The organism is Laceyella putida (assembly GCF_042665195.1).
Lineage (GTDB): Bacteria > Bacillota > Bacilli > Thermoactinomycetales > Thermoactinomycetaceae > Laceyella > Laceyella putida.
In genome coordinates this window covers 57,672-144,816 of the sequence record NZ_JBHTBW010000062.1, presented here as the reverse complement: position 1 = coordinate 144,816, position 87,145 = coordinate 57,672, and the positions used below count along the sequence as shown (strand labels likewise).

Below are 87,145 nucleotides of genomic sequence, written 5' to 3'. Positions count from 1 at the left end.
TTATGAAAAACGGGCGGTTTATTTTTGTGCTGCCATTACCTTGATTTCCTTGATCATGTGGCTCAATTAATCATTCACCAGACACGCCCTAGTCGAATCATACTTCCCTTCCCATCAGGAGGAACGAATGGAACACATCAAAACACATGGATTTAAACTCGCATGGATGCAACTACTCGGCATGATTGTCTTTGGCGCGATTTACGCAGGAATTTCTTTGGCGTTTTCCCTGCTCATGGTTGCTGTGGGCGCATCTGAAAGCCTATTCGCCGATCCCCTTGAAGATCCTGCGCAATTGGGTTCTGGCACCCTCATCGCGAGCATCATCGCCTACTTGTGCATGTTTCTCGCACAGCTGGTCGTCGGCGCGATGTCAACAGGCGCTTCTTATGGAGCCGGCATCGAAGCGGTATTTCAAAACCGCTCATCGTTAGACCTATATTTTCATCATGCGTTTCACCATATCAAGCGCTTGACTTTCCTGACGCTCATCGTCTCGGCGTTATTCATCCCCGCCGTCATGATCGCGGCCATCATTTTCATTGTATTTGCCGAAAGCGCACCCGATCTGGAAGCAGTCGGTTTGGGACTGTTCATTTTTATCCTGGCTCTCTATGCGTTGTTTGTCTATGCCGTGACGATATTTGCTCCCATCATGATCATTAAGGAGAAAAGCACAGCGTGGCAATCCGTCAAACAATCGACCAAATTGTGGAAACGCGCATTTGGCAAATCGTTTGTCACCGTCTTGACGGCTGCCGTGACAGCCTTGGGCATCATTCTGGGATATGGACTCATCCTGCTGATCCTGGCGGTGATTATGGGCGTCTCCTTCGAAAGCGGCATGAGTGGACTGGGCACCATGTCCGTCATCTTCTTGGTGATTTTCGGGATTTTCTTTTTCATCTTTGTCGGACCATTTGCCGGCGTCAGCGCCAATCTCATTCTGGCCAGCCGTTATAAAGACCATCTGCGCCCCGTCTTGTTCCCGGAACAATACCAAGCGGCAGGGGAAGATCAGGCAAGCCATGCGTCGGCAACACCGGTTGCCCCGACCGAAGATGAAATGATTCAAACATCCGAACCAAGCGATATGCCACAAGGGGAAGAAACCGACACACCCTCTGCCGATGACGAGCGGACACCCCCAAAAATGTAAAAAGGCCTTGGCGTTAAGCCAGGCCTTTTGCTTGCTTACAGGTATTCTTTCACCCAAGCGATCAATTGTTCTTTTGGTTGGACGCCAACGGCTTTGCTCACCGCTTCCCCGTTTTTGAAAAGAATCATAGTGGGAATGGACATGACACCAAATTGGCCAGCCGTTTCGGGACTGTTATCCACGTTTACTTTTGCCACTTTGGCTTGATCGCCGATTTCCGCTTCCACCTCTTCCAGGATGGGAGCCAATTGACGGCATGGGCCGCACCACGGAGCCCAGAAATCCACCAAGAAAACACCCGCATCCGGGCTTTGTACTTCTTTATTGAATGTTTGATCCGTAAGTTCCACGATAGCCACGGTCAAACCCTCCTTTTCCGCAACCTTTGATAAACACTTTCCTGCATATGTAACAGGCTCTTTGTTAGTATACCACTTCACATAAAAAGTTCCAAGTATTTCGGGTCGCGAAATAGAAAAAGAGCACGGTTACGTGCCCTTCTTTCCCCTTCTTACGACCTTTTAAACAGCTTAGGCTTGGTTCTGCAGAAGTTTTTTCAGTTCTTCGGTCAACAGCGGCACGACTTCGAACAAATCTCCGACGATTCCATAATCGGCCACCTGGAAAATCGGCGCTTCGGGATCTTTATTGATCGCGACGATCACTTTGGAGTTGGACATCCCCGCCAAGTGTTGGATCGCACCGGAAATGCCACACGCGATGTAAAGATCCGGGGTGACGACTTTCCCCGTCTGCCCGATCTGCAAAGCATAGTCGCAGTAACCGGAATCACACGCCCCGCGGGATGCGCCGACGGCTCCGCCCAACACGTTGGCCAACTCATACAGCGGCTTGAATCCGTCTTCGCTTTTCACACCCCGTCCACCGGAGATGATGACACGCGCTTCGGTCAGGTCAACCCCATCAGTGGATTTCTTCACCATCTCTTTGACTAAGGTGCGCAAAGAATCCGGCGCAAACGTCACCGAAATTTCTTCCACGTCCGCTTGACGGGACGCATCAGGCTCTCCGACGGGAATATTGTTGGGACGCAGGGTCGCAAAGACAGTTCCTTCGGTAAACACTTTCTTGACGAATGCTTTTCCAGCATAAATCGGACGGGTAAAGACGATTTTGTCGCCTTCCACCTCTACTTGTGTGCAATCGGAGACGAGTCCCAACCCGAGACGGGCAGCCAAACGCGGGCTGACATCCTTGCCCACAGCCGTATGGCCGGTCAAGATCACATCGGGATTCACTTCTTCGATCACCTTTTTATAGGCTTGAAAATAAGCATCGGTGGTATATTGATCCAATTCTTTATTTAATGCGATGACCACCTTGTCCGCACCATGCTCGACAAGGGGGCCCACCAAGTCTTTGGCGCCCGATCCCAACACAGCTGCCGTGACTGCTCCTCCCGCCGCCACCTTGCGTGCCGCTGCCAGCGCTTCCAAGCTAACATTGCGGAGTTTGCCCTCACGAACATCAGCTAGTACCAATACATGTTTGCTCATGCTACGCTCCTCCTCGCCGTTAGATCACTTTGGCTTCCGAATGTAATAATTGCACCAGTTCTTTCACTTGATCGGGGATCTCTCCTTGCAGAACTTTTCCCGCTTGCTTCTTCGGCGGCAAGAAGATTTCAGTCGTCTCCGTTTTGGCTTTGATTTCATCTTCGTCCAAGTCGAGATCATCTAGCTCCAAGCGAGTAAGCGGTTTCTTTTTCGCTTTCATGATCCCGGGCAGGGATGGATATCGCGGGTCATTCAAACCTTGTTGCGCTGTCACCAAGAGAGGCAATTTGGCTTCAATCACCTCTAAGTCCCCTTCGACATCTTTCTCCACCGTCACTTGATCTCCATCCACTTCCAGTTTCACAATGGTGGAGACATGGGGGATTTCCAACAGTTCTGCCAAACGCGGACCCACTTGGGCGGAACCGTCATCCACCGCCATGTAACCGCAGAGAATGATATCAAATTCCAGATCTTCTTCCTGAATCGTCGCATGCAGAATTTGGGCAACGGTATGTTCATCCACTTCCTCGCCCAAGTCCTCGATATCGACGATCACCCCTTTGTCCGCCCCCATCGCCATCGCGGTCCGCAGGGCCTGTTCCGCGCGCTCCGGTCCGATGGTCAGCACCGTCACTTCGCCACCGTGCTTCTCTTTCAAGCGAATCGCTTCTTCCACAGCGTACTCATCATAAGGGTTGATGACGAATTCCACCCCCTCTTCACTGATGCGGCCATTTTCAATCGTGATGCGCTCTTCGGTGTCAAACGTTTGTTTCAAACATACGAGGATATTCATGCGGCTTCCCTCCTAAGCGTCTGCATCCATCTGGTGATAATTACCCATCCCATAGACAAATAAGCGATGCAATGCATCTACTTGGTCCAGCAACCGGTACTTGTGATCATTCATGATCCAAGATGTGACGGTTTCGTCCAACGTGCCGAAAATCATTTTGCGGGTGATCCGCACATCGAGATCAGGGCGAAACACACCTTCTCGCATTCCGTTTTCCACGATGCCGTCAATCACATCCAAGTACCGTTTGAGAATCTCCCCAATCCCTTTGCGCACCTCGGGATTGGACTGTCTCAGTTCGATCTGTGTCACAATCGCCAGCTTATGATCCCTTTCCAAATGCTCAAAATGCAAACGAATCAGTTTGTATAATTGGTCCACTGCTGAATTGACTTGAGCCATTTCCTCTTCTACCCGGCTGATAAATGTTCCCATCTTCTCACTGAATAAGGAGATGAGCACGTCATCTTTATTTTCGAAGTAGAGATAAATGGTACCATCCGCCACCTTGGCTTCACGGGCAATTTTGGACACCTGAGCATTATGATAGCCATATTCGGCGATCACACGAACAGCCGCTTCAATGATCGCTTCATACTTTTCTCCAGTCCGTTTAGCCATGGTCATGTTCCTCTCTGCCTTATCGCTGAATGACTATTCATTCAATTCTAAGTGTAGTATGTTATTATTTAATTGTCAATGTATTTTTATACTTTTGCCATTGCCTAACTCGCAACAGCTCTCCATTATGCTCCCTCGTTCTGTTTTTTTTGTAGTTCCTCATCTAATAATACCCTTCTTAACACTTTTCCCACGATCGATTTCGGCAGTTCTTCCCGAAACTCCACCAGACGCGGAATCTTGTAGCTGGCTAAACGCTCTCGGCAAAACTTCTCTATCTCTTCCTTCGACACTTTTTGTCCTTCTTTCAGCACAATATATGCTTTGACCGTTTCCCCGCGGTAAGGATCGGGAACGCCGACGACAACCGCTTCTTGGACCGCTGGATGCTCAAACAGCACTTCTTCCACATCGCGCGGATAAATGTTAAAGCCTCCGGCGATGATCATATCTTTTTTGCGGTCAATGATATAAAAGTAGCCATCTTCGTCCATCTTCCCGATATCCCCTGTGGACAACCAACCGTCAACCAACACTTTGGCCGTCTCTTCCGGGCGTTTCCAATATCCCTTCATCACTTGCGGACCTTTCACTTGCAATTCACCCACTTGACCAGGCGGCAAGACCTCTCCGGTATCCAGGTCAACGATGCGGGCCTCGGTATCCGGCCACGGCAAACCGATCGTCCCGCTTTTGGACCGCTCCCAGATCAAGTTGGAATGGGTAACGGGGGAAGATTCGGTCATTCCATACCCTTCGACCAACAGCCCCCCGGTTAACTCTTCAAATCGCTCTTGCACTTCAATCGGCAGCGGAGCTGAACCGCTCAAGCAAGCGCTGATGGAAGATAGGTCATACCGTTTAATGTCCGGATGGTTGATCAAGCCCACATACATCGTGGGTGCGCCCGGGAAATACGTCGGCCGATGCTCGACAATCAATTTCAATATCAAATCGCGGTCAAACTTCGGCACCAAAATCATGGTCGCCGCCAAGCGCACCGCAAAATTCATCACCACGGTCATCCCATACACATGGAAAAATGGAAGGGCTCCCAAGATGGAATCTGTCCCCCGCTGCGCTTTATATATCCAAGCCTCCGCTTGGCAACAATTCACAACCAGATTGCGATGGGTTAACATCGCCCCCTTGGCGAGCCCGGTCGTCCCTCCTGTATATTGCAATAAGGCCAGATCATCCCCTGACTTATACGGGGCTTCCATCGGACTTGCCGAGGCCTGGGACAATAACTTTTTCAACCGATAAACGCCGGGGTCCTCCGGAATCTCCACATGGGTGTTCTCAAAGCGGTTTTTCAGTTGAAATAGCCATTTTTTCGGAAACGGCAGATAATCCCCAATACTTGTAATGATCACATGCTTCAGTTTTGTTTGCGCTTTCACTTCATTGACTCGTGAATACACCATATCCAGGCAAATGAGCGTCTCGACATCCGCGTCGCTTAACTGGTGCTCTAACTCCCGCTTCATGTAAAGCGGGTTGATTTGCACCACGACGCCACCCGCAAACAACACGGCATAGTAAGCGATTACAGCCTGTGGGGAGTTGGGCAACATGATGCCGACCCGCTCTCCTCTCTCTACCCCCAGTGACTTCAGAGCGTGTGCAAGGCGGTAAGAAGCTTCTAACACCTGGCGATACGTCATCCGTTTCCCTAAGAATACAATCGCATCACGTTCTGGATAATCGCGGGCGGCATCCACCAAAAACTGTGTCAAAGGAACGTCTGGGTAATTCAGGTGATGGGGAACTTGTGGCGGATAATGTTTAAGCCACACTTTTTCCGTATCAGCCATCGGAACTCCTCCTCTTTCTGACTGAGCAGTCATTCATCATGTTGATATGAGTTTTTAGAATTAACTTTATGATCACTATAAATTATTTTATCGGATTTTTCCTCATTTTAAAATACGTATAAAAAAATCCCTGTGTAATTTTCACAGAGATTCTGTTCGGCGATCTGGATCTTGCGGCGATAAAACGCGTGGACGTTTCGTCTTGTTGGGCATGGGTGTACGCACGAGCACATCCCACAGCGCTTTGCCGTTAAAGGGAACCAACAGCCACAGATAAGGTGTTTGCAACACTTCGATACGCATGCCAAATAAACCAAAACAGGATGCCTGCCACAAAACCAATCCACCCAAACAACGCGGTCATCAACAAGAAAAAGACCCGCGACAATTTGTTGGCCAAGCCCAATTCATAGCTGGGCGAAGCAAAAGTGCCAATCGCTGAAATGGCCACATACAGGATGACCTCCGAGGTGAACAGCCCCACTTGCACCGCCGTTTCACCCAACAAAATCCCCGCAACCAGCCCCATGGCCGTAGCCAACGGTGAGGGGTGTGGATCGAAGCCATCCGCAAAACTTCCACCCCGATATCCGCAATCACAATCTGAAAAAAGAGAGGAAGCGCCGCCTCCTTCTTCGGCCCGATAAAGTGAAGTTCCGGTGGAAAAATCTCAGGATGAGTGGCAATCAAGTACCAAATGGGCAACAAAAACAGCGAAGCCGCCAACGCCAATAACCGTACCCACCGCAAAAAAGCCCCCACAACAGGCTGTTGGCGGTATTCCTCCGCGTGTTGCACATGGTGAAAAAACGTGATCGGAGTGATCATCACACTCGGCGAAGTGTCCACATAGATCAACACGTGCCCTTCCAAGAGGTGCACCGCCGCAACATCGGGCCGCTCGGTGTAACGAACCATTGGATAAGGATTCCAATACCGTTTAAACAAGTATTCTTCCAAACTTTTTTTCGCCATGGGCAAACTATCCGTTTTCACCTTATTTATGGCCCGCCGCACTTCTTCCACGACTTGGGGGTCTGGGATCACGCAAATGACGCCGCGTTAACGACGTATTAAAGACGATGGTCTCCACAAAGCCGTCGCGCGCTCCCCTGACCACCCGTTCGATGTCAGGCTCTTCCGGACCGCGGGCGGGATAAGTGCGCGCATCGATGATCAACGCCTTCGCTTCGCCATCCACCAACAATACGGAGGGACCCGACATGATCGCGCTCACTGCCTTTTCCATCTCATCCGTCGTCTCAACCTCAATATAGGCGATCTCCGTGTTCACCAGCTTTTCAATCGCATCCGTTCTGAGTTCCTTTGGACCCAACTGGGACATATGCTCCATGATCCGGTTGAGGATATCGTCTTTGGCAAAACCGTCCACAAAATAAAGCGCACACGCCTTGCCACCATATTCGAGACGGCGGCAAATCATGTCGAAGCTTTCGTTTACACCCAGGATCTCATTCAACCGTCGCACATTCGTTTCCAAGTCATCCGCTAATTTGGCGGTTTGCCACCAAGGCTGCTGTTGTTGTTTGCTCATGGGCACCACCTAACTTGATCTGATGCTACCATTATGATCAAAAACCAAGACGAACAAACAGAAAGGCAGCCTTTCAGGAAAATGACAAACCCTAGAGGAGGAAGGTTTTTGCCTGTACCCTGTGGGTGAAAGCGTAGTGACCGGGAGCATTGAATCAAGCGAAGTGCCGAACGGAGGAAGAGCGGGCGACGGAGCGACTTCCCGATAAAGCGACCAAGGAACGAAGACTCAAATATCGACTCCGGAATCTCTTTGTCAGAAAACTCAAGGGAACCTCTCTTCCCTGTCTCACACGTTTTGACCCGGGCCCATTCCTTAGCAAAACCTCAGCTGATCTGACCGCACTTTTCATCTCCCACCCTTTCGCCTAAAATGAAAAAAGTTAGGTAAAGATACCGTTAACGCAATGACAAAGGAGCAATCATATGAAATACGATGTCATCGTGATCGGAGGAGGGCCGGCCGGGCTGATGGCAAGCGCTTCTGCCGGGATGCACGGCGCCAAGGTCCTGCTGTTGGACAAGGGTGAAAAACTGGGCAAAAAACTGGCCATTTCCGGGGGAGGCCGGTGCAACGTGACCAATATCAAGGAAATAGATGAGCTCATCAAAAACATCCCCGGGAATGGCCGCTTTTTATACAGCGTTTTCTCGGTCTTCAATAATCGGGACCTCATGCATTTCTTCGAAGACCTTGGCGTGAAGTTGAAAGAAGAAGACAATGGCCGCATGTTCCCCGTCACCGACAGCGCCAAAACGGTTGTCCAAGCCTTGATTAAAAAGGTGAAGGCTGTCGGCACAGAGATTCGCGTAAATACGCCGGTCAAACGCGTCCTGTATGAGAATGGCAGAGTCGCAGGTGTGGCATGCCATACGGGGGAAGTCTTTCACGCTCCCGCCGTGATCTTGGCGGCAGGTGGGAAAGCGGCTTCCCATACCGGTTCAACCGGAGATGGTTACCCATGGGCAGAAGAAGCCGGCCATACGGTGACCGAACTGTTTCCCACCGAAGTGCCGCTCACTTCGGCTGAGCCACTGATCAAAAGCAAAGCGTTGCAAGGCCTCTCCTTGCGCGATGTCACGCTTTGCGTGTTGAACCCCAAGGGAAAAAAAATCATCGAGCATCGCGGCGACATGATCTTTACCCACTTTGGCCTCTCCGGCCCCATCGCGCTTCGTTGCAGTCAGTTCGTGGTTAAAGAGCTGAAGAAAGGGGGAATCCGTTCGGTGCCGGTGGCCATCGACCTGTATCCGGACCAGAAGCTGAACGCTTTGGAAGAGGTTTGGTGGAAAGAAATGAAGGGCAACCCCAAGAAAACGGTGCGCAACAGCTTAAAAGGGCGAGTGCCCGAGCGACTGATCCCTGTCATGATGGAGCGGGCCGAGATGGCGGACGATCTCATCGGCTCCCATCTCTCACGTGAACAACTGCACCGTCTCTGTCAAGAAGTGAAGCAATTCACCCTGCAAGTGAACGGAACCTTGCCCCTGGAAAAAGCGTTTGTGACTGGCGGCGGTGTGCATGTAAAGGAGATCAATCCCAAAACCATGCAATCGAAGCTGATGAAAGGACTCTATTTTTGCGGCGAGATTTTGGACATTCATGGTTATACGGGTGGGTATAACATTACCGCCGCTTCTTGCACAGGCTTTGTGGCGGGGAAAAGCGCGGCGGAACAAGTCAAAGGCTTGGGCTGACAAGCAAGGTTCTGTGCGCAACACAGAACCTTGCCCGATAAAAACCCCGCGCATAAGCGGCCATAGTCCAGCTTTTCGCGGTTGATGCGACGGTTAATGCCGGATTCTTTCAGCACTACTTTTGGAGATATGATTGATAACCGCATCAAACTTCAGGTCAAAATCATTCACAAGGGCTTGCACATCCGACCAATCCCCCAGCTCCGGGTTGATCCGGCGATAGTCCACCACCGAGAACCCATCATCGAAAGTATATGGATAAAAGGGAAGAATGCGGACGGAAGTAATCATCCCTTTTAAATACCAGTTTAAAAATTGACGGAAGGTTTGCAGGGGGTCTTTGATAGAAACCCCGAAGGTGATCAACATCACATCATCTTCCGTAACCCACGGTTTCACCGCAGGGGCGCGGTTAGCCTATTTTTCGGGCAAGGACTCGACTTTCGTTAGGACTTCAGTGCTGTTTTCACCATACAAAAGCTGAAGTTTATCCCGTAAGCGCTTCTTCTTGTCATCATCCATCTTGAACTGGGCCATTTTTATCCTCCCGTGCCTCTGGATCTATTTTAATAATCGAACAATATTCTCTACAGCTTGAAAAAGAAATTCTTTTCCCGCAGCCAACGCTTCTTCAAGTGCGCACGGCTTTGGGATAATGCTGTTCGCTGACAGCAACCCTTGCGCATAGAGAGACTCATATCCCGGCAATACAGTGCCCGCAAACGCGATGACCGGAACCCCGCTCTGGTTGGCCCGCTTGACAATGCCCGCGATCACCTTGCCATCTGGGGTCTGATCATCAATCTTTCCTTCACCCGTCAGCACATAATCCGCATCCCTCACCTGCTCGTCAAAGGAAAGTAGATCCAACACCAGATCGATCCCCGGTACCAGGCTGCCCCCACACAAGAGTAGCGCGGCCCCAAGCCCTCCCGCAGCGCCCGCGCCCGGAACATCATGGAGGGAGAGGCCTGTCGCTTGGAACGCGACATTGGCCATATGAGTCAAGTTGTCATCCAATTGTTGCAACATGTCCGGGGTTGCCCCTTTTTGCGGGCCAAACACATAGCTCGCGCCGCGCGGTCCCACCAACGGGTTGGTTACATCGCAGGCGATTTTTATGTTCGTTTGAGCCAGCCGGGGATCGATGTGACTCAAATCGATTTGAGCGATCTTGCCCAAGCTACCTCCCCCAAAGGGAATGTCTTTTTGCCGGGCATCCAACACCTTCGCACCAAGGGCTTGCAACATGCCGATCCCGCCGTCGTTGGTGGCGCTTCCCCCAATCGTGACAATCAGGGTCTCGGGCTGATGCGCGAGCGCGGCCTGCATTAATTCCCCGGTGCCGTAAGTGGTCGTGCAGAGCGGATTGCGCTCGTCGGGGGGAACCAGATGAAGTCCACTCGCTTGCGCCATCTCGACGACACCTGTTTTTCCATCGCCCAGAATGCCATACTTGGCTACGACCGACCCGCCCAACGGACCGGTCACCTCGGTCTCATAAACCCTGCCATGGGTCGTCTCAACCAACACGTCGAGGGTTCCCTCCCCCCCATCGGCAACCGGCAGCAGAACGGTCCCCGCATCGGGGAAAACCCGCAACACGGCTTGTTGCATGGTGAGCGCCGCCTCTTTTGCGGTCATGCATTCCTTAAATGAATCAGGTGCCAGCAAAAACTTCATGTTATATCCCCAACCTTCCATAAGTATCATTTGAACACAGGGCTTGCGTCATCGCTTTCACCCCGTGGCAGAGAAAAGAATGAAGCAATGGTGATTTGTTGATCCAAAGAGAATGGCTCATCGTTTGCACAAAAACGGATTGGATTGAAAAAATTCAACCAATCCTCACCAAATTTTTCAACCCAATTTGGCCATGCAACTTTTGATATAGTGAACCGATTGCCGGTATGCTTCCGCTTCATTTTCTCCCCGCACACGGCATTCAAAAGCCTTTTTTTGGCTATCTCTTTAATTGGAGCCATGATGAAACAACCCACCCATCTTCAAAAACGTTTTTGGCGATATCCAACAATGCATACAATCACCAAAAAATAACATACTAAAATGACTGAATTATTCCCATATGAGGAGGGCAAGGGATTTCCCAATCACCATGAGCACATTGAATTGGACTTTATTGATCATCTTCATCACCATTCCGTTGGTGGCCATCGCTTGGTGGCAATTCAAAACGAGCAAAGCCAAAAACAAAAAGTGATGAGCCAATGGAAAGAGGAGGGCGATAGCCTCTCCTCCGACCATGGTGAGAATATCGTTGGGGACATGCCCACGTACCTGCCGATAAATCCGGAAAGCGTTTACAATCGCTATTCTTTATTCTCATTTACCTTTTCATTCTCCCTAAAATAAATGGATCTTACAATTCCGCAAAAATCAACAAAACGAATGTTAAAAAACTTAAACAAACCGTCATCTTTCTATGAATCAATCTGAAAAATAGTGAATTTTAAATATAATCATTCAAACTGTGCTAAAATAAAGAAAGAGCCATCCGGTAGGCTCTCACATCATGCCAAGGAGGGTTTCCTTTGTTCAAAATCTTGCGTCAACTACTGCTCGTCGGACTCCTCGCCTGTTCTGTCATATTCCCATTGCAAACCGGGGCGGCCACACCCGTACAGCAATCGGTAAGCACCGAATCCTGGCCAGTCGTTACGATTACCGGCACCATCCAGTCCCTGCCTGGTTATGATTCAGACTATGAGCATCAATACGCACTGATCAGCAATGTTCGTCTCGTCAGCGGTTCCGTTTCCGTGCCAAGCAAAATTTTCGCCTCGATTCGCATCGATGAGCAAGGAACGGAAGGCTCTCTTCCCCTGCGCGTGGGTTCCTCCATCCAGATCAAAGGCGAATTCATCCCTGAAGATGAAGCATACAAAACGCCCGAAAACTGCTGTTATGCGGTCATCCATTTTACGCATGACCCTGTCGGCTATGTATACTACAATGGGGTGTATTATCGTTGACCAATCCCCCTCTGCAAACACAGGGAATTCTTGGACAATCCCTTCTACCGTAAAGTAATGTGCCAAGCCGAACCTGGATCAACATGAGTTTATAAACTGATCTCCAAGCGAGGATTGGGCATCTCATTCCCATTCACTAAACCTGTTCTGCGGCATATGCGTGACGCCGGCGAGCAGGTTTTTTCTTTTTTTATCCATAGCATTGCAAGCGCCTCCCGTCCGGTGCATGGAATGGGATACCCGTTCTCCGGCAGAAAACCCCACTTCCCCACAAACGCATCGCTGAGAGTAAAACCGCTTCACAACGTAACATTGTTATGTTACACTGATGATGAAGGAGGGAGCCGCGATGGAGAAGGAGCTTATTTCCAAAAAAGATCTGCTTGAACTGACTGGCATATCCTACGGTCAACTGTACCGTTGGAAGCGTAAAAACCTTATTCCCGAAGAGTGGTTTATCCGCAAGTCCACCTATACAGGGCAGGAAACCTTTTTTCCCAAAGAACAAATTCTAGACCGCGTGGAAAAGATCAAGAGTATGAAAGACGATCTCTCGCTTGATGAGATCGCGGACATGTTCTCCACTGTCCCCACCACAACGACGTTGGCGGCCCATGAATTAATCAAACGTAACATTGTTTCGGAAGCTTCCCTTCAATTGTATACACAACAGTTTGCGGAAAAGAACGTTTTCACTTTCAAAGAAGCCTTGCATGTGTACATCCTGGATAAGCTGCTTTCCAAGGGAGAAATCAGCTTGGAGGAAGGAAAAGCCCTCCTTCAGGTTTTGCGTGATCATTACGAGAAGGTAGAGCAATCGGGCGGCCAATTGGTTTTCATCCGCAAGATGGGCGTCACTTCTTTCATCCTTGCACAACCTGGTGAAATCTACTTTGAAGATAGCGTACGGGTTGTCGTCACCTTAAATCTACTTACTTGCATTGAAGAATGTAAAATGAAATGGCATGGAGGCGAGGCACATGGATAAAGAAAAACGCCGCGATTTGACCATCTCCGGCTCTGGGAGCGCCGCGGGCGGGTTGTATGATCGCTTAAGCATCAATGGCGAAGGACGCATCCATGGCGATGTTGATTGCATCAGCATAAAGGCTTATGGGGTAACGACGTTTGCCGGCAACGTCAAAGCCGAACGATTTGATATCGCCGGTGAAACGACAATCAAGGGAAAAGTGGAAGTCGAAGAGATGAAAGTAAAAGGGCAAGCACACGTCTACGGGTATGTGATCTGCGAAGAACTGAAAGTGATGGGAGCCACCACCATTGAAGGCAATTTAACGAGTGAGGAAATTGAGATCAAAGGCGCCACCACCATCAAAGGGGATTGTGAAGCGGAAGATTTTCAAGCCCGGGGGGGCTTTACCATTGATGGTCTGCTAAACGCCGGCCATATCCATGTGCGGCTTTACGGCAAATGCCAAGCGAAAGAGATCGGCGGTGAAACGATCCGCATTGAAAAAGACGGCCTGGATTTCTCCCTTTTCAAATGGCTCAAATCCATCCTCCACTACACCAATGAACTGGTTGCGGATACGATTGAAGGCGATGACATCTATCTGGAAAACACGAAAGCCAAAGTGGTGCGCGGCAACAATGTCATCATCGGCTCAGGTTGCCAAATCGATCTCGTTGAGTACAAAGACCAATTTGAGCAAAAAGAGGATACGGTCGTGAAAGAGCACAAAAAAGTATAACGATTCCCATGAACCTCGCATCCGCTGTAACATTCACAGCGGATGATTTCATTTATGGAGCCCACCCACATAACCCCCACATCACTTTTTAACGAATTTTTAAATACAGCCATATTAGAGGAAAAATACACTCATAATGACATTTTTTTAATTTCTTATTTTAAATTATATAAACTTTGCGATTTTTTTTGAAAAAATGCTAGACAAATCAATATCAAAAAAATAAGATAAAAGCAAAGAGGTGATCATGGTGAACGTGAGCGATTTAAAGACATTGGGCGAGGCCTTGCGGAAGATTCGAAAAGAAAAAGGCCTGCGCTTAAAAGACATGGAAGATGAACATATCTCTTTCGCCACCATCAGCAGCATTGAACGGGGCATTCCAACGGTCAAGCCCCAGAATCGCGAATATTATTGTCGCAAGCTCGGATTTAATGTTGAGGACATCCCTCAGTTGATTCATCGTGAACAACGGGAATTTCAGCATTTGGAAAACTTGCTCTTTCTCATTGAAACGTGCATCAATCTCGATTGTGACGGCGCATTGGAGCGGCTCCGCTTTCTGCAAAAACATACGAAAGGCGGATATATGGATATTATCCTTTATCTTAAAGGATTGTGTTACGTTAAGAAAAACAATCTGAAAACGGCGGAGAAATTCTTCCTCCAATCCATAGAACATATCAATGCTAAGCAATTCATATCGCAAAATAATATTAAAGCCGCTTGTTATAAGGAATTAGGTCGTATCTATTACCAACGGGACAACTCTCTCCAACAGGCGCTCGACTTCACCAATAAAGGGTTGTCCGCTTTCAATGAAAATGCCGATCGCCAAGAAATCAAGCATTTCTTGATGATCGACAAAGTATATTTCTTGGAAAAAGCAATATCGCATCGATGAAGCCTTGCAAACCCTTGATGAGTTATGGGGCTCGATCCAAGACATCAACATCTTGGAAGTGAAGCTGAACATGTATGAATTGAAAGCGACACTCCTCAATCAAAAGAAAAAGTACGAAAAAGCGTTGCAATTTGCCAAAGAGGGATTATTTATCGCCCGTGAAAACGGGAGCCACGAAAAAGGGGTTGAACTGCTTACCGTTTGGGGGAACATTCTGCAAAACGCAAATGATTACATGACAGCGGAAAATTGCTATAACCTCGCCCTGCGCCTTGAAGGCAAGCTGAAGGACAAAAAGTATGTGTTGGTTTCCACCCATACACAACTGGGCAAACTCTACAGCAAAATGAAAAAATGGGATCAATCTTACGAACACTTGACCACAGCCGTCGCCAAAGGGAGAAAGTACAATGATGCCCATCGTTTTTGCGAATCATTGGTGGCGCTGGGAGATTACTATCTAGAAACCGGAAAGCATCAAGAAGCAATTCAACCGTATGATGAGGCGTTGACGATCACCAATCAGTATTCTTTCCTGCGGTTGAAAGAACGCATCCTGCTCAACCTGTCAGAATGTTGGAAGAATATCGGCAATCACGAGAAGTACATCTCGCTCCTTGTCGAGTTGCAATCAGAGCTTCGTCTGCGCGAACAAAACGTTGCCCAGGCATAAACTCTACAAACCGGGGATTTCTTTGGCCAACGGCAAAATATGGCCACGCTTCCCATACGCTACAATGCGCAAGTATTCGCCATACACCACCGCTCGATGCGCGGCTACTTGCGACCATCCCCAGGCCGTAACGGGGAGTTTGTTGATGGTGGTCAGCGAGGGATAAGCCTCGATCACCATCTCATCCGGCAGATATTTCTTCAAGGTGCGGTACTGTCTGCCAACGGCAAACGACTTGCTGACAAACAAGAGGGACGATAACCCGTTCACATTAATCTTTCGCAATCCGAACAATACGTTTTCCAGCGAATTGGTCGATTGATCTTCCCAATCCATCAAGTGCAAGGGGACGCCCCACTCAACCAACTTATCGCGAATCACTTGCGCTTCTGGCGTTGTCCCATAGGTCCAGCCAGCATGTCGAATCGCATTGGCCTTGTATCCCCCGGTGATCATGATGCGCTTGACTATTCCTTGATGATAAGCGCGGGCGGCCGTGGCCCATATTTCTGGATGCGAACTTCCAAAGACAAACAAAAGATCATATTGCGGCAAGGTTCGTTTGGCCAGATGGCGCATGAAGGTGATTTCCGTCAACGCTTGCACTTGTGCCGAATTAAGCGGAGGAACATCGGGAAATTTCGGAATGCCCATCTCTTTGCCTCCTTCAACAAGGCTGGTCTATCCACCCAGCCTTTTTCCCTGCTTCCCTCCCCTTCAAACCCCGCCTTCCCATGCAGGGTATTCTTCCGTTTTATGATATAATTGCCTGTATCGATGGTTTGAGGAGGACAATCATGGTTTCACTGCCTGAAGATTTCCTGAAGCAGATGCGAACATTGCTTAAGGATGAATACGAAGCGTTTATCCATACATATGAAGAGGCACCTACCCGCAGTCTGCGGGTCAATACACTCAAACTGCCTCCAGCGGAGTTGGCTGAGCGTGTTTCCTTTCATCTGCAACCGATTCCCTGGTGCCAGGAAGCCTTTTATTATGATCATGAACAAGACCGACCTGGCAAACATGTCTATCATGCGGCGGGTCTCTATTATATCCAAGATGCGAGTGCGATGTCGCCGGCTGAAGCCCTTGAGCCACAACCGGGTGAAACGATTTTGGATCTCTGCGCGGCTCCCGGTGGGAAAACCACACAAATTGCGGCAAAGATGCAGGGCCAAGGGCTTCTCGTCGCCAATGAAATCGATGGCAAACGGATCAAAGCGCTGGTGGAGAATCTGGAACGGTGCGGTGTCACCAATGCCGTGGTCCTAAATGAAAACCCCTTGCGGTTGACGGAGCGGTTTGCCGGATTTTTTGACCGCATTTTGATTGACGCCCCGTGTTCGGGGGAAGGGATGTTTCGCAAAGACAGGGATGCGCGTGAACGTTGGAGCTTGCGCGCAACGGAAAAATGCGCCGACCTTCAGTTGGAAATTGTAACCGCCGCCGCCCCCATGTTGCGGCCTGGCGGACGTCTGGTCTACTCCACCTGCACGTTCAACCCGCAAGAAAATGAGGGGGTGCTCGTCCGTTTTCTTGCCGAGCATCCCGAGTTCCGTCTCATTCCGGTACCCCAGTTGGCCCATTATCAACCCGGACATCCCGAATGGACGCACACCGCTAACCCCGAACTGAGCAAGACGGCCCGTCTCTGGCCACATCGCTTGCGGGGTGAAGGCCATTTTGTCGCCGTATTGGAAAAAGACGTTTTGGCAGAGGGAACCAAACAACGCCCCGGCAGATTTCCTTCCATCCATGCTCAAGCTAAAACGCTCTGGCAGCAATTTGTCAATGAGACATACCGTAAACCCGAGCTTTTTCATGGCCAATTAACCCTGTATGGCGAGCATCTCTATCTCGTTCCGGACGAATTACCGTCGTTAAAAGGACTAAAAGTAGAGCGTCCCGGCCGATATTTGGGTCAAGTCAAAAAGAGCCATTTTGTCCCCGCCCATGCGTTGGCCTTATCCGCTTGGCCGGAACAGGTGAAACAAACGGTGGATTTCAGCGCGGACGATCCCGGGCTATTGCTTTATCTGCAAGGTGAAGCGCTTCCCGTTTCACTTAATAAAGGATGGACCTTGGTTACCGTTGATGGATTTGCACTGGGCTGGGGAAAAGTGTCGGGAGGACTCTTAAAAAATCACTATCCGAAATGGTTGCGTTGGGATAAGCATTAAGTTTGGCGCAATAAGCATAAAAGAGACACCGCACAGAAAATGGTGTCTCTTTTACTTTCCCATATTCACGCACTCAATCGCGTCACTTCCGGCTGACTCGCATCCTTCTCCGTTCGCCGCGCTGTCCAGTATAACAGCGCGGAACTTGCCACAAAAAGCAAGGTGAATAGAAACATGCCCCGATAACCGAACCAGGCTGCAATGATGCCCAGCAGGAAAGAGCCAACCCCGATGCCCAAATCAGCGGCGATAAAGAACGTAGCCGTAGCCGCTCCGCGCCGCGCCGCCGGCACACGCGAAATGACAAGCGCCTGCAGGCAAGGCTGGATACTTCCATAACCGGCACCGATCAGCGCCCCCGCCGCATAGAACAACCCCTTGTCTTCGGCCAAGGCCATGCAGATCAAACCGATGACATAGGCGATAACACTTGGATAAACGACATAATCCGGTCCTTTGCGATCGAAAAGGCGCCCCGAGAAGAGCCGGGCGATCACCAAGGCCAAGGCATAACAAAAATAAAAGCCGCCGGCCATATCGGCATCGCCCAACTCGGCCGCATAAAGGGAAATAAACGAAACAATGCCGCCAAATACCATGGCAAAGCCAATGATAGGCATGGAATAGTAAAACGCTTGGCGCTCGATCATCTTGGCCCAGTCAGTGAAACGCGGTTGCATCCGTGGTGACTGCGCGGTGTCCTTGGGGAACTTCACCAACATGATCAACAACAGGCTGACCAGGACTAAGAGGCCGCAAAAGAAAAAGAGCCATTGATAAGACAAGGCGTGAATCACCATCAGGCCAAAAGCGGGGCCGACGACCATCGCCAGCATGTTGGAGGTTCCGAAATACCCCAATCCTTCCCCCCGTTTGGCGGATGGGATAATATCAGTCACAACGGCGCCCAAGGCGGTAGTGGCTATTCCGAACATCCCTCCATGCAATATCCGTATCACCAATAACAACGCAAAACTCATCGCGGCAAAATAGCTGAACGTCGCTAGCAAATACAAACAAATCGTCCATAATACAATCTTTCTTCTATCCAATTGATCGACCAGCAATCCACCGTAAGGCCGCATCAGAACCGAAGCAATCGTAAACATCCCGACAATCAAACCCACTTGCCCTTCTTGCGCTTTCAATTCATCAACCGCATAAACGGGCAAGGTTGACAACAACACAAAAAATCCGGCAAACAAGAAAAAGTTCGCCAGACAAATCAGGATAAAGTCCTTCGTCCACAATTTCGTCCTCATCGTCGCTTTTCCTCCACCTGTCCCAAGATCCACCTGCTATTATATTTCGCGAAACGAAATAAATTCAATGAGACAAATTTGGTAAAAAAGCGCTCTCATTCGCATCGGTCAAGCTGACAATTGCATATGCTTCATCATAGGCACTCGGAGGTGATTTCATTTGACAAAAGAAGAAAAATACCCAATACATCCCAAATATCTGCCATATACGCAAGTGGCCATGGGCATGATTCAGCCGGAATGGATCTTCATGAGTCACTTTTTTGAAGATGAGGAAGAAGAGCAACCTGAAGCGGTTTGCCTTTCCGCCATCCCCACCGCATCTCCGGCAACGGTGATGGACAAAAAAGAAACAGAAATCCAAATCCATTTTCACGCCCGCCAAGAGCATAAATAAACTCCCTCACTTCGATGCTTCCGGAGTGAGGGAGTTTTGCGTGCATGGTTATCCCGCCGCCAAAAGAAACCAACTCAACCTGATCCGCTTTTCTCCCTCCCTTCATCCACCGCATCGCGCAACACAAAAAAACCGCCTCTCCCCAAGCGGAGAAACGGTTTTCGTAACCATTATTGATTCACAGTGATGCCACGGGCGGTCCAAATACGCTCAATCTCTGCTTGATGCGCGCCTCCATACAAAACCTGGTCAGCCGCGAGCAAGGATTGCAAGCCTTCTTGGAAACCCGATTCCGGAGTTAACGACCAGTGGGATTGCAAGATGATTTTGGTAGCCACACCCCGTCCAAACGCCCCCTCCATCTCATACAACCCTTGTGACCAAATCTCGCCATCCGCATGCACTTCGCCAACCCAATCCGCCGAGTACACTTTGTTGTTATCCAAGCGGCGCAAACACGTGGGATTTTCCGTATCATACCGGGTGCGTCCCACTCGGCCACATAGTCAATAGACCGCAAAAAAGTGTACGAACAGATCGGTTCAACAAGTTCCCACTTCCTTCTCTCCCAAAGATGGTCTAACAACCACTATTCTATTGATAAAATTGATAATCACCTATATTTCTCTTCTTAATTTTCTACTCTTTCAATCAACGTTGCCGTCGCCATCCCATGCCCGATGCAGATCACCATCAAGCCATAACGGCCCTGGATTCGCTCCAATTCCTGCACCAACGTCGTCATCAGCTTGATCCCTGTCGCGCCCAGCGGATGGCCTAATGCAATCGCCCCTCCATTCACATTTACCTTCGCCAGGTCTGCGCCCAGTGTCTTCTGCCAGGCCAATACAACCGGCGCAAACGCTTCATTGATCTCAACGCGGTCAATTTGTTCCAACGTTAGGCCCGTTTTGTCCAGGATCTTCCTCGTGGCTGGAATCACTCCATCCAGCATGAGCGTGGGGTCCGATCCCACCACCACTTGCGCGATGATGCGCGCTCGGGCCCGCAACCCCAACTGCCGGGCTGTTTGCGCTTCCATAAGCAAAATCGCCGCCGCCCCATCACTCATCTGGCTGGAGTTGCCTGCGGTGATGATGCCATCCGGCACGAAAACCGGCTTCAACTGGGCCAACTTTTCCAATGAGGTGTCTTGGCGCGGCCCTTCGTCCTGCATCACGTTTATTTCTTTGCCGTCGCTGTCGTGACCGGTGATGGGCATGAGTTCACGGGAGAAGCGGCCCGCTTTCGTCGCGTTTATTGCTCGCTGGTGGCTTTGATACGCATAGTGGTCACACGCCTCCCGGGAGATTCCATATTTGTCGGCAATGCGCTCCGCCGACACCCCTTGATGAATAAACTCAAACCGTTCCTGCAAAGCCGCGGGAATCGTCTGCTCATTCCCATCACTTCCGATGGGAACCCGCGTCATGCTTTCCACCCCGGCGGCCAGAGCGATATCCATCGTTCCCGCCTGGATCGCTTGGGCGGCAAAGTGCAAAGCTTGTTGTCCCGAGCCGCACATGCGATTAATCTGCACGGCGGGGACATGAACCGGGAACCCCGCCCGCAATGCCGCCAACCGGCCAATATTCAAACCTTGTTCCTCGATCGGTGTCACACATCCCATCACAATGTCTTCCACTTTTCCCTTCTCCACCCCAGCCCGCTTCATCACTTCATCGAGGGCACTCGCGGCCAACTCGACGGGATGCCAGCGACGCAACACGCCATTGCGTTTTCCCACGGGGGTCCGCACCCCTTCCACAATCACCACTTCCCGCATCAAACCACCTCATCTCCCCTCATAGTCATAAAACCCTTTGCCGCTTTTGCGTCCCAGATGGCCCGCTTCCACGAGTTTGCGCAATATTTGGGGAGCGCGAAACCGTTCCCCATACGCTTCCAGCAAACCCTCGCTGGCGAAGAGCAACGTATCCAGTCCAATATAATCGGCCAATTCGAGCGGGCCCATTGGGTAATTGAGTCCCAGGCGCACCGCTTTGTCAATATCCTCTTTTGTGGCGATCCCTTCTTCGTAAATGCGCATGCATTCCATCAAGTGTGCCGCAATGGCCCTGGTGGTGACAAAGCCTTGCCGGTCTTTTACCAACACCGTCTCTTTGCCGATCTCCCGAGCCACTTGGACCACTCGCTCTACCGTCTCTGCCGACGTGGTGATACCCTGTACCAGTTCAATCAACTTCATGACGGGAGCGGGATTGAACCAATGCATGCCAAGCACTTTATCAGGGCGCCCGGTCGCGGCGGCCAAGGCCGTTACACTTAACTCAGACGTATTGGTAGCCAAGATGGTCTCCGCATCGCACAATTGGTCACATTCATGCAACACTCGCTTCTTTATTTCCAGATTCTCCGGCACCGCTTCGATCACCAATTGACAACCCTTTATCGCGTCCGGCAATCGGCAAGTGGTTGTCACTCGCGTCCATGCCGTGGCGCTTTCCGCTTCCGACAGCTTCCCCGCTTTGACAAAGCGGGCCAAACTGGCTTGAATCTCACGTTTGGCCTGTTCTATCGCGCCAGGGGCAACATCATGCAAAGTGACCGCCTTCCCACCCATCGCGCACGCTTGGGCAATTCCCCTACCCATCAACCCCGCACCCACCACCGCAATCCGCTGTACCGTCATATGCATGCTCCCCTTTCTTCTTGGTCAAACCAACACCTTTATTTCATTATATAGTACATTCCGCATTTTCAATCATCTGGCGGCGTGTGATAGAGAAAAGATTGTAGACAGCATAAAAAAAGCGCTTGAGCGAAAGAGGAACGGCCTTTCCGCCAGCCGCTCCCCCTCTCAACCCCATCACTTTGTCCTGTTGAGCTTATGTTTTTCCGTCTCTTCTTTTTTCTTTTGCTTAATCCACAAGTCGCGTTTGATTTTCAAGTACCGTTTCATCTCGCCAACAAAGTGATACAAAGCGGCACGTGTCTCAAATTCCTCCCGTGTCTGCGGGAGCGGGGACGCCTTAAACCGATCGCTCATCTGTTCCAGCTCTTCCAGATAATATGACGCCGTATTTCCCGGATGCACCGCATTGGCCAATCTGTCGAGAAAATCGCCAATCAACTTCCCTTGCTGGCAACACTGATCCAATGAAGAGACACTTGGCGCAATCCGCTCAAGGATCTCAAATTGCCGTTCCCTCATCTCAAAGTACCGATAATAATACGCACAATCATAAGGCGCCACATTTTCTATATCCCGCAAAGCCAACGATTTGGCCTCTTTTAACAACCGCGCCGTCTCGGTTATCTCTTTTCCGTCCCAATGTTGGTTTCCTTCACGGAGATAAGCGGCAAACTCGTGCAAAATGGTCCGGAAATTGGCTTCGATTTTTGCCTGGCTCTCTTTTAATTTCCTTTCATTGCTTGGCATGTGCCAATTGGCCAACATCGCCATCCCGATTCCGATGACCAGCAGAAGAATCTCGTTGAGCACAATCGCGAGGGAAACGTGTTTCAGTAAATACAGATGCAAAATGATGACCGTCGCGGAAATGATGCCATCGGTCGCATTCAGTTTCACGCACAGGGGAATAAAGGCCAACAACACCAAAGCCAAGGCCCAGGCATGGTAACCGATCAACTCAAAAATAATCGTGGAAGTAGCCATTCCCAGCGCAAACCCGACTATCCGTTCCCATGCGGTTTGGTACGATTTCTTTTTTGTCGTTTTAATGCACAAAATGGTAATAATCGCGGCGGAACTGTAAAATTGCAAACCCAACCACTGGGCAATGGCCAACGATAATGTCGTTCCAACTGCGGTCTTTACTGTCCGATATCCGATCTTCATGATTCCTCACTCTAATTCTTTTTGTCATAGTATCATTATATTACAACAGAATGATCGCCAATAATCAATTCCTCACTTTTTTTGGTTAACGGATGATCGCCGAATCCAATTTGATTTGAAAATATTCCCTACAGACAGACAATTTGATATGATAATAATTGGTTGAATTGTTACGTAAGGAGCGGATGAGCATGAGCACAACCATCACCACGGCACCAGCCAAGAAATCATATTATCGCTTACTACAAGCGAGCTATCAACGAGCCGAACAAATCCTGCATGAGATCTCCCTTCATCCCCAGCAATATCATCCAGCAAAAAAACAAGAAATGATGGCTTATATGAACCAATTAAAAAGAGAGATGAGAAAGTTTCATATAGACGAATAAAGTTAAAGGCCCATCAAGGCCTTTTTTCTTTGCGGTTGTAAAATATACACATCATACCTCTAACCAAATTTTTTATTTTCCATGTCTTATTTTAAAACTCGTTCGTTACCCAAGTATTTCTATGCACTTTATCGATTTACATTACTTAAGTCAAACTAAACACGCATATTGACCATATCATTCCACAACTTCTAAATTGAATCAAAATAATACCATTTATTAGAAACAAAAATATTATTATTTTTTTATGTTTATAGGGAGGAAATCTTAATCAATTAACGAAAAGATAATATAGTCAAACATGAAAGGAGGGGCTGAAATAATATTCCCCGCCTGTTCATTTCAATCATGACGAACCACCTTTTTTGTTCTCTTCCTATTTGCTTCTTTTCTCTTATCATCTGGTTTGCTGCCGACAGCCATTCCAACCTTACGCATTCCAATCCTGTGTTCATTCATTCGATGATGAACGGCCGGGAAGCTTTGACAAAATCCTGCTGTTGATTGTCTCAAGAAAGGTTGACGTTGTCTGTGAAAACGAAGATTTCGTTTGCTTCTTCCCTCGTTTGACTGGCAAGTATAGTTCCCTCAGCAACCTTGTTTTCGGTTAGCCCCAAAAGCGTATATGCACTTGAGCATCCGATCCCACCTGGCTTATGACGAAATCTCGATGGATGTAACCATTCCATATCTAAACCACTTACCCAACCAGCACTTATGCTTCCTTGAGCGGGAATTCCATGGTATTCGGCACGCACAGGGCATGGCCGCCGTCAAGTGCTGTGGGCCTTTGCCGCACACGGACGGTTGACGAGACACCGCAAAGCTCCACCATCAAAACCATAATCGTTGGAATCATGCAAACTTTAAAAAGGCGAATCCACTCCTAAAGGAGGATATTTCATGAAAAAGAGCGTTTCCCTGCTGGCTTCATTTGCATTGTTTGCCAGTGTCGCCCTGCCGTCGGCCATCTTCGCCGAAGAAGTGGACAGCAAAGCCGGCAAGCTGTATGCGCCCGGTGAAGTCGTGGTGAAATACAAAGACACCGCCTCCGCCAGCGCCGTCCAATCGGCTCGCGCCAAAGCAAACGGGCAAGTTGTGGAGAAAAACAGCAAATTGGACTTTGAAGTCGTCAAGGTGAAAGGCTCTGTTGAAGAGACGGTAGCCAAACTGAAAAAAGACCCAAACGTCGAGTACGCTGAGCCAAACTTCTATGTCCATGCCGACTATACGCCAAACGACCCCTACTTCAGCAGCCAGCAATGGGGGCCACAAAAAATCCAAGCTCCGCAAGCATGGGATATCGCTGACGGCACAGGCGCGAAAATCGCCATTGTCGACACCGGGGTGCAATCCAACCATCCCGACTTGGCCGGCAAAGTGGTGGGCGGCTGGGACTTCGTTGACAATGACGCCACTCCACAAGACGGTAACGGACATGGCACCCACTGCGCGGGTATCGCCGCCGCGGTGACCAACAACGGCACGGGGATCGCGGGTACCGCCCCGAAAGCTTCCATCCTGGCAGTACGCGTGCTCGACAACAGCGGCAGCGGCACCTGGACAGCCGTGGCAAACGGAATCACTTACGCGGCTGATCAAGGGGCCGACGTCATCAGCTTAAGCTTGGGCGGCACTTCCGGCGCCACCGGTTTGCAAGATGCGGTCAACTACGCTTGGAACAAAGGCTCCGTTGTTGTGGCGGCTGCCGGCAACGCCGGAACCTCCGCTCCTAACTATCCGGCTTACTACTCCAATGCGATCGCAGTCGCTTCTACGACTTCCAGCGATACCAAATCTTCCTTCTCTTCTTATGGCACTTGGGTAGAGGTTGCCGCTCCAGGCTCCAGCATTTACTCCACATACCCAACCAGCAGTTATGCTTCCTTGAGCGGAACCTCCATGGCGACGCCTCACGTTGCCGGGGTAGCGGGCCTGTTGGCTTCGCAGGGACGTAGCGCTTCCAATATCCGCGCGGCCATTGAAAACACCGCTGACCAAATCAGCGGCACCGGAACATACTGGACAAAAGGACGCGTCAACGCTTATAAAGCCGTGCAATATTAAGGGACCATAACCACTGACCACACCCGCGGGTGTGGTCCATTTCATATTTGCCATTCACATCCCCGCAAGTAAGACCAGTATTTGAAGGATCTTGTCAAAAACCAATGCAAAAGGAGGATTCTCATGATCCCAAAACGCTTCATGATGTTTGCCATCCTGCTTTTGATCTTCTCCCTCCCCACCCTCGCCTTTGCCCAACCAGCCAAGCAAACCAGTTTTGCCCCAGACCAACTGATCGTCAAGTTTAAAGAAAGCGCTTCCATACAGACAAAAGCAAATATCCACCAACAAAACGACGCCAAAGTGCTGAAACGGAACGAAAAGCTAGGGTTTGAAGTGATCCAGTTCAAAGGGAAATCCGTCTCCGAGATGATGAACAAATACAAAAAGCTCCCCCAGGTGGAATATGTGGAGCCCAACTATATTGCCCACGCGCTCGCCGCTCCCAATGACCCTTACTACCCGCAACAATGGGGCTTGCAAAAAATCGGCGGCCCTTTTACAGGGACCGAGAATAGCGTCAAATTGGCCGTCATCGATACGGGCGTGCTAGCAGACCACCCCGATCTCTCCGGAAAAGTGATCCAAGGATGGGATTTTGTCGATGACGACAGCGTCTCGCAAGACGGCAATGGCCATGGCACGGCGATGGCGGGAATCGCGGCAGCCAATATAAACAACGGAATCGGCGTTGCCGGCACGACGAACACGGCGCAAATCCTTGCCATTCGCGTATTGAACGACAGCGGCAGCGGCACATTTGCCGATATCGCCAGCGGCATCTCCTATGCGGCTGACCAAGGCGCCAAAGTGATCAACTTAAGCTTGGGCGGTTCCACCAGCAGCATCGCACTGGAAACCGCGGTGAACTACGCCTGGAGCAAAGGCGCTGTTCTCGTGGCGGCGGCGGGAAGCTCCGCCAGCACCACACCGAGCTATCCCGCCTATTACACCAATGTCATCGCCGTGGCTTGCACAGACCAAAATGACAACAAATGCTCTTTCTCTTCCTACGGCAACTGGATTGATGTTGGCGCACCCGGCGTCAATATCATTACCACCTACCTTGGCGGCGCATACCAAACCTTATCTGGCGTTTCCATGTCCACCGCATTCGTAAGCGGGGCCGCCGCTTATTTGGCGAGCCAGGGCAAGACCAACACCCAAATCCGCTACGCCATTGAAGACCAATGTCCCGTTCCCGTACCGGGTCAGTCTTTTGGCCGTTTGCGCATCATCTGCCCTTAAAAAAGAGTCAAAAGCCTAGCGTCGTTTACCCTACGCTAGGCTTTCGCTGTTAAGCATTTATCATAAACCAAATGACTCCGACCAGAAAAAAGAGCAGGGCCACAGTCCCCAAAATCGGCGGTAAATACTTCATACTTTCCCTCCGTCACAACCGTCTTTGCTTCTAGCGCAGTTCGACGACGGTCACTCCCGATCCACCTTCGCCATGTGCCCCCAATCGATAGGACTTGACACTGCGATGACGGCGCAAAAACTCCTGAACGCCTGTGCGCAACGCGCCTGTCCCTTTGCCGTGGATCAAGGAGATTTGTTTGTAACCGGCTAGAATGGCCTTATCCAAATATTGGTCAATCTCCATCAATGCTTCTTCCACCAACTTGCCTCGCAAATCCAACTCCGGTTTGACATCGGATGTGGACCGTTTAACCGTTGAATGACTCTTCGGCATCTGCTTTTGATTTGACTCCGCTTGCTTCTCCAGTTGATCACGATGCACTTTCATTTTCAGGAAACCAATTTGCACTTGATACTCGTGATTGCCCAGATCTTCCACGACGCTCCCTTTTTGGTTGACGGTTAAGACAAGCACTTCGTCCCCCACTTTGATCTTCTGTGGTTTGGCCGAGCGGGTCGCCGTCTTCTTCGACAACTCCATTTCCGGAATGGATGCGTCTAATCGCTTTTTCGCCTCGATCAGCTGGTGTTCCTTCAACTCCTGTGGGCGCAATTTCGCCCATTCCCTTAATTCTTTCAACACTTCTTCCGCTTCCCGCTGCGCTTTGGCAACGATATCCCGCGCTTCTCGCCGCGCTTTGTCTTTGACGTGCCTCTTTTCTTCTTCCCACTCATCCAACTGGCGGCGCAAATCGCGGGCCAGTTCTTCCGCTTCATGCCGCAGCGATTCCGCTTGCTTGCGCTCTTCTTCAGCCCATTTGCGTTCAGTGGTCAAGCTGGCAATCATTTCTTCCAACTTGTTTTCTTCAATGGATATGTGCTGTTTGGCCGTTTCAATAATCGAGGCGGGCAAGCCAAGGCGACTGGAAATCGCAAACGCATTGCTTCGTCCCGGCACCCCGATCAATAACCGGTAAGTGGGGCGCAACGTTTCCACATCAAATTCCACACTGGCGTTGATCGCTTGCGGATGCGTGTGCGCAAATAATTTCAGCTCGCTGTAGTGAGTGGTGGCGACCACCATGGAACCAAGTTCAATCACGTGTTCCAAGATCGCCATCGCGAGCGCCGCCCCTTCTGTGGGATCGGTTCCCGCCCCCAACTCGTCGAACAGGACCAGGCTCGCTTCATCCAGATGTTGCAATATCTGAATGATGTTGGTGAGATGGCCTGAGAAAGTGCTCAAGCTTTGTTCAATGCTTTGCTCATCCCCAATATCCGCAAATACCCCGCTGAAGATCGGCATCACGCTTTCTTCCTGCGCGGGAATCGGCAACCCCGATTGCGTCATCAAAGCGAGCAAACCAATGGTTTTCAACGTGACCGTCTTCCCGCCGGTGTTGGGGCCGGTGATGATGACCGCTCGGTACCGTTTCCCCATTTCCACGTCGATCGGCACGACTTCTTCCCGAGGGATCAGCGGGTGGCGCGCTTGCTTCAACATTAACACGCGGTCTTCCGCGATCGCCGGGCACACGCCTTTGACCCGGTAACCATAACGGGCCCGGGCAACGATAAAATCAAGCTCTGCCAAAAGCGCGATGTTCCGGCTTAACTCCTCCGCCATCACTTGGACTTTGCCCGTCAACAGGCTTAAAATCCGTTCTACTTCCCTTTCCTCGGACAGCTCCAATTCCCGCAGACGATTTCCCAACTGCACCACGGCTTCCGGTTCGATGAACAGAGTGGCTCCCGAAGAGGATTGATCATGCACAATGCCGCCAAATTGCCCCCGATATTCCTGCTTGACCGGAATCACGTACCGGTCGAAGCGTTGCGTGATCAACGGTTCTTGCATCATTTTGGTATAGTGGGAACTGCGCAACATTTGATTCAACGTTTGCTGGATTTGTTGCCTTACGGCATCCATCTGCTGGCGAATGCGGCGCAACTCCGTACTGGCTTGATCTTTGACCACAGCATGCTCGTCGATACAAGCAAAAATCTCTTCTTCAAGTTGATCCAGACTTTCAATTTGTTCCGTCAGTTCACGCAACCGCGGCAACGCCGCTGTTTCCACCTCAAGTTGGCGCAGGTGGGACTTTACCTTGCGCCCGCCGGAAATCGTTGTCGCGATATCGAGACATTCCGCCTCATTCAGAATGCCTCCCATCTTGGCCCGACGGATGGCGGTCCGTATATCGCGAATGCCCCCAAAAGGAACATCGCCTTTTAAGCGCAACAAATCCATCCCTTCGCTCGTTTCCGCAAGGCGCCGTTCCACTTCCTCACGCACGGCAGTCGGTTGCAAATGATCTATTTTTTCCTTTCCCAAAACCGTCGCGGCTTGTTCTTTGACTATTTCTTTCACACGATTAAATTCCAGTGATTTCAGCGTCCATTGCTCCACGCCGACAACTCCTCTATCAATAAAATCCTCTACCTATTATAGCATGTTCGGACAAAAGGAAACATCGAGCCTTGACCACAGGCTCGATGTCATTTCAACGACAGAAGATATGTTTGCCGATTCGCTTGATCTGGGGGCGGCTCCAAATCCATTTGGAGGTGGCGCGAGCGGGGTTGAAATAATACAAGGCTCCACCTGATGGATCCCACCCATTCACGGCGTCCATCACCGCTTTTTTCGCCGTTTCGTCCGGCTCCATCCAAATCTGTCCATCCGCTACCGCTTCAAACGCAAGCGGTTGAAAGATAATGCCGGAGATAGTGTCGGGAAACTTTTCGCTTTCGATCCGGTTGAGAATCACCGAAGCGATGGCCACTTGTCCCACATACGGTTCGCCGCGCCCTTCCGCATGAACGGCTTGGGCCAAGAGTTTTAAATCATTTTGACTGAACCCGTTGGAAGAACGGGGCAAGGTCGTTTTGGTTCTGGTTCTTCTGGCGGTTTGTCCGATTTTGGCTGGGGAATAGTTTTTGGTGGCTTTGCGCAACTTGGTGAGTGTTGCCGGGCCCGCCACTCCATCCACTTTCATCCCAAACCGATATTGGAACAAACGCACCGCTTTGGTGGTGCGGTCTCCATAATGTCCATCAATTTTCCCGGTATAAAATCCGAGGAATTTCAACCGGCCTTGCAAGTCATACACATTGCCGCCACGCGAGCCCGGTTTTAAGCCACCGGCCTTTTTCGGTTGCGTCATGGCCGGGGTCCAATGCTTCGTCGCTTTCCATAATTTCAGCTTGGTTTTGGGACCGACCGTCCCGTCCACTTTCATCCCAAACCGATATTGAAACAACCGTACCGCCAAGTAGGTGCGATGGGTGAAAACCCCGTTGATCGGTCCGGTGTACAATCCCAGCAGTTTCAGGCGGCCTTGCAATTCATAAACGTCTTTGCCCTGTGCCCCCGGTTTGAGCACACCCGGCCCAAAGGCAGCCAAAGCAGGCTTTGGCTGTGGCACGGCCATGGCGGATAATGGACCGGCCCCACCCGCCAGCACAAGCGTCACGGCCAGCAAAATGAGAAGTTGATATATCGTTCGGCGTTTCATAAGCAAACAACAACCCTTTCCCAGGTTGGTATTTTTCGTTATTATGCCGAACTCCGTCCCATTTCATTCCTCTGCAAACGAAAGGGTTTTATTTGATCAATCTCTTTTTCAATTCTGCCAACGGATACGTATTGACCACATCTTTCGCTTCCAACCAACCCCGTCTGGCTGTGGCCACTCCATAACGCATCACATCCTGGCCATGCACGGAATGCGCGTCGGTATTAATCGCAAACGTAAGGCCATACTCCTCTTTTGCTTTTTGCAATAGCACATCGCTCAGGTCAAGGCGATGCGGATTGGCGTTTAATTCGATGATCGTACCGGTCGCTTGCGCTGTTTTGAAAATGGCGTCGATATCCAAAGCGTAAGCCTCCCGGCGCAACAGCAACCTTCCTGTCGGATGGGCCAACATGTGCACATGGGGATTCTCCATGGCCGCAATGATTCGCCTGGTCATCGTTTGTTCATCCTGTTTCATGCTTGTGTGGACGGCGGCAATGACTAAATCGAGCTGGGCCAAGATTTCATCGGGATAATCCAATTTGCCGTCTGGCAAGATGTCGACTTCGGCCCCTTTGAGAATGGTAATATCGGTAATCTCCCGATTCACTTGCTCGATTTCTTGCCATTGCGCAATCAATTCATCCACCGTGAGTCCATTCGCCACTTTCAATGATTGGGAATGGTCGGTAATCGCTATATATTCATAGCCTTTGGCTTTCGCCGCGATGGCCATGTCATAGATGGAATCGGCGCCATCGCTGAACTCGGTATGCATATGTAAATCGGCTCGGATGTCTGCATCGGAAATGAGCCGGGGCAGTTCACCAACTCTTGCCCGTTCCATCTCGCCGCGATCTTCCCTCAATTCCGGCGGTACATAAGAGAGACCTAACTGGCGGAAGAATTGGGCCTCGTCCGCAAATGTGGTCACTTCCCCCGTTTCCCCATCCAAGATGCCATATTCGCTCACTTTCCATCCCAATTCTTTGGCTCTTTGGCGTATGCGGATGTTATGTTCCGTCGATCCCGTAAAATGATGGAGCGCGCTGGCAAATTGCTCAGGCGTGACCAGACGGAAGTCCACCCCCATCTCCACTTCACCAACCGCCACCCGCACACTGACCTTGGTCTCCCCTTGTCCGACGATTTCTCGCACTTCCGGCAAGGATACAATGCGCTCTCCCAATTGCCGGGGGGCCACCGTCGCAATCACGAAATCAATGTCCTTAATGGTTTCTTTCTGCCTGCGCAAACTCCCCGCCAGTTCCATCCGCTGTACCTCTTCCATTCCTTGCAAATGCGCGCTCAATCTCTCGGCCACGATAAGTGCCTCATGCAACAAATGACGGTCGGGGCGGTTTTTAACATGCTGAATCGCTTCCAGGATCTTCTGTTCCTTTTTGGGGCCAAATCCGCTTAAAGACCGTATTTTTCCTTGTTCAGCCGCCGCTTGCAATGTGGGGAGGTCAACCACATTCAATTCCTTATATAACAGATAGATCGAACGGGGCCCCATGCCAGGCAAGTGCAACAAATCCGGCAAAGCGGGGGGTAACGTTTGCCTCAACTCTTCCAGCAGCGAAGTTGTCCCTGTCGTCACAATCTCTTCAATCACCCCTGCGGTTCCCTTGCCGATCCCGGGTAATTCCACCAAACGGTTCAGCATTTCCCGAAGAGGCGTGCGATGATTTTCCGCCGTGCGCGCCGCCCGCCGATAAGCATTCACTTTAAACCCATTTTCACCGCTGATCTCCATCAAGTCGGCCAATTGGTTCAATACGCCTGCGATTTGTTTGTTGTTCATCTTTCTGTCCCTCCTGTCTTTCCTATTCTATCCAAAAAGGCACAGCTTGTGGGCACAAAAAGGTTGGGACCTGTTGACCTGACACGGCCCCGGTTATGTCAATCTCTTGTCGCCCGCGCAATCGCCCTTTCCGCCCCCCGATTTTGTTTTATAATGAAGTTGATCACTCAATGGAAAGGAACATTCCCATGGCACAATCTCAACTCAGCATGGAAGATCGCATCTTGGGGGGATTATGGGGTCTACTGATCGGCGACGCCCTTGGGGTCCCTTACGAATTTAAACAAGCTCACGAACTTCCCCCGGCGGATCAAATCGATATGCAACCGCCAACCGATTTCTCCCGCACCTATCCATCGATTCCGCCAGGCACTTGGTCGGATGATGGTGCCCAGGCCTTGGCTCTGTTGGATTCTTTGCTAACATGCGACCAACTGGATGTCAACGACTTTGCTACACGCATCATCGCCTGGGCTGAGCGTGGCGAATATGCGGTTGACCAAAATGTGTTTGATATCGGCGTCCAAACCAGCGAAGCGCTCCGCGCGATTCAGCATCATGGGGTTCCACCTGCCAAAGCGGGCTTTATCCGTTCGGAAGGAAAAGGCAACGGCTCGTTGATGCGCGTTTTGCCGCTTGCCCTTTGGCATCTCGGAACGGATGAAGCCTTGGTCCATGACGCGCATCTCCAATCCGTGGTCACCCATGGCCACGAAACGAATCAAGCCTGTTGCGCTCTTTACTGCCTTTGGGCACGGCGTTTAATCCAGGGCCTCCCTTGGGAGGAAGCCTACGCCGATGCTTTAAGGGTCCTGCGTGATATTTATAAAAATCAGCCGACACATGAACAAGCGCTGGAATGGGAAATCCGGCCAGACAGCGAGCCGTTCAGCGATGGAAGCGGCTATGTGGTCGCCAGCCTCCATGCCGCCCGTTTGTCGCTAAAGAACGACACGTATGTCGGCGCGGTCAAAGCGGCCATTCAACTGGGACAAGATACCGACACCAATGCGGCGATCGTCGGGGGACTCGCCGGTCTCCGCGATGGAATCCAAGCCATTCCCACCCATTGGCGCACCCAACTGCGCGGACACGAAATCGTAAACCCGTTGGCCAAGAAACTGCTTGAGCACCGCAAACCCGATTGATCTACCTAAATACAATCCAACTTCACTTCATGAAAAAATCACCTTGTCCAAGAGACAAGGTGATTTTTTCATTGATTGAACCACATCTTCATTTCTTTGGTCAACGTCGGGGTCATTTGGATGCATGTTTGCGCCACGAAGGATTCTTTCATCGCCGCTTGTCCGGTTGCCCAAGGCAAGATGGTTAGCAAATGCACCACCACGATTGTCACAATCGTGATCTTGGCCAAGGCGAACACCACCCCGCCAGAACGGTTAAAGATGGACACCACGGGCAACTTAGCCACTTGATTGATGAATGTGACCGCCAGCGACAACACGATCCGGCTGCCAAACATCAAAATCACGAACGCAACAGCCGAATAAAGCAACTGATTCACGCGCAGAAAAGAGAGCAAGGCCGTCTCACCCGTTTCAGGCAAAGGCCAAGCTTTCGCCAAAACCGGGGCCAATTCATCCGCAAACTGGTACGCTATCCAAATGCTGATCGCATAACAAAGGAGCGAGGCGGCCTGTAACACCAATCCTCGCTGATACCCTTGAAAAACAGCCCCGACCAATAAGAGTAGCACAATGAGATCAAACGTATTCATCAGATCCTCCTATGGTTCCTCATCCTCGATCAGGTGCATGATTTCATCATGTTCTTGTTTCAGCTTCAAAAACTCATCTGCAATGTTGACCGCGGACAACACGGCCAACCGCGTCGTGTCGAGCCGGGGATTTTTGTCGGCGATCTGTCGCATCTTCTCATCCACATGGCTCGCCACCTGACGCATATGTCCCGGGCTCGCTTTGCCGGTCAAATTATACTGTTGTCCATAGATCTCAACACTCAGTTTATTTTTCATCTTACCGCCTCCTTCACGGAAGGTGAAGGTTCTCAGCTAGATGGTGCATACAGGCCGATTACCGCCTTACTGTTAACGCAATTTGGCGCCAAATGCCTCCGCAAGATGGTTGACTACACGCGCATGCACTTCAGAAACTTCCTCATCTGTCAAGGTGCGATCCGCTGCGCGATAAGCTAACGAGAATGCGACGTTTTTCTTGCCCGCGCCAATCTGTTCTCCCGCAAAAACGTCAAACAGTGCCACAGACTCAATCAATTCTCCACCCGCTTGCCAAATTCCTGCTTCCAATAAACCGACTGGCGTCTCTTCATCGACAATCACGGCCAAGTCACGCGTAACCGCTGGAACACGCGGAATCGGCTGATACACCAATGGGCCCTCTATGGCCGCGATCAGTTTTTCCGCATCGACTTGGAACGCGACGGGGCGAAGCAAATCATATTTCTTCGCCAATGTTGGATGGAGTTCACCAAGCAAGCCGACAAACTCTCCGTTAATCAATATCTGAGCGGTGCGACCAGGGTGGAAACCATGTGGAGCAACAGCCTGATATTCCACGTCAAAGACGCCCAAGCGCGTGAACAGCGCTTCTAATACCCCTTTGGCCGTGTAGAAATCACCGGCTGGCAATGCCTCCCCTTTCCAGATGCTGGTGTGTTGTTTTCCCGTCAATAACCCGGCCAGGACTAACCGCTCTTCTGGCAAAACTTGCCCTTCCGCCGTGTTAGGCAGATACACCCGAGCCAATTCAAAGATCTGCACGCGTTCATTCCCATGGCGCTGGTTATACGCAGCCGTTTCAATCAAATGCGGAAGCAGGTTGGTGCGCAACACGGCGTGTTCGTTGCTCATCGGCATGGCCAGCGGAATATGGGTTTCCACAGTGTACAGGGAAGCCACTTCTTGTTCCAGCGCTTGGGAAGTTAAGCTATATGTCAACACCTCAGAGAGTCCCAAGTCCCTTAAGGTATGACGAATCACCCGACGCACCTTCTGCTCCTCAGTCAACCCACCCGGTGGTTGCTGGCCCCATGGCAACGTGGTGGGAATGCGGTCATAACCATACAGCCGCGCCACTTCTTCGATCAAATCCACTTCAATCGTGATATCGGGGCGTCTGGTCGGGACTTGCACAGCATAGCCCCCTTCAGTGGTTTCGATCGGGAACCGCAAACGACGGAAGATATCCACCACTTCTTCCTGGCTTAACTGTACACCCAAGAGATTCACCAATCGTTCGTGGCGCAGGTCGATGACGATATCTTCGACATCGCCCGCTTTTTTCACTAATGGCTCAGAAGCTACGGCGCCACCGGCGATTTGACAGAGCAATTGCACAGCCCGGGCTAATGCCGGCAAAATACCTTCCGGATCCACCCCTTTTTCAAACCGCGCGCTCGCGTCGGAACGCAAGCCCAGTTTGCGAGACGTTTGCCGTACCACTTGTGGATCAAAGAAAGCGGCTTCCAACAAAATCGTCACCGTCTGATCCGTCACCTCGGAAGATTCCCCACCCATGACCCCCGCCAAAGCCAAGGGTTTTTCTCCGTCGGTAATCAGCAACATCTCTTGGTCACATGTGCGGGGAACACTGTCCAGGGTCACGATCTGTTCGCCAGCCAAAGCGCGGCGGACGACGATTTGCCCCTCTTGAACCTGGTTGTAATCAAAGGCATGCAATGGTTGACCGGTCTCGAGCATGACGTAGTTCGTAATGTCAACAATATTGTTGATTGGACGAATCCCCGCCGAGATCAAGCGGTTTTGCATCCATTGGGGAGAAGGCCCCACTTTGAGGTCATGCACCACTTGGGCCGCATAAAAAGGGCAATCTTCTTCAGATTCGATGTAAATATTGAGCGGCGCCTCATATTGCGGAGGGAGCTGTTGCATCATGGGCAAACGCAACTCACGGTCAAAAATCGCCGCCACTTCATAAGCCACCCCGATCATTCCCAAACAATCGGAACGGTTCGGCGTTAATTGCAATTCAATCACTTGGTCATTCATGCTTAAGTATTCTTTAATGTCGGTGCCGATCGGCGCATCTGCCTCCAGCACCAAAATGCCTTCGGTCTGCTCTTTCATCAGCACCTTTTCCGGGAAACCCAACTCTTGGGCGGAACAAATCATCCCGTTCGATTCCACCCCGCGCAATTGGGCTTTTTTAATATGCAGGCCACCCGGCAGTTTGGCCCCAACCAAAGCGACAGGCACCCGTTGCCCAGCCGCCACGTTTTTCGCGCCGCATACAATTTGCAACACTTGCCCTTTCCCTACGTTTACCAAGCAGACATTCAGACGGTCCGCTTCAGGATGGCGCTCAACCGACATCACTTCCCCAATCACAACACCGGACACCCCGGGATCACGGGTGTAAATCACTTCTACTTCAATACCCGTCCGATTTAACTCTTCAGCAATATCTTCAGGAGAAATCCCTTCTAAATCCACATATTGAGATAACCATTCGTAAGATACTAACATATGATTTCACTCCTCACTCAGAACGGAATTGGCGCAAGAAACGCAGGTCATTATTGTAAAAATGACGAATGTCATCAATGTCATATTTCAGCATCGCGATCCGCTCCACCCCGATTCCGAAAGCGAAGCCAGAATAGCGCTCCGGATTGTAGCCCGCTTTTTCCAAGACGCGAGGATGAACCATGCCGGCTCCCAGAATCTCCACCCAGCCTTTTTCGGGATGGTAGATGTCCACCTCTACGCTTGGCTCGGTAAATGGGAAATAGCTTGGGCGTAAGCGCATCTCCGTCCCTTCGCCAAACATTTTCTCAATCAGCGCCAACAGGACACCGTTCAATTCACTCATCGACACGCCGCGATCCACGACCAAACCTTCCACTTGCGTAAATTGGTGAGAATGCGTCGCATCATCGTCATCGCGTCGATATACCTTTCCTGGACAAATGATCCGTACGGGCACATGTCCTTCTTTTTTTTCCAAGGTGCGCACTTGCACTGAAGAGGTGTGCGTGCGCAACAATGTCTCCGGCGTGATGTAGAACGAATCTTGCATATCGCGCGCCGGATGCTCTTTGGGCAAGTTTAACGCTTCAAAGTTATATTTATCCGTCTCCACTTCAGGACCTTCAGCAATCTCAAAACCCATTCCGATAAAAACGTCTTCCATCTGTTCAATCACCAGATTCAGCGGATGAACCGAACCCACTTTGATCGGGGCTCCAGGCAACGTGACATCAATCGTTTCATCAGCCAATTGCTGATTCAGCACAGCTTCTTCAAACGCCTCTTCTTTCTCGGCAATCAACGTTTCCAGTTGGGCACGAATCTCATTTGCCAAGGCACCGATCACCGGGCGCTCTTCCGGTGGCAAACTTCCCATACCGCGCAGCACACTGGTCAATTCGCCCTTTTTCCCTAAGTATTTGACTTTAAGCTCCCGTAACGCGTCCAAACTCTCTGCATTGGCAATCGCAATTGCCGCTTCATCTTGCAAGCTCGCTAAACGTTCGCGCATTATCGAAACTCCCTTCTTCTTATAAAAATAAAAAAATCCCACGCCCAAAGGGACGAGAGATTCGCGGTACCACCCTTTTTGAAAAGAAGACAGACTTCCCCCTCTTTTCCACTTCACAGAGATAACGGCCAAACCGGTTCCCCCTACTCACCTTGTTTTCAGGGGACAGCTCCAGAGCGAACTTCAGCAGCCTATTCCTTAGAGACGCTTCCAGTCACGGCATCTCCTCCCTGAAAGGTTACACTGCTTACTCTTCTCTGTCATCGCTTTTGACATCCAAAACCATTGTCAGATTAAATTATTTAATATTATAAGCCAAGCCAAAGTCAACCTGCAACTGTTACCTTCCCTGAAATTGTTGGCGAATTCGCTCATACATCAAAATAGCGCTGGTTATGGAAACATTCAATGATTCTGTCTCTCCCGGCATGGGAATTTTGATGGCCGCATCCACGTGCGCGAGGTGCTTTTCATCCACACCTCTGCCTTCATTGCCCAACAGGAGCGCCACTCTCGATGGATATGGATAATCAAAATGATATGCACCGGCATGCGGAGAGGTGTTTACGATGGTCACCCCATGCGCTTGCAAAAGGGGAATCGCCTCTGCCAAATCCATTTGAATGAGCGGCACACGAAAAATCGCGCCCATGGCCGCGCGCACCACTTTGGCATTAAACGGGTCCACCGTCCCTTTCCCCAACAGGATTCCATCGACTCCCGCCGCTTGGGCGGTCCGTATCATCGTCCCGAGATTGCCGGGATCTTGAATCGCATCGAGTAATAGATACGTCAAATCCCCTTCTTTTTCCAACCAAGCTTCCCGCGGCCAGACCGGTATCGAAATGACCGCCGCCACTCCTTGCGGCGTTTCTGTGTCCACCAAGGCATCAAAGATGGCGGGGGCCAACTCATATACCACCACATCCATCGGCAACCGTCCCTCAATCCGCCGCCAAGCGTCAGCTTTCTCACTGTTGACCAATATCGCCTCAAACCTTACAGAAGCGGTATGGGCTTCCAATAACAGATGCTCTCCCTCAATCAACAACGCTTGTTCCTGCAACCGTCCTTTTTTGCTATGCAACTTCTTCCAGCGTTTCACTTGTTCATTTTGGGGCGAAGTAATCAAAACACGTCTATTCATTGCCATCCGTCTTTTCTTGCAGTTTTTTCAAGTCTTTGTTGTGGCCGATCACAACCAAGGTATCACCTTTATGTATCACATCCGTGGCCGCTGGAGCGATATTGAACTTGGCCCCATTTTTGATCGCCATCACATTGCAGCCAAACCGAGCCCGAATATCCAATTCTTGCAACGTTTTTCCATCAAAGAATTCGCTGGCAATCACCTCAATGATGCTGTAGTCCTCCGACAACTCAATATACTCCAAGATGTTGGGGGAGATTAAGCTATGAACCACGCGTACGCCCATATCCCGTTCAGGGAAGACGACGCGATCGGCGCCCAGCTTGTTCAGCACCTTGCCTTGCATCTCATTGACGGCCTTCACCACGACTTTCGGGCATCCGATTTCTTTAAGCACCAGTGTTGTCAAAATACTCGCTTGAATATCGTTGCCAATCGCAACCACGACGACATCAAAATTGCGTATGCCGAGCGATTTCAACGCATTTTCATCCGTCGTATCCGCTTCCACTGCGTGCGTTAACACTTGCGACATATCTTGTACACGCTGGGGGTCTTTATCGATGGCCAACACTTCATATCCCATCGTGTGGAGCGTTTGCGCCACGCTTCCGCCAAATCGGCCCAGTCCAATAATTGCAAACGTTTTACTCACTTACTTTTCACCTCCGCGCTCATTTACAAATTAGCTTACCCAAAATGGTTTGGGATAAAGTTATTTTTTCCGTACAGACTTATGGATAAAGGAGGGTTTCAGGAATGAACTTTAACATTCGCGGTGCAGTAATACACAACATTCATACCATGAATCCGCAGGAACTGCAAGAATTAGTGGTTGACTCCATCCGGCAGGGGGAAGAAAAATTGTTGCCCGGATTGGGGGTCCTGTTTGAGGTCATCTGGCAAAACAGCTCCACCGAAGAGCGGAATCACATGATTGAGACCTTACACCAATCCCTCGTCAAACAGCCGGGCTAACAAGAACAAGCCTGTTCTTCCATGATGAACAGGCTTGCCTTCTTTTACCCATATTTGATTAAAAGAACCCTCCATCGGGGAAGCCAAAACCACCGCCAAAGCCGAAGAAACCCCAGAAGCAGAAGAAGGCGATAATCAGGATGACGAGGATGGCAATGGCAATAGCGACCCCAATGCCTCCAAATCCCCCAAACCCACCAATACCGCTTGTCTTGATAGGCCCTGTTTTCATCAAGTCTACTCCCTTTCCCTTCGTTGTGACATTACAATACATAATCTATGTATCTCCTGCCACAACAGGCTCCGGCAAATGCCAAGGGAAAAGTGCCCGTTTATTCAATCAGCTTGGGCTTCGCCCGTTTCTTTGCGGGCAAATGAGAGAAAGACGATGATGAGGATAAAAGCAACCAAGGCCAAAAAGGGAATCGTGATGAACCCAAACCAGTCGATATGGGTTTGCGCGCAAGGCACGCCGACGCGGCAAGGCAGGAGTTCGGCAAAGCCCGGCACTTTTTGTTCCAGATAATGCCACAGCGAAACGCAGCTCCCCAGCACTGACATGGGTAGCACATAAGGGATGATATGACGATCATTGCGATAGGAAGCAATCCCGAGCAAAATCACTTGCGGATACATCAGGATACGCTGATACCAACAAAGTGTGCATGGGATAAAGCCCAACACTTCACTGAAAAACAGGCTCCCCCCTGTGGCGGCAAGCGAAACAACCCAGGCAAAATACAGGCCGTATGTAGATAAGATTCGCCTCATCGTAGTTTAAAATTCCTCTCCTATTTTTTCTTCAACTCCGCATCGATCGCTTTTTTCAACGCTTCATAGTCCATGCCGTTCTCTAATTTGGTGCCATTGACAAATATGGCGGGAACTCCGTCCACTTTATAGTTTTGGGCCAGCTTGTTATCAGCGAGCACTTCTTTTTCGTAGGCTTTGCCCAGCAGGTCTTTGCTCAATTGCTCGGCATTCACTTCCGGAATGTTCTTCTTGGTCAGGTCAACCAAAAATTCGGGTGTCGCCCATTTTTCTGATTCTTTGCCTTGATGCGTGTAAATCGCGTCATAGAACTTCCAGAAGGCTTCCGGATTCTGCTTGAAAATCGATTCACCCGCAATCCCGGCGGTCACCGAGTCTTCACCCAAAAACTGATAGTTGATAAAGGTCATTTGCACTTTACCCGTATCGATATAATCTTTTTTCAATTGAGGATAAATCATATCATGAAACGCCTTACAGGTTGGACACTTAAAGTCGCCAAATTCAACCAGTTTGACTGGAGCATTCGCGTTTCCGATGCTGGGTTGCCCTTCGTAATTGATATTCACCTTTGCCCCTGCTTGTTCTCCGCTTTGCGCCACAGATTGCAGCACGGCAAATATACCCAAGCCCAAAAAGACAAGCAAAACCGTAACCATGGTGATTGTGCTCATCTGATCAGATAGCTTTTTCTTCTTGTGTTTGTTGGCCATTTTTCACACTCCTTCTTTTAAATGTTACAATAAAAGCATGCAAATTTCTATATCCTCGATTCGTTTATTTTTTATAAAATTAGATTATTCTCAATTTAATTCAAGCAAATGATTTCTGATAGAATATTATAGTATAAATTAATGACATCGGGTGTCGACTAAGAGAAAGATAGGTGAACGAACATGACCCAACTGGCACGGGCCCTGACGATCGCTGGCTCAGACAGTGGCGGGGGCGCTGGAATTCAAGCGGATCTAAAAACATTTCAAGAACTTCAAGTTTATGGCATGACCGCGATCACTGCCGTAACGGCACAGAATACGCTGGGGGTGTTTGATGTCCAAACCCTCCCGCTCGCCTCAATCGCCAAGCAAATCGACGCCGTCGTGACGGATATCGGCGTCCATGCGACCAAAACCGGCATGTTGGCCAACGCGGAGATCACAGCGTTGGTCGCTCGCAAAGTAAAAGAACACCAATTGTTTCCATTGGTCATTGATCCAGTCATGGTGTCAACGAGCGGGCATTTGTTATTGGACCAATCTGCCAAAAAGCAATACATAGAAGAGCTGATTCCCCTTGCCACGGTGATTACCCCTAACATCGCGGAAGCGGAGGCTTTAACGGAAACCTCACTCGACCATCTGGATGCGCGCAAAAAAGCGGCCCAATCCTTGCATGCTCTCGGCGCCCGCTCGGTGGTGATCAAAGGAGGACATTTGGAGGGGGAGGAAGCCATCGATCTCTTTTATGATGGAAAAGAATTTTGCTTCCTTCGCGCCCCTCGGGTGAATACCCCCCATACCCATGGAACGGGATGCACATTTTCCGCGGCGATTGCCGCCTATCTGGCCCGTGGCGTTACCCTTGCCAAAGCCGTGAGCCAAGCCAAGCGGTTCATTGCCGCGGCGATTGCCCACTCATTGCCATTGGGGCGCGGACACGGACCAACCAATCATTGGGCGCATCGTCAAGGAGGTGAGCCTGATGCCGATTAAACCGCAAGACTTGCGATTATATCTGGTCATGGGGAGCCAAGATTGCCCACACCATGATCCCGCTGAAGTTTTGCGGGCCGCCATCGCCGGCGGAATTACCATGTTTCAATTTCGCGAGAAACATTCCGTGCTCAACTTGAGCGAAACCGTGCAATTGGGCAAAACCCTGCGCAGCCTTTGTCGCTCGCACCGGATTCCATTCCTGGTGAATGACCGGGTTGATCTGGCCATGATTCTTGAAGCGGACGGAGTCCATCTGGGCCAAGACGACCTGCCCGTTCCCGAGGTAAGGCGCATCCTTCCACCGTCCAGCTTGGTTGGCGTTTCGGCCCGCAACATCGCCGAAGCAAAACAAGCGATGCAAGAGGGGGCCGATTATCTCGGCGTTGGACCGATGTTTGCCACCACAAGTAAGCCAGACGCGCGGAAACCGATTGGCCCCAGCGCCCTTGCCGAAATCCGTCAAGCGATCGGAACCTTTCCCATCGTCGGCATTGGCGGGATTACTTGCCAAAATGGCGCGGCAGTATTTCAAGCCGGCGCCGATGGGATCGCCGTCATCTCCGCAATTACCCGAGCCGACTCCCCTGAGCTTTCTGCCCGGCAATTGAGGGAGCTGTAATCCCGGTTCCAATGCCCCGCATCAAGTCCGCCTCCTTATCAAGATGGAAGGGGCGGGCATAAATATTTCATTCTCTTTTTTCTCTAAATTAGGAATATTCAATTTACATTGGAAGAATAATATAATAAAATATAATGGAATGATGAGAATCACCTCTTGTCATTCCATTTCGCATTGGAGGTGAACCGGATGAACAAGCTCTTCGTTCCTCGCACTTCCAAATGTAGCAAATGTGGTACCCCTGATTGCAAATGCCCGGATTGCGATTGCAAGAAGTGACATGAACACCAAACGTAATCCACAAAACCAGTCGGCCAGACTGGTTTTTTCTTTTTTACAGGCAAACCGGATGCTTCCAAACCCGAAGCGATCATCGCGACGGTGCGCAAAACGGCTTCACGGCAAACCTATCTGGACCGCACAGCCAAAGACTCTTCATTTACCTATGCCGTCAGCTCAGTGAATCGTTTGCATCAGGAAAGCAAGTTCCGTCCAAAAATAATTCACATTCCCTATTATCTTCTGCCAGTAAGCAGGAGTTTTTTTCTTCATCGACCCTTAATTAAGTGTTATAAAATTTCCATTGCCGAAACATCATTTGAACGTTATAATACAGCACAGCACAAATTACTTGACTTGATGAAACAAGCACTTAAGGAGATCCGACATGTCAGATCGATTAGAAATGATTTTGGAATTGGAACAATCTTTTCGCCATATCATTCGTCAAATGCGCAAAGATTTGGCGGATATCTGGGAAGAAAAAATCAATGGAGCCGAATTTAACGTATTGAAAAGTTTGCAAGACAAGAGTCCGCAAATCGTGACGGCGCTCGCGCAAGAATTTGATTGCTCGGTCAGTCACATCACCCACGTTGCCGACCATCTGGAAAAGAAAAACTTGGCTTATCGCAAACGCTCGCAATTGGACAAACGCGTAGTTGAGCTTCACATCAGCGAGCAAGGGCAACACTTGATCGAGGAACTCTCACGCAAAAAATCCGAATACTTCCGGGCGAAGTTTGAACACCTTGCCACCGATGAAATCGCAACGCTCCTCAACTTATTGCATAAAATAAACTGGGACTAATCCCCCTTTTTGATCACACCGCGGCATCACGGGCATGAAATGCTTGAAACACCCATCCAAAAAGCAAAGAACAGAAAGAACCCCTTGGCCTGTGTTAAGACCAAGGGGTTCTGGATGATTGCCGTATGATTACTTCGCGTTTTTCGCGATGTTAGCCAGATCAGCAAATGCTTTTGCGTCGGTTACGGCCAGCTCAGCCAACATTTTGCGGTTGATGTCGACGCCAGCCACTTTCAAACCGTGCATGAATTTATTATAGGACAGACCGTTCAAGCGCGCTGCCGCGTTGATGCGGGTGATCCACAGTCTGCGGAAATCACGCTTGCGTTGGCGACGATCGCGGTAAGCGTACATCAAAGATTTCATCACTTGTTGTTTCGCGGTCTTAAACAGTCTGTGTTTGGAACCAAAATAACCTCTAGCCAGTTTCAGTACCTTTTTGCGACGAGCGCGAGTCACGGTACCACCTTTTACTCTTGCCACTGTAAATCCCTCCTGAAGTAAACCTTTCTATCTTAGCGGGTCCATTACATGTAAGTGATCAATTGCTCAATGCGTTTAACGTCACCAGAGTGCATGACGGCATCTTTACGCAGATGGCGTTTGCGTTTCGCCGTTTTACCTGAGAGCAAGTGGCGTTTGAACGCGTGATTGCGTTTCACTTTGCCGGTACCCGTTTTCTTAAAACGCTTTGCTGCGGAGCGTTTCGTTTTCATTTTTGGCATTGGATGTTCCTCCTTGCAATTACTGTTTCGGTGTTAAGATCATGATCATTTGGCGACCTTCCAGTTTTGGCTGGCGCTCAACATCAGAGATGTCTTTCACTTCGCCGGCCAGACGGTCCAAGATTCTGCGTCCAATCTCTTGGTGTGTGATCTCCCGACCGCGGAAGCGAATCGACAATTTGACTTTGTTCCCACTTTGCAAGAACTTCTTCACGTGGTTCAACTTGGTCTGAACGTCATTTTCTTCGATTGTCGGACTCAAGCGCACTTCTTTGATCTGAACGATCTTTTGGTTCTTGCGAGCTTCTTTCTCCCGCTTGCTTTGCTCGTAACGGAACTTCCCATAGTCCATGATACGACAAACCGGCGGTTTCGCTTGCGGGGCTACATTCACCAGATCCAGGTTCGCTTCTTGCGCTAACTGCAGCGCCTCTCTGAGCGATTTAATTCCCAACTGTGCCCCATCGACTCCAATCAAGCGAACCTCACGAGCGCGAATCGCCTCGTTTACTTGGTGTTGTTGATCCTTGCTGATAACCTGCCACCTCCGAAAAAAATATTTAGGCAAATAAAAAATGTGGGCGTTTTATGCGCCCACATTTGATTTCCCTAGTGAAACATAGGAAATGTGTCTTCCGAACCATGGACCTGCCAACTGCCACTTGCGTCGAACAGGTGAGAAGCGGGCGCCTCTACTTAAATAAGATGTGATTATGTTAGCATACAGACAAGTCATATGTCAAGGATACTGAATGTCGCTTCCCGGAATCAACGTGTATTAGCTTACCGGAAAACAACGCCTGCGTCAAATGGAAAAAATTCACCCCTCTATGTATGCCCTATGCATCTTCGCGGCAATGAGCCGATTCCCCACAGTGATGGCACCCTCCACACAGGCGCAAACGCCCCTCAAAGATTTGAATCAGGGTGCGAATCACATTTTCTTGGGGGTCTTGCGTATGCAAACAGATTTCCTGCGGGACCACCGACAACAAGGTGCTGACAATCATATCCTCACGCGATAAGGAATATTCAAACATCTCTTTCAGGGTGTCGTTTCCCTCTTTTATCACCAGTGGTGTGCCATCGGCATGCAACAGCCGGAAATCCCCCCTTCCTTCATGGATCAGGTGCACAAAATCCAGCTTGGGCGGTTGAATCTCCACAAATGAGCGCAACAGGTGGATAAACTCTTTGTATTCTTGATCCAATAAATAGTCATGTACAGCCTCTTGCACACACGTAGCCAACACATAGCGGTAGGTCTTCATCCGAAATCGCGCGAAGCCGTCAACGGATAATTGGGCAGACTCTTTCAGAAAAGAAGTGAGTTGACGGGCAATTTTGTCCCGGCGGTTGGCGTAGACGACTTTCGCGTATTCCCAAGCACTAGTTTCCAGTAAGCGTCTCACCTGGCTTTCAATCTGTTGCACTTCTTCCGGTTGCCTTAACCCATGTTCGTGTTGAATGATCTCACGAATCATCTCCGGTTCTAAGTGCTCACATACAAATTCAGCAACGGCCCGCCCCAATCGTTTGCGAAATTCTCTCTCTTGCAAGCGGCTCCGGCGTTCAACCGCTATGGTGCACATATACCGAGTTCCCCATACCGATTCATCTATGTGGCAACCCAACACTTTTTCTTGGAACAGGGCGACACATTCCTTTAAATATGCGCTTAAACAAATGATTTTCGCGCGATCGTGATGATCTAGCGAGATCACATAAGTCACCTAGCTCCTCCTTTCTCCCTACCCAATTTGATAATAGTATATGGGCGAGAAAGGAAGTGTATACTTCAATCAATAAAGAAAGACCAGGCAAAAACAAAAGCCCGGTCCTGGATTATGAGGAAAACCATCCCGCCGTTACCGCTTCATCATAGAGAATCTGCCCGACCAGATAAACAAAGCCCAACGCCGCCACAATGATGGCCACCGTCCCAATGAGTTGATCGCCGGCGCCTCCCGTTTTGACTTTTATGCCAAAACCTTTGAGATTAAATTTCTTTTTGTAAGGCCATAAATAGGGGACCCCGGCACTGGTCATCGTATCTGCGATCAAGTGGGATAAATACCCCAACACAACCGCCCAGGTATAAGCGGGGGCAATCGTATAGGTAACCCATCCGACATAAGCGCAGGCCAACAGCGAGTGCGTGGCCGTCCGATGCGGTATGTAAGCGACCCCGGCCGCATAGATTCCCAACCAAAGCACCCACGCGGGGAGTCCTTTGAGGAAATAAAACAACACCATCACCGCGCCAATGGCCGCTAACGCAAACGAACGGTAATTTCGTTTCAGCGATGGAAAGATAAAGTTATTGATCAAGCTCCCATCCTCATCAATATCAGGCAATAACGACCCAACCGCCGCCGTAACGACAGTTAAGCTTAAGGCAGCCACATCACCGGTATCCCCTGCGCCGCACGCCAAAGCCACCCCCGTCGCCATGCCGATGGCCACATGTGTTTTCCCTTCCACGGTGTCTCCTCCCACTCTCTTTGTGTCGAGTTATCAATTGGACAATCATTCCATTTTTACTCATATTAAAAATATCAAATGATCAAAATTAAATCTATTATATTGCGAAATGTTTTTTTGCAGAAGAGAGAGACGAATGAGGTGAAATGAGATGAGGAGATGCAACAACTTACAAAGACAAACGCCTGAAACCCTTCCGGTTACAAACGTCCGCTCTTATCCCTTTTTCCCGGGGAGCGACATAAAACCGGAGAATGTCGGGATTTTTCTCGTAAACTTTCGCTGTTGTCTTCATGCCTTTGGTATAGATCAAATCATTCGGGGTGGCATTGATAAATGGATGAACCGGCAACTTAAACTTCTTGATATAGGCCAATGTCAAGAAATGAACGTTGGGAATGCGCATGCCCCTGCCTCCAGGTACTCTCCCTGGGAGAACGGCGCGCGGAGCGTTACACGCGTCCCCCCACCAGATCCCCCATAGTTAGACAGAGCTGTTGTCACAAGGGAAAAAAAAACTCCGCAAGGGATTGCGGAGTTGAGTCATCGGCCCATTTCCTCGGCACTTTCCGATATCCATATTAGTTTTGCATCACAAAGTCTTGCTCAAACTGCTCATTCTCATGAAAGACACGTAAAATCTTATAGTGGGTGTTGCGTTGTGCCGGAATTTTCCCCGCTTCCCGGATCAACCGCAAAATCAGGTTATTGTTCACCTTGTGCGTTGTTCCCGCCGCCGATACGACATTTTCCTCAATCATGCTGCTGCCAAAATCGTTGCAGCCATATTGAAGGGACAACTTGCCGACTTCCGGTCCCATCGTCACCCAGGAGGATTGGAAGTTTGGAATGTTGTCCAGCATGATGCGGCTAACGGCAACCGCTTTAAGGTACTCTTCGGGACCCAGTTTTTCCCGTTTGAGATTGGTGTTGTCCGGTTGGAACGTCCAGACGATAAACGCGAGAAACCCTTTGGTTTGATCCTGCGCTTCGCGAATGCGCAACAAATGGTTGACACGGTGTTCCAAGGTTTCGCCAAACCCGATAACCATGGTCGCCGTGGTGGTCATGTCCAGACGGTGCGCCGTTTGCATCACATCCATCCAGTCTCGCCAAGATCCTTTCAAGCGGCTGATTTTCCGTCTGATCTCATCATCCAGAATTTCTGCTCCGCCGCCGGGGATGGAATCCAGCCCGGCTTCTTTCAATGCCCGAATGACTTCTTCCAGCGTCAGTCCGGAGACTTCCTTTATCTTCATCACTTCAGCCGGCGAAAAGGAATGCATGTGAATCGCGGGAAACCGCTTTTTGATTTCCCGCAGCAAATCGGTATAGTAAGACAGCGGCAGATCGGGATTGGTTCCACCTTGCATCAAAATCTCCGTTCCGCCCACATCGAGGGTCTCTTGGATTTTTTGGAAGATCGTTTCATTTGGTAAAACGTATCCTTCATTTGAACCCGGTGCGCGGTAAAAAGCGCAAAAACGGCAGTAAGTGTCACAGATGTTGGTATAGTTGATGTTGCGTCCGACTACGAAGGTGGTAATCGATTCGGGATGTTTTCTTAACATCAACTGATTGGCCGCCCAACCCAATTTCTCGATTTCATCGCTTTCCCATAAAGCGATCCCTTCCTCCAGCCCGAGACGTTCTCCATCCAACGCCCGTTTTAAGATCGCGTCAATATTCGACATGCTATCCACCCTCCAACCATTCGGTCGAAACCTCTATGTTCAATATGTTAATGGTATCACAAACGAGGTACCTTGTCTGCCTGTGTTGATTCATAAGCCCCCACACCGTTGTTAACCACTTGCGATATGGTTTCGGGGACTTTTCGACGGTCCAAAGCAAAAAATAACTGCCATTTCAGGCAGACAGATATATCCATTCATCTATGGTCATACCTACGATTCGGGAATGTCGCAGTCGGCCAATGTGTTGGCAATCGCTCCCGCAATATGATAGCACTACACAACCTTATCACAGTGGGCACATTGTTTTGAAAAGAAGCCGTTTTCCTTTGCGCCTATGGATAATGGTCTTTCTCTCATTTGCAAAATAATGGACGATCCCTTTCTAACCAACGGTATTAACCACAACAAAACCCCTACTTGATCCATGTATTCGCATGAATCAAGTAAGGGTTATCAGCGGATAATAACGAAATTTTCCCGCTTTCACACGGATTTTTACCGAGCCGAAACCGGGAAACGCATTTGGTGCTGAGGGTCGGGGTCGAACCGACACGGTGGTCACCCACCGCAGGATTTTAAGTCCTGTGCGTCTGCCTATTCCGCCACCCCAGCATATTGAATTGGAGCGGAAGACGGGATTCGAACCCGCGACCCTCGCCTTGGCAAGGCGATGCTCTACCCCTGAGCCACTTCCGCAAATGGTGGTTCGGGACGGAATCGAACCGCCGACACGAGGATTTTCAGTCCTCTGCTCTACCGACTGAGCTACCGAACCATTTTAAAGGTATTGTGTCATCAGCTGACAAAGAAGATTATAGCACGGGGGTTTATGGCAATGCAACACTTTTTTTATCATTATTTTATAGGATGGGTTCGAGTTTTAACTTTTCTCCTAACCCCCGGCTAACAACCGCACCCTTACGGCAACTTTTCTTTCTCCTGTTTGCTGGCGTGCAACCGCTCATTCATCAAACGCAACTTTGCCTGGATCGATGCTTGTTTATCGGCGAGTTCCTCTTGCACGGATGGCGCCGCTTCTTTATCATTGCTTGAATCCAATTGCCACTTAAGCGTTTGGGGCAATTTCTCTTCTTTCTTGTTGGAACGCTTGGAGCGGCGGGGCGTCTCTTTTTTCTTGGGCTCCCACGTTTCTTTTCTGGCTTGTTCCAATGCCTCTTGAATCGTTTTGATCCCCAGTCTCTTCCAATGGCCTGCAATCTTCTCCACCAGGTTGCGCGGCAACCGATAATCATACTTCAGGAGAACGTATTCCAACAGCACATTGATCACTTCAGGCGGCAATCCATAGTGTCGGACCAAGGTCTCCACCAACACGACATCACTGTCTGGAATGCGGGCACCGCCTTGGTAAAACGCCAACAACTCCAACGGGGAAATCTGCGCCAATTGCTGAAAATGCTTTTCTTCCTCTGACAACTGCTCCGTGTTCGCCGGTGGGGTCACAGCCGGTGCCGTCCCTTCCGCCTCTCTTTTGGCTTCTCGATGGGACACCACAGGCGCCCCGCCAAAGCGCAGGCGGTACTCGCTTTTGACGTAGGAACGCAACCGATCCAAATCAATGCGCCCATGTCGGGTCACATAGGGATTTTGCAACGCCTTCAACAAGGCCCAATCATCCAATTGGTACAAAAAGCGAATCTGCATCAAATCCCGCATGAGTTCGCTTGTCCAACAATCATCATCAACAATGGAAGAAAGCCGCATTTTCAACATCGCAAAATCAATTTCATCACGCAGTTGCGGGTCTTTGCCATTCAGCAAATTTTCGTCGATATCCATATCCGACCAGATCGTGTCGCGATTCTGCTCAGCCGACCTTGCCAACTCCGCAGGGGAAAGGCTTTTGAACACTTCTTGAAACGACTTCGTAATATCCTTCACTTGACCATCGTCGGGTTGTTTGGCAACCGCTTCTTTATCGATCAACAAATCGCGTACTGCGAGATAACCTTCCTTGCCCAAAAAATGGTACAATGTCATGCTCAAGATGTCGCTTTGGAAGAATTTCACCGGTGAAAGCGGCGGGATCAGCTCATATTCATAATAAGAGCCCTGCTCAGGGTCTTTCTTTTCATACGTATTGAGCAAGCCCACCCCTTCCAACAAATAGCGCGCTTTCAACAACTGCTCCGTATTGAGTGAGCAAAGCTTTAAAAGATGAGCATGACTATGAATCTCCGATACTCCCGCTCGAATCAGGGGGAGTTGATAAGCCAACGTCATGTACAGCGACATGGCCGATGCGCCGATCATCGGTTGATACAAATGGATGAGACTCATAAGATCAGCACTGTGGACAGGGCGCCCAGAGCGGCAGCGCCAGCCGATATCTTTCCAGAATATCGCCATCAATCGGCCTCCTTGAACCAATGTTGCCTCATTCAGGTTGTATCATTGTAACATACAACCCATGCTTAGAGCCAAAGCTTATTTTGAAATGAAATCACTTGGGATCATCCTGATTTTTCTCTTCCACCAATGCTTTTCTCGAACGATGCAACAAGTCTTCCAGTTCATTGACAAAGACATTAATATCCTTAAACTGACGGTACACCGACGCGAATCGCACATAGGCCACTTCATCAATCTCCATTAACCGTTCCATCACCATTTCCCCGATTTCCTTGGTGGGCACTTCGGACACACCCGCTTGCCGCAAAGCCCGTTCAATTTCCACCACAAGCGATTCCAAACGCGCCAAGGGAACCGGTCGTTTTTCGCAAGCCCGGATCAAACCCCTGAGCAGCTTTTCGCGGCTAAACTCTTCCCGGCTCCCTTCTTTTTTTATCACGATCAACGGTTGCTGTTCCACCGTTTCAAACGTGGTAAAGCGCTGTTCACACTGTTCACACTCCCGGCGGCGTCGAATCGCGCGTCCTTCGTGCACAGGTCGCGAGTCCAACACACGACTGCCATGATTACCGCAAAATGGACATCTCAAGAATCCGTTCCTCCTTTATCCTGCCTACCCATCTATCAAATGAAGGAAAGCGATACCCCTCTCATCGCAAAAAATCGACTATATTACCATTTTAAAGATAAACTTCGGCAAATCAATGGCATTTTGTCAACAGAAAAACGAGCCCCTCGCCTGCAGATGGAGATGTCACATTTTCTCTGCTTTTTCTCAATCATAAATTAAACAATCCTTAATAAAATCCCTTGCCGCCTACATTTAGCATTTAAAACTACATCCTATAATAACTGATGTGACCTCAGTCGATGCAGGTTGAAGGGGGAATTACATGTTACGCAAATGCATCATTTTTCTCTCATTGTTTAGCTTGACCGCATGTCAAATGCCATCAGCAACGGCGATAAATATAATACAGAACGAACAAACATTAAAGCTGACCATCCCGTATGAAATTGGACGGCTAGACTCTTCCCTCGCCGTGGACGCCAATGAGATGATGATCTTGAACCAAGTGGGAGAGGGTCTTATGCGCTTAAACCAAAACCATCAGCCCATCCCCGCATTGGCGACGGAAGTGATCACCAATGCCGACCAAACCTTATATACGTTTAAGCTGCGTAATGCCTCTTGGCAAGATGGGGAATCAGTCACCGCGTATGATTTTGAAAATGCATGGAAACGCACCCTCCATCCAAGGACGAACTCACCCAATGCTTATTTATTTTACCCCATCGTCAACGCGCAAAACTATCATCTAGGCGAAGTGGGCGCGGATAAAGTGGGTATCAAAGCAATCGATGAGGAGACGCTTCAAGTGCGTCTATCCCAACCGGTTCGCCATTTCTTATCATTGCTCGCGCTTACGCCTTTCCTGCCGCAACGCACTTCGTTGGTCAAACAGCAAGGGAGGGATTACGGGAAAAATCTCCTCTCCCTTAGCAACAACGGGCCATTCATCATTTATGATGTGTCAGCGAACGGAACCATCGTCCTGAAAAGAAATGACCGGTATTGGGATAAAGAACATGTGAAGTTGGATTATATCGCCTTATACGTCTCTAATCACCCTACACGGACCCTTAATTTGTATAACGCCGGCAAGATCGACATCACCCGGATTGGCCGCGAGTTTGCCCAGGCTTACGCCAACACGAATGAATTCCATTCAACCCAGATGTGGACAACGCAATATATCCGCTTCAACAGCAAAAAGAAATTCTTCCAAAACAAAAAAATCAGGCAAGCCATCAACCTCGCCATCGATCGGGAGCAGTTGGTTTCCGAGCTTAAAAATCAGGCCCAACCTGCGGGAGGATTAATTCCGCCGTCGATGAAAGGATTCAAGGACTCATTCCGTAAAGAATGGCCTTTGCAAGCGCCCAAAGTGGATGTAGCCAAAGCGCAAGCCCTGTTTAAAGAAGGTTTGGCGGAACTGGGCATCACTAAGCCGCCGTCCGGCCTGATCATGCTGAGTTACGAAGATGACCGCATGCAATTGGCTGTGGAACTGAAAAGACAACTCAGACAAAATCTGAACCTTCCCCTGTTATTAAACACCACATCGCGGACGGACAAATATCGTCTTGAAAAGACAGGCCAATTCGACCTTTCGTTATCCGATTGGGCAACGACGTATCCCGATCCATATACCCTGTTGGAGACATTCACCAGCGATCATCCGGCCAACACCGGGGGGTACAAAGACAAGCCTTACGATGAGACATTGAAACGCTCCGCCTATTCTTCCCTGATCAAACAACAAGTGAAGTACCTGGCCCAAGCGGAAAAGTTTTTGATTGTTGAGGACCAAGCGGCCATACCACTCTACTATGTCAATGATTCCACCCTCATCAAACAACGCGTCCATTCGTTTATCCGCCATCCATTTGGTCCGCCGTACTCCTTTAAATGGGCGTATATTGGGGAACAGGAATGATCCCCCCTTATGAGTTATTTCTAGAAGCTATTTCAAAAATCTTTTGGATGGAGAAAGGGCTATGGCGATCGCGCCAAAACCGTTTTCCCATTCGCTTCACTCGTCCATCGGCGCTCATCGGAAAAAGGTTTTTCCGCTCATCAACGACTTTTGAAATAACTTCTAACTTTCGTTTGATTTTCTGTGAATATGTGAATGTCGTGACAATCTTGTTCGTATTCTGAATATGATTTAAAATAAAGGTTGAGAACATATATTCTTTCTCTTTGTATTCCAAGGGGGGCACTCATGCAAGGAAGGATCATTACCAAAGATTCGTTTCAAATCGTCGGGATCGGATGGACGGGGCCTTATACCATGTCCAGGGAAATCCCCAAACTATGGGAACAATTCGTCAAGCGGATTCACGAGATTCCACATCAGGTACGTCCCGGTTCCTTTGTCTGCCCCGGCCACGATCGCGTGACCGACTTTACCTGTTATATTGCGGTTGAAGTGAAAACGGCCGAAAATGTGCCGGAAGGCATGTTGGCCCTTACCGTTCCCACCCAGCGTTATGCCGTCTTCACTCATCGTGGATCGGTGCGCAACGCCCCTGCCACTTATCAACGCGCATGGAAATGGATTGAAAAAATGGGCTACCAAAAAGATCACAGCACGTTGGGATTGGAAATCTATGACCACCGTTACACACCCGTAACCCACAATCCGGACGCACCGGATAACATGTATGACATCTATATTCCCATCAAACGGTAAACACAGGCCCAACAACAACGCCCCCTGACAGGATCAGGGGGCGTTGTTGTGCAACGTTCAGATGAATTTCATGGGAACCACAAAAAAAGAAACCCTTTTTCCGTGCCGGAAAAAGGATTTCTTTTCATTTATCTTTATACCGCAAGTTCCAATACCATTCGTTGACCCACATACTTCACCAAATCTACCACCCGGCATGAGTAACCCCATTCATTATCGTACCAAGCAAGCACTTTCACTTGCCGTTCACCCATTACCATCGTGGACAGGGCATCGACGATGGAAGAATGTTCATTGCCGTTGAAATCGGAGGAGACGAGCGGTTCTTCACAGTATTGCAAGATGCCTTTCATTTTCGTCTCAGCCGCTTCTTTCAACGCTTGATTTACCTCTTCCGCTGTGACCTTGACTTTCAGATCAACGACCAAATCGACCACGGACACATTGGGTGTCGGAACGCGCAAAGCGAATCCGTTCAACTTCCCTTTCAACTCAGGCAAGACCAAGCCCAATGCTTTGGCTGCCCCTGTTTTCGTCGGAATGATCGATTGCGCGCAAGCGCGGGCGCGACGCAAATCCTTATGTGGATTATCCAGGTTTTTTTGGTCGTTCGTGTAAGCGTGCACCGTTGTCATCAAACCATATTCAATCTCAAATGCTTGATGCAACACCTTTGCAACTGGAGCCAAGCAATTGGTCGTGCATGAAGCATTGGAGATTATATGGTGCTGTTCCGGATCATAAGCGTTTTCATTTACTCCCATGACCACGGTAATGTCTTCATTCTTGCCCGGCGCCGTAATCACCACTTTCTTGGCACCGGCTTTCAAATGTTTCGCCGCTCCCTCCCGGTCACAAAACTTACCCGTCGCCTCGACGACAATATCGACACCCAGTTCCGCCCAAGGCAACTCTTCCGGATTCCGGTTGGAAACCAAGCGCACCAACTGATCGTTTACCATCAGTCCTTCTTCAACCGCTTTCACTTCGCCAGCAAACATGCCATGTATGGTATCATATTTCACTAAATGTGCTAACGTTTCCGCTGGATAACTCGCATTGATCGCTACCACTTCAAGGGATGGATCCTGCACCGCTTGGCGGAATACCATCCTCCCAATCCGTCCCAATCCATTAATTGCAACACGCACAGCCATGAAGCCGCTCTCCCCTCGCTATATGTTACATACCATCTCTCTTTTTTATTATAATCAGTATAACACATTTTTCAATACAAAAACAAAAAACCCGCTCCAATGCCGGAACAGGTTACTCTAATTGCGCTGATTATTCAGCATTTATTGTTTTTTACAATTGCTGATCTTCCAAAAAGTGTTGATCATCTCTCAGTAAATGCTGGTAACATTCTTTGTATTTCTGATAATAAAAACTGACCCGGTACACATACTCCCGTGTCTCTTTGATGGGTATCCGCGCCGCGCCCTGCCGTGTTCCATCCCAGACCCCTTGGTTCAGCCACCGCGTGACCCGATTGTGCCCACAATTATAGGCGGCCATCACGGCCACTTTATTTCCGTTATACCGTTTGGTCAAGTAAGAGATGTACCAAGAACCCATATGAATATTGATTGCCGGGTCGCGGATATACTCCCTGAGCGCTGGCGAAAATCCGCCGCGCTGAATCATCCAATCCAAGGTCTCCGGCATCAGTTGCATCAATCCTTGCGCGCCCACCGCGGACTCCTCTTCCGGCTGAAACTGGGACTCGGCCCGGATAATGGCCATGACCAAAAACGGATCCGCTCCGGTGGCTTCCGCACTGTTTAAAATCAAGTGTTCATACTTTAAGGGATAAATGAGGCGGTCGAGCCACGGCGTGACCATGATCCACAACATCCAGAGAAGGAACAAAAATCCGATCCAGCTCGCTTTGGGGCTCGGCAACGCATCCAGGCCCGGTCTCACCCATTTTTTAAGGACAGATCGTTCCATAAGCACTCAACCTGCTTCTCTGTCTCTTCCAGCGTGCCGCTATTGTCGATCACATAATCAGCCCACTGTTTTTTCTCCTCGATCCCGAGCTGGGACGCAATGCGTGCCTTCGCTTCCTGTTCGCTCAACTGATTTCGGTCCATCAGCCTCGCCAACTGAATCGATTCCGGCACGTAGACCAAGATGACTTCATCCACCAACGGCGTCATCTTCTCTTCGATCAACAGCGGCACATCCCATATGATGACAGCTCGCGGATCCGCTTGCCGCGCCTTCTCCGCATCTTGCCTCATTTTGCCCATGATGAGCGGATGAAGGAGTTGGTTCAGCTTGCGCCTTGCCCCTTCATCATGAAAAATGATGCTCCCCAGCGCCGGGCGGTTTAATCTACCCGCCTCATCCAACACTTCATTTCCAAAGGTGGCAACGACCCGCGCCAACCCTTCAGTTCCCGGTTCGACCACTTCCCGTGCCACTTGATCCGCATCAATGATGACCGCTCCCCGCTCTCTCAACATTTGAGCCACTGTGCTTTTTCCTGTCGCGATCCCACCGGTTAATCCGAAAATCATCTGCATCGCTCCTCTAAAAAAACCGTAGCAAACCCAACACGATAAAAAAGATTCCCGGCACATATCCCATCCAGCGAAATTGGGCCCGCTCCGCGTTCATAAAGCCAAACCACATTCCCAACCGCAAACAAGCCGCACTCATCAACGAAATGACCAATGCCACCACCAGGGGAGACATGCCCATAAACGCAGCCCCCAAACCGGCGGCGAAAGCGTCCAATGAAAGGGCCGCACCCAACAAGACGGCTTCATAACCCGAAATTGTGCCGGACGCATCCATGTCTGCGGCCATGGGGGTTTTTAAAATTTGCACAACCAGCCCCCACTTTTCCAGATGAAAGGTCCAAATGGTGGGTTGCGCCGAATCTGATTGCTGGGCAACCACCCTCGTACCGGTATCCCTCTGTGGACGAAACGCTTGCACCAACGCAATCACGCCTAGCGCCATAAAGAGAATGGCTCCAAACTCATGCATGAGCGCAGGAGAGAAGAGACGGGCAATCCCTTTCCCCAAAAGCATTGCCATATAAATGACAGCCCCGGAACAACTGGCGATAATCATGATGGAGAAAAAGGGAATGCGCACCTTTCTCATGCCAAATGTCGTTCCAGCGCCGAAGCCGTCTACACTTACCGCCAACGCTAACCAAATCACCGATAACCCGTGCCACATGGTGAGTCACCTCTTCTTTGATAGGCTGATACCACCTATCTTATGAAAGAGGCCCAGAATGGGGTTACCTTTGACATACCCGACAGATATGGGTGCCTCGTCCACCCACGACAATCCGCTCAATCGGACTGCCGCACCGCCCGCACGGTTCACCTTTCCGTCCATATACTTGGATCTTGAGCTGGAACATCCCCATCTCCCCTTCCCCATTGAGATAGGATCGCACCGAGGAACCGCCCAACTCAACAGCTTCTGTCAAGGTTTTCTTAATGCTGTGATACAATCGCTCCACTTCTTCCTCCGTCAAGGAAGCCGCGGTGCGTTCCGGATGAATCCCCGCTCCAAAAAGGGACTCGTCCACATAAATATTGCCTAAGCCAACGAGATATTCCTGATTTAACAAAACCACTTTCACTTTGGCTTTTCGCTGGGCTAACGTCGTTTGGAACCACTCCAGCGTAAATGAGTCAGATAACGGTTCCGGTCCCAACTTATTAAGCGGTTTCCGCTGTTCCTCTTCCCCAAGGGTAAACAAATGCATCGTGCCAAACTGGCGCACATCGTGATAACGCAACTGCGTGCCATCCGTAAACTGAAATATCACATGCGTATGCTTCTCCAGCGGGTCGGTTTCTTCTGCCAACCGATACTTTCCTTCCATGCGCAGATGGGAAACGAGCACCCATGGAGGACAGATGATTTTTAAAAATTTTCCCCGCCGTTGCACGTCCGTAATGGTACAACCGATCAGCTGTTGGCGAAACAGCTCCACATCATCCGGATGTTGAATGATGCGCGGCAGCTTCACCGTCACATCGGCAATCGTTTTTCCCACTACCAAGCGCTTTAATGTTTTTCGTACAGTTTCTACCTCAGGCAATTCAGGCACTGAGTCTCCCTCCCCCATATACAGACATAAGCTCAAAACCGCCACTTGCTTTCCGAAATGGCGGCTCGGCTCATGAAGGACCCCTCTAGTGGATCATTTCGCTTCATACCAAGTTTCCCCAACATTCACATCGACTTTGAGCGGCACGGATAACGGCAACGCATCTTCCATCACCGCAACGACCAAGTCTTTCATTTCCTCCAGCTCGGCTTCAGGAACTTCAAAGATCAATTCGTCATGCACTTGCAGCAACATCCGGCTCGCCAAATTCCGTTCTTTCATCGCCCGCGCCAACTTCACCATCGCCAGTTTGATAATATCCGCCGCCGTTCCTTGGATTGGCGTATTCATCGCGGTGCGCTCCGCAAAACTGCGCTCACCAAAGTTTTTCGCGTTGATGCTTGGCAAGTATCGGCGCCGGCCCGATAAAGTGGCGACGTAACCATCCCGACGCGCCTGCTCCACAATGGAATCCATGTATCGCTTTACGCCCGGATAGGTTTCGAAATAGCGATCGATGAATTCACGGGCTTCTTTTTGGGCGATGTCCAAGCCCCTCGCCAATCCGAAACCGCTGATTCCATAAACGATCCCGAAATTGACCGCCTTCGCTTGGCGGCGCATCAGGGAAGTGACCTCATCTTCAGCCACACCAAATACATCCATTGCCGTTTGAGTATGAATATCTTTGTCTTCTTTAAATGCCTTTTGGAGTTGCTCATCTTCGGCGATATGGGCAAGCACACGCAACTCAATCTGCGAATAATCAGCGGCCAGGATGTGCCAGCCGGGCTCAGACGGGATGAACACTTGGCGAATCCGTCGGCCTTCCTCCATCCGAATCGGGATATTCTGCAGGTTTGGCTCAGTCGAACTCAAGCGACCTGTCGCGGTGACCGTTTGGTTAAACCGGGTATGGATCTTGCCGTCAGGGCCAATTTCTTTTTTCAAACCCTCAATATAAGTAGAATACAACTTTCCGACTTGGCGGTAGTGTAAAATCTTCTCAACAATTTCGTGTTGGGGCGCCAGCTTTTCCAGTACATCCGCGCTTGTCGAATAACCCGTCTTCGTCTTCTTCAATACAGGCAGCCCCAGCTTGTCAAACAGGATTTCACCCAATTGTTTGTGCGAATTGATGTTAAACGTGGTGCCCGCCAGCTCATATATCTCCTGTTCCAACCGATCCAAGCTGTGCTTCAGCTCCACGCCGAGTTCTTCCAACCGATCCTTATCGATGTGGACGCCTTGCCGCTCCATATCGGCCAACACACTGGAGAGCGGCATCTCCAACCCAAACATCAATTCATCTAGGTCTGTATCCGTCAATTCTTGCTTGAGCGTCGGCGCCACTTGATAAATCGCCTTCGATTTGGCGGCGAGATGACGGGCGAGTGCTTCCCCTGTGGGCACTTTACGTTTCGCACCCTTTCCATACACTTCGTCGTCCGAGGGAATCGGCTCTTTCCCGTAACGGGCTATGATATCACTCAATTCCATCTGCGATTCAGACGGATCAAGCAAATACGCCGCCAACAAAACGTCAAACGAAAGCCCTGCTACCTCTATCCCTTTGTTCGCCAACACAATCTGTGTCTTTTTCAAATCATACACCAGCTTGTGGCGCTTTGGATCCATGAGCCAGTCACGCACGAATTCACTTTCCTCCACCAGCGAATAGGGCAGGTATAGCTGCGTCTCTCCGTCGGAAACGGATAAACCGATCACCTCTGCGCGATGCGGGTTGTCTTCTGTCGCTTCGACAAACAAGGCGAGAGTGTCTTGGTCAAAGATCTCCTGCGCTTCAACCAACTCCGACACGGAGGTCACTTCCCGGACAGTTACATCGCTCGTTGCCGTTTGCCCTGTTTTCCCTGCGGCTTGGTCTTGTTTTCCAATGCGGGACAATAACGTTTTAAACTCCATCTTCTTGAAAAATTCGGCGATCCGCTCCGGATCCCGTTCGGGCAATTGTAAAGCCTCCAAACCGAACTCGAGCGGCACTTTGGTATAAATCGTGGCCAGCTTTTTGCTGAGCAGTGCCTGCTCTTGATGTTCACGCACTTTTTCCTGCAGCTTCTTGCCGGGCAACTCATCCACATGGGCGATCACTTCCTCGACGGACGGGTATTGGGCCAATAGTTTTAAGGCCGTCTTCTCACCCACACCGGGAATGCCCGGGATATTGTCGGATGAGTCTCCCATTAACCCTTTGAGATCAATGATCTGCAACGGGGATAACCCGTACTTATCCCGGATCGCCTGGACATCATAACGTTCCGTCTCCGTTACCCCTTTTCGGGTCAAAAGGAGCTCTACATGTTCATCCACCAATTGCAACAAATCTTTATCCCCGCTGACGATCAAAGTTTCAACGCCCTGGGGGCCACATTCCTTCGCCAAGGTTCCGATAATGTCGTCCGCTTCATAATTGGCCAACTCATACGTAGGCACTTGAAACGCGTGCAGCAGCTCTTGCACGAGTGGAAGTTGCTCCGCCAACTCACCTGGGGTTTTCTGGCGGGTCCCTTTATATTCCTGATAGCTTTCATGGCGAAACGTCGTTTTCCCGGCATCAAAGGCCACCAGCATGTGGGTTGGTTTTTCTTCCTCGATGATTTTCATCAGCATCATCGCAAAACCGTACACCGCATTGGTATAGACGCCACTTGAATTGGTCAATAACGGAAGAGCATAAAACGCACGATAAGCAATACTATTGCCATCCACTAATATCAACTTGCTCACGAATGTTTTCACACCTTTTTTCCTGGATTTCGCTGGGTCGATTCATTTTTTTCGTACCTTCCTATTGTAACACGAGCAAATTTTCTGCTTCCAGTTTTTCGGTAACAAAAACCGAACAAATGCTCTAATGAACGACGCCCAGCAGCTAACACATTGCTGCTGGGCGTCGTTCATGATTACGCCATCTCTTGTTCTACAATATGCTCTTGCGGCAGCGGATCAGGAAACCGGCTCCAATCCAGCTCCATCTCTTCATCCGTCAACAATAACGCGTCCAACTGCGCCTCAATCTCGCTACGATTCAGGTCGATGCCAATTATGACAAGCTCTGTCATCCGGTCACCGTATAACTCGTCCCACGTCGCTTGAATCTCCGGATACTCAGCCAACACTTCCCGTTGCTCTTCTTCCGGCATCGCGGCAATCCAATATCCTTCCGCGCCCATTTGGATCGATGGCCCCGCTTGGCTAAATTGAACCGCCAACTCATTTCGGGTGGCCAGCCACAACATCCCTTTGGCGCGCACCACTTCTTCCGGCCATTGGTACAGCCAGTCGTTTAGCCGCTCAGGGTGAAAGGGGCGTCGGCGGCGGTAAACAAACGAGGTTATGCCATACTCATCCGTTTCCGGAGTGTGTTCCGTTTGCAACTCTTTGATCCATCCAGCCGATTGGCTTGCCTCTTCAAAATCAAAGCGTTCTGTATGCAAGATCTCCTTGGGATCCACTTGGCCGTGGGCAGCGCGAATGAACTTGGCCTTCGGTTGCAATTTGCGCAACACGGCCTCTAGCCGATCGGCCTCTTCCGCTGAAATCATGTCGCATTTGTTTAATATCAACACATCGCAAAACTCAATCTGATCAATCAGCAAGCTGACCACATCCCGGGTGTCTTCTTCCCCCAGCGCTTGCTTGCGGTCAAGCAAACTCTCCCCAGACGAGAAATCATGCCAAAACCGATGGGCATCCACTACCGTGACCATGGTATCCAATCGGCACAAGGACGGAAGATCGATGCCATTCTCCTCATCCGAATAGGTAAAAGTTTGCGCGACCGGAATCGGCTCGCTGATCCCGGTTGATTCAATCAAGATATAGTCATAGCGATTTTCTTTGGCCAGTCGTTCCACTTCCTTTAACAAATCCTCTCTTAACGTGCAACAGATGCATCCGTTGGACAGCTCAACCAACCTCTCTTCAGTGCGGGACAGATTCGCCTCTTTGCCGATCAAGTTGGCATCAATATTGATTTCGCTCATATCATTCACAATCACGGCCACTTTTAAGCCTTGGCGATTGTTCAGGACATGGTTTAATATCGTCGTTTTGCCTGAACCAAGGTATCCGCTCAACACAGTCACTGGAATTTTCGATTGCATGCTCGTCGCCCCCTCTTTCTTTTACCAGACCTAATATATCGTAATTATTACGATTTGTAAACGATGTTAAGCCGTATTATCCCTATATAAACGGAATCATTTTTGTTTTTTACACAAAATAAAACAGCCCGCCTGAGTTGTTGGGCGGGCTGTTTGATCTATTTGACCAGCTTATGCTGAAGGGGGGCTCATTTAATTTAAGTCCACATGATTTCCTGTCTCGATATACACAATACTCTCCGCGATATTGGTCGCATGGTCGGCGATCCGCTCCAGATAGCGGGCCACAAAGCTTAGTTTCATGGCCACTTCCACATGTTGGTTCCCTTGCATATACGCGCTTAGCTCCTTAAGGAGGTCAAAATACATCTTGTCTACTTGATCATCCGTCTTAGCCAGTTGCTTTGCCAATTCAACATTGCCATCAATATAACTGTTAATTCCATCATTCACCATTTTTTGGGTGACTTGCGCCATTTTCGGGATATCGATCAGTTCCTTAAACAGCGTGAGCTTGTCCTCTTTCATCTGAATGGTGACTTGGGCGATGTTGACTGCCAAATCGGCCATCCGCTCCATGTCAGATGCGATTTTGATCGCGGCGATTAAGAGGCGCAGATCTTTGGCCACCGGTTGCTGTGTCGCAATCAGTTTGGCGACCGTGTCGTCAATCACGGTTTCCAGCCGATCCATCTCTTTGTCTTCCAATACCACTTGCTGGGCCAACACGTCATTCTGAGTAGCCAGCGAACGAACCGCTTTGTCGATCGCGATTTCCAATCTCTCACCCATCTTTAACAACAAACGTTTCACTTCTTGCAACGACTGATCAAATGGACGCATTCAAACTCCTCCTTAAACCGCTCATTAACCGAAACGGCCTGTAATGTAATCTTCAGTCTGTTGATGATCCGGGTTTGAGAAAAGCTTGTCAGTATCATTGTACTCAATGAGATCACCATTTAAGAAAAAGGCGGTTTTGTCAGAGATGCGCGCCGCTTGCTGCATGTTGTGGGTCACGATGACAATCGTGTAGTTTTTCTTCAACTCTTGCACGAGTTCCTCGATTTTCAGTGTGGAGATGGGGTCAAGAGCGGATGTGGGCTCGTCCATCAAGAGAATATCCGGTTCAACTGCCAGCGCGCGCGCAATGCACAGGCGTTGTTGCTGACCCCCAGATAAGCCGGTGGCCCGATCTTTGAGGCGATCCTTCACCTCATCCCACAGGGCCGCCCCGCGCAAGCTGCGTTCAACGATCTCATCCAGTTTCTTTTTATTGCTCAGCCCATGAATCCGCGGACCGTATGCGACGTTGTCATAAATGCTTTTGGGAAAAGGATTGGGGGATTGGAAAACCATGCCGACCCGTTTGCGCAACATTTCAACATCCACATCATCAGAATAGATATCGGTTTCGTTGATCAAGATTTCCCCTTCGATCCGTACGTTGGGAATCAAATCGTTCATGCGGTTGATCGTGCGCAAAAAGGTGGATTTCCCGCATCCCGAAGGTCCGATCAAGGCGGTGACGGTCCGCTCTTCGATATTCATGTCAATGTTTTTCAACGCTTGCTTTTCCCCATAATACAAATCCAGTTTTTTTACTGAAATCGCTATTGGATTCACCAGTATCTCTCCTTCTAACGGTTTACCGCTGAAATTTATTGCGCAGATAAATCGCGATTCCGTTCATCGTCAGCAGGATGGCCAGCAACACGATGATGCCGGCGGCCGCCAAATTGGAAAATTCCGCTTTGGGCTGGGACACCCAGTTAAAGATCTGAATCGGCAACGCCGAGAACTCATCAAACACGGTAGACGGTGTAAAGGCCAGGAACGTAGCGGCCCCCACCATGATGAGCGGTGCCGTTTCCCCGATCGCACGGGACAACGCCAGGATCGTCCCTGTCAAAATCCCGGGCATGGCGTAAGGAAGCACCACATTTTGAATCGTTTGCCAACGGGTGGCGCCCATTGCGAGTGACGCTTGCCTGAGCGAATTGGGCACACTGGAAATCGCTTCACGCGCCGCCACAATCACGACAGGCAACACCAGCAAGGTGAGGGTTAATCCACCCGCCAAGACACTTTTCTTTAAAGCAAGCACCCGCACAAAGATGGTCAGTCCAAGCATCCCGAACACAATGGAGGGAACCCCTGCCAGGTTGCTGATATTGACTTGGATCAAGGTGCTCAGCCACCCTTTTTTGGCATACTCCTCCAAGTAAATTGCGGCCCCCACACCAATGATGAACGTAAGCGGGGCCGTAATGCCGATCAACCAGACGGAACCCCACAGGGCCCCTTTAATCCCCGCGCGGGAAGGGAAACGGGACGCAAAATTGTTCATGAAATCGGCGGTCAGATAAGACCAGCCTCTTTGAAAGATATCAAACAGAAGCACAGCCAGAACAAAGACACCCACCAGCGTCGCCAGGAAGAAGCCCCAATGTGCCAATCTGTTTTGGGCGCGGCGCGATTTGACCCGGGAAGCGATCTTTTGCTCCGAAGCGTATGCCCGCTCATCGTTAACGGCCATTTTGTGTTTTGACATCATCTCTTCAGCCGCCATCAATATTCCTCCTTATAGCGGCGCGAGATATACAGCGCCAACAAATTCATGATCAACGTAATGACAAATAAAGTGGCTCCCACCGCATAAATGGAATAATAGGACAAGCTATGGTAAGAGATATCCCCCGTTGCCGCCTGAACCATGAACGCGGTCATTGTTTGGATTGATTCAAAGTAACTGAACGACAAGTTCGGCGTGGAACCCGCGACAATCGTAACAGCCATCGTTTCACCAACCGCCCGGGACAAGGCCAATACGAAAGAAGCCACGATTCCGGATAACGCCGCGGGCAACACCACTTTCAAAGAGACTTCCAAACGGGTGGAACCCAAGCCGTATGCCGCTTCGCGAATATTGCGCGGCACCGCCCGCATCGCATCTTCACTGAGACTGGCAATCATCGGCAGAATCATGAAGCCAACGACCAAGCTGGCGCTTAACGCATTGAAAAAATCCATGCCGGGAAAGAGGTTGCGCAATAATGGCGTGACAAACGTGATGCCAAAGTATCCGTACACAATCGTTGGAATCCCCGCCAGCACCTCCAAAATGGGTTTGATGATTCGGCGGATGCGGTCAGGCGCATATTCACTTAAATAAATCGCACTCCCAATCCCGAGGGGCAAGGCCACAATCGCCGCCCCGAGGGTGATTTGCAGGGAGCCCACCAAGAGAGGCAAGATTCCAAATTCACGTTGATCTTCACTGAACAATGCAGTCCACTTTGTACCCGTAATAAATTCGACAAACGGTACTTCTGCAAAAAAAGAGGCCGTTTCTTTAATGAGTGTGAACACGATCCCCACGGTGGTAAGCACCGAAATCAAGCCACAAACAAGCAAAAACCCCGGTATCAGGGATTCCATTTTCGTTTTCCAAGTCTTTTCCTTGCGAAAAAAATTTTTTCTTTCCGCCAACTGGGACATGATACCTCCCCTTTCTATCGTAAAAACACAAGAAAAACGGGTACCCCTTCCCCGTTGTGGGAAAGAGGCCCCAACTTCCATGGCGTGCGGTATTCCGGATTATTTCACTTTACCCAGACCTTCTTGATACTTCGCATCCGGCAGCGGGACATAGCCAACTTCTTTAACAAGATCTTTTGCCGTTTCCAGATAGAACTTCACGAACTCTTTCACTTCGGGCTTCTGCATAGATTTGTTGCTTGGGTAGATGAAAATCGGACGGGACAGCGGTGCGTAAGTGCCATCGTTAATCGTTTTTTCGCTTGGCTCAACCGCTCCTTTGCCCGCATCGATCGGAACGATTTTCAACTTGTCTTTGTTTTCCACATAATACGCGTAACCGAAGTAACCCAAGCCGCCTTTATCCCCTTCCACACCTTTCACCAATACGTTGTCATCTTCGGATTGGGTGTAGTCGGTGCGGCTTTTCCCTTCTTCACCCACAATTTCTTTGGTGAAGTAGTCAAACGTGCCGGAAGCGGTACCCGGTCCGTACAATTTGATCGGTTCCGCCGGGAAGCTGTCACGAACATCTTTCCAGGTTTTCACTTTGGAGTTGGGTTCCCAGATCTTTTTCAACTCGTCAACCGTCAACTTGTCAACGAACGTGTTTTCTTTATTCACAACCACTGCAATTCCGTCAGACGCAACGGGAATTTCGATCGGCTCAATTCCGTTTGGTTTTGCAGCTTCTTTTTCTTCATCTTTGATTGGGCGGGAAGCATCGGCAACATCGATTTCGCCGCTGGCCCATTTTTTGAAGCCACCGCCGGTACCCGATTCACCAACGGTCACTTTCACACCAGGGTTTGCTTTCATAAACTCTTCCGCCACTGCTTGAGAGATTGGGAAGACGGTGGATGAACCATCGATTTTAATCGTGCCCGTCAATTCTTTCTCTCCGCCATTGCCGGTTGCTTTATTGCCTTGACCCCCGCAACCGACGAGAGCACCGAAAGCAAGTGTAAAAACACTTCCGAGAATAAGCCCCTTCTTCAACATAAGCGTTTTCCCCCTAAAAAAAACAGATGATTTCCTTGCGACACTTGTACTATAAGCTTTTATTTTTATTGAACAATAAATTCGATGTTAATGTTTTGTAAATGAGGACGTTTTTCAATGACTTCGACTACAACCGGTATCTGCGATACATCCAAAAGACCATTCAATTGGCCACTGATTTTCGCTTTCGTGTTTTCAAAAATTGGCATGTTAGACATAAAAAAGTCGTCAAAATGACGTCTTTCTCGGGCTAGGTTTCATTCTTCTCACATCATGCTTTTCTCGACCACTATTTTTTGTTCCTCCATAACATCAAACATATGCTCATATGGAGTGTCGAAGTGAAAAACCACGCTAATTGAACTTTTCTGTGTATCCTACTAGCAAATTTGTCAGCCTTCTGAATAAAGAATGCGAAAAACCTTTTCGCGTCGGGGAGAGTTAAACGAAATTTTTTCCAAGCTCTAATATAATAGGATCCATTTTTTCTACTGATTGATGGGCTATCACTGAAAGGGGTTCTCCATTCTGGATTTTAAATACCTTTTCTCCATTAACTTCAAATTCAATGTGATACCCTCTTACATAAACCGGCGCCCTTTTAACATTGAATAAATCTATACGACGCCCCGAGTGTTTCCGCGATGGCCAACATTTTACCGAACCAGACGTTTTGAAAAAAGATTCTCAGTACGCTATATTGGTCCATTCCATGTACTGATGTTCTACGTATGATAATGTGTAATAATTTACTCAAAGGGAGTTGGAATTGGTGAAATCAAAAACGCAGCTAACCGGGCGGGTTATCTTTAGAGGAGATCCGGGTTATGAAAGTGCACGCAAGAATTGGGATCCCCATACTAATAGATTCCCCAAAGTGTTTGTGTTTGCCCAAAGGACGCAAGATGTAGCAAACGCCATAAAATGGGCCCGTGCGAATAATGTCCCTATTCGTGCCAGAAGTGGAAGGCATGCGTTAGAAACAAATCTTTCTCAGGTCAACGGGGGCATTGTAATCGATGTAAGTAATATGAAAAAAATTAGGTTAAATAAAAAAAATGGAACTGCGATTGTTGAGACGGGCAATACAGTGGGAAGAATTGTGAAGACACTTGCACGACAAGGATTTATGGCTCCCTTTGGTGACAGCCCTTCTGTCGGGATCGGTGGCATCACACTTGGTGGGGGAATCGGGCCGCTCCAGCGGTCAATCGGTCTCCTCAGCGATAACCTGATCGGACTTGAAATGGTTGACGCGAAGGGAAGAGTTATTCGTGCCGACAAAAATCATAACGCTAATCTCCTGTGGGCTTCCCGCGGGGGTGGCGGTGGTAACTTTGGGGTATACACCAGATACAAATTCAAAGTGCATCGCGCACCAGCCATGGCTACAGTATTTCGCATCATCTGGCCATGGAATCAATTCGAAAAGGTATTCAAAGTATGGCAGCAATGGGCTCCTTCCATCGATCCGAGACTGGGCACCCACTTAGAAATCGGCCCGAAAAACGGAGGACTTGTCACTATGGAAGGGCTGTTCCTCGGACCAAAATCGGAGGCCGTTCGCCTATTAAAGCCCGTTGTGAGCGTCGGAACTCCCACGACGAAAATAATCCGGTGGTTACCTTACCCGGAAGCAGTGAACTTTTTATTACCTCCCGATCCAGTCCTTACTCAAAGGTTCAGCAACCAGTTCTCTTCCGGTTTCGCAAGGCGCCCATTCCCAGATAAGGCGATTAAGGCTATGCGCGAATTTTTAGAGAAAGCGAAGGGGGAAGCCGCAGGATTCTTTTTCCTCAACTGGGGCGGAGCTGTAAGCCGTATATCACCCAAAGCAACGGCGTTCTTCTGGCGTAAAGCAAAATTTTACGTTGAGTGGAATAGTTCATGGATAAAGCAATCCGAAGCCGCTAAAAATATCGCCCTTGCTCGCAATACACGCCGGAAGCTCCAGCCTTTTATCGTTGGGTCCTATATAAACGTTCCAGACCAGGGGATTAAAAATTCCGGGCCAGTTTACTATGGAGCAAACTATTCCAGATTGCGCAGAGTAAAAGCCGAATATGACCCTGGAAATGTATTTCACTTCCCTCAGAGTATCCCCCCTGCCATTCAGAAATAAGCTCAGAGTAAAGGCTGCTTTTATCACGAAAACTGAACATCTCAGTCAATTACCCATTTCAAAAACCAAATCAAACCCATATTCCATAGTTTGCCCTTCCTTAAGATCTTGGGGTAGCTGTTGGTTGTTTCCCTTTTCGCTTTCCCCAAGGTTTGATGACCGAAAGGCAATAACAGGAAAAGACAGGACCACTAAGGGTTCCTGTCTTTTTTTGCGAATGGGAAGGTAAGAGTGAATGTGGTGCCTCGCCCGATTTGGCTGGCTACCTCAATCTCCCCTTGATGCGCCTCCACCAGGTGTTTCACAATCGCCAAGCCCAACCCCGTTCCGCCGGAATCGCGTGCCCGCGCCTTATCGACGCGATAAAACCGTTCAAATACACGCGGAAGGTCTTCTTTGGGAATGCCGATTCCCGTATCGGTCACTTTGCATGTCCACTCCTCGGCCTGGCGGTCCGCTTCGATGGTGATGTGACCGCCGGGCGGCGTGTAATTGCTGGCATTGGATAGCAAATTCAATAAAATTTGCCTAAAGCGGTCATGATCCACTTCCACTTCAAACGACTCGTCAATCTTGATGTGCCATTGTTGCTCTTTGGCGCGGAAGCGTTCTTCCATCGTTTTCATCACCGATTGTATCAGCTGCTCGATCCGGATCGGTTCCATCTTCAAATGGATTTGCTTGGATTCGATTTTGGACAGGTCCAAGAGTTCCCCAATCAATCGTTGCAACCGCAAGCTTTCTTCATTGATGATCTGCAAAAACTCACGGCAAGTGTCCGGATCACTCATGGCCCCGTCAAGCAACGTTTCCGAAAAGCCGCGGATGGAGGTGATCGGCGTTTTCAACTCGTGCGACACATTGGCCACAAAATCTTTCCGCAACTGTTCCAAACGGCGAATGGCGGTCATATCATGGAGGACAACAACCACACCCACGCCGTTTTTCTCGACCCACATGGGAGCCAAATTGGCTTCCAACATGCGTTCTTCAGGAAAATAGAGTTGAATCTCGTTGCGCATCCGTTCCCCCGATTCAGCGCATTCGGTAATCATCTCAGTTAAATCGTAAGGATAAGTCAATTTATTATAAGAACGCCCAATGATGTCTTGGACTGGAATGCCGAATAGCCGTTCAAAGGAGCGGTTGGCCAAACTCACTTTTCCTGTCGCGTCAATCATGATTAACCCGGATTCGAGCGATTCGATAATGCTGTTCAAACGGCGTTCGCTCTTGCGAATCGTCTCCATCTGCTTCTGCAGGCTATGGGCCATGCGGTTAATGGCTTGGCCCAGATGGGCCACTTCATCTTTTCCCGTCTGTTGCACGCGGCGATGGAATTTTTTCTGTGTAATATCAATGGCTACTTGGGCGATTTCTTCCAAAGGCCGCGTAACGCTGCTGGCGATGCGAGAGCTGAAGAAGCCAGCCAAACCGTATGCGATCAGCAACCCCAATGCGAGTGAAACCCACACTTTCTCAAGCGATTGGTTCACTTCTTGAATCCCGAGCGAAATGCGGATCGCGCCAACCACTTTCCCCTCACGTTCAACAGGGAGAGCCGCGTGCAGATAGTTGTTTCGTATCACGGTCGGATCGTTTTTCTTCATTTGCAGTGCATTTTCCACCTCGGGAAACTCCTTGAAATTCAATGTGCGGTTTCCTGTGGAGTCTCCCAATACACGCCCCCGCATATCAAATATGGTAATGTGCGCATCCAACGCTTTCCCGTAGATTTCGGCCACATGTTGAAAATCTCCCTGTTTAGGAGTCTCATCTGTCCACGCGATCGTTTCCGCCAACATCTTCCCTTCTGTCTCCAACCGGGTGGTCAGCGAATCGATATAAGAAGAGCGGAGCAATAAGGCAACAAAAATGCCCGTTCCCAAGACAGAACATCCGATCAATAGAAGAAACGACCAGGTGATGCGGGCACGTAACGATCTCATCCCCGCTTGGGCCCTTCAAACTTATAGCCGATCCCGCGAACGGTTTTGATATAGATTGGATTGCGCGAATCTGTTTCAATTTTATCCCGCAGGTGGCTCACATGGACATCAACGATGCGGGAATCGCCGATGTAATCATAATTCCATACCGCATTCAACAGCTGATCCCGCGACAACACTTTGCCACGATGATTGGCCATATAGAGAAGCAGTTCAAACTCTTTCGGTGTCAGATCGATCTCTTCGCCATTTCTTGTAATCACATAGCCTTCCGGATCGATCACCAATTCGCCGATTCGCATCAATGCGTCTTTTTCTTCTTCATGGCCCGTTCCCTTGAGGGCGTCGATTCGACGAAAAATCGCTTTGACCCTGGCCGTTAATTCGCGCGGACTGAATGGCTTGGTCATATAATCATCGGCGCCGAGCTCCAAACCCAACACTTTGTCAAATTCATCTGTTTTCGCCGTCAACATCAGAATCGGAATATGCTTCTTCTCCTGCCGCAAACGGCGGCACACTTCGAGGCCATCCACCTTGGGAAGCATCAGATCCAAAACCAACAGATCGGGAAACTCATTTTTCATCATATCTAAAGCCATTTGGCCATCATAAGCTACATCCACTTGAAAACCTTCTTTTTCCAGGTTGAATTGCACCAACTTCACAATGGAAGCTTCATCATCCACAACCAAGATTTTTCTGGCCATCTCATGCCCTCGCTTTCGATTATGCTTGCTAAAAAATTCAACTTCTATTCACAAAAAAAATCATAACACAACAAAGTTAAGAATCCGTAAAGATAAAACCGCCCCATAAAAATAGCATGAGTGTGACGGAAGAGAAAAACGGCCATTTCTCTTCTTTCACCCCATGCTGTGGAAATGCCTTCTAGAAATTATCATACGCGTCCTTAAACAACGGTTTAAGCGGCCGTGGCGGGCGCACCTCCAGCTCCCCTTCCGCCACCACTTTGGCCCCACTCATCCCTTTGGCCAAAAGCGTAATTTTCTTTTCATGATCTAGTTTGCGACAGATTTCCAAACTTAATACGACTTCTTCCTCAATAAACAAGGGATCGGGAAAATGAAAACGCATCCCCTTCACCAGACTCCCCGGACCAGGCAACTTCATCGACACGAGGGCAGAAAGCCAATTAACGAGCACATTGGGGGGCACGATCACCCGCTCAAATTCGGTTCGTTCCGCATAGGCTCCTTGTGAAAACAATGGGTTATGGTCATCTGCCAACCCCAGGTATAAAAAGACATCTCGCCATTGAACTGTTTTGGTTTCCTCAATCCGCTCTCCCAATGAGAGTGATTCATACGTTTTACCCTTGGGTTCCAATCCCTTTAAGCTCAAGCCAGCCGCCCCCTTCATGTATTGTATACGCTTTCATTTTGCTGTATTTTCCCAATCTTTCATATATGATTGTTAAATATGCCCGGGAACCGCACCCGGGCATATTCGTTGTTGCTTCTATTTTAATACATTCATCACGTTTCGTACAGAATTGGCCGACCGGTCCAGAGCCGCTTTCTCTTCTGCGGTCAAATCCAATTCAATCACTTTTTCCAAACCGTTTCCACCCAGAATGGTTGGTACGCCAAGGTAGAGGTCGGAATAGCCATATTCCCCTTCCAAGTAAGCGACAGCTGGCAAAATCCGCTTCTTGTCCTTCAAGATGGCTTCCGCCATTTGCACCAGGGAAGCAGCCGGTGCATAATAGGCGCTGCCCGTTTTCAAGAGATTGACGATCTCGCCGCCGCCTTTACGCGTACGCTCTACGATCGCGTCCAGGCGCTCCTGTGGAATCAATTTGGCCAGCGGGATGCCTCCGGCATAAGAGTAACGGATGAGCGGCACCATGTCATCTCCATGTCCACCCAACACAAAGCCGGTCACATCCTCTACGGACACGTTCAACTCTTGCGCCACAAACGTACGGAAACGCGCCGTATCCAATACGCCGGATTGTCCGATCACGCGGTTTTTCGGGAAACCGGAAGTGCGGTATGCCTCATACGCCATCGCGTCAACCGGGTTGGACAAGACCACGATGATACATTCAGGAGAATACTTCACGACTTGCTCGGTTACGGAACGAACGATTTTCGCGTTGGTATTTACCAGATCATCACGGCTCATTCCCGGTTTGCGAGGAAGGCCGGCGGTGATAATCACCACATCCGAATCCTTCGTGTCTTCATAGTTGCTGGTACCGATGATATTGGCATCAAAACCTTGCACAGGGCTTGCTTCCAGCATATCCAACGCTTTCCCTTTGGTCGGCTCTTCCGCTTGCGGGATGTCCACCAATACGACGTCACCCAGTTCTTTTTGCGCCAACATCAATGCGGTTGTGCTTCCGGTAAATCCAGCACCGATAACAGAAATTTTTCTGCGACGAATAGCCATAACGACAGCCTCCTGTTTTTATCCCATATTCTTGATTAAATGATCAGCAAACTCGGAGCATTTCACCTCGGTTGCTCCCTCCATCAAGCGAGCGAAATCATAGGTGACCGTTTTGTCCGTAATCGTTTTGCTCATCGCTTGATAAATCAAGTCAGCCGCTTCTTGCCAGCCAAGATGTTCCAGCATGAGCACGCCGGAGAGGATCACAGAACCTGGATTCACTTTGTCTAAGCCTGCATATTTGGGGGCGGTTCCATGGGTCGCTTCAAAGATCGCATGTCCTGATACATAGTTGATATTGGCCCCTGGTGCAATTCCGATGCCGCCCACTTGTGCCGCAAGCGCATCAGACACATAGTCACCGTTGAGGTTTAAGGTGGCGATCACATCATATTCAGCCGGACGGGTCAGGATTTGTTGCAAGAATGCATCCGCGATCACATCTTTGACGATGATTTTGCCTGCCGCTTCCGCAGCCGCTTGCGCTTCATTGGCGGCTTCCGTTCCCCGTTCCGCTTTAATCCGATCATATTCAGCCCAGGTGAATACTTGGTCTTTATAATCGCGTTCAGCCACTTCATAACCCCAATTTTTAAACGCGCCTTCCGTAAACTTCATGATGTTTCCTTTATGTACCAAGGTCACACTGCTGCGCTTGTGGCGAATCGCATACTCAATCGCCGCTTTTACGAGACGCTCTGTCCCTTCGCTCGAAACGGGCTTGATGCCGATACCGGAAGTTTCAGGAAAACGAATTTTTTTCACACCCATTTCTTCTTGCAAGAAACGAACCACTTTTTTTACTTCTTCTGTGCCCGCTTCCCACTCGATGCCAGCATAGATATCTTCGGAATTTTCACGGAAGATGACCATATCCACATCTTGTGGCCGTTTCACTGGAGAAGGAACTCCCTCAAAGTAACGGACTGGGCGCAAGCAGACATACAAGTCCAATTCTTGGCGCAATGCCACGTTTAACGAGCGGATTCCGCCGCCAACAGGGGTGGTGAGCGGCCCCTTAATCGCCACAAGATACTCACGCACCGCCTCAAGCGTATCCTCCGGCAACCATTCGCCAAATTGGTTGTACGCTTTCTCTCCGGCAAACACTTCAAACCAGGCGATCTCTTTCTTTCCATTATATGCTTTTTCTACTGCGGAATCGAGCACCCGTTTAGCGGCACGCCAAATATCAGGACCGATGCCATCCCCTTCGATAAACGGAATGATTGGGCGATCTGGTACATTGAGCACACCGTCCGCCACCGTGATTTTCTCACCATGGGTGGGAGGTACAAGGTTTTTGAATTGCGCCATGGAATAACACCCCTTTATATTAATCAAATGCCTCGATGGAGCAAGGGATCGGGTACAAGTTCGTCCCTTGCTCTATTGTATACGATTTCACTTTCTTTGGTCGATTGGAACATATGCTTGATGCGTTGCCCCTGTATACTCCGCACGTGGGCGGATGAGACGGTTGTTGGCATATTGCTCCAACACATGCGCGGTCCAGCCCGTAATCCGGCTCATCGCGAAAATGGGGGTAAACAGGTCTCGTGGAATACCCAGGTAAGTGTAGACGGAGGCGGAATAGAAATCGACATTCGGTTTGATGCCTTTCTTATCCACAACCAATTTTTCAATCTCAACCGACATTTCATACCATAGTTTATTCCCCGTTTGTTCAGCCAATTGACGGGACATTTCACGCAGGTGTTTGGCTCGTGGATCGCCATCTTTATATACACGGTGACCAAAGCCCATGATTTTTTCTTTATTGTCCAATTTGCTTTGAATGATCGGTTCGATCTTATCCATGGTCCCGATTGATTCCAACGTCGCCATCACTTGTTCATTGGCTCCGCCATGCAACGGCCCTTTTAATGTCCCGATGGCGGTTGTGATCGCCGAATAAATGTCCGCCAGGGTACCCGTCGTCACGCGGGCGGCAAATGTGGATGCATTCAGTTCGTGGTCCGCATGCAGAACAAGGGCTTTGTCAAACGCCTTTGCCGCCACATCGGTAGGTTCTTCCCCTTTTAACATGTAGAGGAAATTGGCCGCGAAACCGAGGCCCGCTTTCGGTGCCACTGGCTCCAGCCCCTGTCTGATGCGCGAAAAAGCGGTTACAATTGTGGGAATTTTTGCTGTTAATTTAATAGCTTTACGTTGATTTGCCTCTTGGCTGTTGTTTTCAGCTTCTTCATCATATAATGCCAAAGCAGATACCGCCGTTCTTAGAATGGACATTGGATGAATACGGTTCGCATTGATTTTCAACAATTGATGCAATTCATCTGGAATCGATGCGTTTCTATCCAGTTCGCTTTTCAGGCCTTCCAATTCCGTTTGGTTTGGCAAATGGCCATACCACAACAGATAAGCCACTTCTTCAAACGAAGCGTGATCCGCCAAATCATCAATATTATAACCCCGATAAGTGAGAACACCATCCACAATGGAACTGATCGCGGAAGTACAAGCAACAACACCTTCTAAGCCTTTTGCAACCGTCATACACTATCGCTCCTCTTCTAAATTTCTATATGAAGGGCACTTCTTTAGAAAACATTTAAAAGTTTCATAAAAACCCCAGAAGTGAATGAAGCATCATTCTGTAAAGAGCAAAAAAGGTGACTTGATTCAAGCGATAACGCTTGTTCGCATTTACACAAATTTCCTCCCACGAACTTCAAGTGACTATAAATATATTCACGTTTTAGTGCAAGATTAAACATAGTCATAATTAAATTATGAAGTGTGGTAAGTGCCCATTCTTCTTATCGTTTTTTATTTTAACACAAATTGAACAAATTCGCACATAATGTGTTTTTATTTATTTCGGGCAAAACGACACCTTTCTGAACGGAACAAACCCATCTTTTGGTTTCTCTAAAAAATGGTATAATTATTGAGAAGCTAAAGCGGATTTTGTGGATAGGAGGTTATTTCCATGCTGTCCCCTGCCTGGTTGGGGCCCATCACGCGCGCACTGATTGTCGTCGCCTCGATTGTGGCTGCCTATTTTATCTTATCATTTTCGTTTCCCCTCCTCTATCCGTTTGTGTTAGGTTGGCTGATTGCCCTGATGATCGAACCCATGGTGAAATGGCTTGAGCGACGGTTGCGCATTCCACGCTGGGCCGGCGTCACTCTCATATTATTCTTATTACTTAGCTTGCTCCTAACCTTGCTGATTTTCATCATTGCTGAAGTGGTAGTGGAACTGACCCATCTCGCCGATTTCCTTCCCACGTTCTTGAATAAGGTGGGCACTTTGTTTGTTGATTCATTCACAAAAGAAAACACCGACATCCGCCGGTTGATCGACACAGTGCAAACCTATTTGGAAAAAAACCCGGAGCACCAGCAACGCATCTCCCAAAGCATCCAAGACAATATTGGCATTATCGCGAACAAAGGAACCGAGTCCATCACCGAAATCGTTTCGGCCATTGGAACATTCCTCGGCGACTTGCCTTATTTCATCACTGTATTGGTCTTTATCACCTTGGCCGCCTTCTTCATCTCACTCGATTGGCCAAGGTTAAGCCGCAATTTGCTGGCTTGGATTCCAGACCATCTGCAAAAAACGGCCGGGCTGATCACGACTGATCTAAAAAAAGCGTTATTTGGCTTTTTCAGGGCCCAACTCACCTTAATCTCCATCACCGCCGTCATCATGTTTGCCGGCTTGGCCATCCTGCAAGTGCCGTATGCCTTTACGATGGCATTCATCATCGGATTGGTGGACCTTCTCCCTTATTTGGGCGTGGGTGCCATTCTCGTCCCTTGGATCATCTATCTCTTTCTGGTTGGAAACATCCACCTTGCCACAGGCTTAAGTATTGTCTATGCGGTCATCATCATCATCCGCCAGTTTCTGGAACCCAAGCTAGTTGCAAGCAATGTGGGCATTGACCCGCTACTTACCTTGATCGCCCTATTTGTCGGCCTGAAGCTGATCGGGATCTTCGGACTGATCGTCGGACCCGTGACGGTCGTGGTGGGACTCGCCCTCCATCGCACAAACGTGTTCCGGGATATTTGGAGATATATCATGGGAGCGCCAAAAACGAAAACGCCAACGCATCCTTAATCTTCCATCCTAAAACATACGGCCTGTCCTGAAAGACAGGCCGTATGTTTGCCATGCCACCCATTACCAACGTCGGATTCGCCAATCGCCACGGGCTAACTTCTGCTGAATCCATTTTTTCAAAAAGATCTTGACGATGGAGCGGGTATAAGGAAAAACGAGGAAAAACCCGACCACATCCGTAAAGAAGCCAGGCGTGATCAAAAAGACGGCTCCCGCCAGAATGCAAGCTCCATCCAATAACGCTTCACCTGGCAATTCCCCTCTTTGCAACTGCAATTGCGCCAACCGATAAGTCTGCCAACCTTCGCGTCTCGCCAAATAACTGCCCAGCACCCCCGTGGCAATCACCAAGAGTACAGTTGGCCAAGCCCCGATCCACTGCCCCACCGTGATCAGTCCCCACAGTTCAATGACAGGGACAATGATAATCAATCCAACAATCAACCAGAACACTGCACTCAGCCTCTTTCCACAGAGAAGATCTGATGAAGAAGTTCATAAAACTCAGGGTACACACGCTTCAAGTTCACTCTTTTCATCTCTTTATTTACCCACAAATGAACGGAGCTACCCTCACTGAGCACAATTTCCTTTTCAGGATGAACCACTTCATACCGAAACACGATTTTCCCGCCTGAGAAGTCGTCAATGGATGTGCGGACAATCACTTCGTCATCATATTTCGCCGGGTGCATATACTTACAGTGTATGTCCACAACAGGGAGCAGCAAACCTTTTTCTTCCAATTGTTGATATGTAATTCCAAAAGAACGAATCCATTCCGTTCTTCCCACTTCAAACCAAGTTAAATAATTGGCATGATAAACCACCCCCATCTGATCTGTTTCTTGATAGCGGACTCGGATTTTGGTCTCACTTACATTTGGATTGTTCGTCATTTGCTTATTTCCTCCATTTTCAAATGAATCTATGACTTTTGGCTTATTGTTGAATAAACCATTTGTTCTTTATAATAGCAATAGCTTTGTTCACACATAATACTCAGGTGAACCTCACATAATGAGAATAACTATTTAATGGATAAATATCTACAAGGAAAGGGGGATCCGAGTTATGAGTCTAAGAAAAAGGCGTAAGATACGCAGAAAATTGCGTTGGTGGATTTATCCTCGTTTAGGATTGCTTTAACTTTTAATAAACATTCATAAAGAAAAAGCAAAGCGCTGGGCTCTTCCAGCGCTTTGCTTTTTTATAGGACATTGGCTTTTCCGGAATAAATAAGACCGCGGTCGGCATTCACCGTTACTTCTTTCTCGTTGGCGAGAAGCACGCAAGCATTTTCAACTCCCACAACAACCGGAATCCCCAAGCTTACGCCAACCACCGCCGCGTGCGAGGTCAGTCCGCCCTCTTCCGAGATGACGGCAGCGGCCCGTTTGAAGGATTCAATCATCTCTTTATCCGACGCTTTGACCACGATAATGGCTCCATCCACCATGTTCTCATTAATCTCGGCTGCCGTATGCCCCACAATGACAGGACCGGTAACCACTTGTTTTCCAATGCCTTGTCCACGCGCGATGGCGCCACCAATCACATGCACCTTCATCAAGTTGGTGGTGCCCGACTTTCCTACCGGCACACCTGCTGTGATCACAACCAAGTCCCCTTGGTTGACAAATCCTTGTTCCAATGCCGACGAGATCGTCGCCGTAAACATTTCATCCGTCGTGTTGACACGGGTCCCCATGACCGGGTATACCCCCCAGACCAGCGATAATTTACGGGCCACATCTTCATTTGGCGTAATGGCGACAATCGGAGCTTGTGGGCGATACTTGGAAACCATCCGTGCCGTGAATCCCGATTCCGTGGGAGTCAGTACCGCTCTGCAGTTCAACATTTGCGCGGTATGCACGACCGCCTGGCTGAGGGATTCGGTAATGGTATACTCGATCTCTCTCATTTTCTGCTTAAACAGTTCTTTATAGCGAAGCGTCGCTTCCGTCCGCACAGCGATCCGGGCCATCGTGCTAACCGCTTCCACCGGATATTTCCCGGCCGCTGTTTCACCTGACAACATGATCGCATCTGTGCCGTCTAAGATCGCATTGGCCACATCGCTAGCTTCAGCGCGGGTTGGGCGGGGATTTCGTTGCATGGAGTCTAACATCTGCGTTGCCGTGATCACGGGTTTGCCCAGTTGATTGCATTTGCGGATCGCTTCTTTCTGCACAACGGGGACATCTTCCACAGGGATTTCTACACCCAAGTCGCCACGAGCCACCATTAAGCCATCGCTCACTTCCAAAATGGCATCCAAATTGTCAATGCCCTCTTGGTTTTCGATCTTGGAGATAATCTGGATATCAGCTCCATGCTCTTCTAAAATCTTGCGAATCTCCAACACGTCTTGCGGTTTCCGCACAAAAGAAGCCGCGATGAAATCAACCCCTTGCTCAATTCCAAAGCGGATATCAGCAGCATCTTTTTCAGTTATGCCCGGCAGGTTGATCTTCACTCCAGGAACGTTGATCCCTTTGCGGCTTTTCAACGTACCCCCATTCATAATCGTGCAAGTGATTTCCGTGCCTGCCACATTCTCCACTCGCAACCCGATCAAGCCGTCATCGATCAAAATAATCGAACCGGGGTGGACATCGTCGGCTAAACCCGCATAAGAAACGGAAATCCGACTGGCATCCCCCGCGATGGGTTCTGTCGTCAAGATGATTTGTTCACCTGCAACCAATTCAACGGAAGGCTCTTTCAGCTCACCCGTGCGGATTTCCGGCCCCTTGGTATCCAGAAGAATCGCCACCGTTTGCCCGAGTTCTTTGGCGGCTTGGCGAATGTTGACGATGCGGTTGCCGTGCTCTTCAAAAGACCCGTGCGAAAAGTTGAGGCGGGCTACATTCATGCCATTGGCGATTAACTCTTTTAATGTGGCTACATCTTCACTTGCCGGACCTATCGTGCATACGATTTTTGTTTTGCGGAGCATTCTCTTGTCATCTCCTCTTACTTCTGATTAAATGGACAAAATCTTCGCCAAATCATACAGCTCCATGCGTGGTTGGTGTTTTTGGGATAGGGCTTCATCAAAGTCGATGCCCAACACATCATTGTTGCGGATCGCCACCATCATGTCACGTTTGCCAGCCAACAACAAATCGACCGCTTTGGCGCCCATCCGGCTGGCCAACACACGGTCAAACGCAGTTGGGGAACCGCCGCGCTGCACGTGGCCCAATACCGTCACGCGCGTCTCCCAACCCGTCGATTTGGAGATTTTATCGGCAACTTCCACACCACTGCCTACACCTTCAGCCACAATGATAATACTATGTTTTTTGCCCCGTTCGGAACTGCGCTTCAAACGTTCCACAATTTCTTCAATCTGGTGTGGCGCTTCCGGTATCAAAATGGACTCAGCTCCATCCGCCAAGCCCGCCCAAAGGGCAATATCCCCCGCATCTCTGCCCATCACTTCAACAATATACGTACGTTCATGCGAAGTGGCCGTGTCACGGATTCTGTCGATGCACTCAATCACGGTGTTCACCGCCGTGTCAAATCCGATGGTGTAATCGGTTCCTGGGATATCATTATCGATTGTACCCGGAACACCAATCGTTGGGAAGCCAAGAGCCGTTAATTTTTTGGCCCCTTGGAAGCTTCCGTCTCCCCCGATAACCACCAAACCGTCGATTTTATTTTTCTTCAGTTGCTCAACCGCTTTTTTGCGGCCTTCTTCCGTTTTAAACTCCTCACAACGCGCACTGTAGAGAACCGTCCCTCCACGATGGATAATATCACCAACGGAACCCAATTCCAATTTGTGAATATCCCCCTGGATGAGTCCCGTATATCCTCGATAAACACCATACACTTCCAATCCATGGTAATAGCCGCTGCGCACAACCGCCCGCACAGCCGCATTCATCCCCGGAGCGTCCCCACCACTCGTTAAGACAGCGATCCGTTTCATCGTTTATATCACCTCAACATATAAAATATCCCATCCCATAGGGACAAAAAACGTCCATCCGGGACAAAAAGAGAAACCGTTCAGTACGGTTTCAACAAAAAGGGCAAGGCATCATACCCATCCGATCCAAAAGATCCTCGTTTAAGTGGTGACGAGTGACGTAAACTCACCTATGTTCGCATACTTTTGATAGCGATCTTCAACGAGTTCTTCTGGCGTCATCGCAGACAATTCATTTAAGTGGTCAATTAATGCTTGCTTAATATATTTTGATTGTAACACGGGATCTCTGTGAGCTCCACCTTTTGGCTCGGGAATAATTTCATCGATCACACCGAGCGCCTTCAAATCGGCGGAGGTGATCTTTAACGCTTCCGCCGCTTCTTGCGCTTTCGTGGCGTCGCGCCAGAGAATCGCCGCCGCACCTTCCGGGGAAATGACCGAGTAATAAGCATGCTCCAGCATCAACAGGCGATTTCCCACGCCAATCCCCAGAGCGCCACCGCTTCCCCCTTCACCCGTCACAATGCAGATGATGGGCACGGAAAAGCCAGCCATTTCCCGCAAATTACGGGCAATCGCTTCACTTTGCCCGCGTTCTTCCGCTTCGACCCCCGGATGGGCCCCTTGTGTATCGATAAAACAGATGATGGGCCGACCAAACTTATCCGCTTGTTGCATCAAGCGCAACGCTTTGCGATAACCTTCCGGATGGGGCAAACCAAAGTTGCGGGCCACTTTATCTTTGGTATCCGTGCCGCGTTCATGCCCGATCACCGTCACGGTCCGGCCATCCAGCTTGGCAATGCCTCCAACGATCGCAGGGTCATCTCCGTAAAGACGATCGCCATGCAGTTCCATAAAATCGGCAAAAATGGTTTTAAAGTAGTGCAAAGTAGTCGGACGACTGGCATGACGGGCGATCTGGATCTTATTCCACGTGCTGAGGTTGCCGTAAATTTCATTTTCCAAACGGACCGCCTTGGCTTCCAATGTGGCAATCTCTTCGGACAGATCGATGTCCTTTTCTTTGGTGAATTGTTCAAGCTCTTCAATCTTGGTTCGTAATTCCATCAGTGGTTTTTCAAAAGGCAAATATCCTGGCTTCATTGAAAGCTTCCTCCTTTACGCGTGAAACTCCAAGATTTTGATAAGAGTGTCACGCAGTTCCCCTCGCGGGACAACCATATCCAACTGCCCATGTTTCAAAAGAAATTCCGCCGTCTGGAAATCATCCGGTAGTTTCTGTCTAACCGTTTGTTCAATGACGCGCCGTCCCGCAAAGCCAATGAGCGCACCTGGCTCCGCAATGTTGATATCGCCGAGCGAGGCGAAACTCGCCGATACGCCACCTGTGGTCGGATTGGTCAACACGGACACGAACAAGACCTTCTCCCGGTGCATTTTCTCTAAAGCCGCACTGGTTTTGGCCATTTGCATCAACGATAACACGCCTTCTTGCATGCGCGCCCCACCCGATGCGCAAAACAAAATGAACGGGATCTTCTTCTCCGCCGCCCGCTCTGCCGCCCGGGCAATCTTCTCTCCTACGACGGAACCCATGCTGCCCATGCGGAAACGCGAATCCATCACCCCGACAATGGCCGGATAACCGCCGATCTTCCCTTCCGCTGTCACAACAGCCTCATTCAAGTTGGTCTTGGCCATGTCGGCTTTTACCTTTTTTATGTAGCCCGGGAATTCCAGCGGGTCCTTGGAGATGAGGTCTTGATCGTACTCTTCGTACTGCCCTTGATCGATTAATGATTGCAAACGTTCCGGCGCACTCATGGAAAAATGATGCCCGCACGCTTTACACACTTTTAAATTTTTCTCCAGTTCTTTGGTGATCAAAATGGTTCCACATTTGGGGCACTTTTGCATAATCCCTTCGGGGATGTCTTTCTTCACTTGCTCAGAAGGGATCGTAGCATACTTCTTCGGTTTTCTGAACAAATCACGTAACACGATAACACCTCATCTGAGTCCTTTAAATTTTTTTGACGATAATAGTATCATACCATTCTTTACAAATCAGCTGTATTTAATTAGGTCCAAGATTTCCACCAACAATGCAGTCGCTTGTGTCTGGCGCCGTTCCTTGAGCGCGGCGACCAGTTGTTCATACTTCAGCAAAAGGGAATGCCAACGCGCCTCGTTCACTTCTTGGTCCATCGGCACAACGGCATGGATAAATTGCGTGACAGGCACCCATACTCGCTTTAACAAGTAATTGTCCGCCATCTGGATGATCGTTTTGTGAAATTGTTCGATTTGCGTGCTGGGATTTTGTTTTTGCGTTACAGCATGCTTCATCTCATCCAACAGCTTTTCCAGCGATGCAAGCTCCAGCTCCCTTCCTTTGTTGAACGCCAAGCGAACCGCCCCCAATTCGAGCAGTTCCCTCATCTCAAGCAAACCCTGCCTGGACTTTTGATCCTGTAAAATAAAGCGCGCCAGAAGATCAACCATATGATGAGCATAAAAAGGTTCCAAATAAGTGCCTTCCCCTCTTCTGGTGCTGATCAAGCCCAATAACTCAAGGGATCTGAGAACTTCACGAACAGAAGAGCGGCCCGCATTCAAACGTTCGGACAACTCCCGTTCCGAAGGCAGCCGATCTCCAGGTTGCAACCCATCTTCTTCAATTATGTCATAAATTCGTTCCAAGATTACTTGAAATTTGCTGCAACTCGTTTCTGCTCTGGTCACTTCTCCTAATCACCCTTATGGTACTGTTGTTGCCGAGAGGCTGAGTGTCTTTTCATAAACCACTTGAGGATCTATCCGAATGCGCGCCTGATCGGTTTCCATCGCCACCCGCGCCACCTCCATCGCAACAACGGCGGCAACCCTTTGATCAAATGGGGATGGAATCACATAATCAGGACGCAATTCGTTTTCTTTGATTAAGCCAGCAATCGCATAAGCGGCGGCAATTTTCATCTCTTCGGTAATCGCTTTCGCCCGAACGTCCAATGCTCCACGGAAAATCCCCGGAAAAGCAAGCACGTTGTTCACTTGGTTCGGATAGTCAGACCGACCCGTCCCCACCACTTTTGCCCCGGCGCGAATCGCTTCTTCGGGCATGATTTCCGGAATGGGGTTGGCCATGGCAAAGATGATTGCGTCTTTGTTCATGGAGCGAACCATGGACGGTGTAACCGCTCCCGCTACGGATACGCCAATAAATACATCGGCCCCTTTGATCACTTCTTCCAATTCACCTTGTCGTTTCTCACGGTTCGTCGCTTCGGCAATCTTTTCTTTGATCGGGTTCATGCCAAATGGCCGCCCATCATAGATCGCCCCTTTACTATCACACATAATCACATCTTTTACTCCAAGCGATAGCAATAACTTGATAATGGCGATCCCCGCGGCACCCGCCCCACTGGCGACAACCCGGATTTCGTCCATGCGCTTGCCCACCACTTTTAACGCATTGATCAATCCGGCCAAGGTCACAATCGCCGTACCGTGCTGGTCATCATGAAAAACCGGAATGTCCAAGTCCTTTTTCAACCGTTCCTCGATGAGGAAACAATTGGGCGCGGCAATGTCCTCCAGGTTAATCCCACCGAAAGTGGGAGCCATTAACTTGACCGTTTCCACGATTTTATCGATTTCCGTAGTATCCAGGCAAATAGGAAAAGCATCCACTCCCGCAAATGCTTTAAACAACACCGCTTTGCCCTCCATCACCGGCATGGCCGCATGCGGACCGATATTGCCCAAACCCAGCACCGCCGTTCCGTCGGACACAACCGCCACGAGGTTTCCTTTCATCGTGTAATCGTAGATTTTTTCCTGATCAGCATGGATATCGCGACAGGGTTCCGCTACTCCAGGTGAATATGCAAGACTCAGATCATGCGCATCGCTTACTGGCACTTTGGAATGCACCGCCAACTTTCCTTGCATCTCCTGATGCAACTTCAGTGCTTCATTCCGTAATGTAGACAAAACATCTCGCCCCTTTTTCACTGCACTTAGTGGTCTGACCACCAGTAAATCACATTATACCAAATCTATAAACCAGAGAAAATGGACGATCAGGCGGCCCTAATAGAAAAAGGCTACTGTTTTCCCCTCCAGTAGCCTTTAAACACATTTTTTCGCCTATCTCTGGCATCTTTATTATTTTAAGGAAAGCACTTCCTTAAATCCGTTCCATTCCAATTCCACTTGCACATTTTTCTTATCAGGGTTGGCATTTTCCTGCACGACGGTTTCAACCGTGGCGGTCCCTTTGGCATCAAGCATGACTCTTTGATGATTGGTGATGTTCACGTTATCCCTGACCTTTACCAATACAGGGCCGACCACCAACGCATCCGGTCCCAGGTATTTAATCGTAACCTTTTCCGAACCCTTGGCTTCTTCATACTGATAGGCCAATGTCACTTCCCAATGCTTGCTTTTCCCTGACAGCTGTCCACTTGCCGACTTGTTCATGCAAGCGCTAACAAGCACTCCCATTATGCATAAGAGAAAAGCGGAGATTTTGTACTTTTTTCCCCATGTTAACCCCATCATCCCATTTCCCCTTACTCTTATAAAAACTATGCTGTCCATTTCCTCAGGGGGTCGCCCCACTAGGGCGTGTCTGGCAAATCAAGTTGACCATTGGGAGAAGGCGGAAAAACCTTTTCCGATGAGCGCCGAAGGACAAGTGAAGATATATTTATCAGACACGCCCTAGAAAACGGACATACATCAACATCAATTTAACATTTTTATATAACAAAAAACCAACAAGATATTGATAATAAATCCTCGATTATACTCACGTTTTCTCAACTAAACTAAAATAAATTCATTTTCTTGTCTTTTTTTCATGTTGTTTTGGTTTTTCTTGCAAGCTGACTCTCGCCAAGATGATGCCAATGCATAGAACAAAAAACAATCCTAAGAATATGAAGAGTTGATACAGAAAGTCCAACGGCCTCACCCCATCCGCAATATAAACAAAAAGGGCGTTTGCCTTTATTTTGCGTATTGAAACATGGTCACCATATGTTTATGTATATTTTGCAATTCGTTTTCCAGTTCCATATCCATCTCCAAGACAAGCCCACGCAAATAGGCCAGTACTTCGTTATGATCATTGGAGCTTAAACTGAGATCTTCCCCCATCCAAACTTGCCAACCGCCTTCTTCGTCAGGGCGCACCCATATGTCCACCGCAAAGGTGACATCAAAAAAACGCCAAT

The 87,145-nt window shown here is 49.4% G+C and carries 84 protein-coding genes, 3 tRNA genes, 3 pseudogenes and 2 other annotated features (1 of these 92 running past the window's edge); of the genes and pseudogenes, 21 read left to right on the top strand and 69 right to left on the bottom strand.

Annotated elements, in window-relative coordinates; genetic code table 11:
- Positions 1-127: 127 nt before the first annotated feature.
- Positions 128-1,159 carry a hypothetical protein gene (locus ACFQNG_RS17775; protein WP_379867117.1) on the top strand — a complete coding sequence of 344 codons (1,032 nt, stop codon included), beginning with the start codon at positions 128-130 and terminating at the stop codon, positions 1,157-1,159.
- Positions 1,160-1,194: 35 nt separating this feature from the next.
- On the opposite strand, the gene trxA is transcribed toward ACFQNG_RS17775, so the two are convergent.
- The 6 genes and pseudogenes from trxA to ACFQNG_RS17745 form a co-directional block, all read right to left on the bottom strand.
- Positions 1,195-1,518: a thioredoxin gene (gene trxA, locus ACFQNG_RS17770; RefSeq protein ID WP_379867116.1), complete on the bottom strand. Its 324-nt coding sequence runs from the start codon at positions 1,516-1,518 to the stop codon at positions 1,195-1,197.
- Positions 1,519-1,689: 171 nt separating this feature from the next.
- Complete coding sequence (locus ACFQNG_RS17765) at positions 1,690-2,676, bottom strand: electron transfer flavoprotein subunit alpha/FixB family protein (protein WP_379867114.1); 987 nt, start codon at positions 2,674-2,676, stop codon at positions 1,690-1,692.
- A gap of 19 nt (positions 2,677-2,695) precedes the next feature.
- Positions 2,696-3,475: an electron transfer flavoprotein subunit beta/FixA family protein gene (locus ACFQNG_RS17760; RefSeq protein WP_379867112.1), complete on the bottom strand. Its 780-nt coding sequence runs from the start codon at positions 3,473-3,475 to the stop codon at positions 2,696-2,698.
- Positions 3,476-3,487: 12 nt separating this feature from the next.
- Entirely contained in the window at positions 3,488-4,096 is a 609-nt protein-coding gene (locus ACFQNG_RS17755; protein ID WP_379867111.1) for a TetR/AcrR family transcriptional regulator, read from the bottom strand.
- Positions 4,097-4,221: 125 nt separating this feature from the next.
- Positions 4,222-5,913, bottom strand: a complete 1,692-nt coding sequence (locus ACFQNG_RS17750) for a long-chain-fatty-acid--CoA ligase (protein ID WP_379867110.1) — start codon at positions 5,911-5,913, stop codon at positions 4,222-4,224.
- Between the two features lie 141 nt (positions 5,914-6,054).
- A pseudogene (locus ACFQNG_RS17745) lies at positions 6,055-7,468 on the bottom strand (spore germination protein).
- Between the two features lie 425 nt (positions 7,469-7,893).
- On the opposite strand from ACFQNG_RS17745, the gene ACFQNG_RS17740 reads away from it, so the two are divergent.
- Complete coding sequence (locus ACFQNG_RS17740; RefSeq protein ID WP_379867109.1) at positions 7,894-9,165, top strand: BaiN/RdsA family NAD(P)/FAD-dependent oxidoreductase; 1,272 nt, start codon at positions 7,894-7,896, stop codon at positions 9,163-9,165.
- A 93-nt stretch (positions 9,166-9,258) separates the two neighbouring features.
- Here the strand turns inward: ACFQNG_RS17740 and ACFQNG_RS17735 are convergent, their stop codons facing one another.
- From ACFQNG_RS17735 to ACFQNG_RS17725, 3 genes are all read right to left on the bottom strand, one after another.
- A complete protein-coding gene (locus tag ACFQNG_RS17735; RefSeq protein ID WP_379867108.1) occupies positions 9,259-9,564 on the bottom strand; it encodes an alpha-amylase family glycosyl hydrolase in 306 nt (101 codons plus the stop codon).
- A gap of 162 nt (positions 9,565-9,726) precedes the next feature.
- The gene (locus ACFQNG_RS17730) at positions 9,727-10,848 is read right to left on the bottom strand and encodes a glycerate kinase (protein ID WP_379867106.1); all 1,122 of its coding nucleotides are present in this window, start codon (positions 10,846-10,848) and stop codon (positions 9,727-9,729) included.
- A gap of 26 nt (positions 10,849-10,874) precedes the next feature.
- The gene (locus ACFQNG_RS17725; RefSeq protein WP_379867104.1) at positions 10,875-11,150 is read right to left on the bottom strand and encodes a hypothetical protein; all 276 of its coding nucleotides are present in this window, start codon (positions 11,148-11,150) and stop codon (positions 10,875-10,877) included.
- 567 nt (positions 11,151-11,717) lie between these two features.
- Here ACFQNG_RS17725 and ACFQNG_RS17720 point away from each other — a divergent pair.
- The 5 genes from ACFQNG_RS17720 (at position 11,718) to ACFQNG_RS17700 (ending at position 15,447) form a co-directional block, all read left to right on the top strand.
- The gene (locus ACFQNG_RS17720; protein WP_379867102.1) at positions 11,718-12,158 is read left to right on the top strand and encodes a hypothetical protein; all 441 of its coding nucleotides are present in this window, start codon (positions 11,718-11,720) and stop codon (positions 12,156-12,158) included.
- A 349-nt stretch (positions 12,159-12,507) separates the two neighbouring features.
- Entirely contained in the window at positions 12,508-13,146 is a 639-nt protein-coding gene (locus ACFQNG_RS17715) for a YhbD family protein (protein WP_379867100.1), read from the top strand.
- Positions 13,139-13,870: a polymer-forming cytoskeletal protein gene (locus ACFQNG_RS17710; protein ID WP_379867098.1), complete on the top strand. Its 732-nt coding sequence runs from the start codon at positions 13,139-13,141 to the stop codon at positions 13,868-13,870. Before ACFQNG_RS17715 ends, ACFQNG_RS17710 begins: the two co-directional genes overlap by 8 nt.
- Before the next feature lie 250 nt (positions 13,871-14,120).
- Positions 14,121-14,774, top strand: a complete 654-nt coding sequence (locus tag ACFQNG_RS17705; RefSeq protein WP_379867095.1) for a helix-turn-helix domain-containing protein — start codon at positions 14,121-14,123, stop codon at positions 14,772-14,774.
- Between the two features lie 4 nt (positions 14,775-14,778).
- The gene (locus ACFQNG_RS17700) at positions 14,779-15,447 is read left to right on the top strand and encodes a tetratricopeptide repeat protein (RefSeq protein WP_379867092.1); all 669 of its coding nucleotides are present in this window, start codon (positions 14,779-14,781) and stop codon (positions 15,445-15,447) included.
- A gap of 3 nt (positions 15,448-15,450) precedes the next feature.
- On the opposite strand, the gene ACFQNG_RS17695 is transcribed toward ACFQNG_RS17700, so the two are convergent.
- A complete protein-coding gene (locus tag ACFQNG_RS17695) occupies positions 15,451-16,101 on the bottom strand; it encodes a YdcF family protein (RefSeq protein ID WP_379867089.1) in 651 nt (216 codons plus the stop codon).
- Positions 16,102-16,244: 143 nt separating this feature from the next.
- On the opposite strand from ACFQNG_RS17695, the gene ACFQNG_RS17690 reads away from it, so the two are divergent.
- Positions 16,245-17,630, top strand: coding sequence for an RsmB/NOP family class I SAM-dependent RNA methyltransferase (locus ACFQNG_RS17690; protein WP_379867087.1), 1,386 nt, complete (start codon positions 16,245-16,247; stop codon positions 17,628-17,630).
- A gap of 65 nt (positions 17,631-17,695) precedes the next feature.
- Here the strand turns inward: ACFQNG_RS17690 and ACFQNG_RS17685 are convergent, their stop codons facing one another.
- Positions 17,696-18,892, bottom strand: coding sequence for an MFS transporter (locus ACFQNG_RS17685; protein WP_379867085.1), 1,197 nt, complete (start codon positions 18,890-18,892; stop codon positions 17,696-17,698).
- A 160-nt stretch (positions 18,893-19,052) separates the two neighbouring features.
- Here ACFQNG_RS17685 and ACFQNG_RS17680 point away from each other — a divergent pair, with 160 nt between their 5' ends.
- On the top strand, positions 19,053-19,289 hold the full coding sequence (locus ACFQNG_RS17680) for a hypothetical protein (protein ID WP_379867084.1): 237 nt from the start codon (positions 19,053-19,055) through the stop codon (positions 19,287-19,289).
- Positions 19,290-19,459: 170 nt separating this feature from the next.
- On the opposite strand, the pseudogene ACFQNG_RS17675 reads toward ACFQNG_RS17680, so the two are convergent.
- From ACFQNG_RS17675 to ACFQNG_RS17660, 4 genes and pseudogenes are all read right to left on the bottom strand, one after another.
- Positions 19,460-19,791: pseudogene (locus ACFQNG_RS17675) on the bottom strand (M36 family metallopeptidase); the annotation flags it as partial.
- A 129-nt stretch (positions 19,792-19,920) separates the two neighbouring features.
- Positions 19,921-21,075, bottom strand: coding sequence for a thiolase family protein (locus tag ACFQNG_RS17670; protein WP_379867082.1), 1,155 nt, complete (start codon positions 21,073-21,075; stop codon positions 19,921-19,923).
- 9 nt (positions 21,076-21,084) lie between these two features.
- Positions 21,085-21,942, bottom strand: coding sequence for a 3-hydroxyacyl-CoA dehydrogenase family protein (locus ACFQNG_RS17665; RefSeq protein ID WP_379867080.1), 858 nt, complete (start codon positions 21,940-21,942; stop codon positions 21,085-21,087).
- A gap of 177 nt (positions 21,943-22,119) precedes the next feature.
- Positions 22,120-23,112 carry an aromatic acid exporter family protein gene (locus ACFQNG_RS17660; protein ID WP_379867078.1) on the bottom strand — a complete coding sequence of 331 codons (993 nt, stop codon included), beginning with the start codon at positions 23,110-23,112 and terminating at the stop codon, positions 22,120-22,122.
- 191 nt (positions 23,113-23,303) lie between these two features.
- Between ACFQNG_RS17660 and ACFQNG_RS17655 the strand changes: the two genes are divergently transcribed.
- The 3 genes from ACFQNG_RS17655 (at position 23,304) to ACFQNG_RS17645 (ending at position 26,816) form a co-directional block, all read left to right on the top strand.
- Complete coding sequence (locus tag ACFQNG_RS17655; RefSeq protein WP_379867076.1) at positions 23,304-23,501, top strand: hypothetical protein; 198 nt, start codon at positions 23,304-23,306, stop codon at positions 23,499-23,501.
- A gap of 903 nt (positions 23,502-24,404) precedes the next feature.
- Positions 24,405-25,568 carry a S8 family peptidase gene (locus ACFQNG_RS17650; protein WP_379867074.1) on the top strand — a complete coding sequence of 388 codons (1,164 nt, stop codon included), beginning with the start codon at positions 24,405-24,407 and terminating at the stop codon, positions 25,566-25,568.
- Positions 25,569-25,691: 123 nt separating this feature from the next.
- Positions 25,692-26,816, top strand: coding sequence for a peptidase S8 (locus tag ACFQNG_RS17645; RefSeq protein WP_379867073.1), 1,125 nt, complete (start codon positions 25,692-25,694; stop codon positions 26,814-26,816).
- A 163-nt stretch (positions 26,817-26,979) separates the two neighbouring features.
- Here the strand turns inward: ACFQNG_RS17645 and ACFQNG_RS17640 are convergent, their stop codons facing one another.
- The 4 genes and pseudogenes from ACFQNG_RS17640 to polX form a co-directional block, all read right to left on the bottom strand.
- Positions 26,980-29,340 (bottom strand): endonuclease MutS2, encoded by a 2,361-nt coding sequence (locus tag ACFQNG_RS17640; protein WP_379867071.1) that lies wholly within the window; start codon positions 29,338-29,340, stop codon positions 26,980-26,982.
- Positions 29,341-29,434: 94 nt separating this feature from the next.
- Positions 29,435-30,172, bottom strand: coding sequence for a spore cortex-lytic enzyme (gene sleB / locus ACFQNG_RS17635; protein ID WP_379867126.1), 738 nt, complete (start codon positions 30,170-30,172; stop codon positions 29,435-29,437).
- A pseudogene (locus ACFQNG_RS17630) lies at positions 30,149-30,364 on the bottom strand (peptidoglycan-binding domain-containing protein); the annotation flags it as partial. The gene sleB and the pseudogene ACFQNG_RS17630, both read right to left, overlap by 24 nt.
- 172 nt (positions 30,365-30,536) lie before the next feature.
- Positions 30,537-32,258, bottom strand: coding sequence for a DNA polymerase/3'-5' exonuclease PolX (polX, locus tag ACFQNG_RS17625; RefSeq protein WP_379867069.1), 1,722 nt, complete (start codon positions 32,256-32,258; stop codon positions 30,537-30,539).
- Between the two features lie 188 nt (positions 32,259-32,446).
- Between polX and ACFQNG_RS17620 the strand changes: the two genes are divergently transcribed.
- Positions 32,447-33,406 carry an ADP-ribosylglycohydrolase family protein gene (locus tag ACFQNG_RS17620; protein WP_379867067.1) on the top strand — a complete coding sequence of 320 codons (960 nt, stop codon included), beginning with the start codon at positions 32,447-32,449 and terminating at the stop codon, positions 33,404-33,406.
- A 68-nt stretch (positions 33,407-33,474) separates the two neighbouring features.
- Here the strand turns inward: ACFQNG_RS17620 and ACFQNG_RS17615 are convergent, their stop codons facing one another.
- The 6 genes from ACFQNG_RS17615 to ACFQNG_RS17590 all read right to left on the bottom strand — a co-directional run bounded on the left by ACFQNG_RS17615 (position 33,475) and on the right by ACFQNG_RS17590 (position 39,567).
- Positions 33,475-33,999: a CvpA family protein gene (locus ACFQNG_RS17615; RefSeq protein WP_379867065.1), complete on the bottom strand. Its 525-nt coding sequence runs from the start codon at positions 33,997-33,999 to the stop codon at positions 33,475-33,477.
- Between the two features lie 9 nt (positions 34,000-34,008).
- Positions 34,009-34,257: a cell division protein ZapA gene (gene zapA, locus ACFQNG_RS17610; protein ID WP_102991895.1), complete on the bottom strand. Its 249-nt coding sequence runs from the start codon at positions 34,255-34,257 to the stop codon at positions 34,009-34,011.
- A 72-nt stretch (positions 34,258-34,329) separates the two neighbouring features.
- Positions 34,330-36,747 (bottom strand): phenylalanine--tRNA ligase subunit beta, encoded by a 2,418-nt coding sequence (pheT, locus tag ACFQNG_RS17605; RefSeq protein ID WP_379867061.1) that lies wholly within the window; start codon positions 36,745-36,747, stop codon positions 34,330-34,332.
- 13 nt (positions 36,748-36,760) lie between these two features.
- Positions 36,761-37,762, bottom strand: a complete 1,002-nt coding sequence (pheS, locus tag ACFQNG_RS17600) for a phenylalanine--tRNA ligase subunit alpha (protein WP_379867059.1) — start codon at positions 37,760-37,762, stop codon at positions 36,761-36,763.
- 45 nt (positions 37,763-37,807) lie between these two features.
- Positions 37,808-38,035, bottom strand: a binding site (T-box leader).
- 67 nt (positions 38,036-38,102) lie between these two features.
- Positions 38,103-38,909: a TrmH family RNA methyltransferase gene (locus ACFQNG_RS17595; protein WP_379867057.1), complete on the bottom strand. Its 807-nt coding sequence runs from the start codon at positions 38,907-38,909 to the stop codon at positions 38,103-38,105.
- Positions 38,902-39,567: a potassium channel family protein gene (locus ACFQNG_RS17590; protein WP_379867055.1), complete on the bottom strand. Its 666-nt coding sequence runs from the start codon at positions 39,565-39,567 to the stop codon at positions 38,902-38,904. The genes ACFQNG_RS17595 and ACFQNG_RS17590 overlap by 8 nt, the downstream gene beginning before the upstream one ends.
- A 104-nt stretch (positions 39,568-39,671) precedes the next feature.
- Between ACFQNG_RS17590 and sspI the strand changes: the two genes are divergently transcribed.
- Positions 39,672-39,890, top strand: a complete 219-nt coding sequence (gene sspI / locus ACFQNG_RS17585) for a small acid-soluble spore protein SspI (RefSeq protein ID WP_379867053.1) — start codon at positions 39,672-39,674, stop codon at positions 39,888-39,890.
- A 58-nt stretch (positions 39,891-39,948) separates the two neighbouring features.
- On the opposite strand, the gene ACFQNG_RS17580 is transcribed toward sspI, so the two are convergent.
- The 3 genes from ACFQNG_RS17580 to ACFQNG_RS17570 form a co-directional block, all read right to left on the bottom strand.
- Positions 39,949-40,122 (bottom strand): sporulation protein YjcZ, encoded by a 174-nt coding sequence (locus ACFQNG_RS17580; protein ID WP_379867051.1) that lies wholly within the window; start codon positions 40,120-40,122, stop codon positions 39,949-39,951.
- A 104-nt stretch (positions 40,123-40,226) separates the two neighbouring features.
- Positions 40,227-40,661, bottom strand: coding sequence for a disulfide oxidoreductase (locus tag ACFQNG_RS17575; protein ID WP_379867049.1), 435 nt, complete (start codon positions 40,659-40,661; stop codon positions 40,227-40,229).
- Positions 40,662-40,681: 20 nt separating this feature from the next.
- Entirely contained in the window at positions 40,682-41,374 is a 693-nt protein-coding gene (locus ACFQNG_RS17570; RefSeq protein WP_379867048.1) for a DsbA family protein, read from the bottom strand.
- Between the two features lie 183 nt (positions 41,375-41,557).
- Here ACFQNG_RS17570 and thiD point away from each other — a divergent pair, with 183 nt between their 5' ends.
- The 3 genes from thiD (at position 41,558) to ACFQNG_RS17555 (ending at position 44,085) form a co-directional block, all read left to right on the top strand.
- Positions 41,558-42,373, top strand: coding sequence for a bifunctional hydroxymethylpyrimidine kinase/phosphomethylpyrimidine kinase (gene thiD, locus ACFQNG_RS17565; protein ID WP_379867047.1), 816 nt, complete (start codon positions 41,558-41,560; stop codon positions 42,371-42,373).
- On the top strand, positions 42,363-42,995 hold the full coding sequence (thiE, locus tag ACFQNG_RS17560; protein WP_379867046.1) for a thiamine phosphate synthase: 633 nt from the start codon (positions 42,363-42,365) through the stop codon (positions 42,993-42,995). The genes thiD and thiE overlap by 11 nt, the downstream gene beginning before the upstream one ends.
- Positions 42,996-43,662: 667 nt before the next feature.
- The gene (locus tag ACFQNG_RS17555; RefSeq protein WP_379867045.1) at positions 43,663-44,085 is read left to right on the top strand and encodes a MarR family winged helix-turn-helix transcriptional regulator; all 423 of its coding nucleotides are present in this window, start codon (positions 43,663-43,665) and stop codon (positions 44,083-44,085) included.
- A 129-nt stretch (positions 44,086-44,214) separates the two neighbouring features.
- Here the strand turns inward: ACFQNG_RS17555 and rplT are convergent, their stop codons facing one another.
- The 12 genes from rplT to nrdR form a co-directional block, all read right to left on the bottom strand.
- Positions 44,215-44,568, bottom strand: a complete 354-nt coding sequence (gene rplT / locus ACFQNG_RS17550) for a 50S ribosomal protein L20 (protein ID WP_379867044.1) — start codon at positions 44,566-44,568, stop codon at positions 44,215-44,217.
- A 44-nt stretch (positions 44,569-44,612) separates the two neighbouring features.
- A complete protein-coding gene (gene rpmI / locus ACFQNG_RS17545) occupies positions 44,613-44,810 on the bottom strand; it encodes a 50S ribosomal protein L35 (RefSeq protein WP_379867043.1) in 198 nt (65 codons plus the stop codon).
- Positions 44,811-44,829: 19 nt separating this feature from the next.
- A complete protein-coding gene (gene infC, locus ACFQNG_RS17540) occupies positions 44,830-45,378 on the bottom strand; it encodes a translation initiation factor IF-3 (protein ID WP_379867042.1) in 549 nt (182 codons plus the stop codon).
- Positions 45,374-45,514: a sequence feature (ribosomal protein L20 leader region), on the bottom strand. (Overlaps the previous gene by 5 nt.)
- A gap of 135 nt (positions 45,515-45,649) precedes the next feature.
- Positions 45,650-46,543: a sporulation protein YtxC gene (gene ytxC / locus ACFQNG_RS17535; protein ID WP_379867041.1), complete on the bottom strand. Its 894-nt coding sequence runs from the start codon at positions 46,541-46,543 to the stop codon at positions 45,650-45,652.
- A 112-nt stretch (positions 46,544-46,655) separates the two neighbouring features.
- The gene (locus ACFQNG_RS17530) at positions 46,656-47,294 is read right to left on the bottom strand and encodes a metal-dependent hydrolase (RefSeq protein WP_379867040.1); all 639 of its coding nucleotides are present in this window, start codon (positions 47,292-47,294) and stop codon (positions 46,656-46,658) included.
- A 169-nt stretch (positions 47,295-47,463) separates the two neighbouring features.
- A complete protein-coding gene (locus ACFQNG_RS17525) occupies positions 47,464-47,700 on the bottom strand; it encodes a hypothetical protein (protein ID WP_379867039.1) in 237 nt (78 codons plus the stop codon).
- A gap of 175 nt (positions 47,701-47,875) precedes the next feature.
- Positions 47,876-48,988 (bottom strand): cyclic dehypoxanthinyl futalosine synthase, encoded by a 1,113-nt coding sequence (mqnC, locus tag ACFQNG_RS17520; protein WP_379867038.1) that lies wholly within the window; start codon positions 48,986-48,988, stop codon positions 47,876-47,878.
- Positions 48,989-49,514: 526 nt separating this feature from the next.
- A tRNA-Leu gene (locus ACFQNG_RS17515) sits at positions 49,515-49,603 on the bottom strand.
- 9 nt (positions 49,604-49,612) lie between these two features.
- A tRNA-Gly gene (locus tag ACFQNG_RS17510) sits at positions 49,613-49,687 on the bottom strand.
- 3 nt (positions 49,688-49,690) lie between these two features.
- A tRNA-Phe gene (locus tag ACFQNG_RS17505) sits at positions 49,691-49,766 on the bottom strand.
- Between the two features lie 143 nt (positions 49,767-49,909).
- Positions 49,910-51,361, bottom strand: a complete 1,452-nt coding sequence (locus tag ACFQNG_RS17500; protein ID WP_379867037.1) for a replication initiation and membrane attachment family protein — start codon at positions 51,359-51,361, stop codon at positions 49,910-49,912.
- A gap of 94 nt (positions 51,362-51,455) precedes the next feature.
- Positions 51,456-51,953: a transcriptional regulator NrdR gene (gene nrdR / locus ACFQNG_RS17495; protein WP_379867036.1), complete on the bottom strand. Its 498-nt coding sequence runs from the start codon at positions 51,951-51,953 to the stop codon at positions 51,456-51,458.
- A 304-nt stretch (positions 51,954-52,257) separates the two neighbouring features.
- On the opposite strand from nrdR, the gene ACFQNG_RS17490 reads away from it, so the two are divergent.
- Positions 52,258-53,865 (top strand): peptide ABC transporter substrate-binding protein, encoded by a 1,608-nt coding sequence (locus ACFQNG_RS17490; RefSeq protein WP_379867035.1) that lies wholly within the window; start codon positions 52,258-52,260, stop codon positions 53,863-53,865.
- Positions 53,866-53,872: 7 nt separating this feature from the next.
- Here the strand turns inward: ACFQNG_RS17490 and ACFQNG_RS17485 are convergent, their stop codons facing one another.
- Positions 53,873-54,142, bottom strand: coding sequence for a hypothetical protein (locus ACFQNG_RS17485; RefSeq protein WP_379867034.1), 270 nt, complete (start codon positions 54,140-54,142; stop codon positions 53,873-53,875).
- 11 nt (positions 54,143-54,153) lie between these two features.
- Here ACFQNG_RS17485 and ACFQNG_RS17480 point away from each other — a divergent pair, with 11 nt between their 5' ends.
- On the top strand, positions 54,154-54,624 hold the full coding sequence (locus tag ACFQNG_RS17480; RefSeq protein ID WP_379867033.1) for a GyrI-like domain-containing protein: 471 nt from the start codon (positions 54,154-54,156) through the stop codon (positions 54,622-54,624).
- 134 nt (positions 54,625-54,758) lie between these two features.
- Here ACFQNG_RS17480 and ACFQNG_RS17475 read toward each other — a convergent pair whose 3' ends face one another.
- From ACFQNG_RS17475 to ACFQNG_RS17420, 12 genes are all read right to left on the bottom strand, one after another.
- Positions 54,759-55,781: a glyceraldehyde-3-phosphate dehydrogenase gene (locus ACFQNG_RS17475; RefSeq protein WP_379867032.1), complete on the bottom strand. Its 1,023-nt coding sequence runs from the start codon at positions 55,779-55,781 to the stop codon at positions 54,759-54,761.
- A gap of 151 nt (positions 55,782-55,932) precedes the next feature.
- Positions 55,933-56,577 (bottom strand): lytic transglycosylase domain-containing protein, encoded by a 645-nt coding sequence (locus ACFQNG_RS17470; protein WP_379867031.1) that lies wholly within the window; start codon positions 56,575-56,577, stop codon positions 55,933-55,935.
- Complete coding sequence (gene coaE, locus ACFQNG_RS17465; protein WP_379867030.1) at positions 56,547-57,149, bottom strand: dephospho-CoA kinase; 603 nt, start codon at positions 57,147-57,149, stop codon at positions 56,547-56,549. Before coaE ends, ACFQNG_RS17470 begins: the two co-directional genes overlap by 31 nt.
- Positions 57,150-57,162: 13 nt before the next feature.
- Entirely contained in the window at positions 57,163-57,822 is a 660-nt protein-coding gene (gene ytaF / locus ACFQNG_RS17460) for a sporulation membrane protein YtaF (protein ID WP_379867029.1), read from the bottom strand.
- 64 nt (positions 57,823-57,886) lie between these two features.
- Positions 57,887-58,711 carry a DNA-formamidopyrimidine glycosylase gene (gene mutM, locus ACFQNG_RS17455; RefSeq protein WP_379867028.1) on the bottom strand — a complete coding sequence of 275 codons (825 nt, stop codon included), beginning with the start codon at positions 58,709-58,711 and terminating at the stop codon, positions 57,887-57,889.
- 93 nt (positions 58,712-58,804) lie between these two features.
- Positions 58,805-61,459 carry a DNA polymerase I gene (polA, locus tag ACFQNG_RS17450; RefSeq protein ID WP_379867027.1) on the bottom strand — a complete coding sequence of 885 codons (2,655 nt, stop codon included), beginning with the start codon at positions 61,457-61,459 and terminating at the stop codon, positions 58,805-58,807.
- A 176-nt stretch (positions 61,460-61,635) separates the two neighbouring features.
- Complete coding sequence (locus ACFQNG_RS17445) at positions 61,636-62,838, bottom strand: GTP-binding protein (protein WP_379867026.1); 1,203 nt, start codon at positions 62,836-62,838, stop codon at positions 61,636-61,638.
- 192 nt (positions 62,839-63,030) lie between these two features.
- Positions 63,031-63,681 carry a phosphate signaling complex protein PhoU gene (gene phoU, locus ACFQNG_RS17440; RefSeq protein WP_379867025.1) on the bottom strand — a complete coding sequence of 217 codons (651 nt, stop codon included), beginning with the start codon at positions 63,679-63,681 and terminating at the stop codon, positions 63,031-63,033.
- A 24-nt stretch (positions 63,682-63,705) separates the two neighbouring features.
- A complete protein-coding gene (gene pstB / locus ACFQNG_RS17435) occupies positions 63,706-64,467 on the bottom strand; it encodes a phosphate ABC transporter ATP-binding protein PstB (protein WP_379867124.1) in 762 nt (253 codons plus the stop codon).
- A 19-nt stretch (positions 64,468-64,486) separates the two neighbouring features.
- Positions 64,487-65,392, bottom strand: coding sequence for a phosphate ABC transporter permease PstA (pstA, locus tag ACFQNG_RS17430; RefSeq protein WP_379867122.1), 906 nt, complete (start codon positions 65,390-65,392; stop codon positions 64,487-64,489).
- A 17-nt stretch (positions 65,393-65,409) separates the two neighbouring features.
- Positions 65,410-66,339, bottom strand: a complete 930-nt coding sequence (gene pstC / locus ACFQNG_RS17425) for a phosphate ABC transporter permease subunit PstC (protein ID WP_379867024.1) — start codon at positions 66,337-66,339, stop codon at positions 65,410-65,412.
- Between the two features lie 99 nt (positions 66,340-66,438).
- A complete protein-coding gene (locus ACFQNG_RS17420) occupies positions 66,439-67,380 on the bottom strand; it encodes a PstS family phosphate ABC transporter substrate-binding protein (RefSeq protein WP_379867022.1) in 942 nt (313 codons plus the stop codon).
- Between the two features lie 772 nt (positions 67,381-68,152).
- Between ACFQNG_RS17420 and ACFQNG_RS17415 the strand changes: the two genes are divergently transcribed.
- Entirely contained in the window at positions 68,153-69,502 is a 1,350-nt protein-coding gene (locus ACFQNG_RS17415) for an FAD-binding oxidoreductase (protein ID WP_379867020.1), read from the top strand.
- 191 nt (positions 69,503-69,693) lie between these two features.
- Here the strand turns inward: ACFQNG_RS17415 and pnpS are convergent, their stop codons facing one another.
- The 6 genes from pnpS to citZ all read right to left on the bottom strand — a co-directional run bounded on the left by pnpS (position 69,694) and on the right by citZ (position 76,392).
- Positions 69,694-71,451, bottom strand: a complete 1,758-nt coding sequence (gene pnpS / locus ACFQNG_RS17410; protein WP_379867018.1) for a two-component system histidine kinase PnpS — start codon at positions 71,449-71,451, stop codon at positions 69,694-69,696.
- On the bottom strand, positions 71,448-72,161 hold the full coding sequence (locus ACFQNG_RS17405) for a response regulator (RefSeq protein ID WP_379867015.1): 714 nt from the start codon (positions 72,159-72,161) through the stop codon (positions 71,448-71,450). Before ACFQNG_RS17405 ends, pnpS begins: the two co-directional genes overlap by 4 nt.
- A gap of 181 nt (positions 72,162-72,342) precedes the next feature.
- Positions 72,343-72,816, bottom strand: a complete 474-nt coding sequence (locus ACFQNG_RS17400; protein ID WP_379867014.1) for a hotdog family protein — start codon at positions 72,814-72,816, stop codon at positions 72,343-72,345.
- A 117-nt stretch (positions 72,817-72,933) separates the two neighbouring features.
- Complete coding sequence (gene mdh, locus ACFQNG_RS17395) at positions 72,934-73,872, bottom strand: malate dehydrogenase (protein ID WP_379867012.1); 939 nt, start codon at positions 73,870-73,872, stop codon at positions 72,934-72,936.
- Positions 73,873-73,890: 18 nt separating this feature from the next.
- A complete protein-coding gene (gene icd / locus ACFQNG_RS17390; RefSeq protein WP_379867010.1) occupies positions 73,891-75,189 on the bottom strand; it encodes an NADP-dependent isocitrate dehydrogenase in 1,299 nt (432 codons plus the stop codon).
- An 87-nt stretch (positions 75,190-75,276) separates the two neighbouring features.
- Positions 75,277-76,392, bottom strand: coding sequence for a citrate synthase (citZ, locus tag ACFQNG_RS17385; protein ID WP_379867008.1), 1,116 nt, complete (start codon positions 76,390-76,392; stop codon positions 75,277-75,279).
- Positions 76,393-76,828: 436 nt separating this feature from the next.
- Here citZ and ytvI point away from each other — a divergent pair, with 436 nt between their 5' ends.
- Positions 76,829-77,974 carry a sporulation integral membrane protein YtvI gene (gene ytvI, locus ACFQNG_RS17380; RefSeq protein WP_379867007.1) on the top strand — a complete coding sequence of 382 codons (1,146 nt, stop codon included), beginning with the start codon at positions 76,829-76,831 and terminating at the stop codon, positions 77,972-77,974.
- A gap of 63 nt (positions 77,975-78,037) precedes the next feature.
- Here ytvI and ACFQNG_RS17375 read toward each other — a convergent pair whose 3' ends face one another.
- The 10 genes from ACFQNG_RS17375 to ACFQNG_RS17330 form a co-directional block, all read right to left on the bottom strand.
- Positions 78,038-78,430 carry an FxsA family protein gene (locus tag ACFQNG_RS17375; RefSeq protein WP_379867006.1) on the bottom strand — a complete coding sequence of 131 codons (393 nt, stop codon included), beginning with the start codon at positions 78,428-78,430 and terminating at the stop codon, positions 78,038-78,040.
- Between the two features lie 5 nt (positions 78,431-78,435).
- Positions 78,436-78,876, bottom strand: a complete 441-nt coding sequence (locus ACFQNG_RS17370) for an acyl-CoA thioesterase (RefSeq protein WP_379867004.1) — start codon at positions 78,874-78,876, stop codon at positions 78,436-78,438.
- Positions 78,877-79,187: 311 nt separating this feature from the next.
- Positions 79,188-80,942 carry a pyruvate kinase gene (pyk, locus tag ACFQNG_RS17365; protein WP_379867003.1) on the bottom strand — a complete coding sequence of 585 codons (1,755 nt, stop codon included), beginning with the start codon at positions 80,940-80,942 and terminating at the stop codon, positions 79,188-79,190.
- A 27-nt stretch (positions 80,943-80,969) separates the two neighbouring features.
- Positions 80,970-81,929, bottom strand: coding sequence for a 6-phosphofructokinase (pfkA, locus tag ACFQNG_RS17360; protein WP_379867002.1), 960 nt, complete (start codon positions 81,927-81,929; stop codon positions 80,970-80,972).
- 141 nt (positions 81,930-82,070) lie between these two features.
- Positions 82,071-83,039 carry an acetyl-CoA carboxylase carboxyltransferase subunit alpha gene (locus tag ACFQNG_RS17355; protein ID WP_379867000.1) on the bottom strand — a complete coding sequence of 323 codons (969 nt, stop codon included), beginning with the start codon at positions 83,037-83,039 and terminating at the stop codon, positions 82,071-82,073.
- 15 nt (positions 83,040-83,054) lie between these two features.
- Positions 83,055-83,897 (bottom strand): acetyl-CoA carboxylase, carboxyltransferase subunit beta, encoded by an 843-nt coding sequence (accD, locus tag ACFQNG_RS17350; RefSeq protein WP_379866998.1) that lies wholly within the window; start codon positions 83,895-83,897, stop codon positions 83,055-83,057.
- 66 nt (positions 83,898-83,963) lie between these two features.
- Entirely contained in the window at positions 83,964-84,641 is a 678-nt protein-coding gene (locus ACFQNG_RS17345; protein ID WP_379866996.1) for a FadR/GntR family transcriptional regulator, read from the bottom strand.
- A 15-nt stretch (positions 84,642-84,656) separates the two neighbouring features.
- Positions 84,657-85,895, bottom strand: a complete 1,239-nt coding sequence (ystJ, locus tag ACFQNG_RS17340) for an NADP-dependent malic enzyme (protein WP_379866995.1) — start codon at positions 85,893-85,895, stop codon at positions 84,657-84,659.
- A gap of 174 nt (positions 85,896-86,069) precedes the next feature.
- Positions 86,070-86,465, bottom strand: a complete 396-nt coding sequence (locus ACFQNG_RS17335) for a hypothetical protein (protein WP_379866993.1) — start codon at positions 86,463-86,465, stop codon at positions 86,070-86,072.
- A 453-nt stretch (positions 86,466-86,918) separates the two neighbouring features.
- On the bottom strand, positions 86,919-87,145 hold the end of the coding sequence (locus ACFQNG_RS17330) for a hypothetical protein (protein WP_379866992.1). The gene runs 241 nt beyond the window's last position; only the last 227 of its 468 coding nucleotides appear in the window; its start codon lies off the right edge, out of view; it ends in the stop codon at positions 86,919-86,921.

What these genes read in the sequence shown, in the direction of transcription:
- ACFQNG_RS17775 (WP_379867117.1), top strand. Translation starts at nt 128, where the DNA reads ATGGAACACATCAAAACACATGGATTTAAACTCGCATGGATGCAACTA.
- ACFQNG_RS17765 (WP_379867114.1), bottom strand. Translation starts at nt 2,676, where the DNA reads ATGAGCAAACATGTATTGGTACTAGCTGATGTTCGTGAGGGCAAACTC.
- ACFQNG_RS17760 (WP_379867112.1), bottom strand. Translation starts at nt 3,475, where the DNA reads ATGAATATCCTCGTATGTTTGAAACAAACGTTTGACACCGAAGAGCGC.
- ACFQNG_RS17755 (WP_379867111.1), bottom strand. Translation starts at nt 4,096, where the DNA reads ATGGCTAAACGGACTGGAGAAAAGTATGAAGCGATCATTGAAGCGGCT.
- ACFQNG_RS17750 (WP_379867110.1), bottom strand. Translation starts at nt 5,913, where the DNA reads ATGGCTGATACGGAAAAAGTGTGGCTTAAACATTATCCGCCACAAGTT.
- ACFQNG_RS17740 (WP_379867109.1), top strand. Translation starts at nt 7,894, where the DNA reads ATGAAATACGATGTCATCGTGATCGGAGGAGGGCCGGCCGGGCTGATG.
- ACFQNG_RS17730 (WP_379867106.1), bottom strand. Translation starts at nt 10,848, where the DNA reads ATGAAGTTTTTGCTGGCACCTGATTCATTTAAGGAATGCATGACCGCA.
- ACFQNG_RS17725 (WP_379867104.1), bottom strand. Translation starts at nt 11,150, where the DNA reads ATGGCTCCAATTAAAGAGATAGCCAAAAAAAGGCTTTTGAATGCCGTG.
- ACFQNG_RS17715 (WP_379867100.1), top strand. Translation starts at nt 12,508, where the DNA reads ATGGAGAAGGAGCTTATTTCCAAAAAAGATCTGCTTGAACTGACTGGC.
- ACFQNG_RS17710 (WP_379867098.1), top strand. Translation starts at nt 13,139, where the DNA reads ATGGATAAAGAAAAACGCCGCGATTTGACCATCTCCGGCTCTGGGAGC.
- ACFQNG_RS17695 (WP_379867089.1), bottom strand. Translation starts at nt 16,101, where the DNA reads ATGGGCATTCCGAAATTTCCCGATGTTCCTCCGCTTAATTCGGCACAA.
- ACFQNG_RS17690 (WP_379867087.1), top strand. Translation starts at nt 16,245, where the DNA reads ATGGTTTCACTGCCTGAAGATTTCCTGAAGCAGATGCGAACATTGCTT.
- ACFQNG_RS17685 (WP_379867085.1), bottom strand. Translation starts at nt 18,892, where the DNA reads ATGAGGACGAAATTGTGGACGAAGGACTTTATCCTGATTTGTCTGGCG.
- ACFQNG_RS17670 (WP_379867082.1), bottom strand. Translation starts at nt 21,075, where the DNA reads ATGCGGGAAGTGGTGATTGTGGAAGGGGTGCGGACCCCCGTGGGAAAA.
- ACFQNG_RS17665 (WP_379867080.1), bottom strand. Translation starts at nt 21,942, where the DNA reads ATGACGGTACAGCGGATTGCGGTGGTGGGTGCGGGGTTGATGGGTAGG.
- ACFQNG_RS17660 (WP_379867078.1), bottom strand. Translation starts at nt 23,112, where the DNA reads ATGAAGATCGGATATCGGACAGTAAAGACCGCAGTTGGAACGACATTA.
- ACFQNG_RS17655 (WP_379867076.1), top strand. Translation starts at nt 23,304, where the DNA reads ATGAGCACAACCATCACCACGGCACCAGCCAAGAAATCATATTATCGC.
- ACFQNG_RS17650 (WP_379867074.1), top strand. Translation starts at nt 24,405, where the DNA reads ATGAAAAAGAGCGTTTCCCTGCTGGCTTCATTTGCATTGTTTGCCAGT.
- ACFQNG_RS17645 (WP_379867073.1), top strand. Translation starts at nt 25,692, where the DNA reads ATGATCCCAAAACGCTTCATGATGTTTGCCATCCTGCTTTTGATCTTC.
- sleB (WP_379867126.1), bottom strand. Translation starts at nt 30,172, where the DNA reads ATGAAAGTGGACGGGACGGTCGGTCCCAAAACCAAGCTGAAATTATGG.
- polX (WP_379867069.1), bottom strand. Translation starts at nt 32,258, where the DNA reads ATGAACAACAAACAAATCGCAGGCGTATTGAACCAATTGGCCGACTTG.
- ACFQNG_RS17620 (WP_379867067.1), top strand. Translation starts at nt 32,447, where the DNA reads ATGGCACAATCTCAACTCAGCATGGAAGATCGCATCTTGGGGGGATTA.
- ACFQNG_RS17615 (WP_379867065.1), bottom strand. Translation starts at nt 33,999, where the DNA reads ATGAATACGTTTGATCTCATTGTGCTACTCTTATTGGTCGGGGCTGTT.
- zapA (WP_102991895.1), bottom strand. Translation starts at nt 34,257, where the DNA reads ATGAAAAATAAACTGAGTGTTGAGATCTATGGACAACAGTATAATTTG.
- pheT (WP_379867061.1), bottom strand. Translation starts at nt 36,747, where the DNA reads ATGTTAGTATCTTACGAATGGTTATCTCAATATGTGGATTTAGAAGGG.
- pheS (WP_379867059.1), bottom strand. Translation starts at nt 37,762, where the DNA reads ATGCGCGAACGTTTAGCGAGCTTGCAAGATGAAGCGGCAATTGCGATT.
- ACFQNG_RS17595 (WP_379867057.1), bottom strand. Translation starts at nt 38,909, where the DNA reads ATGAATAGACGTGTTTTGATTACTTCGCCCCAAAATGAACAAGTGAAA.
- sspI (WP_379867053.1), top strand. Translation starts at nt 39,672, where the DNA reads ATGAACTTTAACATTCGCGGTGCAGTAATACACAACATTCATACCATG.
- ACFQNG_RS17580 (WP_379867051.1), bottom strand. Translation starts at nt 40,122, where the DNA reads ATGAAAACAGGGCCTATCAAGACAAGCGGTATTGGTGGGTTTGGGGGA.
- ACFQNG_RS17575 (WP_379867049.1), bottom strand. Translation starts at nt 40,661, where the DNA reads ATGAGGCGAATCTTATCTACATACGGCCTGTATTTTGCCTGGGTTGTT.
- ACFQNG_RS17570 (WP_379867048.1), bottom strand. Translation starts at nt 41,374, where the DNA reads ATGGCCAACAAACACAAGAAGAAAAAGCTATCTGATCAGATGAGCACA.
- thiD (WP_379867047.1), top strand. Translation starts at nt 41,558, where the DNA reads ATGACCCAACTGGCACGGGCCCTGACGATCGCTGGCTCAGACAGTGGC.
- thiE (WP_379867046.1), top strand. Translation starts at nt 42,363, where the DNA reads ATGCCGATTAAACCGCAAGACTTGCGATTATATCTGGTCATGGGGAGC.
- ACFQNG_RS17555 (WP_379867045.1), top strand. Translation starts at nt 43,663, where the DNA reads ATGTCAGATCGATTAGAAATGATTTTGGAATTGGAACAATCTTTTCGC.
- rpmI (WP_379867043.1), bottom strand. Translation starts at nt 44,810, where the DNA reads ATGCCAAAAATGAAAACGAAACGCTCCGCAGCAAAGCGTTTTAAGAAA.
- ACFQNG_RS17525 (WP_379867039.1), bottom strand. Translation starts at nt 47,700, where the DNA reads ATGCGCATTCCCAACGTTCATTTCTTGACATTGGCCTATATCAAGAAG.
- mqnC (WP_379867038.1), bottom strand. Translation starts at nt 48,988, where the DNA reads ATGTCGAATATTGACGCGATCTTAAAACGGGCGTTGGATGGAGAACGT.
- ACFQNG_RS17500 (WP_379867037.1), bottom strand. Translation starts at nt 51,361, where the DNA reads ATGGCGATATTCTGGAAAGATATCGGCTGGCGCTGCCGCTCTGGGCGC.
- ACFQNG_RS17490 (WP_379867035.1), top strand. Translation starts at nt 52,258, where the DNA reads ATGTTACGCAAATGCATCATTTTTCTCTCATTGTTTAGCTTGACCGCA.
- ACFQNG_RS17480 (WP_379867033.1), top strand. Translation starts at nt 54,154, where the DNA reads ATGCAAGGAAGGATCATTACCAAAGATTCGTTTCAAATCGTCGGGATC.
- ACFQNG_RS17475 (WP_379867032.1), bottom strand. Translation starts at nt 55,781, where the DNA reads ATGGCTGTGCGTGTTGCAATTAATGGATTGGGACGGATTGGGAGGATG.
- ACFQNG_RS17470 (WP_379867031.1), bottom strand. Translation starts at nt 56,577, where the DNA reads ATGGAACGATCTGTCCTTAAAAAATGGGTGAGACCGGGCCTGGATGCG.
- coaE (WP_379867030.1), bottom strand. Translation starts at nt 57,149, where the DNA reads ATGATTTTCGGATTAACCGGTGGGATCGCGACAGGAAAAAGCACAGTG.
- ytaF (WP_379867029.1), bottom strand. Translation starts at nt 57,822, where the DNA reads ATGTGGCACGGGTTATCGGTGATTTGGTTAGCGTTGGCGGTAAGTGTA.
- ACFQNG_RS17445 (WP_379867026.1), bottom strand. Translation starts at nt 62,838, where the DNA reads ATGCAATCGAAAATTCCAGTGACTGTGTTGAGCGGATACCTTGGTTCA.
- phoU (WP_379867025.1), bottom strand. Translation starts at nt 63,681, where the DNA reads ATGCGTCCATTTGATCAGTCGTTGCAAGAAGTGAAACGTTTGTTGTTA.
- pstA (WP_379867122.1), bottom strand. Translation starts at nt 65,392, where the DNA reads ATGTCAAAACACAAAATGGCCGTTAACGATGAGCGGGCATACGCTTCG.
- pstC (WP_379867024.1), bottom strand. Translation starts at nt 66,339, where the DNA reads ATGTCCCAGTTGGCGGAAAGAAAAAATTTTTTTCGCAAGGAAAAGACT.
- ACFQNG_RS17420 (WP_379867022.1), bottom strand. Translation starts at nt 67,380, where the DNA reads ATGTTGAAGAAGGGGCTTATTCTCGGAAGTGTTTTTACACTTGCTTTC.
- pnpS (WP_379867018.1), bottom strand. Translation starts at nt 71,451, where the DNA reads ATGAGATCGTTACGTGCCCGCATCACCTGGTCGTTTCTTCTATTGATC.
- ACFQNG_RS17405 (WP_379867015.1), bottom strand. Translation starts at nt 72,161, where the DNA reads ATGGCCAGAAAAATCTTGGTTGTGGATGATGAAGCTTCCATTGTGAAG.
- mdh (WP_379867012.1), bottom strand. Translation starts at nt 73,872, where the DNA reads ATGGCTATTCGTCGCAGAAAAATTTCTGTTATCGGTGCTGGATTTACC.
- icd (WP_379867010.1), bottom strand. Translation starts at nt 75,189, where the DNA reads ATGGCGCAATTCAAAAACCTTGTACCTCCCACCCATGGTGAGAAAATC.
- citZ (WP_379867008.1), bottom strand. Translation starts at nt 76,392, where the DNA reads ATGACGGTTGCAAAAGGCTTAGAAGGTGTTGTTGCTTGTACTTCCGCG.
- ytvI (WP_379867007.1), top strand. Translation starts at nt 76,829, where the DNA reads ATGCTGTCCCCTGCCTGGTTGGGGCCCATCACGCGCGCACTGATTGTC.
- ACFQNG_RS17370 (WP_379867004.1), bottom strand. Translation starts at nt 78,876, where the DNA reads ATGACGAACAATCCAAATGTAAGTGAGACCAAAATCCGAGTCCGCTAT.
- pyk (WP_379867003.1), bottom strand. Translation starts at nt 80,942, where the DNA reads ATGCTCCGCAAAACAAAAATCGTATGCACGATAGGTCCGGCAAGTGAA.
- pfkA (WP_379867002.1), bottom strand. Translation starts at nt 81,929, where the DNA reads ATGAAACGGATCGCTGTCTTAACGAGTGGTGGGGACGCTCCGGGGATG.
- ACFQNG_RS17355 (WP_379867000.1), bottom strand. Translation starts at nt 83,039, where the DNA reads ATGAAGCCAGGATATTTGCCTTTTGAAAAACCACTGATGGAATTACGA.
- ACFQNG_RS17335 (WP_379866993.1), bottom strand. Translation starts at nt 86,465, where the DNA reads ATGGGGTTAACATGGGGAAAAAAGTACAAAATCTCCGCTTTTCTCTTA.